Source organism: Streptomyces sp. NPDC020898, assembly GCF_044333925.1.
Lineage (GTDB): Bacteria > Actinomycetota > Actinomycetes > Streptomycetales > Streptomycetaceae > Streptomyces.
Window position 1 is genome coordinate 191,786 of the sequence record NZ_JBIRRV010000003.1, and the last position, 108,707, is coordinate 300,492.

Sequence of the window (108,707 nt, forward strand, 5' to 3'; positions counted from 1 at the left end):
GGGAGGCCGTGCAGGGCGCGCTCGCGCGAGGCGCCCTCGACGCGACGGAACTCGCCGCCCTGGCCGCGGACGCCGACTCCCGGCTGGGCCTGCCGCCCGACGAGCCCGGCCTGCGCAGGGACCTCTCCCGGCTCTACCTCACCCTCGCCCACCAGGCCGCCCGCTCCGCCGCCCCCGAGGACGCGGCCGTCGCCGAAATCCTCCTGGACCGCGCCTACGAGGTCCGTCCGCTCGCCTTCCGACACCACAGGGACAGCCCATGGCTCGGGAAGAGACTCGCCGACTGGCTCCGGGCGGCCGCCTCGGCGCCCTCGCACCGGCCGCCGCCCGCCTCGGACGGGCCGCTGCCGCCGTAACCGCCGAACTCGCCCGCCGGATCCGGCGCTACGCCTGGCCGTCGACCGCCGGCCGCCGCAACCGCGCGTATCTGCGGGACCGGCTGGTCGCGGTGCCGCTGCTCGCCGTGGTGGCCTTCGGGGCGTTCGGGTGGGCGTACACGGACGTCCGCGGTGACTCCGCGTACGTACGGGACCGGGTGGCGCCCGCGCTCGTCGACCTCGCGGACGCCAAGGCCTCGCTGCTCATCGCGCAGGGCGAGGCCGAGCAGAGCCTCGACGAAGGGCGGGCGGCGGAGCTCGGCGGGCTCAGCGAGCGGTACCGCACCCGGATCGCGCGGGCGACACAGCGCCTGAACCAGGTCACACGTGGCGGGGCGCTCACCGTCGCCGAGGAGCAGGACCTGCGCGTGGCGTCCGCACTGGTCGTCGACTACACGGGCTGGATCGGCCGGGCGCAGGGCCACGCGACCGACCCGGTCCTGCGGGACGCGGAACTGACGTACGCGCGCAGCATGCTCTGCTCGACGAAAGCCACCACCGGGGAGGGCGAGGACCGCTATCCGGCGTGCCCGCCCGGGACCGGCCCCGGCGCGACCGCGATCGTGGACCGGGTGTCGGGCCTGGAGGACAGGTTGCGCGAGCGGCTCGCGGACCGGGCCGCCTGGGGCACGGGCGTGATCACCGCCGCGGTCGTCTCCGGGCTCGCCTTCCTGCTGCTCGCCGCCGGTCTCTGGCGGACCGTGTCCTTCCTGCGCAGCCGCTTCCGGATCCGGCTCAGCATTCCCCTCGCCGCGGCCTCCCTGCCGCTGCTCACCCTGCCGCTTCTGACGGCCGACGCGCTGCTCTCGCAGCACGCCCAGGAAGGAGCGGTCCCGGTGGCGGACGCGCTCGCCGCACGGACCTCGCCGAAAACGGAGTCGATCGTGGAGGAACGCCCGTTCGACGGCCCCGATCCGGGAGCCGTCGAAGTGCTGGAGTCCCGCATCGACGACGGTCTGGCCGACGGACGGCTCGCCTTCCTGGACGGAGCGGCACCGTTCGTGTTCCCCACGGGACTGGCCTGCGCGGCCCTCGCCGGCGGCGCCCTGCACGGATACCGCCGCGAGTACCTCGTCGTGACCCGCCCGGGAGCCGTCTCATGAGCCGTGTCCTGTGTGCCGCTCTCGCGGCCTGCCTCCTCGCCCTGGTTCCCGGCTGTGCGCCGGACGCCCCCGACCCGCTGGTCGTCCTCGGCCCCTGGACCGGCGAGGAGGCCCTGGCCTTCGAGGCGGCCCTGCGGAAGCTGGACGACGGCACCGGACGGACGTACACCTACGAAGGAACCCGCTCACTGCGCGAGACACTCGTCTCACAACTGGAGGCGGAGGCCCCACCGGACGTGGCGATCCTCAACAGCATCGGCGAACTCACCGAGTACGCCCGCCGCGACGAACTCAGACCGCTCGCCGAGGCGACCGCCGAGCGCGCCTATCCGCCGTGGGCGCCGTCCCTGCTCGTGGACAGCAGACGACGGACGTACTGGGTGCCGTTGAAAGTCGACCTGAAGAGTCTCGTGTGGAGCAAGGAGGGCACCTCCTCCGAGGACCCGGAGTGGTGCGTGGGGCTCGCCTCGCAGCAGACCTCGGGCTGGCCCGGCACGGACTGGATCGAGGACATCCTCCTCCACCAGGCGGGCCCCGACCGCTACAACGAGTGGGCCACGGGCAGGCTGAGCTGGCAGGACCCGGCGGTCGAACGGGCCTGGAAGACCTGGGCGCGACTCCTCGGCGACCGCTCCCGGACGTCGGTCCAGCGCTCCCTGACCACGTCGTACGAAGGCACACCACAACCCGGTGGACTGCCGCGAGGTCTGCTCGACTCCCCGGGCTTCGACTGCACCCACGAACACCAGAGCGCCTTCATCCGGTACGTCTACGCGGGCGACGACATCCGGGTGGAACCGTCCGCCCGCTTCCTGGACGGACAGTCCGAATACCGGGACGCATACGAGGTCGCGGGCGACATGGCCGCCGTCTTCAGCGACGACCCGGCGGCCCAGGAACTCGTGGAGCGGCTGTCCGGCCCGGCCGGGCGGGAACTCTGGCGGAAGGCGGCGGGCCCGGCGGTGCGGCCGCTGTTCCCGGACCCGGCCGGCCTGCCCCCTACGGCGTCCACGGACCCCGTCGAGCAGGAGATCGACTCCCTGCTCACGTCGCGGGCCCGCACCCTGTGCTTCGACGCGTCCGACGTGATGCCGCCCGAGGTGCGTGACGTCTTCTACCGGGCGGTACTGGAGTTCTTCCGGGACCACACGACGGAGCGACTCGACTCGCTGCTCCGCCAACTGGAGTCCGTACGCGTCCAGGCGGACGGAAACTCCGCCGACGACCGCTCCTTCCGCCCTCCCGACGACATCTGCGCGCCCGGCTGAGGAGACGTGCGGCGTAGTCTCGGAGGATGCGGATCTCCGTTTCCTCGGACATGGACGAACCCGTGGCGCGCGCCCTCCTCGGGCAACTGCGCGACCGCGGACACGATGTGGTGACGTACGGGGCGCTGAGCCCCGGCGACGATCCGCAGTGGGCCGCCTGCTCGGAGGCAGCGGCCCGCGAGGTCGCCGCGGGAAGGGCCGACCAGGCCGTCGTGTGCTGCTGGACGGGTACGGGCGCGTCGATCGCCGCGAACAAGGTGCCCGGTGTTCGCGCGGCGCTGTGCACGGACGCCTACACGGCGGACGGCGCACGCCGCTGGAACAACGCCAACGTGCTCGCGCTCAGCCTGCGCCTGACGTCGGAGCCCCTGCTCAAGGAGATCCTCGACGCCTGGTTCGCCGCGGAGGCGAGCGAGGACACCGAGGACCGGGAGAACGTGGCCCGCGTCGGACGGCTCGACAGTAGTAGAAGTCCCTTGTGACATAAGGGAGTTGACGAGGTCAGTACCGGTGGCCGACCGGCCGCTCAGACCGTGACCACCCTGAGCCCCGCCTCCTCGAACCGCCCCACCGTCTCCTCGTCCGCGGCCGTGTCCGTGACCAGCGTGTCCACCGCCTCCACCGCGCAGATCCGGGCGAAGGCCCGCTGCCCCAGTTTGCTGGAGTCGGCGGCGACCACCACGCGCTCCGCGCGCTCGCACAACAGCCGGTTGATCGCGGCCTCCGCCTCGTCGTTCGCCGCCGCCCCGTGGGTGACGTCGAAGGCGACCACACCCAGCACGGCCACGTCGATCGTGATCTGGCCCAGCACACCGTCCGCGAGCGGCCCGATGAGCTCGTACGACTGAGGACGCGCGACCCCGCCCGTCACCACGATCTTGAACTGGGGCCGTACCGCGAGCTCGTTGGCGATGTTCAGCGCGTTCGTGACGATCGTCAGCGCGGGCGAGCCGGTGGCCAGGTCGCCGCGTTCGGCCAACGCGCGCGCCACCTCCGTCGTCGTCGTGCCGCCCGTCAGGCCCACCGCCTCGCCGGGGGTGACCAGGCCCGCGACGGCCCTCGCGATGCGCTGCTTCTCGGAGGCGCGGCGGGCGGTCTTGTAGCGCAGCGGGAGTTCGTACGACACCCCGTGCACGACCGCGCCGCCCCTGGTGCGGACGAGCATCTGCTGCTCGGCGAGCTGGTCGAAGTCGCGGCGGATCGTGGCGGCCGACACCGTCAGCTCGGCCGCCACCTCCTCGACGTCCAGCCGGCCCCGCTCGACGAGCAGCTCCAGCAGGGTCTTCCAGCGGGCGTCCCGGGACATCCGGACCCTCCGTTCCTCGATCTTCGGCGACCCTAGCGCACCGAAAGTTCACAGAGCCTGACGCTCGAATGCTTGATTCTGCTTGAAAGATGGCTATATCTTGCAAGAACGAGCATCCTGGTGGCTCTGGGAAGGGGCACGGCATGACCCATGTCGAGGACGAGCTGAACAGCCAGCCCGAGTGCTGGACCCGCGCCGCCTCGGCCGCGGCCGAGCACGCGGGTGCGCTGCCGACGGCCGGGGAGCGGGTCGCGATCGTGGGGTGCGGTACCTCGTACTTCATGGCGCAGGCCGCCGCGGCCCTGCGGGAGGGCGCGGGCCAGGGCGAGACGGACGCCTTCGCCGCCTCCGAGTTCCCCTACGGCCGCCCGTACGACCGTGTCGTCGCCCTCACCCGGTCCGGCACCACCACCGAGGTGCTCGAACTGCTCGGGCGAGTGCGGGGGCATACGTCCACGGGCCGGCCCACACGTACGACCGCGATCACCGCTGACCCCCGAACTCCCGTGGCGGAAGCCGCCGATGAGCTCGTCGTGCTCGGCTACGCGGACGAACGCTCCGTCGTGCAGACGCGGTTCGCCACCACCGCGCTCACCCTGCTGCGGGCCCATCTCGGACTGCACGGCGAGACTGTTGTCGCCGACTGCCGTACCGCGCTCTCGACTCCGCTGCCCGAAGGGCTCGTCGGGTGCGCGCAGTTCACCTTCCTCGGCCGGGGCTGGACCGTGGGGCTCGCCAACGAGGCCGGGCTGAAGATGCGCGAGGCGTCCCTGTCCTGGACCGAGGCGTATCCGGCGATGGAGTACCGGCACGGTCCCATCAGCGTCACTACCCGGGGCACGGCGACCTGGATGCTCGGCGAGGCCCCGGAAGGGCTGGCCGAACAGGTGCGGGCCACCGGGGCGTTGTGGGTGGCGGGGACTCTCGATCCGCTCGCGGAACTCGTGCGCGCGCAGCGGCTCGCGGTCGCGGTGGCGGCGGCACGGGGTCTCGACCCGGACCTCCCGCGCCACCTCACCCGCTCGGTGATCCTCGCGCCCTGACCCACCGCCAGTTCCCCGTCGCCGCACGCTCGTTGACCCTCGACCGCTGACCCGAAGGGAAGAAGCCGTGCCCCTCGTCACCACCGGCGAGCTGATCGCCCGGGCCGCCGCCGCGCACTCCGCCGTCGCCGCGTTCAACATCATCACCCTGGAACATGTCGAGGCCGTCATCGCCGGCGCGGAGAAGGCGACTTCGCCCGTCGTTCTGCAAGTCAGCGAGAACGCGGTCAAGTTCCGCTACGGACGGCTCCTCCCGCTGGCCCGCGCCGCCGCCGAGGCCGCCGAACGCGCCGCCGTACCCGTCGCGTTGCACCTCGACCACGTCCAGAGCGACGACCTGCTGCGCCAGGCGCCCGGCGCCGGATTCAGCTCCGTGATGTACGACGCGGCCGGGCTGCCGTACGCCGAGAACCTCGCCGCGACCCGGGCCGCCGCCGACTGGGCGCACGCCCAAGGGCTCTGGATCGAGGCCGAGTTGGGACAGCTGGGCGGCAAGGGTGGACGGGCTCCACTGGACGCGCACGCCCCCGGTGCCCGTACCGACCCCGCCGAGGCCCGTGCCTTCGTCGCCGAATCCGGGGTGGACGCCCTGGCCGTGGCCGTCGGCAGCTCGCACGCCATGACCAGCCGTACGGCAGCCCTCGATCACGACCTCCTGAAACGGCTTTCCGCCGCACTGACCGTCCCCCTCGTCCTGCACGGCTCGTCCGGAGTGCCGGACGACGAACTCGTGGCCGCCGTCGCGGGCGGCATCACCAAGGTCAACGTCGGCACGGCACTCAACCTCGCCATGACCGGTGCGATCAGGGAGTTCCTCGCCGCCCACCCCAAGGCGGTCGACTCACGCGAGTACCTCAGTGTGGGCCGGGAGGCGATGGCGCGGACGGTGACACGGATCATCGACGTGCTCCACTGACCCAGGGCGGACAGCGAATGTCGCTGGTAGTTTTTCACCATGCGCGAAACGGAGCTGTACCTCGGTGAACCGCCCCAGGTGGCGAACGCCGGCGTCGGCGTGCACGGCGTCGCGAGCCGCACCGACGTCTTCCGGCTGCCGGAACTGTGGCAGCTGCACCTCTACCAGTACGAGGCCGAGCTGATCGTCGACGGCACCCCGCACGTCGTCCGCCCGGGCCGGGTCAGCCTCGTACCGCCGGACACCACGGTCCGCTTCCGCTACCAGGGTCGCTCCGAACACCTCTACGCACACCTGCGCATCCCCGCCGTCGGACCCTCGCGCACGGTACCCGTCGTCCAGGACGCGGGCCCCGAACTCCCCACCCTCACCGGCCTGTTGCTCGCGGCGATCGCCGCCGTGCCCCGGTCGCCCGAACGCACGAGAGCCGAGATCTGGACCGCGCTGTGGCGCATCGCCCACCTCACCCCGGCCACCGAACGCCCCGGCCCCGGCCCGCATCCGGCGGTGAGCGCCGCCATCGCGTACATCGAGGGCCAGCTGGCCGCCCCGCTCACCGTCCCGGCCGTCGCCCGGGCGGCGGGCGTCTCGCACAACCACCTGACCAGGCTGTTCAGGGCCGCGACCGGCGACACGGTGGTCGGCTACATCCGCCGCCGCAGACTCGACCGCGCCCTCCACCTGCTGCGCGCCTCGACCCTCTCCATCCCCGCGGTGGCCGCCTCTGTCGGCATCCCCGACCTGCAGGCCTTCAACAAGGCATGCCGACGCGAACTGGGCGCATCACCACGCGCCCTGCGAGGAGAGACGGCCACCACCGCCACATGAGCTGGTAGAAATTCACCACCTCATGACCTCATCACTTCACTGCTTCACGGCCTTCAGCACCACGAACTTGGCGTCGCTCGCGACGAGTTGACTGTTGCCGAACAGCTTCCGCAGCTTGAGGTGGTAGCCGAGATGCCGGTTGCCGATCACCCACAGCTCGCCGCCCGGCCGCAGTGCGCGCCGCGCGCCCGTGAACATCCGCCAGGCCGTGGCGTCCGTCGTCGCCTGGTGGGTGTGGAACGGCGGGTTGTTGAGCACGAGGTCGACACTCCCGTCCGCGATCCCGGCCAGCCCGTCCCCGACGCGGAACTCGGCCGGTCCGTCCATCTCGTTGACCCGGTACGTCGCCTGCGCCGAGGCCACTGCCTGGTACGACTCGTCGACGAACAGCAGCTCGGCCTCCGGCGCGGTCAGTGCCACCGCCGTACCGACGACACCGTTCCCGCAGCCCAGGTCCACCACTCGGGCGGCGCCCGACGGCTCCGGCAGATGCTGGAGGAAGAACCGCGTGCCGATGTCGAGGCGCTCGGCGCAGAAGACACCCGCGTGGTTGACGACGGTGCGGCCGGAGGACGGGCCGATGTCGTCGGGCAGCTCGTAGCGGTACGGCCAGGGACTGGCGCCGCGGTCCCCGGGCGTTCCCACGGTGGAGTGGATGAGCCGGGCCTTCTTCTCCGCGAGGGAGGTCCGGGTCGGGCCGATGATCCGCTCGAACAGCTTGAGCGTCGAGGTGTGGATCTCCTTCACCATTCCGGTGCCGACGACGACCGTGCCCTTGTGCAGCGCGGGCGCCAGCCGCAGCAGCTGGTCCTCAAGGAGCGCCAGGCTCTTCGGCACCCGCACGAGCAGCACGTCGACGCGCTCGGGCGCGGGGTCCTGGGTGGTGAGCAGCCGTACGGAATCCTCGTCCGCACTCGCTCGCCGCAGGTTCGCCCGGGTCGCCTCCTGGGTGAGGAACGAGTCGGTGATCTGCGTCGGCCGATGCGCCGCGAGCGCCGTGGTGAGCGCGCCCCAGCGGTCACCGACGACCACGACCGTGCCGGACAGATCGGTCCCCGTCTCCGCGAGTTGCCTGAGAAGGTATTCGTCGGCGGCGTCCCAGGCACGCAGCCGCTCACGCGGGTCGGCGGGGAAACGGGTCAGCGTCAGCTCGGCCCAAGGAGTCCTCATACGGTCGGTCATCGTGGCCCCAGCCTACCGAGCCGCAGCTCACACCCGGTCGGGCAGGATGGGAACCATGGATGCCGAACTGTTCCCCCGGGCCCGTACGGAGATCGCGCCGGGCGCGGTGCACGTGCCGGACTGGCTGGACACGGGGCGTCAGCGCGAGCTGCTGGACGCCTGCCGCGACTGGGCCCGCCCACCGGCAGGCCTGCGCACGGTCCGCACCCCAGGCGGCGGCACGATGACCGCCCGGCAGGTCTGTCTGGGCCGCCACTGGTATCCGTACGGCTACGCGAGCACGGTCGTCGACGGCGACGGCTCGCCCGTGAAACCGTTCCCCGACTGGCTGGGCGAGCTGGCGCGGAACGCGGTGGCGGACGCCCTGGGGCCGGAAACGGCCACGACAGCGGAGTACGACCGCGACCTCCATCTCGGCTACGACATCGCGCTGATCAACTTCTACGACGCCGACGCCCGGATGGGGATGCATCGCGACAGCGACGAGAAGTCGGACGCGCCCGTGGTGTCCCTGAGCCTCGGCGACACCTGTGTGTTCCGGTTCGGGAACACCGCGACACGGACCCGGCCGTACACGGACGTCGAACTGCGCAGCGGTGACCTGTTCGTGTTCGGCGGCGCGTCCCGGCTCGCGTACCACGGGGTGCCACGGGTGTACGAGGACACGGCGCCGCCCGAGTTGGGGCTGACCGGCCGGTTGAACGTCACGCTTCGGGTCAGTGGCTTCCGGGCCGACGGTGCGGTCACCGGCTGAGCGGATCATGGGAGACTCGCCCTCATGAGCGGCAAGGTTGAGGGGACCACCTCAAAGACGCGGTTGGACCGGGGGCGCGGCGCGCTCGGGCCCGCCTTGGAGCTCGTGCACACCGGCCGGGCGCCCACCCGGGCCGTGCTCACCGCCGAGCTGGGGGTCACCCGGGCGACGGCCGGTGCGGTGGCCGCCGAGCTGGAGGCGCTCGGGCTGATCCGCGTCGATGCCCGGCCCGGAGCGGCCGCGGGTTCCCAGGGGCGCCCGTCGCACCGGCTGGACGTCGCCGAGGACGGGCCGGTCGTGCTGGCCGCGCAGGTGCACGCCGACGGGTTCCGGGCCGCGCTGGTCGGGCTCGGCGGACGGATCGTCGCCACCGCGCCCGGCTGCGAGACCGTCGACGCCGACCCGGCGAAGGTGCTCGGCTCGGTCGTCGACGCCGGCGCCGAGCTGCTGCGCGACACCGGGCGGCGGTGTGTGGGCGCCGGGCTCGCCGTGCCGTCCGCCGTCGCCGAACCCGAGGGCCTGGCCCTGAACCCGCTGCACCTCGCCTGGCCGGCCGGCGCGCCGGTACGGGAGATCTTCGCCGAGCGGGTACGGGCGGCGGACATCGCCGGACCCGCCTTCGCGGGCAACGACGTCAACCTCGCCGCGCTCGCCGAACACCGGCACGGCGCCGGACGTGGCGCCCGCGACCTGCTGTGCGTGGCCACCGGGCACCGGGGGGTCGGCGGGGCGCTGGTCCTCGACGGCCGTCTGCACACGGGCAGTTCGGGCCTCGCGCTCGAAGTCGGCCACCTCACCGTCAATCCCGAGGGCCGCCCCTGCCACTGCGGCAGCCGGGGCTGCCTGGACGTCGAGGCCGACCCGCTCGCCTTCCTCACGGCGGCGGGCCGCGACCCCGGCCCCGAGGTGTCGCTGCTCCAGCAGGCCAACGACCTGATCCGCGACCAGTACACCGACCCGGCGGTCCGCACCGCCGCGGAGACCCTGATCGACCGGCTGGGCCTGGGACTGGCAGGCCTCGTGAACATCCTCAACCCGGACCGCATCATCCTCGGCGGCCTCCACCGCACCCTCCTCGACGCCGACCCGGACCGCCTGCGCGCGGTGGTCGCCGACCGCAGCCTCTGGGGCCGCAGCGGCGGCGTCCCCATCCTCGCCTGCACCCTGGACCACAACAGCCTCGTCGGAGCAGCCGAGCTGGCCTGGCAACCGGTCCTGGACGACCCGCTGGCCGCGCTGGCGTAACCAACTTGAACCCCGTGCCCCTTCAGGGGCGCGGGGAACTGCGCGACAAGCCCCCACCGGCCGGCAGCAAACGAACCGCCTGTCCCGCGGAGCGGCCTGACAGCATCGCAGGGAGCAGCCGGAAGGGGTCCCGCGTACTCCACCGGAGGTACTCGCGCTGCCGCTGGCCGTACGACGACCCGGACCCCCTCCCGGCGCCACCGTGGAGTCATCACAGAGAACCCACCCACCTGGGAGATGACTCGACATGGAGACCATGCAGACCCTCGCGAGCTGGGACGGCGGCCCCGGCCCGTGGATTCTCTTCTTCCCGCTGATCTGGGCAGCCGTCGTGATCGTCGGCGTCACCGTCCTGCGCCGCACCGTCGGACGCGGGCGCCGTGGCCCGTGGCGCTCCATGGACGGCCGCCACGACGCCCAGGACCGCCTCTTGGGCGACGCGCCGCTCGCCGTGCTCGGCCGGCGCTTCGCCTCCGGTGAGATCGACGAGGACGAGTACTGGCGCCGGCTCTCCGTCCTGGACGAGCAGTTCGGCGCCGCGGGCAGCCGTGCGGGCAAGGGTGGTGCGGCATGAGCATCGCCGCCACCACCACGACCGGTACGGCAGCCCGTGTCGTCGACGCCGTGAAGGTGTACGGCGGTGGCGACACCGCCGTGCGGGCCCTCGACGGGGTGAGCGTCGGCTTTCCGGCCGGACGCTTCACCGCGATCATGGGGCCCTCGGGTTCCGGCAAGTCCACCCTGATGCACTGCGCGGCAGGCCTCGACACCCTCACCTCCGGAGCCGCGTTCATCGGCGACACCGAACTGGGCGCGCTCGACGACCGTCGCCTCACCCTCCTGCGCCGCGACCGGATCGGCTTCGTGTTCCAGGCGTTCAACCTGGTGCCGACCCTGACCGTCGCCGAGAACATCAGGCTGCCGATCGATCTGGCGGGCGTCGCGGGCGACGCGGAGTGGATCGACGCGCTCGTCGACGTGGTCGGTCTGCGCGACCGGCTCCACCACCGTCCCTCCGAACTCTCCGGCGGCCAGCAGCAACGCGTCGCCGTAGCAAGGGCGTTCGCCGGCCGGCCCGACGTCGTCTTCGCCGACGAACCGACCGGAAACCTCGACTCGCGCTCCGGCGAGGAGGTCCTCGGCCTGCTCGGCCGTGCGGTGCGCCGCATGGACCGCACGGTCGTCATGGTCACCCACGACCCGGTGGCCGCCGCCCACGCGGACGAGGTGCTCTTCCTGGCCGACGGCCGCCTGGTGGACCGGATGGAGTCCCCGACGGCCGACAAGGTCCTGGACCGACTGAAAGCCTTCGAGGTGCCGTCATGAACGCATCCGTCCGCATCAGCCTCTCCTCGCTGCGCGCCCACAAGCGGCGCTTCGCCGGTACCTTCCTGGCGGTCTTCCTCGGCGTCGCCTTCCTGGCCGGCACCCTGGTCATGGGCGACACCCTGCGCGCCAGCTTCGACACCATGTTCGGCAACGCGACGAGCGGCACCGACGCTGTCGTCCGCAGCGCCGACGCCATCACGACCCCCGGCGAGAGCGAGGGCGTACGCCAACCGGTCCCCACCTCGCTGGTGAAGACCGTCGAGCAGGTCCCGGGCGTCGCGGCCGCCGCCCCCGACATCCAGGGCGCCGGCCAGCTCATCGCCGCCGACGGCGACCCCATCGGCGGCCAGGGCCCGCCCACCCTCGCCGGCAACTGGATCAGCGACCCGAAGCTGAACCCGTACCAACTCGCCGAAGGACGCGCCCCGTCGAAGTCCGGCGAGGTCGTCGTCAACCGGGGTACGGCGAAGACGGGCGACCTGAAGATCGGCGACACCACGATTCTGCGTACGCCCGACCCGGTCAAGGTCACGATCGTCGGCCTCGCGACCTTCGGCGGCGAGGACGGCATGGCACAGGTGACGTTCACCGGGATGACGCAGGCCGACGCCGAGAAGTACCTGACCGCGAAGTCCGGAGAGGCGGCGGGCATCCAGGTGCGGGCCGGTCCCGGGGTCGGTCAGCAGGAGCTGGTGGACCGGCTGACTCCCGTACTCCCCAAGGGAGTCGAGGCCATCACCGGCCAGGAGTCGGCCGAGGAGAACACCGAAATGATCTCCAGCCAGTTCCTGACCATCTTCACCCTCTTCCTCCTCGTCTTCTCGGGCGTGGCGATCCTGGTCGCGACCTTCTCCATCCACAACACCTTCGCGATCGTCGTCGCCCAACGCACCCGTGAGAACGCCCTGTTGCGCGCCCTGGGCGCCTCCCGCCGCCAGGTCACCGTGTCCACCCTCGTCGAGGCGACCGGGGTGGCCGTGACGGCGTCGATCGCCGGACTTGCCGGGGGCATCACGATCGCCGCGGGCCTGCAGGCACTGTTCCCGGCCATCGGATTCCCGTTCCCCGAGGGCGACTTGGTGATCAGCTGGCTGTCCATGCTGCTGCCGCTCGCGGTCGGCATCGTGGTCTGCCTGGGCTCCGCCCTGCTGCCCGCCCTCCGCGCCGGCCGCACCGCACCCCTGGCCGCGCTCCGCGAGACGGCCGTCGACCAGTCGGGTGCCTCGCCCGTCCGCGCGGTCACCGGCGCCGGTCTCGGCGCCCTCGCGATCGCCACCACACTGACCGGCGTCCTGGTCTCACCGTCCCTGTGGCTGGCGGGACTTGGCGCTGTACTGGCCCTCGTCGCCTTCGTGGTCCTCGGCCCGGTCGCGTCGACCACGGCCGTACGGATCCTCGGCAGCCCCCTCGACAGGATGCGCGGAGTCACCGGCGGCCTCGCCCGGCGCAACGCCCTGCGCAGCCCCAAGAGGACCGCCGCCACCGCGAGCGCCCTGATGATCGGCGTGGCCGTCGTCTCGCTGTTCACGGTCTTCGGCGCCTCGCTGAAGGCCACCATGGACCAGACCGTGTCACGCTCCTTCGCGGGCGATGTGGCCGTCAGCACCCCGTCGTTCGGGGCGGGCGGCAGCGGACTCAGCCCCGGGCTGGCGCCCGCGATCGGCCGGCAGCCCGAGGTGGCGGAGGCGGTCGGACTCGGTCGCGGAGTCGCCGAAGTCGACGGTGAGGGGCGGGCGTTGACCGTCACCGACCCCGTCGCCCTCGGCAAGGTCTTCGACCTCGGCGAGATCCGCGGCTCGCTCGACACCCTCGGCACGGACGGCATCGCCATCACCGAGGCGGAGGCCGACCGGCAGAACCTGAAGACCGGGGACACCACCCGGCTCACCTTCACCGACGGCAAGAAGGAGACGTTCACGGTCCGTGCGGTCTACGGGCAGTCCGAGCTCGCCGGCGAGTACGTCATCACCCGCGCCGCCTGGGCCCCGCACCGCGCCCAGGACGCCGACACGTTGATCGCCGTCTCCTTCAGGGACGGCGTGAGCCCGGACGCGGGCAAGGCCGCCGTGGAGAAGGTCGCGGCGCGGTACGGCGACCCGGAAGTACAGACCCGCGACGAGTACGCCCAGTCGTCGGCCGGCGGCATCGACATGATGCTGACCCTCGTCTACGCCCTGCTCGCCCTCGCGGTGCTCATCGCCCTACTCGGCATCGCCAACACCCTGACCCTCGCGATCCACGAACGCACCCGCGAACTGGGCCTGTTGAGGGCCGTCGGCCAGACCCGCGCGCAGCTGCGGGCCATGGTCCGCTGGGAGTCGGTCCTCGTCGCCGCCTTCGGCACGGCGGGCGGACTCGCCCTCGGCGGCTTCCTCGGCTGGGTGCTGGTCAAGGCCTCGGACGGCGCGAGCGACAGCGCCTTCGCGTTCGCGCTGCCGCCCACACAGCTCGTGATCGTGGTCCTGGTGGGCCTCGCGGCCGGCGCACTCGCGGGCGTGCGCCCGGCCCGGCGGGCGGCACGCCTGGACGTACTGCGAGCCATCGCCACCGAGTGACACACGGAGCGGAAGGAGGGGTACCGGTCGTCACCGCCCGGTCAGCCGGCAACGGCCGACCGGGCGGGAGCGTGTTCCGGCCTGCGCCGGTGGACCCCCGGCTTGAACCCCTTGTCGTAGGGCGGCTCGTCGTACCCGGGAGCGTCGTACGGCTGACGCGTCGGCGCCGCCGCGACGGGCCGGGTCTCGAGGGCCGTGACCACCGGTGCGACCGTCGGCAGCGTGAACCACACGACCTTCCCGGACTCGCCGTCCGGCCGCACGCCCCAGCTCTCGCTCACCGCGGCGACCATGGCGAGACCGCGTCCACAGGTGGCGGTGGGATCCGCCTCCCGCAGCTCGGGAAAACGAGGGTCGTGGTCGTGCACCGAGACCGTGAGCCGGTCGAGCAGGACCTCGATCTCCACGGTGCACAGCTTGTCGGGCTGGGCGTGCCGGTGGACGTTGGTCAGCAGTTCGGTCACACCGAGCGAGGCCCGGTCTATCAAAGGATCAAGATGCCAGTAGCGCAATTGCGCAGAGACGATTCTGCGGACCTGGCCGATCCGCGACGGCAGGGCTTGGAGCTCTACCGTGCAGTGCCTGCTTGGGTGGCTGATCACGGCTTGCGACTCCCCGAATTGAGGTCCGGAAGAAGACACGAGATCGGATCCAGCAGGATGCCTGCGTGCAACGGCCGCCTGCTGTAGTGGCCGACGAGCTGGTTCGCAGCGTTATCGCCGGTAGACCCAGAGTGATGTGGGACCAGCGTGGCTCAGGGGGTGCGAACCCGCAACTCGCGGCATGGTTCACGACACGTTCGGTGACCGCACGACGCACGGTCCCACAGCGCCCGCCCTGTTCAGCGCCCGCGCCCTGCCGCCTTGTGCACGGCCTCGATGAACCGGCGGGCCGCGGGCGGACCGGACTCGCCCGGAGCGGGGTCGTGATCCCCCAGAGTCAGCAAGTAGCGCTTGCCGTTGAGGTCCGCGAGCGCCATGTCGTCGGCCGCGAACCAGGGTTTCGACGCGCGCACCGCCTGCACGGGCGCACTGTCGATCTCACTGCCGTAACTGGTCAGCAACTCCAGCCTGCCGTCGCTGATCCTGACCCGCCCGGCCCGGGTGAGTGAGCGCAACCTCTTCCCGATCCGCACGCCTGTGGCCGTGAACTCCGGCTCCGCCATGATGCCCCGCCCCCTTGTCGGCTTCCGCCGAGATGCGTGATGACCCCGCGTGGAACGTGATCCCCTGTGCGTCCCCGTCCCGTGCAGTCTGCCTGGCCCCGGCGTCGAGCACCAGTGCGTGCCACGCCCTCCGGCAACCGGCGGAAGCGCGCACCGGGATGCGCCCCGCGCCCTTCCGGCCCCCGCCCGGCTTTCGTACTTCACCTCACCCCAGGGCTGCCTTTGAGCCGCCCAAAGAGGTGTTTATGCAGGTGAGAAGCGTATCGAAGGTGTCTATGATCGATACGTCCGGCCGCCCGAGGGGCCGTCGGCGCGCGCAGCGTAAGGAGCCCGACGTGAGCACCCCCAGCCCCACCCGGACCACCGAAACCCTCGACACACTCGACGTCGACCGCAGCGACGACGACTACCGCGCCTGGCTCAAAGAAGCCGTCCGCAAGGTCCAGGCCGACGCCAACCGCTCGGCCGACACCCACCTGCTGCGCTTCCCGCTGCCCGAGAAGTGGGGCATCGACCTGTATCTGAAGGACGAGTCGACCCACCCCACCGGCAGCCTCAAGCACCGACTCGCCCGCTCGCTCTTCCTCTACGGCCTGTGCAATGGCTGGATCCGCCCCGGCCGCCCGGTGATCGAGGCGTCCAGCGGCTCCACCGCCGTCTCCGAGGCGTACTTCGCGAAACTGATCGGTGTTCCCTTCATCGCGGTCATGCCCCGCACGACGAGCGCCGAGAAGGGCCGCCTCATCGAGTTCCATGGCGGCCGGTGCCACTTCGTGGACGACTCCCGGAAGATGTACGAGGCCTCGGTGGCCCTGGCGGCCGAGACCGGCGGCCACTACATGGACCAGTTCACCTACGCAGAACGGGCCACGGACTGGCGCGGGAACAACAACATCGCCGAATCCATCTTCCGCCAACTGGAGTTGGAGCGTTTCCCGGAGCCCGCGTGGATCGTCGCCACGGCAGGCACCGGCGGCACCTCGGCGACCCTCGCCCGCTACGTCCACTACACGCAGCGCGACACCCGCATCTGTGTCGCCGACCCGGAGAACTCCTGTTTCTTCGAAGGCTGGACCACCGGCGATCCGGACGTCACCTGCGACTGCGGCTCCCGCATCGAGGGCATCGGCCGCCCCCGCATGGAACCCAGCTTCGTCCCCGGCGCCGTGGACCGCATGATGAAGGTCCCGGACGCGGCCAGCATCGCCGCCGTCAGAGCCCTGGAACAGGCCATCGGCCGCAAGGCCGGCGGCTCCACGGGCACCGGCCTGTGGAGCGCCCTCAAAATAATCGCCGAAATGGTCGCGAAGAAGCAGCAGGGAAGCGTCGTAACCCTCCTCTGCGACCCGGGCGACCGCTACCTGGACAAGTACTACTCGGACACCTGGCTGAACGAACTGGGCCTGAACATCGCGCCGTACGGGGAGGCGATCGAGGCTCTACTGAAAACAGGCGTGTGGCCCAACTCGCCCAGGGGTGCGGGGAACTGCGCGACAAGCCACAGCGGCGCCGCACCCGCCAACGCACCTACCGAGCCACCCTCTTAGGCACCCGCTCAACTGCCGCCCTCACCTGCAACAACCAGCCGCCGCAAATGCTCAGCAACCTCGACCCGCGCCTCGGGCACCAACCCCGAGTCCGTCACCAACGTATCCACCTGCTCCAACGCAGCGAACGAACTCAACCCCACCGTCCCCCACTTGGTGTGGTCGGCCACCACCACAACGCGCCGAGCGGACTGCACAAGCCGCCGATTCGTCTCCGCCTCCGCGAGGTTGGGCGTGGACAGCCCGGCCTCGACCGATATCCCGTGCACCCCGAGGAACAGCACGTCGAAGTGCAGGGACGCGATCGCCTGGTCGGCGACCGGCCCCACCAGCGAGTCGGACGGCGTCCGCACCCCACCGGTCAGCACCACCGTCGCCGCCCCCTGCCGCTGCCCCGACACGCGCTGCGCGGCGTGGAAGACATCGGCGACGCGCACCGAGTTGGTCACCACGGTCAGATCGGGCACGTCCAGCAGCTGATGCGCCAGCGCGTACGTCGTCGTACCGCCTGACATCGCGATCGCCGTGCCCGGCGAGACCAGCGCCGCTGCCGCCCGCGCGATGTCCTCCTTGGCGGTCAGCTCCAGACCGGACTTCGCCTCGAAGCCCGGTTCGTGGGTGCTCGCCTCGACCACCGGGACCGCACCGCCGTGCACCTTCTCCAGGACGCCCTGGCGCGCCAGCGCGTCGAGGTCACGGCGGACGGTCATGTCCGACACGCCGAGCTTGCGGGTGAGTTCGTTGACGCGTACGCCCCCGCGGCGCCGTACCTCGTCGAGAATCAGGGCGCGGCGCTGCTCCGCGAGGAGGTTCTGGTTGTCACTCACGACCGCTCCACGTCCTTCCGGGGTTCCTTCGGGCCTGTCGGTCCACTCGCCCCCACCATCTCCGACACGTCCTGCACACCCGCTGCGAACCTGCTGCGAACCCGCTCCGACAAGGACATTCCTCCTGCTTACGGCTGGCGGACGTCCCATACTCGCATGGGCCGGTACCGGTCGCGCCACTGCCCGTCACGACGCGAACATGTCACTCTGGCAACACCGGTTCCTCGCTTGTCACACGGATCGGGGAGATTCCGTGACGAGAGGTGTACGGAACGCACTCGGCGGCGATCCTCTAGTCCCGCACGGCATCGTCCGGGAGAGGGTTCATGCCGTCGGTGCGGCACGGGGGAAGTACAAGCAACGGGGGAAGTGCGAACAGTGGAGCGTGCACAGGAACGTGCCTCGAAGACCGGGGCGAACGCAGCGAACGGCGAGGCCGGGCCACCCACGGGGACCGAGGCGCCCGGCATCGCCCTGGAACTGCTGGTCCACGGCGTGGGCGGGGCCACGCCCGAGAAGATGCTCAACGATCCGCGGACCGTCCGGATCACCGGCGACGACACGGCCGCCGTCTTCCGGCGCGCCGACGACGCCGACGCGGAGGACCGGCCCGCCGACCCGCAGGGCGCACCCGTGCGCGAGGCGTACGTCTGGTGCAACCTCACCTCCGGCAACGGCACCCGCGCCCTGTGGCTGTTGCTGCTGCCGTTCATGGTGGTCAACCTGGCCCACTGGATGCGCCCCACCGCCCGCAACCGGCAGCGCACGGTCCGGCTGTACGGCCTGCTGGTGCGCCTCGCGGGCCTGACCCTCACCGTCCTGCTGGTCGCCGCCGCCTGCGAGGTCGCCCTCGACCTCACGGCCTGGCAGTGCGCGGGCACGCGCGCGTGCGCCGAGGCGCACTCCTGGCTCGGCTTCCTCTCCCCGGCCGGGCCGGACGCCGGCTGGTGGAGCGAGCCCGGCCGCCGCCTCGCCCTGGCCGCCGTGGTGCCCGCCGTGCTCACCGGCCTGCTGTGGTTCCTCTCCCGCCGTACCTGGATCGCGTACGAGGCCCAGCGCCCGCTGGCCCACGACCCCGAACCCGCCGAGGAGAACATCCGTACGGCGCTGGGGCGGCCCGGGTTCTGGTACGGGCGGCGACTGGTCGCCCGGCTGCGCGCCGCGCACACCGCGGCCGGCCTGCTGACGGTCACCGCAGCGCTCGGCTCAGCCGCCGCCCGCCACGACCGCGAGACCGGTGGTCCGGCGGCGCTGGAGATCCTGGCCCGGCTCCTGGACGTGGCGCTGGTCGCCGGGGCGGTCGCCGTGGTGTGGGTGGTCTGCCGCCGGGGGCGCAGCGAGAGGCGCCTCGACCAGGAACTCGACGCCCGGCTCGTCCGCCTCCTCCCGGGCGGCGCGCTCGCCCTGCTGGTCCTGACAGCCGTGTACGCGGGCTGGTCGCGGCCCGGGTGGCGATCGGCGGGGCGGCTGCCGGGCGACACGGCCTTCGGGACGCTGGCCCTCCTCCAGGGTGTCATCGTCATCGCGCTCGCCGCCGTCGCCCACCTGCTGTACCGCGCGCACCCCGACCCGCGCGCCGCCATGCGCGGCTTCGGTGGTCCCGCCGTCGCGATGCTCGCCTGTGCGCTGGGCGGCGTGATGTCCGGCGGCGTGTCCCAGCGCGTCGCCGACTGGCTGGACGGCACCGGCGGCACCATCCAAGGACCGCCCGTCCTGCTGACCTGGCAGGCGTCCGTGATCCCGGCCGTCCTGCTGGTCGTCCTGGGCCTCGTCGGCTGGCTGGCCCGGCGCACCCTGCAACTGCGGCGCACCGAGCTGGACGCGGTCGAGCAGGACTACGCGGACGAGTCCATGGACGTCACGCGAACCCGCCGGATCGCCGTCACGCGCGCGATGGCCGCCCTCACCGACCGGGCGCCCCGCATCGTCGGCATCACCTCCGCCGTCACGCTGGCCCTGGGCGCCGCCGCGCTGGTCGGCGCCCAGGTCACGGACGACACGCCGGGAGAGGCCGCGTACGGCTCGTACGCGGTCGTCCAAGGCGCCGCCGACACCGCGCAGGCTCTCGGGTCCTGGCTGATCGGGGTCGGCTTCCTGCTGTTCGTCACCTGGGGGCGGCGCGCCTACAAGGACCCGGCCGCGCGGCGCACCATCGGCATCCTGTGGGACGTCGGCACCTTCTGGCCGCGCGCCGCCCACCCCTTCGCGCCGCCCTGCTACGCGGAGCGCGCCGTGCCCGACCTGACCTGGCGCATGGCCACCTGGACCGAGGAAACGGGCGGGCGGCTGGTCATCTCCGGGCACTCCCAGGGCAGCGTCCTCGCGGCAGCCGCCGCCTGGCAGCTCAAACCGTCCGTGCGCAAGCGCGTCGCCCTGTTGACCTACGGCTCACCGCTGGAGCGGCTCTACGGGCGCTGGTTCCCGGCCCACTTCGGCCCGGCCGCGCTCACCTCGCTGCACCACGACGTGGCCTGCTGGCGCAACCTGTACCGCCTCACCGACCCCATCGGCGGCCCCGTACACCTGCCCGGCGACTGCGGCCCCGAGGTGGACCGCGCCCCGCTCAAGGACCCGCTCGCGTACGGCCGGACCAAGAAGCACCCGCTGCCCGCGCCGATCCTCGGCCACTCCGACTACCAGGCCGACCCCGCGTTCGCCGAGGAACGGGAGGACCTGCTGGCGCGGCTGCGGCCCAGCGAGGCGCTCCCCGGACCACGGCCCGAGGCCGGGGCTCAGGGCAGCTCGGGCAGGTCCTCCGGGTAGAGCAGGGTCAGGTCGTCCTTGCTCGGCTCGGCGAGCTGGGCGACCCGGCCCGCGTGCCGCTCGACCATCGCCTCGAACGTCTGCCGCGCGGTGCGGCCGTTGCCGAACGTCGCGCCCTTGGGGATCTCCGTGAAGTACTTCAGCAGGGCCTCGGAGGAGCCCGGGCCGAGCCGGTACTCGTGTTCCTCCGCCTGCTGCTCCACGATCCGCAGGAGTTCCTCGGGGCCGTAGTCACCGAAGGTGATGGTCCGGGAGAAACGGGACGCCACACCGGGGTTGACCGACAGGAAGCGGTCCATCTCGGCCGTGTAGCCCGCGACGATCACGACGACGGCCTCCCGGTGGTCCTCCATCAGCTTCACCAGCGTGTCGATGGCCTCCTTGCCGAAGTCCCGGCCGGAGTCCTCCGGGGACAGCGCGTACGCCTCGTCGATGAACAGGACACCGCCGCGTGCCCGGTCGAAGGCCTCCTGGGTGCGGATCGCCGTGGAGCCGATGTGCTCGCCGACCAGGTCGACCCGGGACACCTCGACGAGATGGCCCTTCTCCAGGACACCGAGCGCGGCCAGGATCTCGCCGTAGAGCCGGGCGACCGTCGTCTTGCCGGTACCGGGGGAGCCCGTGAAGACGAGGTGGCGGCGGGCGGAGGCGGCCTTGAGGCCCGCGAGCTGGCGGCGCCGGCCGACCTCGATCATGTCGGTGAGGGCCCGCACCTCGCGCTTGACGCTCTCCAGGCCCACCAGCGCGTCGAGTTCACCGAGCACGTCCTTCGAGGACCGCGCGGGCTTCTCCGACTCAGGGGTGGCGCCTGTCGGCTCCTGGTCGATGGTGCGCTGCCCGGGGATCGCGCCCAGCAGCCCCGGCGACTGACCGACCGTCTGTACGGATGTCTCCGGCGTCGCGGGCGTCCGCAGGGTCGCGCTCTCGTCGCTGGTGCAGTCCTCGACGACCGGACCGCCGCCGGAGGCCGCGCCGGACCCGCCGTCGGCGAACTCGTAACCACCGCGCGCGCACCGCTCCGTACGGCACTTCGTCAGCGTCGTGCGGCAGCCGTCTATCACATGGAAGCCGTAGCCCTCGCTGCCCGTCACCCGGCAGTTCAGGAAGCTGCCCCGGCCGCCCGCCGACACATAGAAGCCCGCCTCGGCGGGGGAGTCGACCGTGCAGCGCTCAAGGGTGGGGTCGGCGCCCTTGGTGACGATCACGCCCGTCTGGGTGCCGACCACCGTGCAGCCGCTGAGTGTGCCGCCGCTGCCGTGGTCGCGGAACCAGGCACCCGTCGCCGCGTCCCGGATCCGGCAGTCGTCGAGCTGCGCGGTCGCACCGTCACTGACCGACACGGCCGTGTTGCGCACCTGCGAGAGGTCACTGTCGACGACGTCCGCGCGGGAGCCCCGGTCGAGCACGAACAGCGCGTCCGGCACGTCGTGCACCCGGCAGGAGTCGAGAACCGCCGTCGCGCCGTCGCTGATCCACACCGCCGGATAGTCACCGGTGCTGTCGAAGATCTCGCACTGGTTGGCGTCCACGCGCGTGCCCGGGTCCCACACCGACAGGCCGTTGCGCCCGAACTGACGCACCGTCGTGCGCGTGAGCGTGAGGACCGAGCGGGACCGCAGATCGACCGCGTTCTCCGGGATGTCGTGGATGCGGCAGTCGGCCAGGGTCAGCACGGCGTCGGTGTCGAGCGTCACGCCGTCCGCGGACGTACGGTGCACATCGCAGTCGGTGAGGAAGGCACTGGCCCGGCCGGTGACCTGGACGCCGCTGCCCTTGACCTCGTAGATCTCGCAACCGACCGCCTCCAGCGCCGAGTTCTCGCCCGACACCGACACGCCGACGCCCGAGGTGTGGTGCACACGGCAGCGCTCCAGGCGTGGATGGCCGGCGTCGCGCACGGTCACGCCGGCCTGGCCGGCGGCGACGACCTCGCACTCCTCGAACACCCCGCCCGCACTGTCCAGTACGGCGATCCCGGCGCCCGCCGGATTGTCGACCGTGCAGCGCCGCACCGTCGGGCGCGCGCCGCCGCGCACCTCGATGCCGGCGGCGGACCGGGTGACGATCCGCAGGTCCAGCAGCTCCGGTGTGCCCTCCTCGACGAGCAGCGCGGGCGAGGTCGAGTCCTGGCCCTCGACATGCAGGTCCTGGACCACCGCGGAGGCACGCACGGTCAGCGGCACCCCGTCCAGGGGCGCGATGCGGACGGATCCGGGGGAGCCCTCGGGGCCGCGCAGCGTCACCGCCCGCTCGATGACGAGGTTCTCCCGGTACGTGCCGGGGGCGACGGTGAGGACGTCGCCGTCCGCCGCGGCCTCCAGGGCGGCGGCGAGCGACGGGTACTCACCCGTGCGGCGCCGCCACCTCGATGTACCGGTGTGCGTCACCTGGACCGTGCCCTGTGCCATGGCGCTGCTGTGCCCCCACCTCGTGGAACGCGGGATGTAGCGGAAGGTGCCGAACGATGTCGGCCGGTCCACCGTAGCGTGCGCGGGCACGGTGGGTTGACCAGAGCAGGAAGGCGGTCAACTGCCGGTCCCGGTGCGGCCCCAGTCGGGTCCGGCCCGGTCCCAGGCCTGGTCCCAACGGGCGTAGCGGCGACGGACCAGCCGCCAGACGATCAGGCGCCGGCCGCCCTCCGCGAACCCGGCGGACAGGGCGGCCGCACCGAATCCGGCGAGGACCGCGTGCGTCGTCGCGGTGGCGCTGTCCAGCGGATGGGCGGTTATTCGCCCCTGTTCGTCCGTCCACAGCGTGAAGTGGTCGCCGGGATGCGGGGTCTTGAGGTTCGCCAGAACCTTGCCGTGCTGCTCCGTGCCGTCCGGCCCCGTCCAGTCGGCCTCGACGCGGCTTCTCACGTCCCGCGCGGTCGACGTCTCGGGGTTGGGCTCCAGCGGGGAGCGGGCCAGCTTCTTGACCACGGTGGCCGTCACGAGATGGCGCGCCTCGCGCTGGTCCCGTACGGCCTGTTGCAGGGCGTCCTGGGCGACGCCGCCGACCAGGACGCCGATCAGGGGGGCCGCCAGCAGGATCAGCAGCAGGGCCGCCAGGGCGACCCAGGCCTCGGCCAGGTCGGTCGCGCGGCGCAGCGGATTGTGCCGCCACCGCCAGAGTCCGCCGATCGCTCGCACAGTCGCACCCCCTTCCCGCTCCGTGATAACCCCGGTCGGAGCAGTTCACGCACGAGGCCGGTCGAAGAGAGAGGGAAATCACCTCTCCCCGGCGCTCTCATGAACTTCTCACAAACCCAACGGCCAGGCCCCGTGCCGGTGTTCCCGCACCCGGGGCCAATCCGAAGATCACACCCCGCGGATCACGTCCGCCTATTCGACGATCCTGACCGGATCGCCGACGCCGATCGTGCCGCGAGATTCGGGAACGAGGTTCTGGCCGAAGACCAGTTGATTGCCGAAGCGGCGATGGCGCCCGAGTGTGCGTAGCGGTTCCCGCCCGCGTTCGGCGGTCTCCTGGTCGGTGGTGGTCACCACGCATCGCCCGCACATCTTGGCGACCCGGAAGGCGACCTCGCCGATGACGACCCGGGACCAGCCGTCCTCGGCCCAGGCGGCGGTCCCCGACACCACCACGTTCGGCCGGAAGCGGTTCATCGGCAGCGGGCCCTCCGCCGCGTGATCGCCTTGCGCGATCAGGGAGTTGAGGGCGTCGAGCGAGGCGAGCGTGGTGAGGAGCAGCGGGTAGCCGTCGGCGAAACTCACCGTCTCGCCGGGCAGCGCGAACTCGGGGTCGACGAAACGGCGCGTAGCGGGGTCGTCCATGTGCAGCAGACGTACGTCCTCACCCAGATAACCGCTGCACCAGGCATGCGCGCCGTCGTCCGCGAGCACCGCCTCCACCTTGGTGCCGAAGACATCCACCGTCGTCGTGCCCGCAGCCTCCGGAACGGGCACGGTCAACGGGGTGCGGCCGGGCGCGGACAGGCGAATTCCGCCGCCGGGCAGCAGCTCGGCGGCGGCCCGCGCAAGGCGCGGTTGCTGGCGTTGTGTGACGACCTTTCCCCCGGCGTCAATCAGAACCCAGCGTCGGTCTCCGGCCAGCCCCCAGGGCTCCACCACGGCTTGCCGGGGCGCCTGGCCCCGGAACGCCTTGACCGGATGGACGTGAATCGAGTGCAGCTCCGCATTCCCCATGCCGTCATCGTGCCAGCAGGCACGGACACCCCGGGCTGGATCAGTACCCGCGGTACTGCTGGTTGTTGTACGGCTCCTGGTACGGCGCCGGGTTGGGGCGGGGAGCCGCGGGGCGCATCGCCTCGTAGCCGGTGCCCGCTGCCGCCGGACGCTGCTGCTGCATCGGCTGACCGGCATTGGCGGGGTAGCCGCGCGGCGGTGCCTGCTGCGGGATGTACGCCCCCGGGGCCTGTTGCAGCGGCGAGGGCTGCTGCGCCTGCGGGTATCCGTAGGAGGACGACTGCTGGGACGGGCCGGCCGGCAGGGCCGGGAGCGCCGACGGCAGCGCGGGCAGGTTGTTGCCCGTGTCGTACGCGGCGGGGACCCGGATCGGGGCGATCTGAGGCCTGCCCCGCTCGGCGACGAGCGAGTCGTAGATCGGAGTGTCCGGGAAGGCGGAGTAGTAGCCGCCGCCGTAGGTGGAGCGGGGGGAGGTCATGGCAATAAGTTAAGCCCACGATGAGCTGGTTGGGGAGACCGATAAGAGGGTTGATTTCCGTGTCGGCAGTGACGTGGGAGCCCCAATGTGAGCGAACTTGGCAAAATAGGGCATCGGGTGATGTCGAGATCGTGTAAAAGCCGAGTTCCGGGTGGGTTACCGGCGGGTCGCCCCGCGTTCTTCCCGTGTTCGCCGGGGACGTTCAACAGGAGTTCACAGGCCCGGGAGAATAGGTTTGGCCGGGACGGGAGCCACGGCCCTCCGTGGCACGGTCGGGACCGGGTGACAGGCGGTGCGAGCAGAGATGGGGGCAGCCATGTCAATGTCCAAGGGATCGAACGCTCCGGTGCCCACGGCGGCGTTGCGTGTCGAACTGGGCTGGCGTTCCGGGCCGGGAGTGCCCGACGCGGACGCGTCGGCGTTGCTGCTGGTGGCCGGAAAGGTCCGTTCCGACGGTGACTTCGTCTTCTACAACCAGCCCGTGCACTCCTCCGGCGCGGTCCGGCACGAGGGCAAGAAGGACGCCGGCGGCCGGGTGACGGACACCCTTCTCGTCGACCTCGCGCGCGTGGAGCCCGCCGTCGAGACCGTCGTCCTCGCCGCCTCCGCCGACGGAGGAACGTTCGGGCAGGTACCCGACCTGTACATCGAGGTCCGGGACGCGGCGCAGGGCACGGTGGTGGCCCGCTTCGACAACGCCGGCGCCGGCGTCGAAACGGCCTTCGTGCTCGGCGAGTTCTACCGCCGCCAGGGCGCCTGGAAGTTCCGCGCGGTCGGACAGGGCTACAGCAGCGGGCTGGCAGGCCTGGCCACGGACTTCGGGATCACCGTGGACGAACCCCGGACCACGGCCGCCCCGCCGCCCGTCGTGGCTCCGGCCGCCGCGGCCTTGCCCGCCGCTCCTCCGGTGACGATGACCAGGCCGCCCGCACGGCCCGTGACCCCGCCCCCGCCCGCACCTTCGGCGACGCCGGTACGCCTGACCAAGGTGACGCTCACCAAGGAGGCCCCGTCCGTCTCGCTCACCAAGCAGGGCGGCACCTCGGGCGCGCTGCGCGTGAACCTCAACTGGCAGGTGCACAAGCAGTTCTCGGGGTGGGGCAGCAAGCTCGGCCGTGCGATCGCCCAGCACAACGACCTCGACCTCGACCTGTGTGCCCTCTTCGAGCTCTCCGACGGCAGCAAGGGCGTCGTACAGTCGCTCGGCAACGCCTTCGGGGCGCTGCACCAGCCGCCGTACATCCACCTCGACGGCGACGACCGCACCGGCGCCGTGTCGAGCGGTGAGAACCTCACCGTCAACCTGGACCGCACGCAGGACTTCCGGCGCATCCTCATCTTCGTGACCATCTACGCGGGGGCGCGGTCCTTCGCCGACCTGCACGCCACGGTCACCCTGACCCCGGCGAACGGCGCCGCGGTCGACTTCTCGCTCGACGAGTGCACGGTGCCCTCCACGGTGTGCGCGCTCGCGCTGATCACCAACAACGGCGGCGATCTGATCGTCCAGCGCGAGGCCCGCTACCTCGTGCCCGACCGAGGGGTCAGCCCGCAGCGGACCGTCGACCACGCCTACGGCTGGGGCATGAACTGGACCCCGGGCCGGAAGTGACGCCCGCGGGTCAGCTCTCGTCCGCGGCGGTTTCGGGACGCGCGTACGTCCGGCCCTTCCAGGCGGCGCCGCGCCCGCGGTAGTGCTGCACCGCCGAGTCGACCGTCATGAGGAGGTACAGGAACGCCGTGAACGGCAGCGCAGGAGCGAGCCACAGCGGCTGCCCGTAGTAGCGCAGCATCGGGACGTACGTCCCCGCCATCACGAGCCAGGCGAGCCCGCCGCACACCGCGGCGGCCGTCGTGCCGGTGGCGAGCCCCGTCAGCAGGGCGAACGGCGGCACCAGGTACACCAGGGCGAGGCCGAGCACGGTACCGAGCAGAAGCGGCGGGCTGTGGCGCAGCTGCGCGTACGCGCTGCGCGAGACCATCCGCCACAGGTCGTGCAGCCGCGGGTACGGCCGCACACTGTCCACCCGCTCGGCGAGCCCCAGCCAGATGTGGCCCCCGCCGCCCTTCACGGCCCGCGCGAGCGCCACGTCGTCGATGACGGCCTGTCGGATGGCGTCCGGGATCCGGGCCCGCTCGGCCGCCTCGCTGCGCAGCAGCACACACCCACCGGCGGCAGCCGCCGTCCGCGCCCCCTTCCTGCCGATCCGGCGGAAGGGATAGAGCTGCGCGAAGAAGTACACGAAGGCGGGAACGACGAGCCGCTCCCAGACGCTCTCCACCCGCAGTCTGGCCATCAGCGACACGGCGTCGAAGCCGCCGCCCCGCGCCGCCGCCACCAACTCCCGCAGACTGTCCGGCGCATGGGCGATGTCCGCGTCCGTCAGCAGCAGAAACTCCGGTCCACGCGCGCGTGCCAGGCCGATGCCATGGCGTACGGCCCACAGCTTGCCCGTCCAGCCGGCCGGCGGTTCACCGGGCGAGTCCACGGTCAGCGGCAGCCCGCCGTGGCGCCGCGCCAGTTCCCGGGCCAGCTCACCGGTGCCGTCCGAACTGCCGTCGTCGACAAGGAAGATCTCGGCCCGCCCCGGATAGTCCTGCGCGAGCAGCGACGGCAGACTCGCGGGCAGCACGGCGGCCTCGTCGCGGGCCGGAACGACGACACAGACGGACGGCCAGTCGTCCGGCTCGCGGTCGTAGGACGGCAGTCTGACGTCCGTGCGCCAGAAGAAGCCCTGGCACAGCAGCAGCCACAGCCAGGCGGCGAGTGATCCGGCAGCGATCCACACAACGGCGCTCACCCGCCGCAGTCTGCCCCACCCCGGAGGGCAGCAGGGGCACGGCGTTTATAGTGACCGGGTGAAGATCGCGCTCATGGACTCCGGAATCGGACTTCTGCCGGCAGCCGTGGCGGTACGCCGGCTGCGGCCCGACGCGGATCTCGTGCTCTCCCTGGACCCCGCGGGCATGCCCTGGGGGCCGCGCACCACGGAGGACCTCACCGAGCGCGCCCTGGCCGTCGCCGAGGCCGCCGCCGCGCAGCGGCCCGACGCCCTGATCGTCGGCTGCAACACCGCGACCGTGCACGCGCTGACCGCCCTGCGCGCCCGTCTCGAACCGGAACTGCCGGTCATCGGCACCGTGCCGGCGATCAAGCCCGCCGCCGCCGGAGGCGGCCCCTTCGCGATCTGGGCGACCCCCGCCACCACCGGCAGCCCCTACCAGCGCGGCCTCATCCGGAACTTCGCCGAGGGCGTCGCGGTCACCGAGGTGCCCTGCTGGGGACTGGCCGAGGCCGTCGAACACGCGGACGAGACAGCCATCGCCGCCGCCATCGCCGCCGCAGCCGCCCTCACCCCCGACGAGGTAACGACCGTCGTCCTGGGCTGCACCCATTACGAACTCGTCGCCGAGCGCATCCGCGCGGCCGTCCAGCAGCCCGACCGCCCGCCGCTCGTCCTGCACGGCTCGGCCGGCGCCGTGGCCGCCCAGACGCTCCGCAGGATCGGCGTGCTCCCGGCTCCCCAGGCATCGGCGGACGGCACTGTCACCGCGCTCCTGAACGGCGACCCGGGCCCGCTTCCGGCGGCTGCGCTGGCCTATGAGGAAGGCCGGCTGCTCCAGGCGGCCGCGCCCGTTCGCTGATCCACGGTCGTCCCCCGGCGGCCCGGCCGGAGCAGTCACACTCCGCAAGCCGGTGCCCGCGCAGCGGAACCTGAGTAGTCTCATAAGCATGAGGGACCAGCCCCCCGACGAACATGACGAAACCGCGCCGACCGAGATCTGGACCGGCCGGGCGACCAACCGGGCCCAGTGGCTGCTGGCACTCGGCGGCTGCGCCTTCATGGCGCTCGGAATCGAACTGGCCGTCGACTCGGCGTGGACGTCCGGCGTCGCGCCGCTCGCCATGTCCGTCGTGGGCTGCATCGCGGCCGGGCTGCTCGTCCTCTTCGGCACGCTCGCCTTCGTGCACGTCGCCGTGAAGGTCGACAAGGACTCCCTCGAAGTGCGCTGCGGCCACATCGGCCTGCCGCGCCGCCGTATTCCGCTCTCCCAGATCGTCGCCGCCGAGTTCGTGGCCAGGGTCACCCCGCGCCAGTGGGGCGGCTGGGGCTACCGCTGGCGGCCCCATCAGGGCACCGCGGTCGTCGTACGCCGTGGCGAGGGGCTGGTGCTGCGCCTCGGGGACGGGCACACGTTCACGATCACGGTGGACAACGCGGAGGCGGCCGTACAGGTCATCAAGGACCGGCTGCGGTCCGGCGCGGCCGGGGCCGCCCACTGACGCTTCCGTCGTTCTCGTGGCTCACCGGCGTTCACGCGCGCGTGTCGTTGCCGTGTCCGGTGTCTCGTAGACGAGCGGGCGGGCCGTGGCCAGGCCCGCGAGGAGGCCCGCGCCCACCGTGACCGTGGTGAAGCTCAGGACGTTGCCGACCGTCGCGGTGACGGCCAAACCCGTCAGGGCCGCGCCCGCGGTGAGCGCGACGGGCGTGGGGAGCGGGGTCCGCCACAGGGTGTACAGCACCCAGCAGAACACCGCCGCCAGCAGGACCACACCGACCAGACCCTGCTCGGCCGCCTGCTGGAGCGGCGCGGAGTGCGGTCTCGCCTCGGCGGGCAGCGACTGCGCGGCTGTCTGACTGAGCTCGCCGAACCGCCCCGGCCCTGCGCCCAGCACCGGATCCCGGTGGGCCAGCAGCAGGGCGTCGCGCCACAGCTGGACCCGGTGCGCGGTCAGCTGTCCCTCCAGCGAGTCGGCCAGCCCGTCCGGCAGCACGTCCTCGGCGACCGCCCAGGCCGCCCCCGTCACCAGGGCCGTCGTCAGCGCCAGCCCCGCGAGCCCCACACCCCGGCGGCGCATATGGCCGGCGGCGAGCGAGCAGAGCAGGACGGCGGCACAGATGAAGAAACCGGCGATCGGGCCGATGACCGCCGCCGCCACCGTGATCCCGGTGGCCAGGGCACGCAGCGCCAGTCGCAGCAGTGGCGGGCGGGCGGCCCAGGCGGCGCAGCAGGCGGAGCCGGTGGCCAGGACCAGCAGCGCGGCAACGGCCCCGAGGTGGCCGGGCGGGGTGGACATCTGCGGTCCTGGCAGGGTGTGCGGGGCGGCCACCGCCAGACCGAGCCCGGCCAGCGCCGCCGCACCGGGCGCGGCGACCGGCAGGAGTGCCCCGCAGATACGCCCCGCCGCGTAACCGGCCGCGACCGCGAGCACCGCCAGGAGCACGCCCTCGGGGCGGCCGTCGTGCGTGGCCGCCGTGATCAGCGACCAGGTGGCACACGCGCCCAGTACGACGACGCCCGCCGCGTCCGAAACGTTTCGTCTCTCACCGTCCGCCGCCGCACCGGCCGCAGACGTCATCCCCGTGGACCGCACCCCGTCGCCCCCCGACCTGTGACGGGCCCCGACCGCCCGGGCCGGCACCGGCGCGCACGTCAGAGGCTTCGGCACACCGTAACGGCTGGTGCGCCATTTGTGGACGAGTTACGCAGGAACGATGCGGCAGGCGGACCGGGGCGGGCCCACCGGGACGGGCCGGACCGTGCTGTCGGCGTCCGGGGCAGGCGCCGTACACTCCCGGAGTGACCGCCACCGCACCTTCCACCACCGAGCCGGACCAGCACGAACCGCAGCTCGCGCCCGCTTCGCGCCGCGCCCGGCTGCTGCGTCTCTGGCCGGCCGCCGCCGCCGCGCTCGCCGGAGTGCTGCTGTACGTCAGCTTCCCGCCGCGCACCCTGTGGTGGCTCGCCCTGCCGGCCTTCGGGATCTTCGGCTGGGTGCTGCGCGGCCGGTCCTGGAAGGCGGGACTTGGTCTCGGCTACCTCTTCGGCCTCGGTTTCCTGCTCCCGCTCCTGGTGTGGACCGGCGTGGAGGTCGGCCCCGGGCCCTGGCTGGCGCTGGTCGTCATCGAGGCGGTCTTCGTCGCGCTGGTCGGCGCGGGCGTCGCAGCTGTGTCGAAGCTGCCCGGTTGGCCGCTGTGGGCGGCGGCCGTGTGGATCGCGGGCGAGGCGGCACGCGCGCGTGTGCCGTTCCGCGGCTTCCCCTGGGGCAAGATCGCCTTCGGCCAGGCGGACGGCGTGTTCCTGCCGCTCGCCGCACTGGGCGGCACCCCGGTGCTCGGCTTCGCGGTCGTCCTGTGCGGATTCGGGCTGTACGAGATCGTCCGCCAGGTGATGGAGCGGCGCCGCACCGGTGCCCTGCCGCGCGCCGCGGCCGTCGTCGCCGCGCTGAGTGTGGCCGTCCCCGTGGTGGGCGCCCTGGCCGCGCGGACGCTGGTGAGCGACAAGGCCGAGGTCGGCACCGCGACCGTCGCCGTCATCCAGGGCAACGTGCCCCGCGCGGGCCTCGACTTCAACTCCCAGCGGCGTGCCGTGCTCGACTACCACGCGCGCGAGACGGAGCGGCTGGCCGCCCAGGTCAAGGCGGGCAAGGTCGCACAGCCCGACTTCGTCCTGTGGCCGGAGAACTCCTCCGACATCGACCCGTTCGCCAACCCCGACGCCAGTGCGGTCATCGAGGAGGCGGCCCGGGCGATCGGCGCGCCCATCTCGGTCGGTGGTGTCGTCGAGCGGGGCGGCAAGCTCTACAACGAGCAGATCCTGTGGGACCCGGAGAAGGGCGCGACCGACACGTACGACAAGCGGCAGGTCCAGCCCTTCGGCGAGTACCTCCCGCTGCGCTCGGTGCTCGACCACATCAACAAGAACTGGACCACCATGGTCCGCCAGGACTTCAGCCGGGGTTCCAAACCGGGTGTGTTCACCATGGACGGCACCAAGGTCGGCCTCGCCACCTGCTACGAGGCCGCGTTCGACTGGGCGGTGCGCGACACCGTCACGCACGGCGCCCAGATGATCTCCGTGCCGAGCAACAACGCCACCTTCGACCGCAGCGAGATGACCTACCAGCAGCTCGCGATGTCCCGTGTCCGCGCCGTCGAGCACAGCAGGACCGTCACGGTCCCGGTGACCAGCGGCGTGAGTGCGATCATCATGCCGGACGGGAGGATCACCCAGAGGACCGGCATGTTCGTGGCCGACTCGCTGGTCCAGAAGGTGCCGCTGCGTTCCTCGGAGACGCCCGCCACCAGGATGGGCATCCTGCCCGAGATGCTTCTCGTGCTGGTCGCCGCCGGTGGTCTCGGCTGGGCGATCGGCGCCGGTGTGCGCGGGAGGCGCGCCGGTGGCGTGTAGCGGTACGCCGGGGGCACGCCCCCTTGATCAACAGGGGTGACCGGGCTGCCCCGTTAGGGTCGGGGCATGGCTACTCCTGACTTCATCAGTGCCCTCCGCGCCTCCGCGGGCCGTCAGTTGCTCTGGCTCCCCGGGGTCACCGCCCTCGTCTTCGACGACGAGGGCAGAGTGCTCCTCGGCCGGCGCACCGACACCCGTAAGTGGTCGGTCATCGGTGGCATCCCGGACCCGGGGGAGCAGCCGGCGGCGTGCGCGGTGCGGGAGGTCTACGAGGAGACGGCGGTCCGGTGCGTGCCCGAACGGGTCGTGCTGGTCCAGGCACTGGACCCGGTGACGTACGAGAACGGCGACGTCTGCCAGTACATGGACATCACCTTCCGCTGCCGGGCCGTGGGCGGGGAGGCACGTGTCAACGACGACGAGTCCCTGGACGTCGCCTGGTTCACGGTGGACGCGCTGCCGGAGCTGAACGAGTTCGCGCTGTTCCGGATCAAGCAGGCGATGTCCGACGCCGAGGCGCCCACCTGGTTCGACACCAGCGGTTTCGCCAGTTTCGAGTGACCCTCTCCGCGACGGCACGGTGAACGGCCCGCCGGCATTCCGGCGGGCCGTTGTGGGCTGGCGTCAGTCGCGGCCCGCGCCCCGGTAGAGGTCCAGCTCACCGTCGAGTTCCACGGCCAGGACGGTCGCGTACTCGTCGACGTCGGCCGGCCTCGGCGCGTCGATCCACGTCACGCCGGGGACCTTGTCGAGGCCGCCGGTGACGTGGTGGCCCAGCTCGGAGCCCGTGCCGACGACCGAGACCCGCCGGACCGCGTTGCGCAGGCCCCGGACGGACACGGCCTCGCGCGGGGTGTCGAAGCACATCAGGTACAGGGTGCGCCGGTCGGCGGAGAGGGTACTGGGCCCGTAGTGGTGCCCGGCGGGCAGGCCCGCGACCGTGCCGTACACGGCGTCGGCGTGCTTGGTGACCCAGGCGCCGAGCCCCTCCAGGCGCTCGACCTGCTCCTCGGGGATCGTGCCGTCCTCCATCGGGCCGGCCCCGAGCAGCAGATTGCCGCCCATGCCGATCGTCTCGGTGAAGTACCGCACGAGCTGGCGAACCGACTTGAAGTCGCGGTCCTCGGCCCGGTAGCTCCACGAGTCGTTGATCGTCAGGCACAGCTCCCACGGGCCGTCCGGGGCGATCAGCGGAACGCCCTGCTCGGGGGTGGCGTAGTCGCCGTGGCTGAGCATGCGGGCGTTCAGGATGGTGTCCGGGTTGCCCGCGAGGATCAGCTCGGCCAGCTCCCGCATCCGCCACTGCTCCTCGGTGCGCTCCCACTCGCCGTCGAACCAGAGGACGTCGGGGCGAAAGCGCTCGACGAGTTCGCCGACCTGGCCGTCGCGGTAGGCGAGATAGCGTGCCCAGGCCTGCGGGTCCTCCTCGCCGGGGCGGGCGTGGGAGTAGTCGTTGCCCGCCACGATGAGCGGGCCGGGGTGGCGCTGGCTCGCGTAGTCCGGGTGGTTCCAGTCGGAGTGCGAGTAGTAGAGGCCGACCTTCAGGTTCTGCTCGCGCAGGGCGTCGACGAAGCCGGTGACCAGGTCGCGGCCGACCGGGGTGTCGCGGACCACGTCGAGATTGCGGTGGTCGGTGTCCCACAGGGCCACGCCGTCATGGTGCTTGGTGGTGAGGACGGCGTACTTGGCGCCGACGCGGGCGAACAACTCGGCCCAGGCCTTGGGGTCGTAGCGCGAGGCGGTGAAACGGTCGAGCTGTTTCATGTACTCCTCGTGCGTGACGTCGCCCGTGTAGAAGGACCAGGACTCGGCCCAGCCGTCCACGGCGTAGATGCCGTAGTGGATGAAGATGCCCAGCTTGGCATCGGAGAACCAGGGTTGCATCGGCATACGTCCACGCTAGGCACGGGCTGTCGGTGCGCGCGTTGGCGCCGGTCACCACTACTGGTCGGTTTTCACCATCCGTACCGGCTGCGAGCGGCTAGGTCACCACGGCCGCATCTGACGTAGTTGGCCTTATCCGGTGGGTACGGGACGGCGGTCGCCGTGTTGAATCGCAGGTAGCGCAGCACCAGCGCATCGCATGCGGACGGCCCCCACCCGTCAGGAGGCACCGTGATCGCCCCTCCCGAACCCGGACTCACCGAACGCGAGATCGTCGAGCGGGCCGTGGCCCTGCGGCCCGCGCTGCTCGAACGCCAGGCGGAGACCGAGCAGTTGACGCACTACTCCAAGGACACCCACGACGACTTCCTGCGCGCCGGCTTCTACCGGATGCTCCAGCCGCGCCGCTACGGCGGATACGAGTTCGGCGTGCCCGCGTTCTACCGCGTGGTCACCGAGATCGCGCGCGGCTGTCCCTCCACCGGCTGGTCCCTGTCCCTCGGCGCCGCCCACGCCCTCCAGGTCGCCTCGGTCTTCGAGGAGCGGGCGCAGGACGAGATCTTCGGCCCCGACGGTGATTTCCGGGCAGCGTCCACCGTCGTCCCGGTCGGCGTGGCGCGCCCCGACGGTGACGGGCATGTCGTCCTCGACGGCACCTGGCCCTACTCCTCGGGCGCCCCGCACTCCACGCACTATCTCGGCCAGACGCTCCGCGCCCCCGAGCAGCCCGGCGGGCCGCCCGGACCCTGGGTGCTGTTCGTCGCCCCGCGCACGGTGTGGACGGTGCTCGACGACTGGCACGGGGTGCTCGGTCTGCGCGGCAGCGGCTCCAACAGCGTCCACATGGAACAGGCCCGCATCCCCGCCCACTTCACCCGGGAGGCCAGCCTGCTCGACCTGCCCGTGGAGGGCGGCTCGACCGGCTCCGAGCTGCACGGCAATCCCCTGTACGCGGGCCGCGCGCCGAGCTTCTTCCAGGGAGAACTCGCCGCGATCATGATCGGCACGGCGTACGCGGCCGTCGACGAGTACGCCCGGATCGTCGCCGCCCGGCCACTCGTCCTGGAACCCGACCGGACCCGCGCCGAACTCCACGACTACCAACGGAACCTGGGCGAGGCGCTGGGCGCGATCGGCACGGCGGAGGCGGCGCTGCGGCACAACGCCGAGGACTGGATGGAGACCTGCCGTCGCAACGTCCGAGGAGAGGCCCCCTTCACCCTGGCCGAGGACAACCGGCTCGCCCTCGTCTTCGTGACCGCCGGACGGATGGCCTGGGACGCGCTGCAGAGCGTCATCTTCCGTACCGCGGGCTCCCGGTACGCCCGCGACGGCGAGCGGATGCAGCGCTACTTCAGGGACGCGGCCACCTGCTGGTCGCACGTCGGCCCGACCATGGCCGAGCCGCTGGCCCGCCGGGTCGGCTGCGACCGCCTGGGGCTGCCCTCGGCCCACATCCCGCTGATTCCCTGAGATCCCCGACCTACCTGTCCTGATCCCAGGCATGGCCGGGACCCGGTCGGGTAGGCGACCCGTACTGTGCCCGGGACCGGCCGTGTCCCGGGCAGTCCGCACGACCGCCGCTACCAGGGGACCCGCCATGGAGACACCCGCGCGCCACCACACCGCCACACCGGCCCGCCAGGCGCTCGACGCCCTGGGCGGGAACAGCGACGACCCGGTGGCGCTGGACGTCCTCGCGAGGAGCGAGGTGCTGGTCCCCGTACCGGACGACGTCAGTGACGCGGACGCCGCCGATCCCTCGACGGTGGCGCTGCCCGTCCTGGAGGAGCCGGACGGGCGGGAGGCCGTGCCCGTATTCACCTCGGAGCCCGAACTGGCCGGGCTGCTGCCGCTCGTCTCCCGCTACCGTCTCGTCCCACTGGGCGCGCTCGCCGACCAGTGGCCCACCGGCGACCTTGCGCTCACCATAGACGCGGGCTCCCCGCACGGCCTGACGATCACCTCCGAGGGCGTACGCACCCTGCTGGCCCGGCCGTACGAGTACTGAACCCCCGGCCGGCTACAGGCACTTACCGGGGTTGAGGATGCCGCGCGGATCGAACGCGTCCTTGATCCGACGCTGCAACGCATGGGCAGCGGGCCCCAGTTCGTCGGCCACCCACTGCCGCTTCAGCACCCCCACCCCGTGCTCGCCGGTCAGCGTGCCGCCGAGCCGCAGCGCCAGGGCGAAGATCTCGCCCGCCGCCTCCCAGGCCGCGTCGGGCAGCCCGTCCAGGGTCGGGTCGACCACGATGATCGGGTGCAGGTTCCCGTCCGCCGCGTGCGCGATGGTGAACACGGGGACGGCGTTGCGCTGCGAAATGGCGCGGATCTCGCGGGCCGCCTCCGCCAGGCGTGAGCGGGGTACCGCGATGTCCTCGATCAGCGGGCGGCCCAGCCGCTCCAGTGCGGGCAGGGCACCCCGGCGGGCGGCGAGCAGGGACTCCGCCTCGGCCGGGTCCTCGGTCGTCTCGACCAGGGTCGCGTGGGTGAGTACGCGGGCGACCGCCGCCGCCTCCGCGCCGGCGCCCGCCCCGTCGCACTGCACCAGCAGCAGCGCCGCGCCCCGCTCCCGCAGCGCGGGATCGACGGCGTGCAGCACCGGACCGTCGACCAGCTCCGCCAGCGCCGGTACGACCCCGGCCCGGCCGATCGCGTACGAGGCCTCGGCCGCCGCCTCGAAGGACGGGAAGTACGCGGCGAGGGTGGCGGTGGCGACGGGCAGTGGGCGCAGCCGCAGCGTCGCCGAGGTGATCACCGCGAGGGTGCCCTCCGAGCCGGTGAGCAGCGCGGTCAGGTCGTAACCGGTGACACCCTTGACGGTACGGCGGCCCGTGCGCACCACCGTGCCGTCCGCGAGGACCGCCTCCAGACCGAGCACGCTGTCCCGCGTCACGCCGTACTTGGCGCAGCGCAGACCGCCCGCGTTGGTGGCGATGTTCCCGCCGATCGTCGACAGCGCCGCACTCGCCGGATCGGGCGCGTACCGCAGGCCGTGCGCACCGGCCGCCCGGTCCAACTCGGCCGTGATCACACCGGGTTCGACGACGGCGAGCTGGTCGTCCGCCGACAGTTCGAGGATGCGGTTCATGCCGGAAAGGTCGAGTACGACGGTGCCCTCGCCGGCCGTCGCCCCGCCCGACAGTCCGGTACCCGCGCCGCGCGGCACCACCGGCACGCGCAGGGCGTGCGCGTGCCGGAGGGTGACGGTCACGTCCTCGGTGCGCCGCGCGTGCACGACGGCGAGCGGACCGCCGTACGGCCGGGTGCCGGAGCGGTCGGTGGTGTGCGCGGCGAGCGTCGCCGGGTCGGTGGCCAGGCGGTCGGGCGGCAGATCACGGGCCAGCAGGCCCAGGAGCTGGGCGGAGGCGGTCGTCGTGGGGGCGGTCACCGGTCCTCCCGGTCCGCTGCGTCCGACGCCTTCGCCGCCAGTGCCTTGGTGCCGATCGCGAGCACGGAGATGTCCTCCTGGGGTGCGTGCACGGGCGCGCACTGGATGTCACGGAAGTGCCGTTCCAGGGGGTTGTCCCGGGCCAGCCCCGGATTTCCGAGCAGCCGTACGGCCAGCCCGACGGCCCGCACCCCGTGCCGGTCCGCCAACACCCGTGCCCCCAGGGCCTGTTCGGGGGTGTACGAAAAGTCGGCGGCGTCGACCCGGGCCGCACCGCCGAACACCAGCTGCTCGGCGCCGTCGAGCAGCACCTCGATCTCCCCGGCCGTCCGCCGGAAGCGTTCCGTACGGGCCACCGGATGCCCGAGGTTGGCGGGCACCCGTGTCTGCGCGAATGTGTGGAAGAACGCCTGTGCGGCCCGGGCCACCCCCAAGTACAGGGCGGCGAGCGGCAGATGGAGAGAGGCGCCCGCCCGGTTGTCCTGCTCGGCGGCCGGACCGTACGGCGCGAGCCCGATGACATCCTCGTACGGCACCTCCACCTCCCGGAACGTCACGTCGTGACTGCCGCTCGCGCGCAGCCCCAACTGGTCCCAGCGGCCGGTGACTTCGATGCCGGGGGAGTCGCCGGGCACCAGGAAGGTGCCCACGCGTGGCTCCGGTTCGTCGGTGGTGGCCCACACCAGGAACCAGTCCAGGCCCTCGGCGCCTGTGACGAACCGTTTCGTACCGCTGATCGCCCAGCCGTCCCCGGTGCGCCGGGCCCGGGTGGCGGGCAGTCCGCCGCGCGCGGGGGAGCCCAACTCGGGTTCCACGCGGGCGTGGTTGACGAGCACGGGACGTACGAGCGACTCCTTGACGAGCCGGGCGTACAACTCCTCCGGCCAGTGTGGCTGTACGGACTGCCGACCATGGGTGGTGAGGGTCATCGCGGCGATCAGGGCGACGGACGGGTCCCCCTGGCCGAGGGTGTGCAGGATGCGCGCGGTCTCCTCGGTGCCCGCGCCCCGGCCGCCGTACCGCTCACCGATGGTGGCGGTGAGCAGGCCGGCCTCGTGGGCGACCTTGAGGGACTCGGCGGGGAACGCGCCCGAGCGGTCGTAGCCGGCGGCCAGCTCGGCGATGCGGGCGGTCACCGGGTCTTCTTCAGGTCGGCGGCGAGTTCGGTGTTGAGCTTGGTCGTCCAGAAGGACTTCACGTCCAAGTGCTCCTTGAGCGCGCCGAGTTCGGTGAAGACGTCCGCCACCTTCTGCTGCGAGGCGATGGTGTCGTCGCCGACCGTGCGGGCCTGTGTCGGACGCTGGGTCTGCTGGTCGACGAGGTCCTTCTTCGCCTGGGCGAGCGGCTGGTGCGTGTTCTTGGACACGACCTCGGCGAACTCGTCCTCGCGGCCGTCCCTGACGTACGCGTACGCCTGGGTGATCCGGGCGATCAGATCGGCGGTCGCCGCCTGCTGGGCGGGGTTCTCCAGCACGCTGTCGCGGGCCGTCCAGAGGAAGTTCCCCGAGAGGATGTCCTTGCCGGAGCCGACGGTCGTGGCGCCCTGCTGGTGGGCGGTGATGATCGACGTGCCGTAGGAGGCGAAGGCGTCGATGCCGCCGCCGTTCAGGGCCGCGAGGCCGTCGTTGGGGAGGAGGGGCTTGGCGTCGATGTCGGACCACTTCAGGCCCGCCTGCTTCAGCAGCTGGTAGAGGAAGTAGTGGGCGGTGGTGTTCTGGACGTAGCCGACTTTCTTGCCCTTCAGCCCGGCGATGTCGGTCACCTTCGAACCCTTGGGGACGACGACCTCCTGGTTGAGGGTGGCGCCGCGCTGCACGGCGACGACCTTGAAGTTCGGGTTGCCGTCGGCGGCGGCGAAGATCGGCGGGATCTCGCTGGAGGAGGCGACGTCGAGGGCGCCGGCGCGGATCGCCTGGAGCTGGAGGTCACCCCCTTGGAACACGCTCCACTTGACGTCGTAGGGGGTGTCGTCGAGGTGGGCGAACTTCAGGATCGCCTCCTCGACCTTCCAGCCGGTGGCGCCGACCTTCAGGGTGACGGCGGACCGGTCGGACGACGACTCGGCCTGGGCCTGGCTCCCGCAGGCCGCCGTGAGGGCGAGCAGCAGGACGGCGGCGGACGTGCGCACTGAGCGGCGGAACACGGAGTCTCCATAAGGGGATTCGCCAACAGGGTTGTGTGGACGGGGAGTTGACGGAATCAGGCGGCCCGGGAGGTCGTCGCCGCGCGGTGCGCCAGCTCCTGCCGGACCAGCGGAAGGACGTAACGGGCGTAGTCGATCGCGTCGTTGAGCGGGTCGTAGCCGCGGATCGACAGCAGGTCGCAACCGATGTCGACGTAGTCGAGCAGCGCCTTCGCGACCGTCTCCGGCGAGCCGACCAGCGCGGTCGAGGCGCCGGCCGCGTTGGTGGCGACCGCCGGGGCGGTCCACAGGCACCGGTCGTGCACCTCGCCCCGGTCGGCGATGTCCAGCAGTCGCTGCGAACCGACGTTCGCGGGGCGGCCGTTGGTCCGGTAGTGGCGCAGCAGTTCGGTGTTCGACGCCTGGTCCTTGAGTACACCGAGTGTGCGGTGCGCCTTCTCCCAGGCCAGTTCGTCGGTGGACGCGATGATCGGGCGGAACGACACCCAGATACGGGGGTTGGGGCGCCCCGCGGCCTCAGCGACCGCGTTCACGGCGGCGATCTGCTCGGCCGTCTCCTTCAGCGGCTCGCCCCACAGCCCGAAGATGTCGCCCTGCTGCCCGCCCACCCGGTAGGCGTCCTCGGACGACCCGCCGACGGAGATCGGCACCAGTCCGTTCACGGGCTTCACGTCGGAGTAGTAGCCCTCGAAGCGGAAGTGCTTGCCCTCGTGCGAGACGGGCCCCTCGGCCTGCCACACCTTGCGCAGGATCTGGATGTATTCGTCCGAACGCTCGTACCGCTCCCGCTTGTCGAGGTAGTCGCCCTCACGGCGCTGCTCCTCGTCGCTGCCCCCGGAGATGATGTGCAGCGTCAGCCGGCCGTCGCTGATCCGGTCCAGGGTGGCCAGCGCGCGGGCCGCGTGCGTCGGGAAGATCACGCCCGGCCGGTGGGCCAGGATCGGACGGATCCGCTCGGTGTGTGTGGCGACGAACTGGGCCACCTGGAAGGCGTCCGGCGAGGCCGAGTGATAGGCGACCAGAGTGTGGTCGAAACCGCCGTCGTCGAGAGCGCGGGCGTACTTGCGCAGGTGGTCGGGGTCGAAGCCGGTGCGGCTCGCGGCGGCAGGACCAGAGGCCCCGGAGTCGGTGTGCACGGCACTGATGAACTCGACAGGCATGGTGAACTCCTTTACGCGCAGTACCGGTTACTTGAGGACGGAGGTGTCGGCGGACTTCGCCACGTCGACGTTCGGGTCGAGGACCCCGATGCCGTTCATGAGGTCGGCCACGTCCTGGACGGTCGAACTGACCTCCGGTGTGATCGGCAGGACCTTGCTGTACGCCGCCGAGGCGAGCGTCTTCGCGATCGCCGGGTCGGCGCCGTTGCGCTCGACGATGGCGTCGGCGTACGCGTCCTGGTGCGTGCTCGTCCACTCCAGCGCCGTACCGAGCCGCTTCAGGAAGTCGCCGAGCGCGGCCTTCTTCGCCGGGTCCGCGAGGGCCTTCTCCGAGGCGCCGATAAAGCCGTAGCCGCTGATGCGGCCGTCGGCGCCGTCGATCAGCAGTCGGCCGCCCTGCTGGAGTCCGACGGCCTGGTAGACACCGAAGGTGGCCCAGACGTCGATCTTCCCGGAGGAGAAGGCGGCCTGTGCGTCCGTCGGCAGCAGGTACTGCACCTTCACGTCGGAGTACTTGAGCCCGTTCTGCTCCAGGACGTTGGCGAGCAGGTACTCGGCGATGCTGCCTTTGGCCGAGGACACCACGACCTTCTTGCCCTTGAGGTCCTTGACGCTTTTCACGTCCGAGTCCTTGCGGACGATGATCCCGGTGTGGTGGCCGTCGTTCTTCAGCGCCGCCACGTTCTTGAACTTCACCCCGCCGCTGAGCGCCTGCAACGCGGGCAGATCGGCGGAGTACGTGGTGTCGGCGGCGCCCGCCTGCACGGCCTGGAACAGCGGTGCCGCGCCCTCGAACTCGGCCCACTTCACCTTGTACTTGGCGCCCTTGAGGGCACCGGACGCGTTGACGATCGTCTGGAGCGTCTTGGCCTGGTCGCCCAGGGTGAGGGTCACCCGGGAGTCGTTGCCGGAGGCGTTCGCCGAGGAGTCCGCGCCGCAGGCGGTCAGCGCCAGCAGGGCGGTGACGCTCAGTGCGGCGGTGGCGAGTCTGCGTATCACGAGGGGGTCCCTTCGAGGGTGTGCGTGGTGACGCCGAGCCAGCCGAGGAGGCGGGCGCGGAGGGTGACGAACTCGGGCGAGGTCAGATCACGGGGGCGGGGCAGGTCGACGGTGAGATCGTGGGCGATGCGGCCCTCGTCCATCACCAGCACGCGGTCGGCGAGCAGCAGCGCCTCCTCCACGTCATGGGTGACCAGGAGGATCGCGCAGCCGTGCCGCTGCCACAGTTCGGCGACCAGCTGCTGCACCTTGCCCCGGGTCAGCGCGTCGAGGGCGCCGAACGGCTCGTCCAGGAGCAGGAGTTCGGGCTCGCGGACCAGGGCGCGGGCCAGCGAGACGCGCTGCGCCTGGCCGCCGGACAGGGTCTTGGGCCAGACGGTGGCACGGTCCGCGATACCGACCTCGGCGAGGGCTTTGTGAGCCAGCGCCCTGTCGGGCCGCCCGGGCAGCCCGAGCACGACGTTGCGCCACACCTTCAGCCAGGGCAGCAGCCGCGGCGACTGGAAGGCCGCACTGCGCCGCGCGGGCACGGTGACCTCGCCGCCGATCTCGTCGTCGAGCCCGGCGAGAATGCGCAGCAGCGTCGACTTGCCGCAACCGCTGTGCCCGAGCAGCGCCACGAACTCGCCCTCCCTGATGTCGAGATCGAGCTCGTGCAGGACGGTGTGGCCGTCGAAGGCCCGCGAAAGCCCCCTGATCTCCACGCTGTTGGTCGTGATGTCGGCCATGGGGATCACGCCTCGCCCTCGAAGTTGGCCCGCCAGGTCAGCAACCGGCGCGAAAGGACCCGTACGGCGAAGTCGCAGGCGAGGCCGAGCAGTGCGTAGACCGCGAGGCAGAGCACGATGATGTCCGTACGGAAGTACTGCTGGGCGTTGCTCATCAGATAGCCGAGGCCCGCGTCCGCGTTGATCTGCTCGGCGAAGACAAGCGCGAGCCAGGCGGTGGAGAGCGCGTACCGGAGCCCCACGAGTGCTCCGGGCAGCGCGCTCGGCAGGATGACGTACCGGATCAGCCCGAGCCGGCCGAGCCCCATCATCCGTGCCGCTTCGACGAGTTGGGCGTCGGTGGACCTGATTCCGCCGTAGATGTTGAAGTACAGCGGGTAGGTGACACCGAGGGCGACCAGCGCGATCTTCGGGGTCTCCTCGATGCCGAACCAGACGATGAACAGCGGGATCAGACCCACCCAGGGGATCGCCCGGAACATGCCCATCGAGGAGTCGATGACGTCCTCACCGAGCCGGAACAGCCCGGCGAGCAGGGAGAGAACGAGTGCGACCGTCGCTCCGATGAGGAAGCCGATGGCGGCCCGGCGGCCCGACGCGGCGATGGCGCTGGGCAGTTCACCGTTCTTCGTCAGGTCGACGGCCTGCTTGAGGACGTCCACCGGAGAGGCGAGCACCGACTCGGGCAGCACCCCGGTGGCCGAGGTCAGGAACCAGAGCAGTACGAGGCCCACGGGGCCGGAGGTCCGGCGTACCGACCGGGGGATCTGGAGGCGGCGGGTGGTGCGGGCGGTGCCGCGGATGGTGATCCGGGGTGCCCGGTCCGGGGGTGTGTCGGGGCGCGGCGGGGCCAGGGGCGCCGCGTCGAGCGGTTTGGTGGTCATGGCGGGGGTTCCTCTCGCGGGGCCCTGGAGCCTCAGGACGGGTGTGGTCCGGTCGCGGCCGGGCGGGTGGGGTCGGTGGACCAGGCGGACCAGGAACCGGCGAAGAGGGTCGCCTCGAAACCGGCCAGGGCGAGGGCGGCGATCTGGTGGGCGGCGGTGACGCCGGAACCGCAGTACACGCCGATGCGCGACACGTCGGCGGCACCTCGCTCCTCGAACCGCTTGCGCAACAGCTCGGGCGGCAGGAAGGTCCCGTCGGCCGCGAGGTTCTCCCCGGTGGGGGCGGACACCGCGCCCGGGATGTGCCCCGCGCGCGGGTCCACCGGCTCCACCTCACCCCGGTACCGCTCGCCCGCCCGGGCGTCCAACAACAGTCCGTCGCGGGCGAGTTCGGCGGCCCCGTCGGCATCGGTGAGCGGTAGTCCGCCGGTGCGCAGGACGACATCACCGGGTTCCGGATCGGCCGGGACGCCGGACTCCTGGGTCAGGTCCGCCGCACGCCAGGCACCCAACGCCCCGTCCAGAAGCGTGACGTCGGTAACTCCGGCGTACCGCAGCAGCCACCACCCCCGGGCTGCGGCGGTATTGCCCAAGTCGTCGTAGAGCACGACCGGTTGACCTTCTTGGAGCCCCCAACCACGAGCCGCCTCCTGCAACTCCGCGAGCTCCGGCAGCGGATGCCGGCCGCCCTCCGGGTTCGGCGACGCGGCCAGCTCGGTGTCCAGGTCGACGTACACCGCGCCCGGGATGTGGGCGTCCGCGTAGTGGTCGCGGCCGTACGGATCGCCGAGCGCCCAGCGGACGTCGAGGACCAGGGGCGGCTGCTCGGAGGCCAGGGCGTCGCGCAGCTCGGCGACGGTCGTCGTCACACGTGAACCGCTCATGCCAGGCCCTCCGCGATCGCGGGCAGCTCGGGGGAGAGGCGCAGGCGTTCCAGGAAGAGGACGACCGTGGCGGCGGCGGTGCGGTGCAGGGCGTCGTTGAGCACGTCGTGCCGGCCGCCGTCGAAAGTCACGGTCCGGATGTTCGGGTGCCCCGCGTAGGCGTCCAGCACCTGGTCGAGCTGGCTGACCGGGTCGTCCTTGCCGTGCAGGGCGAGCACGGGCACCTGGACCTCGCCGAGCCGCAGCTCCGGCAGGTCGACGGCCGCGTCGATCGCGCCGCGCCGGAAGGCGGGGTCGACGGTGAGGCGCCCTTGGTGGGTCGGGCAGGCGGTGCGCGCGGCCAGCTCGTCATCCCAACTCCCGGACTCCCAGGGGCTGGTGGTCAGGCCGACGAGGATCAGCGCGTCGACGCCCGCCGGGTGTTCGGCGGCGAGCTGGACGGCGTACCGGGCACCCGTGTCCGAGCCGACCAGGACCTTCGGGCCGGGCAGCGACTCGTCGGCGAGGAGCTTGGCCGCTTCGTCGAGCACCGACGGATCGGCTGACGGGTCACCCAACGCCCGTACGCGGTAGGCGTCGAAGGCGAGACGGCGGCCGAAACGCTCGTACACACCGCCGTGTTCGCCCCGGCCGGGCAGCACGATCAAGGTGCCACGCGCCGCGAGGCCTTCGGGTTCGTCCCAGGAGGCAGGTGAGGACAGGGAAGGAGGCATGAGGGGGCAACTCCCGTTTCAGGGCAGGCGAAAGGGCATGCGGAAAGGGCGAGCGGAGGGAGAGGGAGAACGGCCTACGGGCACGCGAACAGCGCGGAGCCGATCAGTGGAGGCCGTACGGAAACGCCGGGAGGCGGCGTGGGATCAACGACAGCGCGCGCTGCACGCCACGCCGAAGTCGATGACTCGGCGCTGCGTGAGAAGGGCAGCAAAAGCGGTCGGATACGCCATGCGCCCATCATGACCGGAACAGGCGGAACACGTCCAACGACGATTCCGCATCGAAATCGATCGCGATCGGTGATCGATCAGGGATGGCGATCGATGACCCGGACGGGCTACGGTCACCGTATGCCCCAACCAGTCCTCGACATCGTGGCGCTGCGCAGCCTGACCGCGATCGCCGACCGCGGTGGCTTCCATCGCGCGGCCCAGGCGCTCGCTCTCAGCCAGTCCGCGGTGAGCCAGCACGTCCGCCGGCTGGAGAAGGCGCTGGGGCGGCCCGTCGTGGAACGCGAGGGCCGGGGCACACGGTTCACGCCCGAGGGCCGGCTGCTGCTGGAACAGGCCCGCCGTATCCTCGCCGTCCACGACGAGGCCGTACGCACCCTGCTGGACGTCGACGGCGACACGGTCACCATCGGTTCCACGGAGCATGCTGCCGACCAGTTCCTGCCCCGGCTGACCGCGGCCGTCGAGGCGGTGCGCCCCGGCTGCCGGGTGCGGTTCCGGATCGACCGGTCGGCGCGGCTGGTGGAGGCGGTGGAGCGCGGCAGCGTGGATGTCGCGGTGTACGTCACGGAGGCCGCCGCGACCGAGGGCACACCGGTCGGCGGCCTGCCCCTGACCTGGCATGCTCCGCCCGGCTGGGTGCCCCCGGCGGCCCCGTCGCCGGTGCCGCTGGTGGCGATCGAGGACCCCTGCGCGATCCGCCGCCGGGCCATCGCGACCCTCGCCGAGCAGGGCGTCGCGGCGTCGGTGGTCGGCGACGCGGGCTATCTGGCGGGCGTCCTCGACCTCGCCCGCACCGGCCGGGGCGTCGCCCTGCTGGCAACGGTCGGCCCGGCCCCCGACGGCCTCACCCCGTACGAGGGCCTGCCCCCGGTCCCGCCGATCCCGATGAGCGCCCTGGCCCGCCCGGGCGCGGACCCGGCAACGGTCGAGGCGGCATTCGCGGCGGTGCGGCAACTGCTGAACTGAGTGGGCGGTCGATGAATCCGGGCTGCGGCAAGCGCCCCGATAGGGGCGCGGGGAACTGCGCGACCAGCCCCCACGGGCCCGCGGCCAATGAACTACCTATCGCTCAGGTTCCCAACGACCGTTCCAAAGCCGCACGTTGAAGCGGCAACACCTCACCGTGCACCTCACGACCACGCGCCGTCAGAGCAACCCGCACCCCCCGCCGGTCCTCCACGCACATGCTGCGCTCCACCAGACCGTCCTTCTCCAGGCGCGCGATGAGCCGCGACAGCGCGCTCTGGCTGAGGTGGACCCGCCCGGCGATGTCCTGTACCCGGCACTGCTCAGCGGAGCCGGGGGAACGGGTCGCGTCGGCCGTGTCGGACACGAGGATGTCGAGCACCTCGAAGTCACTGGCGCCCAGACCGTGCGGATGCAGCGCGCGGTCGATCTCGCACATCGTGCGCGCATGCGCCGCCAGGATGTCCCGCCACTGGTCCGCCAGCCCGGTACCGGCCTTGTTCACTGCCATGCACCCCATGTTAATGCGTATGCATCAAAACCGGCGTGAGGCGACCGGCCGACGACCGTCTCAGGCCCCGGCCCGGCCCCACACGCCGAGCGAGCGACTCAGGTGGACCCCCGCTTGACCAGTTCCGTCGGCAGGATCACCGCCGCCGGATCCTCCCCGCCGATCTGCGCGAGCAGCACCCGTACCATCTCGGCGCTGATCCGGTCGTAGCGCTGCCGGATGGTCGTCAGCTGGGGGCGGGCGGCCAGGGCGGCCGAGGAGTCGTCGAAGCCGCCCACCGACACGTCCCCCGGGACGCTGCGTCCCGCCCGCTCCAGTGCCGTGAGCACGCCCTGGGCCATCAGGTCGGACGCGACGAACACGGCGTCCATGTCCGGGGACTGGGCCAGGAGACGCTCCGCGCCCGCCTCGCCGCTGGCCCGGCTGTAGTCGCCGGGGACGACGAGACGGTCGTCGTAGTCGATGCCCGCCTCGGCCAGGACCTCGCGGTAGCCGGCGAGGCGTTCCACGCCGCCCGGGGTGTCGAGCGGGCCCGTGACCATGCCGATGCGGCGGCGGCCCAGGGAAAGGAGGTGGCGGACCATGTCCCGGGCTCCGTCGCGGTCGTCCGCCGCCACGTAGCTCACCTTCGAGCCGAGGCCGACCGGCTTGCCGCAGACGACCAACGGGACGCCCGCCTCCTGCAGTTCCTCCGCGACCGGGTCGCCCGAGTGGCTGGAGACCAGCAGCACCCCGTCGACGTGGCCGGCGGTGATGTAACGCGTCAGGCGCCGTCGTTCGTCCTCCGTGCCGGCCAGCATCAGCAGCAGCGGAATGTCGTGGGCCGCCAGTGCCTGGGTGCAACCCCGCAGCAGGACATTGAAGTTGGGGTCCTCGAAGAACCGCTCCTGAGGTTCCGTCAGCAGAAAGCCGATCGAGTCGGAGCGGCCGGTGATGAGCGAACGGGCGTGGCGGTTCACCACGTAACCCGTTCTGCGGATCGCGGCGTTCACCGCTTCCTGCGCGGTCGGGCTGACGTAGTGGCCGCCGTTGAGCACACGCGAGACGGTGCCTCGTGAGACCCCCGCCTCGCGCGCCACGTCGTGGATCGTCGGCGGTTTGCGCCGGCCCCCGATATTGCTCATGGTCATGACTTTACGGCTCCGGAGAGCAGGTCGAGGCTCCAGAAGCGCTGGATGACCAGGAAGAGCGCGATCAGCGGGATGACCGCCAGGAACGCGCCCGTGATCACCAGCGTGTAGAGCGCCGGGGTGGCCGCTCCCTGTTCGAGGAGCGTGAACAGACCGAGCGTGATCGGGAACTTCTCGTCGTCGCTGAGCATGATGTAGGGGAGCAGGAAGTTGTTCCACACCGCCACGAACTGGAACAGGAAGACGGTCACCAGGCCCGGGATCATCATCGGGAGCGCGACCCGGGTGAAGATCCGCCACTCGCTCGCGCCGTCCATCCGCCCGGCCTCGACCACGTCCGCGGGCACCGCCGCGGCGGCGTAGATCCGCGCGAGGTAGATGCCGTACGGGGAGAGGATCAGCGGCAGCAGCACGGACGCGTAGGAGTCCGTGATGTCGGCCTTCGCCAGCAGCAGGTACTGCGGGATCGCGAGGATCACCGGCGGCATCAGCACGCCCGCCATCAGGACGCTGAACACCGTCTCCCGGCCGCGGAAGCGGTAGATCGCCAGCGCGTAGCCGCTGATCGCCGAGACCGCTGTCGACAGGAGGGCGCCGAGGCCGGCGTACAGGGCGGAGTTGCCCATCCACTTCCAGTAGACGCCGTCGCGGTAGGCGCTCAGCTCCGTCACGTTGTCCGTGAAGCCGCTGCCGGGCAGGAACGTGAACGTGGAGAACAGTTCGCTGCCCGACTTCGTCGCCGCGATCACCACCCATGCGACCGGCAACAGGCAGTACAGAGCGCCCAGCAGGAGCGTGATCGTCGGGACCAGGGCGATCCGGTTGCGCAGGGGCGGGCGCTGCGCGGTGCCGGGCCTGGTGCCCGTCGCCGCTTCCGCCTTGCCCACGGCAAGAGAACTCATCGTGCTGCCTCCTGCTTGTTACGGGAGTTCGCGGCCCGCAGGAAGCCGAACGACAGGACCAGCGTGACGATCGCGATGATCGTGGCCTCGGCCGCGGCCGAGTAGATATCACCCTTGCCGAAGGCGTCCTGGTACACCTTCATCAGCGGACTCCACGTCGTGGACACGGAGTTGGTGAGCGGCTTGAGGGTGGTCGGCTCGCTGAACACCTGGAGCGTCGCGATGATCGAGAAGAAGAAGGTCAGCACCAGCGAGGGCGCCACCATCGGGATCTTGATCCGCAGCGCGATCTGCAGCGGGGTGGCGCCGTCCAGCTTCGCCGCCTCGTACACCTCGGCCGGGATCGACCGCAGCGAGGTGTAGATGACGATCATGTTGAAGCCGGTACCGCCCCACACCGCGATGTTGGAGAGGGCGAGGTACAGCGGACCGCCGTCCAGCAGGTCCGGCTGCGGCATCCCCAGCTTGTCGAGGACGAAGTAGAACGGGCTGACGTCCGGCAGGTACAGGAACCCCCACAGGAGCGCGGCCACGACGCCCGGGATGGCGTACGGCAGGAAGATCGCGAGTCGGGTGAAGGGGGTGAACCGCACCTTGTCCGCGTCGAGCATCAGCGCGAACACGAGGGCGAGTCCCAGCATCACCGGGACCACGATCGCGCCGTACCCGACCACGCGCAGCGCGCCGTCGAGGAGCTCGCTGTCGGTGAACGCGTCGGTGTAGTTGCCGATCCCCGCCCAGACCTCCTTGCGCGCCCCGGCACCGAGGCCCAGGCCCGAGACCTTCACCTTGTGCAGGCTCAGCCAGAGCGCGTAGCCGATGGGCAGCGCGAAGAACAGGGCGAAAAGGATCACCGCGGGAAGGAGGAAGGCGTACGGGGCCCCCTTGACCCCGTACGACCTCCGGCGTGCGCTCGTCACTCCGCGACCCCGAAGCCCTGCTTCTTGAGGTCGGCGACCGTGTCGTCCTGCATCGTCTTCAGGGCGGCACCGAAGTCCGACTTGTTCTTCGCGGCGGCGGCGAACGCGTCCTTGAACGACGTGTACGCGACGTTCACGTTCGGGCCCCACGCGGACGGCGCGGTGGTCTTCGCGATCTGCGCGGCCTGGCTGTAGAAGTCCGCCTGGTTAGAGAAGAACTCGGGCGACTGGACGAACGCGCCGCTGAGCTGGGCGCCCGTGGCGGCCGGGTAGATCCCGCCCTCCTTGGCGAGCGCGGTCAGCGCGTCACCGTCGGTGTTCAGCCAGGCGGCGAACTTCGCGGCGGCCGACTTGTTGCCGGAGTCGGTGGTGACGGCGGTCGAGGAGCCGCCCCAGCTGCCCGTCACGTCCTCGGAGGCCGACCACTGGGGGAGCGGGGCCATGGCCCACTTGCCCTTGGTGTCCGGTGCGGCCGTGGTCAGCGTGCCCGGTGCCCACACCGCGCTGACCCACGCGATCTGCTTGCCGGTGTTGAGCGCCTTGTTCCAGGACGGGGTGTACATCGGCTGGTTGTCGATGGCGTCCTCCTTGACGAGGTCGCCCCAGAACGTGGCGACCTTCTGGGTCGCCGCGTCGTCGATGCCGACCTTCCACTTCTCGCCGGAGGTCGTCCACCACTTGGCGCCGGCCTGCTGGGCGAGCCCGGCGAACAGACCGGAGTCGTTGGCGGAGAAGGTGGTGAGGTCCTTGTCCGGGGCCTTCTTCTTCAGGTCCCGGGCGGTCTGGGCGAACTCGGCCCAGGTGGTCGGGACCTTCAGGCCGTACTGCTTGAAGAGGTCCTCGCGGTAGTAGAACATCATCGGCCCGATGTCCTGCGGCACCGCGTACACCGCGTCCGTGCCCAGCGTCGTCTGTTGCCAGACACCCTCGGCGAACTGCTTCTTCGCGTCGCCGACCTCGCCCGAGATGTCCGCGAGCGCGTCATTGCTGACCAGGGTCGGCAGCGCCTGGTACTCGGCCTGCACCAGGTCCGGCGCCTTCTTGGCCTTGTGCGCGGTGAGGATCTTGGTGACCAGCGTGTCGCCGGACGCCTGCTTCTTCACCGTGACGGTGATCTGCTGCTCCTTGCCCGGCCCCTTGTTCCACAGGTCGACGACCTTGTCCATGCCGGGTGTCCAGGTCCAGTACGTCAGCGACACGGGGCCCGACTTGGCCTCGCTGTCGTCGTCGGACCCGCATGCGGCGAGTGTGGTGGCGCCGAGTGTGACGGCGACTGCGGTTGCCACGAGGCGCCACTGCTTCGTGTTCGGCATGGAACGTTCTCCCCTGACCCGGGGGCCCTCGCCTGCTGCGAAGACCCACCATGCTTCTGTGAGCGTTCACAGTAGAGAAACATCCTGGACACTTGTCAATGGTTGTTGCCATGAGGTTATCTAGGCCCCGCGCCGCCAACCATGTCTGTGCACGTTCCCAAGATGTGTTCCAAAGTGACTGACCGAGTGACTGACCGATCGGGAGACATTCCATGCCGGAGACCACCCCCAGGGGCCTCACCAGGCTCGCCTTCGGCGGGGACTACAACCCCGAGCAGTGGCCGGAAAGCGTCTGGCGGGAAGACGTCCGGCTGATGCGCGAGGCCGGCGTCACGATGGTCAGCGTCGGAATTTTCTCCTGGGCGCTGCTGGAGACCGAACGCGGGGTGTACGACTTCGGCTGGCTCGACCGCCTGCTGGACCTCCTGCACGAGAACGGCATCCGCGCCGACCTCGGCACGCCCACCGTGGCCCCGCCCGCCTGGTTCTACCGCGAGCACCCGGACGCGCTGCCGGTCACCCCCGAGGGCGTGCGCTACGAGTTCGGCTCCCGCGCCGCGATCTGCCACAGCAACGCCGACTACCGCGCCGCCGCCGCCAACATCACCACGAAGCTCGCCGAGCGCTACGGCGACCACCCGGCGCTCGCCATGTGGCACGTCCACAACGAGTACGGCGTCCCCGTCTCGGCCTGCTACTGCGACGCCTGCGCCGCACACTTCCGCCGCTGGCTGGAGACGACGTACGAGACGGTCGACGGCGTCAACGAGGCCTGGGGAACGGCCTTCTGGGGCCAGCGCTATGCCACGTTCGAGCAGATCAACCCGCCGCGCGCCGCGCCCACGGTCGGCAACCCGGGCCAGGCGCTGGACTACAAGCGGTTCGCCGACGCCACCATGCGCGAGAACTTCGTGACGGAGCGGGACATCCTGCACCGCCTCTCACCCGGCATCCCGGTCACCACGAACTTCATGACCGCCCTCAGTCAGTGCGACTCCGTCGACTACTGGGCCTGGGGCCGCGAGGTCGACATCGTCACCAACGACCACTACCTGATCACCGACGGCCGCCGCACCCACGTCAACCTGGCGATGGCCGCCGACCTCACCCGCTCCGTCGGCGACGGCGCCCCCTGGATCCTCCTCGAACACTCCACCTCGGGCGTCAACTGGCAGGCCCGCAACCCCGCGAAGGCGCCGGGTCAGATGGCCCGCAACTCCCTCGCGCACGTGGCCCGGGGCTCCGAGGGCGCGATGTTCTTCCAGTGGCGCCAGTCCCGGCGCGGCGCCGAGAAGTTCCACTCGGCGATGCTCCCGCACGGCGGCACGGAGACCCGCGTCTGGCGCGAGGTCGTCGAACTCGGCGCCTCCCTCGACTCGTTGGCCTCGATCCGCGGCACCCGCACCGTCGCCGACGTCGCCGTCCTGTGGGACTGGCACTCCTGGTGGGCGCAGAACCTCCAGTGGCGCCCCAGCGAGGACCACGACCCGCGCGAGCGCGCCGACGCCTTCTACGAGGCCCTGTACGACCGCCACCTCACCGTCGACTTCGCCCACCCGGAAGCCGACTTGTCGGCCTATCCCCTTGTCGTCGTTCCCGCCCTGTACCTGATGACGGAGGCCGCCGGGAACAACCTCAGGGAGTACGTCGAGAACGGCGGCACCCTCGTCGTCTCCTACTTCTCCGGCATCGTCGACGAACACGACGCCGTGCACGAGGGCCCCTACCCGGGCGCCCTGCGCGACGTACTCGGCCTGACCGTCGAGGAGTTCTCGCCGCTGCTCCAGGGCGACGCGGTGCGCATCACCGGCCCCGACGGCTCCGAGATGACCGGCGACGTGTGGACCGAGTTCGTCGTCCCGCGCGGCGCAGAGACCGTGTGGACGTACGCCGACGGCCTGACGGCCGACCAGCCGGCCGTCACCCGCAACCGCCTCGGCGAGGGCACCGCCTGGTACGTGTCGACCCGCCTCGACGCGCAGGGCCTCGACGCCCTGCTCGGCTGGGCCACAGAGGACGCCGACCTCGCGCCCCGCGCCGACCTCCCGCACGACGTCGAACTCGTGCGCCGCACGGGCGAGTCGGGCACCTACCTGTTCGCCGTCAACCACACCGCGTCGGACGCCAAGGTGCCCCTGGATGCACCCGGCACCGAACTGCTGACCGGCGAACGAGCCGCAGGCCGCCTCGCGCTGCCCGCCGGAGCCGTCCGGGTCGTACGACTCGACGGCTGAGCCGCAAGTTCCCCTCCGCCCGTGCGTGCCACGAGAGCCGCGGGCGGAGGGGTCCCCTCCTTCCCCTCGGGAGGGACACCCCCAACCCATCACGTCGAAGGGACGACGGACGACGATGTTCCATCCCAGACGCACACCCGGGCGCACCACCAGGCGCGCACTCAAGGCCCTGCTGCTCCCGTTGGCCGCAGGCCTCGCCCTCACCGCCCTGCCCGCCACCTCGGCGCAGGCGGCCAGCACCCTCACCAACGGCGGCTTCGAGGCCGACGGTTCGGGCGCTGCCACCCCCAACGGCTGGTCGGAGTACGGCACCACGGCCGCCTCGTACGTGGAGTCCGGTGGCCGCAGCGGCAGTTACCGCCTGTCCCACTACTCCGCCTCCGCCTACAAGGTGGAGACCTACCAGTACCTGTCCGGGCTGACCAACGGCAACTACAAGCTCACCGCATGGGTGCGCTCCGGTGGCGGCCAGAACTCGGCCTACATATCGCTGAAGAACTGCGGCAGTTCAGAGCAGCGCACCGACCTGCCCGTCTCCGCCAGCGGGTGGATCCGGATCGTCGTGCCGATCGCGGTGACGAACAACCAGTGCACGATCAGCATCAACTCCGATGCGAACGCGGGCAACTGGATCAACGTCGACGACCTGACCTTCGCCTCCGGCACCGGCGGGCTGTCGATCAAGGGCGCCGACATCTCCTCCCTCCCCAAGAGCGAGGCCAAGGGCGGTCTCTACAAGACCAGTTCGGGGACCACGAGCGACGCGCTCACCGTCCTGAAGAACTCCGGCATGAACTACGCGCGGGTCAAGGTCTGGGTCAACCCGGTCGACGGCTACAACAACAAAGCGCGCGTGCTCGCCATCGCCAAGCGCATCAAGGCGCAGGGCATGAAGCTGCTGGTCGACTTCCACTACTCGGACATCTGGGCCGACCCGGGCGCCCAGTCCAAGCCGTCGGCGTGGGCCGGACACTCGTACAGCCAGCTGAAGACGGACGTCTACAACCACACGTACGACGTGCTCAACGCCCTCAAGTCCCAGGGCACCACCGCCGACATGGTCCAGGTCGGCAACGAGATCAACGGCGGCATGCTGTGGTCCGAGGGCTCGACCAGCAACTGGTCGCAGCTCGCCGGGCTGCTCAACTCCGGCTACGACGCGGTCAAGGCGGTCAACTCCGGCACGACCGTCGCGCTGCACCTGGCCAAGGGCGGCGACCTGTCGGGCACCCGCTGGTGGTTCGACAGCGCGGTCTCCAACGGCGTGAAGTTCGACGCCATCGGCCTTTCCTACTACGGCTACTGGCACGGTTCGCTCTACGACTTCCAGACGACCCTGGACGACGCGGCCGCCCGCTACAGCAAGCCCGTGTTCGTCGCCGAGACGGCCTACCCCTTCCGTCTCGACAGCGAGGACTCGCACGAGGAGATCATCAACACGACTGGTGAGCTCGTTTCCGGGTACGCGGCGTCCACGGCCGGTCAGTCGGCCTGGTTCCGGGACATCCTGAACGTCGTGGAGGCCGTTCCGAACGGCCGCGGTCTCGGCGTCTTCTACTGGGAGGCGACCTGGACCGCGGTCACCGGCAACGGATGGGACCCCACGGACTCGTCCTCCGGCAACGGCTGGGAGAACCAGGCCCTGTTCGGCTACGACGACAGGGCGCTCCCCGCGATGACGTGGTTCAGCCACCGCTGAGCCAGTTCTGACGGGGGCCCGGCCGCCTGAGGGGGGTGGCCGGGCCCCTGTGCGTTGCCCTGCAACGGCTTGCTCGAACTGGCGTACGCGTCAGAGGGGTTCGACCTCGGCCAAGAGGTGCGAAGCCCCGGACGCGGCGGCCCGATCTGCGGGACATTGGGGAGTACGGCACGCGGTGACCCGGACGAGGAGGCGCGATGCTGAAGAGACCTGCCGGCGGGCAACGCCGGGAGATCCTGGAGTGGCTGAAGGATCCGGCGGTCCACTTCCCGCCGCAACGGCACGGCGACCCGGTCGAGGACGGAGTCACGGCGGCGGCCGTCGCCGCGAAACTCGGCGTCCCCCGCTCCGTCGCCCACACTCACCTGGGCCTGCTTGCGGGCATCGGCATGGTCCGTACGAAGAGAATCCGCTGGCGCACGTTCTATCGCCCTGACGAGTTGCGCATCGCTGAGGTGGCCCGCATGTTCGAGAAGGGGTGGTAGTTGTCTGCCGACGGCTGGGCGGGTTGACCTGAGGCCTTGGGTGCTTGGTGTGTGGAGTGGGCTGCGGGTCGGTGGGGGCTTGTCGCGCCCACGCGGCGGAGCCGCAGATCGATACAGCCCCGCGCCCCTATCGGGGCGCTTGCCGCACCCCGGACAGCACGCGGCGCCGGATGACCGAGTGCAGCTCCCGTATCCCGGCGTTACCCTGTTGACCGGCCGCGATCCCTGCCCGTGGCGCCGCTGCCGCCAACGGTCCCTGCTTGCGCGGACGGACGCGTCCGCACCTCCGGGCGCCGGCGAGTAGGAGACGTACGACCATGACAGCCCCCGACACGCAGGCCGGAACCGTCGCCGTCCCGGCACGCCCTTCTGTTCTGCACGGCCAGGGGCCGGTCGTCGCGGTGGTCGCGGTCGGCGGCGCGATCGGCGCCTGTGCCCGTTACGGGGCCTCCCTGGCCTGGCCCGCGCAGAGCGGGGGCTTCCCCTGGACCACCTTCTGGATCAACGTCGTCGGCTGTGCCGTGATCGGCGTCTTCATGGTCGTCATCACCGACCGCTGGGCGGCCCACCGCCTGGTACGCCCCTTCTTCGGCACCGGTGTGCTCGGCGGCTTCACCACCTTCTCGACGTATGCCGTCGACATCCAGAAGCTGGTCGACGAGGGCCACCCCGGCACCGGGCTCGCCTACCTCGCCGCGACCCTGCTCGCGGCGCTCACCGCCGTGACGCTCGCGGCGACCGCGACCCGCCGGGTCCTGAACCGGAGGCGGCGATGACGAGGCTGACGGGCAGTGCCCTGCGGGTGACCGTGCTCATCGGAGAGCACGACACCTGGCACCACAGGCCGCTCTACTCGGAGATCGTCCACCGCGCCCGTGCGGCCGGTCTCGCCGGTGCGAGCGTCTTCCGAGGCATCGAGGGCTTCGGCGCCTCCTCCCTGGTCCACACCTCGCGCCTGCTCTCCCTGAGCGAGGACCTGCCGGTGGCGATCGTCATCGTGGACACGGAGGAACACGTGCGGTCCTTCCTGCCGCAGCTCGACGAACTCGTCACCGAGGGACTGGTGATCCTCGACGACTGCGAGGTCATCCTCCCCCAGTCTCAACGGCGTTCGACCGGGGGGACCCCCATCGTCGGCCGGACGGAAGAGAAACCGAACAAAAGGGACCAGAAGGGTAAGAGCTCGTTGTGAACTGGCTGCTCGTGATCGCGGGCGGAATGGTCGGCGCACCCCTCCGCTATCTCACCGACCGGCTGGTCCAGTCCCGTCACGACACGGTCTTCCCCTGGGGGACCTTCGCCGTCAACGTCACCGGCTGCCTGATTCTCGGCCTGCTGACCGGCGCCGCCCCGGACCCACACCTCCAGCTGCTCCTGGGCGCCGGCTTCTGCGGCGCGCTGACCACGTACTCGACCTTCTCGTTCGAGACCCTGCGGCTGGCCGAGGGCGGGGCCGGGTTCCTCGCCGCCGCCAACGTCATGGTGAGCGTGCTGGCCGGTCTCGGGGCCGCCTTCGCGGGCGTCTGGCTGGGCGGGGCGCTGTAAACGCAGGGCGGCCGGTCCTTGCCGGCGTGTAGTAGGACTGGGCCCGCCGCGATCCGCCCATCCCAGCAGAACTGGATGCCATGAGTGCCATCTCCGTCGGTCAGGCCGTCGTCCTCGGAGCCGTCGAGGGAGTGACCGAGTTCCTGCCGGTCTCCTCGACCGGCCATCTGAAGATCACCGAGGGGCTCATGGGAATCCCCGTCGACGACAACGCCGTGGTCGGGTTCTCGGCCGTCATCCAGGTCGGCGCGATCGCCGCCGTGTTCGTGTACTTCTTCAAGGACATCGTCCGGATCATCTCCGCCTGGGGGAGGGGCCTCGCCCACCGCGACGAACGCCACCACCACGACTACCGGTTCGCCTGGTGGGTCATCTGCGCCACGGTCCCGATCGTCGCCGTGGGCCTCGCCGCCAAGCCGCTGATCGAGGGCCCGCTGGCCTCGTTGTGGGTCGTCGCGGCCTCGCTGATGGTCGGCAGCGCGGTGATGTGGGCGGCGGACCAGATCGGGCGGCACAAGCGCGGCGAGGACGACACCACGTTCAAGGACGCGATGCTGGTCGGCAGTTCACAGATCCTCGCCCTGCTCTTCCCCGGCTTCTCCCGCTCCGGCGCCACCATGTCCACGGCGCTCGCCCTGGACCTCGACCGGGTCGCCGCCACCCGGCTCTCCTTCTTCCTCGGCATCCCCGCCCTGACCGGCGCCGGCCTGTACGAGCTCAAGGACGCCCTGGGCGCGGGCGTGGGGGTCGCGCCGCTGGTCGTAGGCACAGTGGTCTCCTTCGTGGTCGCCTACGCCTCCATCGCCTGGCTGCTCAAATTCGTCGCCAAGCACTCCTTCAACGCCTTCGTGATCTACCGGATCGTCGTCGGTCTGCTGCTCTTCGGCCTGCTGGGCGCGGGCGTACTGAACTGAGCCCGGGCGGGGCGTGCGGACCGTTGCGAGGAGTGGTGTGGGGACGGGTGTGAGCCGGTCTCCCGCCGCACACCCTTGACAGCCCCCTCCCGTCACCCGCAGGATCACCTCCGTGAACCTGTCAGACAGCCAGACAGGTGGCTCGGTGCCGCGGCGCGTCAGCGCGATGGAAGCGGTCCTCGGTCATCTGCGCAGCGCCATCGAGCGCGGAGATTACGCCGTGGGGGACAAGCTCCCCTCCGAAGCCGAGCTGTGCCGACGCCTGGAAGTGAGCCGGCCCGTGCTGCGGGAGGCCCTGCGGGCCCTCCAGACCATGGGACTGACCGTCTCCCGGACCGGCAAGGGCACCTTCGTCCTGTCCAACACCGTCGAGGACCCCACCTTCGGCGACTACGCGGCCAGCGACCTCCTCGAAGTCCGCCGGCACGTCGAGATCCCGGTCGCCGGGTACGCGGCCGTACGGCGGACGGCCGAGGACCTCGACCATCTGGCCCACCTGCTGGACCGCATGGAGCACGAGACCGACACGACCGCGTGGGTCGCCATGGACACCCTCTTCCACCTGGCCGTGGCGCAGGCCGCCCAGAACCCGGTGTTCCGCCGGGTGATCGAGGAGATCCGGGACGCACTGGCCCGTCAGTCGGCGTTCCTGAACGAGCTGGGCGGCCGGCGCGAGCAGTCCAACCGCGAACACCGGGCGATCGTCGAGGCGTTGATCGACCGCAGCGAGCACGACGCGGTGGAGGCCATGTCCCACCATCTCGACCGGGTCTCCAGGACCCTCACCGACATCGTGCGCCCCGCACACACGGACACCCCCCAAGAGACATCCCCGGAAGGCGGACCCGAGGCGTGAGCGAGCAATCCCTCCAGGACGGTGCGGCCGACGGTACGGCGCTGAAAAAGGCCGTCCACGTCGACGCCGGTGACGCGGGCTACAGCAAGTCGCTGAAGGCCCGGCACGTCAACATGATCGCCATCGGCGGTGCCATCGGCACCGGCCTGTTCCTCGGCGCCGGCGGCCGGCTGGCCGAGGCCGGCCCGTCTCTCTTCATCGCCTACGCCGTCTGCGGCGTCTTCGCCTTCCTCGTCGTGCGGGCACTGGGCGAACTCGTCCTGTACCGGCCCTCGTCCGGCGCGTTCGTGTCGTACGCCCGCGAGTTCCTGGGTGAGAAGGGCGCGTACATCGCGGGCTGGATGTACTTCCTGAACTGGGCCACCACCGGCATCGCCGACATCACCGCGGTGGCCCTCTACACCCACTACTGGGGCATGTTCTCCGACATCCCGCAGTGGGTGCTCGCGCTGATCGCCCTGGCGGTCGTCCTCACCGTGAACCTGATCTCGGTGAAGATGTTCGGCGAAATGGAGTTCTGGTTCGCGATCATCAAGGTCAGCGCCCTCGTCGTCTTCATGCTGATCGGCATCTTCCTGCTGGTCACCCAGCACGAGGTCGACGGCACCACCCCCGGCCCGTCTCTGATCACCGACAACGGCGGCGTCTTCCCCAACGGTCTGCTGCCCATGCTGCTGATCATCCAGGGCGTCGTCTTCGCCTACGCCTCCGTCGAACTCGTCGGTGTCGCGGCGGGCGAGACCGAGAACCCCGAGAAGATCATGCCGAAGGCGATCAACTCGATCATGTGGCGTGTCGGCCTCTTCTACGTCGGCTCGGTCGTCCTCCTCGCGATGCTGCTGCCGTGGAACAAGTACACGTCGGGCGAGAGCCCCTTCGTGACCGTCCTCTCCAACATCGGCATCCCGGCGGCCGGCGGCGTGATGAACCTGGTCGTCCTCACGGCGGCCATGTCGTCCCTCAACTCGGGCCTGTACTCCACCGGCCGCATCCTGCGCTCGATGGCGATGTCCGGCTCCGCGCCGAAGTTCACCGGCAACATGAGCCGCAGCCAGGTCCCGTACGGCGGCATCCTGCTCACCAGCGGCTTCTGCGTACTTGGCGTCGGCCTGAACTTCGTCGTCCCCGCCGACGCGTTCGAGATCGTGCTGAACTTCGCCGCGATCGGCATCCTCGCCACCTGGGGCATGATCATGGTCTGCCACCTGGTGTTCTGGCGGAAGACCGAGAACGGCGAGCTGACCAGGCCGAGTTACCGCCTCCCCGGTTCCCCGTGGACGGAACTCGTGACGCTGGCCTTCCTCGCCTCCGTCCTCGTCCTGATGTACGCCGACGGCGGCGCCGGCCGCACCACCGTGCTGTGTCTCCCGCTGATCGCCGGGGCACTGGTTGCGGGCTGGTACGGCGTCCGCGGCCAGGTGGCCCGCAAGGCCGCCGAAGCCGGCCGGCTCGCAGAGTCCACCGGAACCACCGGGTCGGCCGGAGCCGACGCGTGAACCACGCAGTGATGCAGGATGCATACATGCAGGAAGCAGTGCAGGCAGCCATGTACGGCAGTTCTCTCGCGGACGCCCCCGCGATCCGCGAACCCGTCCACTCGCCCGTCGCGCACCTGGTGCGCGGCGGGGTCATCGAGGGCATCCACTACGGGTCCGTCGTCGTCCTCGGCGCCGACGGTCAGGTGGAGTTCCAGGTCGGCGACATCGAGGCGGCCTTCTATCCGCGCTCGGCCCTGAAGCCGGTCCAGGCGGTGGCCATGCTGAGGGCAGGCCTGCCGCTCGACGGCGAGCTGCTCTCGCTCGCGGCAGCCAGCCACTCCGGCGAGGAACGCCACCTCGCCGGCAGTCGGCGCATCCTGGAGCTGGCCGGCCTCGCCGAGGACGACCTGCTCAACGTGCCGGACCTGCCGTTCGACCCGGTCGTCCGGGACGGCTGGATACGCGAGGGCCGACTGCCCTCCCGCCTCGCCCAGAACTGCTCCGGCAAGCACGCGGCCATGCTCTACACCTGCAAGCTCAACGGCTGGCCCCTCGACAGCTACCTCGACCCCGGCCACCCCCTCCAGCAGGCGATCGCCGAGATCGTCGAGGACCTCACCGGTCAGCGCATCGCCCAGGTCACCGTCGACGGCTGCGGCGCGCCCCTCTTCTCCATCTCCCTGCACGGCCTCGCCCGCGCCGCCGCCCGGATCACCACCGCTGCCCCGGAGACCCCGGAGGCGCTGGTCGCCGACGCGATGCGCGAGTACGCCGAGATGGCCTCCGGGTCCGGCCGGGACGTGGCCGCGCTGATGCGGGCCGTACCCGGGCTGTTCAGCAAGGACGGGTTCGAGGGCGTCCAGGTTGCCGCCCTGCCGGACGGCCGGGCCGTCGCGGTCAAGATCGCCGACGGTGCGAACCGGGCCCGCGTCCCGGTGACGGCGGCGGCGCTCGCCCGGGCCGGCGTCGATCCGGCGGTGCTCACCGAGTTCGCGGGCGAGGCTCTGCTGGGTGGCGGCCGCGAGGTTGGACGGGTCCGACCTGTCCGTGCGCTCGATCCGGTGACGCGTCGGTAAGGGGATCCGCGTGGATTCCTTTCTCGCCCCCGCCGCCCCTACCCGTCCCATCCCTGGGGCTGCCGCCCCAGACCCCGCTCCGGCCCTGAACGGGCCTTGTCCTCAAACGCCGGACGGGCTGGAGTGCCAGCCCCTCACGAAAGCAGGCCCACCCAGTCATGAGCGGCGCAGCCACTCGCAGCGAACACGACCTGCTCGGCGATCGTGATGTTCCCGTTGAGGCGTACTGGGGTGTGCACACCCTGCGTGCCACGGAGAACTTCCCGATCACGGGTATGACGATTTCCGCCTACCCACACCTCATCGACGCCCTCGCGGCCGTCAAGGAGGCGGCTGCTCTCGCCAACGAGGAACTGGGCCTCCTTGAGCCCAAGAAGGCCGCCGCGATCGTCGAGGCGTGCCGGGAGATCCGAAACGGCGGTCTGCACGACCAGTTCGTGGTGGATGTCATCCAGGGCGGGGCCGGTACCTCGACGAACATGAACGCCAACGAGGTGGTCGCCAACCGGGCGTTGGAGCTGCTGGGGTTCGAGAAGGGCCAGTACCAGTATCTGCACCCCAACGAGGACGTCAACCTGGGCCAGTCCACCAACGACGTCTACCCGACGGCCGTGAAGGTGGCGACGGTTTTTGCAGCGCGTGAGCTGCTGAAGGCGATGGCGGTGCTGCAGGATTCCTTCGCCCGCAAGGCGGTCGAGTTCCGTGACGTGCTGAAGATGGGGCGTACGCAGTTGCAGGACGCGGTGCCGATGACGCTGGGGCAGGAGTTCTCGGCGTACGCGGTGATGATCGAGGAGGATCGCAGCCGTCTCGCGGAGGCGGTCGAGCTGATCCATGAGATCAACCTCGGTGCCACGGCGATCGGCACCGGGCTCAACGCTCCCGCCGGATACGCCGAGTCGGCCCGCAGCCACCTCTCCGAGATCACCGGGCTGCCGCTGGTCACGGCCGCCAACCTGGTCGAAGCGACCCAGGACTGCGGGGCGTTCGTGCAGATGTCCGGTGTGCTCAAGCGGGTCGCGGTCAAGCTCTCCAAGAGCTGCAACGACCTGCGGCTGCTGTCGTCGGGGCCGCGTGCCGGGTTCGGTGAGATCAACCTGCCGCCGGTGCAGGCGGGTTCGTCCATCATGCCGGGCAAGGTGAACCCGGTGATCCCCGAGGTCGTCAACCAGGTGGCCTTCGAGGTGATCGGCAACGACGTCACCATCACCATGGCCGCCGAAGCGGGACAGCTCCAGCTCAACGCCTTCGAGCCGGTCATCCTGCACTCCCTCTCGGAGTCCATCACCCACCTGCGCGCCGCCTGCCTCACCCTCGCCGAACGCTGCGTCGACGGCATCACCGCCAACACCGAGGCACTGCGCGCGAGCGTGGAGAACTCCATCGGCCTGGTCACCGCCCTCAACCCGCACATCGGCTACACGGCCGCCACCGACATCGCCAAGGAAGCCCTCGCCACCGGCCGCGGCGTGGCGGAACTCGTCCTGGAGAAGGGCCTGCTGCCGGCCGAGCGGCTGGCGGATCTGCTGCGCCCGGAGGTGCTCGCGGGCAACGGCTGGGCCCGGGCGATCTGACGAACGGCACCCCGCGCGACGCGGTGATCCGGTGCGCCGCGCCGGACTGACACGCGGGGGTGCCGTCACACCCAAGGATGAAGCGTCGCCGGCGTTACGCGGCCGTCGCTGCCAAGTGGCGGCGGGATTCCGCGACGTGGCATTCCCTGGGCAGTACCGGCTGATCGGCGCAGTCCCTCTCGCCGTTCTCCGGGAAGTGCGACTAACGCTCATATGCTGAATTCGAGGCTCCCGAAAACAGGCCGCCTCTTGTCCTGGTGAATGTCTCCCTTACACCCTGCGCCGGGCGGAGTGATGGAATCCTTCGGCGAATCCAGGAGAACTCATGCGTGTGTGCGTGACAGGCGGCGGCGGTTTTCTCGGATCGCATCTGTGCGAAGCACTTCTACGGCGAGGTGACCAGGTCGTGTGCCTAGACGACTTCTCGACCGGCGATCCCGCGAACATCGCCCCCTTTCTCGGAGATCCGGCCTTCGAACTCGTCCGCGGTGACGTCAGCCGGTCGGTCGAAGTGTCGGGCACCGTCGACGCGGTGGCCCACCTGGCCAGCCCCGCCTCGCCTCCCGACTACCTCGGGCGCCCGCTGGAAACGCTCGCCGTGGGCAGCCGTGGCACGGAGAACGCACTGCGACTGGCGGCGCGCCACAATGCCCGCTTCGTTCTCGCCTCCACGAGCGAGGTCTACGGAGACCCCGAAGTCCACCCCCAGGACGAGTCGTACTGGGGCCATGTGAATCCCATCGGGCCGCGCAGCGTGTACGACGAGGCGAAAAGGTTCTCCGAGGCGTTGACCCAGGCCTACCGGACGCACCGCGGAACGAACACGGGAATCGTGCGAATCTTCAACACCTATGGTCCGCGCATGCGCCCGCACGACGGGCGTGTCGTCTCCAGTTTCGTCGTCCAGGCACTTGCAGGAGAGCCGTTGACCGTCTATGGCGACGGAAAGCAGACCCGCAGTTTCTGCTATGTCGACGACCTGGTGCGCGGGATCCTGGCCATGCTCGACCACGACGAACCGGGACCGGTGAATATCGGAAATCCCGTCGAACTGACGGTCCTGCAACTCGCGGAACTTGTCCTTAACCTGACCGGATCCCAGGCCGAGGTCCAGTTCCATCCGTTGCCCGTCGACGACCCCACCCGACGCCGACCGGTCATCGCCCGGGCGTCAGAGCGCCTGGGGTGGCGGCCCGAGGTCGGGATCGAGGACGGTCTGCGCCGAACCGTGCAGTGGTTCGCCGACCGACCGGACGACATCGCCGCCGCACTTTCCGCGATCCGGGGCGGGCAGCAGGACGGCATCGTCACCGCGGCCCCCTGCCCGGCCGGCCCGACCACCGCCGCGTCGTGACCCAGACGGATCACGGCCCCGCCCCAGGCGGTGGCCCACTCCGGCCGGTCACCGACGACGCGATGCTGAGAAGCCACCTGCGGACCCTCTCGGCGGGCAACGTCGTCGATCTGCCCGCCGACGGACCGGTCTTCGGCAGACCGCGCAGATCGCTCACACCCGCGCCCTCGTCCTGGGTTCCCCGGCTGGGGCGCCTCGACCGGATGAAAGTGTCCCTGCTCGCGGTGTGCTGGTGGGCCGCCCTGGTCTGCTTCTGGGAGTGGTGGCTGCGTCCGGAGCACCGGGTCGGACTGGCCGGCTTCGCAGTGAACAGCGCACTCCTGCTGTACCTGTCCGTGCTGCCGCTGTACTTCGTCCTGGTCATGGTGCGGCTGCGTACCTTCGACCCCGCCGTCGCGGTGCCCCGGCTGCGCACCGCGTTCGTCGTGACCCGGGCACCGTCGGAGCCCTGGGGGGTTGCCCGCGCGACCCTGAGCGCCATGCTGCGCCAGGACTTCCCGCACCCCTACGACGTATGGCTGTGCGACGAGGACCCGAGCCAGGAGATCCTGGACTGGTGTGGGGCCAACGCCGTGCGCGTGTCCTGCCGACGGGGTGTCGCGTCGTATCACCGGGACGCCTGGCCTCGTCGCACCCGGTGCAAGGAGGGCAACCTCGCGCACTTCTACGACAACTGGGGCTACAGCGACTACGACGTGGTCGCCCAGCTCGACGTCGACCACGTGCCCCACCCACGCTACCTCCGAGAAGTGGTCCGGCCGTTCGCCGATCCGGCCGTCGGCTATGTCTCCGCCCCCAGCGTGTGCGACGCCAACGCCCGCACGTCGTGGTCGGCACGCGGAAGGCTGCACCGCGAGGCCACCTTCCACGGACCGATGCAGCTGGGTCACTCCGACGGTCTGGCCCCGCTGTGCATCGGCTCCCACTACGCCGTACGCACCCGCGCCCTCCAGGACATCGGCGGGCTCGGACCCGAGCTGGCCGAGGACTTCTCGACGACGTTCCTGCTGAACTCGGCTGGCTGGCACGGGGCGTTCGCCATCGACGCGGAGGCGCACGGCGACGGCCCTCTCACCTTCGCCGCCATGGTGACCCAGGAGTTCCAGTGGTCGCGGAGCCTGGTGTTCATGCTGCTGGGCATGCTCCCGAAGCATCTGCGGCGCATGCCCGGCCGGCTGCGGCTCCGGTTCGCGTTCGCCCTCTCCTACTATCCGCTGCTCGCCCTGACCACCACCGCCGGCCTGCTGCTGCCACCGGTCGCAGCGGTCACGGGCCACCCGTGGATCAACGTCAACTACATCGCCTTCCTGCTGCACTTCTGGGCCATGTCGTTCTTCCTGATCCTGCTCACACTGCTGCTGCGTCGGCGCGGCCTGCTGCGGCCTGTCGACGCGCCGCTGCTGAGCTGGGAGGGCTGGCTGTTCGGGCTGACCCGCTGGCCGTACGTGGCCTGGGGAGCCGCGGCCGCGGTGGTGCAACGCCTGCGGCCGAAGGAGGTCGTCTTCAAGGTGACACCCAAGGTCCGTGACGGCATGGAGCCGTTGCCGCTGCGCCTGATGCTCCCCTACCTCCTGATCACCGTGGTCCTGTCCGGCGCGGCCGTGGTCGGGCAGCTGACCGGTCCCGCGGTCGGCTATGTGTTCCTGTGTCTCCTCGGCTCCCTCTCCTACGCGCTGGTGACCCTCGTCGTCGGCGTCCTGCACGTCCAGGAGAGCGCGAGGTCGGCGGGCGTAGGCGTGCACCGGGCCGTGCGGAGCGCCGCCCTGCCGCTGACCGCGGGCCTCGTCGCCCTGGCACCGCTGGTCTGGGCGCTGCTGCTGTTCCCCGCGTACGCGCGCGGCTTCCTCACCGGCTGACGCAGCCCTCCCGCTCGGCGCACCCAGCGCGTGTGCGGTCCCGCCCCGGACGTCTCACCCTTCCCCACAAGAACATGAGGTCCCCGATGCCCGAAACGGTCCTGGTGACAGGTGGCGCAGGCTTCATCGGCAGCCATACCTGCGTCGAACTGCTCGCCCACGGCTACGAAGTGGTCGTCGCCGACAACCACGCCAACAGCTCTCCCCACGCCCTGGAACGCATCGCCAAGATCGCGGGACGGCCGCTCACCGCCGCCTACCGGGTCGATGTGCGCGACCGATCCGCCCTCGCGCAGGTGTTCGCCTCCCATCAGGTGGACGCGGTCATCCACTTCGCGGCCCGCAAGGCGGTCGGAGAGTCGGTGGCGCTGCCGGTCGAGTATTACGACACGAACGTCGCGGGCACCTGCGCCCTGCTGTCCGTCATGCACGAACACGACGTCCACCGGCTGGTCTTCTCCTCGTCCTGCTCCGTCTACGGCGACGCGCAGACCGTGCCCCTGACCGAGCTGAGCCCGGTCGCGCCCACCAACCCCTACGCCCACACCAAGCTGATGTGCGAGCGGATCCTGGATGACGTCTGCGCCCACCTGACGGACATGAAGGTGCTCGCCCTGCGCTACTTCAACCCGGTCGGTGCCCACCCCAGTGGCCTGCTCGGCGAGGACCCGCTGGGCGTCCCCGACAACGTCCTGCCGTACGTCGCCCAGGTCGCCGTCGGCAGACGCGAGAAGCTCAGCGTCTTCGGCGACGACTACCCCACGCCCGACGGCACCGGAGTGCGGGACTACATCCACGTCATGGACGTCGCCGAGGGACACCGGGTGGCCGTCGAGCGCCTGGACGACCGCACCGGCATGCGGGTCCTCAACCTCGGCACCGGCACCGGCACCTCCGTGCTCCAGCTGGTCGCTGCCTTCGAAGAGGCGAGCGGCCGCTCCGTTCCCTACCAGGTCGTCGACCGCAGGCCCGGCGATGTGGCCGAACTCGTGGCCGACCCGAGCGCGGTGGCGGCGGCCTGGGACTGGACCACCACCCACGACCTCGCCGCCATCTGCAAGGACGCCTGGCGGTTCCAGGAACTCAACCCCCACGGTTACGCCCGCTGATCGTCGAGGTCGGCGGCGCCCACAGACAGGAGAACCTCCATGCGGTTGACCGTCATCGGTACGGGATACCTAGGAGCCGTGCACGCCGCTTGCATGGCGGACATCGGACACGACGTACTTGGTGTCGACACCGACACCAGGAAGATCGACGCGCTCGCGGCAGGCCGGGCGCCCTTCTTCGAACCCGGCCTGCCGGAGATCCTCACCAGGAACACCCGCGCCGGGCGGCTGCGTTTCACCACCTCCCTCCAGGAGGCGGCCGACTTCGCCGACCTGCACTTCGTGTGCGTCGGCACACCGCAGCGCCCCGACTCCCTCGCCGCCGACCTGCGCCACGTCGAGGCGGTCGTCGACGGACTGGCACCGCTCCTGACCCGCGACAGCCTCCTCGTCGGCAAGTCGACCGTTCCGGTGGGCACCACCCGCTCGCTGAGCCGCAGACTGACCGCGCAGCTGCGCCCCGGCGTCGCCGCCGAGGTCGCCTGGAACCCGGAGTTCCTGCGCGAGGGACTCGCCGTCCAGGACACCCTGCGCCCCGACCGGCTCGTCGTGGGCGCCACCTCCGCCCACGCCGACGGGGTGCTGCGGACCGTCTACGACTCGATGCTGCGAGCCGGTGTCTCTTACGTCAGCACCGACCCGGCCACCGCGGAACTGGTGAAGGTCGCCGCCAACTCCTTCCTGGCGACGAAGATCTCGTTCATCAACGCCATGTCGGAGGTCTGTGACGCCTCCGGCGCCGACGTGGTGACCCTTGCCGACGCCCTCGGCCACGACGTGCGCATCGGGCGGCGGTTCCTCTCCGCCGGTCTCGGCTTCGGCGGCGGCTGCCTGCCCAAGGACATCCGTGCCTTCCTCGCCCGGGCCGAGGAACTGGAGGTGGGGGAGGCGGTGTCCTTCCTGCGCCAGGTCGACCAGATCAACCACCGGCAGCGTCGGCGCACGGTCGACCTCGCGCGTCACCTGCTGGGCGGCACGTTCGCAGGCCGACGGGTCGCGGTGCTGGGCGCCACCTTCAAACCCGACAGCGACGATGTGCGCGACTCGCCGGCCCTGGCCGTCGCCGCGGAGATCGTCGCCGAGGGCGCCGACGTCTCCGTGCATGACCCGGAAGGCCTCGACAACGCGCGAGTAGCGCTGCCCGGGCCGGCGTACTGCCCGGATGTCCTGGAGGCGTGCAGGGACGCGGACGTGGTGCTGCACCTGACCGAGTGGCGCCAGTACCGCGCGATCGACCCGGTGAAGCTGTCGGCGGTGGTCCGGGCACCGCGCATGCTCGACGCCCGCAACGCCCTGGACCCGGCGGTCTGGCGGGCGGCGGGCTGGCACGTGCGCGCCCTGGGACGCCCGGTGCCGGTGCCGCCGCCCGGCACCGGCGACGCCCTGCGGGTGACGATCCCTCAGGCCGCCGGACCGAACTGCACAGCCCCGACGCCGGGGGACCCGCTCAGCGGCATTCCGAAGTAGTCCACCGGCCCCGGGTCGAGGCCCAGGGCCCGCAGGTCCACCGCGGCACCGGTCAGCGCGGGGGCGCACTGGGAAGCCAGTGCACCGCGCGTCGGACCGGTGCCGTTCAGGTTTGGGCCGGCCGTGGACAGCGGGACCGGGGCGAGACACGGGTCGCGGTCGGTGCCGAGGGGCTGCGAGCCCAGCGTCTCCTGCCCCGTCACCCGGCGCCAGGCGTCCAGACCGGTGTACCAGAGCTCCCCCCACTGCAGATTCAAGCCCTGCGGACTGTGATAGGCGTTGCCCTGCAACAACACGTCCGACAAGGCGAACGCGCTGGGGGACGCCACCACGGGCGGACCGTCCGTGACGAACACGTTGTTGCGCACGGTGACGGCGCCAAGGTTGGACATGAGCCGCAGGGCAGGTGCGCGGACGGGGCCGTTCGCCCTGGTCAGCACCGTGTTCTGGTAGATCGCGAGGTTGGTCACCCGTGACCCGAACGCGACGATGCCGCCGTATTCCTGGAGCTTGCGGCTGTCGTCGTGGCTGATGTTGTACCGGACTGTGTTGTTTCTGTGAGCGGTGTTCGGGACGGCCGAGTAGATCAGGAAGCCTGCCCCGTCGTTGCCGTAGGCCAGGTTGTACTGCATCACCGAGTGGGACACGTTGTTGTCCAGGCCGAACCCGCCGCCGTCCACCTCGGAACCGGTGTGATTGTCGTAGGAGACGTTCCTCTGGAACATCATGTGCGTCGAGTCGTACGTCCAGATGCCCTCGGGGCCCTCCGCGGCGTCAGGCGAGGAGAGCTTCCCATTGCCGTGGGCGACGGACCGTTCCACCAGGCCGTGCCGGACGCTGCCCAGGACGATGCCGCTACCGGTGTTGCGGCCGGACGCCCGGGGGTCCCCGACGTTCTTGTACGCCGTCACCTTCGACACGGTCACGCCTTCGTGAGCCCAGGCGGGCGCGTCCTCGTCGAAGGCGGGGCCGTCCGCCACGAGCCCCGCGTCCTGGTTGCCGTGCAGCGCGCAGTCGCGGATCACCACGTCCCGGAAGCCGGACGCCTCGGGGCCGCCGTGCAGCCGGATGCCGTTCCGGAAGCCGTTCACCTCGACACCCGAGACCCGGACGTACGGCAGTTTCCGGCTGCCGGGCAGATCGCTGGTGAACGCGATGCCCTCCTGCGACCGGTGGGCCGCTGCGTCGCCGGTGATGATCAGATCGCGGATGTCGATGCCGCTCGTATTGTGCACCTCGATGCCGCGCGTGCCGTGTGCCGTGATCATCGCGCGACCCGTGCCGTAGGACTCGATGACGACGGGCTTGCCGGCGTTCCCGGCGTCTCCCTGACCGATGCTCAGGGTGCCTCGGAACCTGGCACCGCCCTTCAGCCGCAGCCGGTCGCCCGGCTTGAACCGCATCCTGTCGGCATGCCGGAGGGTGCGCCAGGCGGTCTGCGGGGTCCGGCCGGCGCGGCTGTCGTCACCCTGGGGACTGAGATAGAACGTCCGTCCGCCCTGAGCGTTCTCCCGCGGGGGGACATAGGGGGCGGGCATGCTGGTGCAGCCGGCCAACAGCACAGCCGTAGCGCACAGGCCGGCCGCCGCGCGTCGCCGTGGCGGACCGGCGACCGTCTTGACCCTGCTCCTGTCGCCTTGCCGCATCAAGTCGGTGGTTTTGGCGTGTTCGATCCGCTGGCGCAACGTCGCTCCCGTCTGCTCGATGGTCGAACGGGCCCCGACCCATGGAGACCGGGGGTCCTCACCCTGACGTGCGAGCCCGCGATCGGCGGATCAGCACGCGGAGTTCGGCCCAAGACATGCCTGATTGGACGGCACGGCGGACGCGGGGCCGGGTGACCTGGCGAAGCCCGGCAGGACAGGTGCGGCATGATGATGAGCCATGGCCGCGCAGTTCCAACCAATCCTCGACCGCATCGCCTCGGAGATCGACAGTGCCCCGGGTCGCGGACGCCCCGCCGACTACATCCCGGCGCTCGCCGCTCGCGACCCGCGCAGCTTCGGCATGGCCGTCGCCGAACTGGACGGCACGGTCTACGGGGTGGGGGACTGGCGGCAACCGTTCTCCGCGCAGTCCGTCACCAAGGTCTTCACCCTCGCCCTCGACCTGGCCCGCGAGGGCGACGAACTCTGGGAGCACGTCGGCCGCGAGCCCTCCGGAAACCCCTTCAACTCCCTGATCCAGCTGGAGTACGAGAACGGCATCCCGCGCAACCCGTTCATCAACGCGGGCGCGCTCGTCGTCACCGACCGCCTGCACACCCGTACCGGAGACGCGGCCGGCACGCTCCTCGACTTCCTGCGCGCGGAGTCCGGCAACCCCGCCGTCACCTTCGACAAGGAGGTGGCCGCCTCCGAGGCCGGACGCGGCCACCGCAACGCCGCCCTCGCCCACTTCATGGCCTCCTACGGCAACATCGACAACCCGGTCCCGGACCTGCTGGAGCAGTACTTCCGCCAGTGCTCCGTCGAGGCGTCCTGCGCCGACCTGGCCCTCGCCACCGGCTTCCTGGCCCGCCACGGCGTACGGGCCGACGGCACCCGCCTCCTGACCCGCAGCCAGGCCAAACAGATCAACGCCATCATGCTGACCTGCGGCACCTACGACGCGGCGGGCGACTTCGCCTACCGCGTGGGCCTCCCCGGCAAGAGCGGAGTCGGCGGCGGCATCATCGCGGTCGTCCCCGGCCGCTGCACCCTGTGCGTCTGGAGCCCGGGGCTCGACGAGAGGGGCAACTCGGTGGCGGGCGTGGCGGCTCTGGACCGTTTTACGACACTGACGGGAGTTTCGGTCTTCTGACGGGGAGGCGGAGGGCTTTCCAGAGGGGTGATCTGTCGCTTTCCAGAAGCGCGAGCGGCCACTTCCAAGAGACGGCCAGGTGCCGTTTTTAGGGGCGCGGGGCTGTGTCGATCTGCGGCTCCGCCGCGGGGCGCGACAAGCCCCCACCGGGCCCGCACCCGACGAACCACCCACCACGCTCACCCACCAGTAACTCCCAGCCCCCCGCCCGGAGAGCCCCCCGTAGCCCCCCGTCCACCCACCCTTGGCACGCTGCCCAAGTGCAGGCGCCCCCGACAACCCTTCCCCGCTGCCAGGCCGTAGGCCTGATCGGCACCTCATGCCTCGCGCTGGGAGGCGAGAGCGCCGGCGCCCTCCCCGTACGGGAACTCATCGCACCCTCCTCCGGCCGCGCCGCACTCGGCCTGGTCGGCGTCTACTTCGGCGTCGTCCTGCTGATAGCCGCCTGGGCCCTGCTGGGCAAACTGGTCCGGGGCCCGGAGCCACCCTCCGTACGGTCCTTGATGCTCGTCCTCGCCATCTGGGCAACCCCGCTCCTCGTCGCCCCGCCCCTCTTCAGCAGGGACGTCTACAGCTATCTCGCCCAGGGCGCGATGGTCGACGCGCACATGGACGTGTACACGCACGGCCCCGCCCTGCTCGGCGGCCCGCTCGCCGCCGAGGTCGCCCCGGTGTGGCAGCAGACCGGCGCCCCCTACGGTCCGGTGTTCCTCGCCGTGGCGTCCGGGCTGTCCGGGCTGACCCGTGGCGAGATCCCCGCCGGACTGTTCGGCATGCGCCTCGTCGCGCTGCTCGGCGTGGCGCTGATGGCGGCGGCCCTGCCCCGCCTCGCCCGGCACAGCGGCGCCGACCCGGCCGCCGCGCTCTGGCTCGGCGCCCTCAACCCGCTGGTCCTGCTGCACCTGGTGGCCGGCGCCCACAACGACGCGATCATGCTCGGGCTGCTCGGCGTCGGCCTGGTGGCGGCGCTGGGCCGGTGGCCGGTCCTGGGCGCCGTACTCGTCACGCTCGCCGCCCTCGTCAAGGCACCCGCACTCCTCGGCCTCGCCGCCGTGGTGGCCCTCCAGATCCGCGCCGGCCGCAGTCCGGTGCGGGCGGTGCTGACCACGGCGGTCGCAGCAGCCGTCACCACCGTCGGCGTCACCGCGCTGGCCGGCACCGGATACGGCTGGATAGGCGCCCTCAAAACCCCGGTGTCACCCCAGAACTGGGCCCTCACCAGCCTCCTCGGACGCGCGAGCGCCGCCGCGCTCACGGAGGTCGGCAGCGATCTGGCGCCGCTCGCCGTCCCGGCCTGGCATCTGCTCGGCCTCGCGGTCACCGTCCTCGCCATCGCCTTCATCTGGTTGCGCCGCCCACGCCTCAGCCCGGTCTACGCCCTCGGCCTCAGTCTGGCCGTCGTGGTCGTCCTGGGCCCGGCGATCCGGCCCTGGTACGCCCTGTGGGCCCTGTTCCTCATCGCCGCGGCGGCGCCCAGCACCCCGGTACGGCGCCGTCTCGCGGCCGTCACGGGAGTCGTCGCGCTCCTCGCCCTGCCGAGCGGGGCGCCCGCCGGGACCGAAGAACTGATCCTGGCCGTCTCCGGCGGCGCCCTGGCCGTGGTCGTCCTCTGGCAGGCCCACCAGACGGCCCAGGCACCCCTGCGGGAGGACACGGCATGAGACGCATGCGACCGCCCCGCACCGACCCAGGACGACTGCTCCTCGTACTCGCCCTCGCCGCCGCTGTGACCCTCTTCACCGCCACCGTGCCGCTGCTGCGCGACTGGTTCGACCTGCGCGTCTACTACGGAACCGTCGACACCTGGGTCCACCACGGCGGCCGGATCTACGACTACCGGGTGCCCGGCACGACGTACGGCTTCACCTATCCGCCGTTCGCAGCCGTCAGCATGCTGCCGATGGCGCATCTCGGGCTGCGCGCCGCCATCGCCGCCACGCTGCTGCTCAACCTGGCGGCGCTGGTCGCGGTGATGTGGATGACCGCAGGGCCGCTGCTGCGCCGGTACGGCTGGTACGGGTGTGCCCTGGCCGCGTGCGCGCTGGCGCTGTTCGAACCGGTCCGCGACACCATCAGCTTCGGCCAGGTGAACCTCGTACTGCTGGCCCTCGTCCTCACCGACGCCTGGCTGCTGACGACCGGGCGGACGCGCTGGGTGGGCATCGGGATCGGACTCGCCGCCGCCATCAAGCTGACGCCCGCCCTCTTCATCGGGCTGTTGCTGCTCGCCGGGCGGCGGCGGGCCGCCGGGGTCGCGACGGCCGTCGCCGCCGGGGCGACCGCGCTCGCGGCGTGGGTCGCGCCGGACGCCTCGCGCTTCTACTGGAGCGAGGCGCTGTGGGACACCCAGCGCATCGGCAAACTCGCGTACGTCTCGAACCAGTCGCTCCAGGGAGTGCTGGCGCGGCTGGCCGCACCGGGCGAACCGAGCCGCGCCGTGTGGCTGGTCGTGGTCCTGGTCGTCCTCGCCGTCTGGGCGTGGCGGGCTCGCCGGGCCGTCGCGGTGGGGGACTGGCAGGCCGCGTTCGCCCTCACCGGGCTGACCGCCTGCCTGGTCAGCCCGATCACCTGGGTGCACCATCTCGTCTGGCTGCTGCCGTCGTTCGCCGTCCTGCTGCGCACCGGGCACGCGCGCGTGGCGGCCGCTCTGTACGCGGTGCTGTGTACGAGCGTGGTGTGGCTGTGGTTCGACGACGCGTCCGGTGTCGACGGCTTCGTCGGCGGCAGCGCGTATGTCTGGGTCACCCTCGGGCTGCTGCTCCGGCTGCCGGTGACCGGAGCGGATCAGACCCGCCGTACGCTCCTGCCGCGCAGCGCCAGCGCGACCGCCCCGGCGCCCAGTACGGCGGCGCCGACGATCGTCCAGGTCTCCGGCCAGCCGGGCCCGCGGTCGGGCGTCACGGTGGCCGCGACCGGCACCGGAGCTTCCGGACCCGCCGCCTGTGGCACGGGCCGTGAGGCGTCCAGCGAGCCGACGGGATCGACGCGTCCGGCGGCCCCGAATCCCCAGTCGAGCAGTGAGCGCGCCTCCTCGTAGACCGCGAATCCGCCGCCCTCCTGAGGGTTCATCACCGTGACGACCAGGGTGCGCCCGTCCCGCCGCGCGGCGGCGACCAGCGTGTTGCCCGCCTTGCTGGTGTAGCCGTTCTTGACCCCGAGCACACCCCGGTAGCGCTCGACGCCGTTGGCGCCGGTCAGCAGCCGGTTGGTGTTCTGGATGTCGTACGACCAGCCGCCCCCGCCGGGGAACTTCGCCCGGACCGTGCCGCAGTACGCGGCGAACTCGGCGTTGCCCAGCCCCGCCCGCCCGAACACCGCGAGGTCGTACGCCGACGACACCTGCCCTTTCGCGTCGTAGCCGTCGGGCGACCGGACGTGGGTGTCGCGGGCGCCCAGGGAGCGGGCCTTGGCCTGCATCCGGGCGGCGGTGTCGCGCCAGCCCCCGCTCATGGCGGCCAGGACGTGCACGGCGTCGTTGCCGGAGTTGAGGAACACCCCCCGCCACAGGTCGGAGACACGGTACGTCCGCCCCGCCGCGACCCCGACCAGGCTGCTGCCGTCCCCGATGCCCGCCAACTCGGCCTCGGTGACCTTGTGCCGCAGGCCCGCGGGCAGCGAGGGCAGCACCGTCAGGGCGAAGAGTGTCTTGAGCGTGCTGGCCGGAGGCAGCCTGCGGTGCGCGCTGTGCGCGGCGAGGACGTCACCGGTGCGGGCGTCGGCCACCAGCCACGACAGTGCGGACACGTCCCGGGGGACCCGGGGCGCGCCGGGGCGGAGCCTGGCCTGGGTGCCCGAGCGATACAGCAGCTGTGCGTCCGCCGCAGCCGTCGGCGCGGTCGGGTCCGCGTCGGCGCGGGCGGACGCGGGGACGGGCGCGAACGCCAGCATGCCCGTCACGCACAGGACACAGCCGGAGACGGCGATGCGGGAAGAGAATCCGATGGTCATACCGCAAACGTAGGAACGGACACGCCGTCCGCAGCGGTGCCGGGCCGAGGACGGGGATCGAACACCCGGATGCCACACGCGGGAGCCTGTGGGCGCACACAGGCGCGATCAGCCGGTGGGCAGCGTCGGATGGATCCGGCGCAGGAACGTCGCGTTGTCCGGTGTGGCACGCAGCCGCTCCAGGAGGGTCTCCAGGCTCGCCTGGCCGTCCCGTGTCTGCAGGGCCCGCCGCAGCCCGTGTACGGTCGTCAACTCGGCCGGGGGCAGCAGGAGTTCCTCACGGCGGGTGCCGGACGGGTTGATGTCGACGGCCGGGAACACGCGCCGGGAGGCCAGCTCACGGCTCAGCCGCAGCTCCATGTTGCCCGTGCCCTTGAGTTCCTCGAAGAAGAAGTCGTCGGCGCGGGAACCGGTCTCGACCAGGGCCGTGGCGAGGATCGTGAGCGAGCCGCCTTCCTCAGCGAGGCGTGCGGCGCCGAACAGCCGCTTCGGCCCGAGCAGCGCGGCGGCGTCGACGCCACCGCTGAGGGTGCGGCCACCGGAGGCCGCCGCGTTGTTGTGGGCCCGGCACAGCCGGGTGAGGGAGTCCAGCAGGATGACGACGTCCTCGCCCGCCTCGACGAGCCGTTTGGCCCGCTCGACGACGAGTTCGGCGAGCGCGATGTGCTGCTTGGGCGTCTTGTCGAACGTCGAGGCGTACACCTCGCCCCGCACGGAGCGCCGCATGTCGGTCACCTCCTCGGGCCGCTCGTCGAGCAGCACCACCATCAGGTGGCACTCGGGGTGGTTGCCGGCGACCGCTGCCGCGACCTGCTGGAGCAGTACGGTCTTGCCGGTCTTGGGCGGGGCCACGATCAGCCCGCGCTGCCCCTTGCCGACGGGGGCGATCAGGTCGGCGACGCGTCCGGTGAGGCCGGCCGCCGGGTGTTCGAAACGGAGCCGCTCGCGCGGGTGCAGCGGGGTGAGGTCGTGGAAGTGGCGACGGCCGCGCAGCTCTTCGGGCGTACGGCCGTTGACCAGCCCGACCTCGGTCAGGGCGCGTTGGGCACCGCGTGCGCCGGCGACGAGGTCGCCCTTGCGCAGGCCGTATCGGCGGATCAGCGCCGAGGGGACCTGGGGGTCGGTGGGCGTGGGCTGCAAGCTGTCGGCGGCCCGCAGGTACCCCTTCCCGTTGCTGTCGATGTCGAGGACACCGGTCGCGATCCGGGCCGGGGGCTGCTGTTCTGTACGGGGGTGTTCGAGTGTGGTGGTGGTCATGGGACGGGGTCCTTTCACGGACGGAAGTTCATGGGGGTTGCGCAAGGAAGGGGAGAAGCCGCGAGATACCGAGCGCGTCGAGCGCGCTGAGGGCGGCGGGGAACAGCAACACCTCGGGTACGGAGAAACCGCACCGCTGGTGAGGTGGTACCGGAGAGCTGACGTGCCGATCGGAAACCGACGGGCGGATCAGCGAGTTGAGGAGAAACTGGCACCGGCGCCCGGAACAGGGCGTACACAAGTGCTTCTGGCACTGTACCACTCAATGCGAGGGTACGGTTGTGAGATGGGACTCAGCTGTCGGCGACGGAGGCAGAGGCGGCCCCGGCCTGCGGGTTCTGTGCGTACTGCGCCTCCCGTGCGATCCGCTCGAACTGGGCGCCCATGGCCGCCGCCAGTTCCTGCGCGGCCGACAGCGGGCGGACCATGACCGTCAACTCGTCGATCAGGCCGTCCTCGTCGAGGTGCAGGAAGTCGCAGCGAGGGGGTGATCGCGGTTGTCGGGTGCGCCGATCTCGTGCTCGTACCGGAAGTCCTCGAAGACCCGGGACACACCACGCAGGATCGCCGCCGTGATCGCCTTGCCGGGGTACGGCCGGAACACCACCGGACTGGTGAACACGACGTTCTCGGCCAACAGCCCCTCGACGGCGTCGAGATCACCGGACCCAATGGCGGCCCGCGGACTCCCCCTAAGCTGAGCCGATGTTCAGCCCCGAAGGTCCCACCCTCCGTGAACTCGCCGTGCAGGCGCTGTCGTCCGTCGAACGAGGCTACGACCTGCTCGCGCCGAAGTTCGACCACACCCCGTTCCGTACGCCGGACACGATCCTCGATGCGGTGGCGTCGGCGCTCGGCGGTCTCGGGCCCTTCGACGACGGCCTCGACCTGTGCTGCGGTACCGGCGCCGGTCTCGAAGTGCTGGAGCAGGTGTGCCGGGGGAGCGTCACCGGCCTCGACATCAGCGCGGGCATGCTGGAAGTGGCCCAGAAGCGCGCGGAGTCGGCCGAGCGGACCGGCGGACCGCGCGTCACCCTGGTACGCGGCGACGCCCGCGCCCTGCCCTTCGCTCCCACCCCCGCCTTCGATCTCGTCGTGAGCTTCGGGGCCTTCGGGCACTTCCTGCCGGGTGAGTTGGCGGGGCTGTTCGCCCAGGTCCGCAACGTACTGCGACCGGGCGGGCGTTTCGCCTTTCCCGTGGTGGCTCCGGCCCGTCCGGGGTCCCGCGCCTACTGGGCGCTGCTCGGGTTCGACGCGGTGATGAGGGTGCGCAACGCCGTGTGGAAGCCGCCGTTCGTCATGTACTACCGGGCCTTCCGACTGGCCGACGTGCGACGGGAGTTGACGCGCGCGGGCTTCGACGTGGAGACCCGCGCCCTGCCCGAGTTCGGGCGACGGCCGGACGGCAGTCCGCGCTGCAGGCTGGTGGTGGCGACGTGTACGTCCTGAATGGGGCTTGATTCTCAGACCCGCACGGCTAGGTTGAGTCTGGTTTTCACACCGTGCGCAGTGCCCGGCCTGTGCTCCCGACCGTGCGAGGAACCGACATGACGGTTTCACCACCTTCCGAAACCGAGGCCGAAGCTGAGACCGGGGCCGAAGCCGGGACTCGGGCTTGGATCGACCCCTTGTGGTGGTCCTGGGGCGGAGCCCACGGCGGGCATGCCGCCGCGGTGGCGCTCTCCGCCGTGCGCGACCGGTTTCCGGGCGGAGCCCACCCCGTCCGGTCGCTGACCACGTACTTCCTGGGCCCGGTCGGCACCGGCCCGCTGCACCTCTTGGGCGCGGCCCCGTCGAACGGCCGCCGCGCCGCGACCTGTGTCTTCACCGCTGACCAGGACGGGAAACCGGTCCTGGCCGGCTCGGCGCTGTTCGGCCCCGGCCGCCCCGGACCGGCGTACGACGGCACGCGGGCCCCCGCCGTACCCGGCCCCGAAGACTGCCCGGTCCGCGAGTTCGTCGCGGGGCAACCGCCCTTCATCCGGCAGCTGGAGATGCGCCCCGCCACCGAGGCCCGCTCGCTCGGCGGCGGGGAGAAGGCCGAACTCGTCTCCTGGGTACGGTTTCTGGACGGGCGTGCCCTGGACGCCGGCGCGGTGGTGACCCTCACTGACGTCCTGCCGCCCGGCCTGTTCGCCTGCTGGCGCACCCCGCGTCCTGTGCCGAGCGCGGAGCTGACCGTCCACTTCACCGACGCGCTCGACGCCGACGGACCGGACGGCGACGCCCGGGAGGGCTGGGCCCTGGTCCGTATCCGCACCGAACAGGCGGGCGGCGGCTGGGCGGTGGACGACAGTGCGGTCTGGTCGGCCGACGGCCGTCTGCTGGCCGTCGGCCGACAGGCCCGCGTGGTCCAGGAACCGTCCCGGGCATCCGTCGGGTGAGCCGTTTCGGCTCCGTCAGCTCTGGACGAACTCCAGCAGATCGGCGTTGAACGCCTTCTCGAAGTCGCCCACCAGGCCGTGCGGGGCACCCGGATAGACCTTCAGCGTCGCGTCCTTGACCAGCTGCGCCGTCTTCTCCGCCGACGCGGCGATCGGCACGATCTGGTCGTCGGCGCCGTGCGCGATCAGCGTCGGTACGTCGATGCGGCCCAGGTCCTCGGTGAAGTCGGACTCCGAGAACTGCTTGACGCAGTCGTAGGCCGCCTTGAGCCCGACCTGCATGCTCCACAGCCAGAACGCGCGGCGCATACCCTCGGACGGGGTCGCGCCCGGCCGGTTGAAGCCGAAGAAGGCCTCACTCAGGTCCCAGTAGAACTGCGAGCGGTCCGCCTCGACGCCCGCCCGGATGCCGTCGAAGGCCTCGATGGGTGTGCCCTCGGGGTTGGCGTCCGTCTTCAGCATCAGCGGCGGTACCGCGCCCAGCAGGACGACCTTGGCGACCCGGGCGGTCCCGTGCCGGCCGATGTAGCGGGTCACCTCGCCGCCGCCGGTCGAGTGTCCGACCAGGACCACGTCGTTGAGGTCGAGCGACTCGATCAGCTCGGCGAGGTCGTCCGCGTACTGGTCCATGTGGTTGCCCTGCCAGGGCTGCGCGGAGCGGCCGTGCCCTCGCCGGTCGTGCGCGACCGCCCGGAAGCCGTGCTCGGCGACCATCCGCGCCTGCCCGTCCCACGCGTCCGCGTTGAGCGGCCAGCCGTGGCTGAACACCACCGGCTGCCCCGTGCCCCAGTCCTTGAAGAAGATCTCGGTACCGTCGGAGGTGGTGAACGTGCTCATGCACTGGTCCCTTTCAGGAGGTCGGACGAAGTCGTGGTGCGGCCTCGGACGAAGCGGCGGACCGGCCCCGTCCGGCGAAGATCTGTACCGGCAGTCCGCCGAACGGGTGACCGACGATCGCCGGCTCACGCGTCTGCGAGCCGATCAGTCCTTCCGGACGGTCGGTGATCTGCCCGCCCGTCCTGCCGGCGAAGGCGCGATCGGCGGCGTTCTCCCGCTCGATCCGCTGTGTGCCGTTCGAGGTCATGCCACGACGCTATGCGGCCACGGCGTCCGGTGAATCTGTCATCTGACTGCACCTGCCGCTCACCCTGTACGACTCACCAGTCATTCACGGTCCTTACGTGGGTCAGAGTGCGCTGTACAGGGCGTCGATCAGCGCCATCTTCCGAGGGTCGTCGGCGATATGGGGACCCATGCGATTCATGACGTACCCCAGCGACACGCCCGCCTCCGGGTCGGCCAGCCCGCAGGAACCGCCGAAGCCGTCATGGCCGTACGCCCTCGGGTTCGGCCCGTACGAGCCGCTCGGGCCGCTCAGCCACAGCCCGAGCGCGATCTCCGTGTCGTGGCCGAGACCTGCGCCGAGCACCAGGTCGCGGCAGCTGCCCTGCCCCTCGCGAACCCGCTCGGCCGCCTCGGGGGAGAGGACGCGCTGTCCGCCGTACGAGCCCTGTCCGGCGAAGACGCCGTAGAGCGCGGCGACCGCGCGCGCCGTGCCGTGGCCGTTGGCGGCCGGTAGCTCGGCGGCCCGCCAGTCGGGACTGTTCGCCTCGGCTGCGCCCATCGGGGGATTGGCCAGGGCGGCGATCGCGGCGGGCGCCAACTGGGCGAAGATCGCGGCCTGTTCACTGGCCGAGGCAGCCGGTGGCTGTACCAGTTCGGCGGCCCGGTCCGCCTCCTTCTCCGGCAGCCCGATGGTGAAGTCGACGCCCAGCGGTCCGGTCACCTCCCGCTCCAGGAAGGCGCCGGGCAGCAGCCCCGACACCCGCCGGACCACCTCACCGACCAGGAAGCCGTACGTGAACGCGTGATAGCCGGACCGTGTCCCCGGCTCCCACCAGGGCTCCGTCGCCGCCAGCCGGCGGGTCGTCAACTCCCAGTCGCAGAACTCGGCGACCGAGTGCGGCGCGCGGAGGCCGGCCAGGCCCGCGCGGTGCGACAGCAGATGTCGTACGAGCACGCCCTCCTTGCCGGCCGCCGCGAACTCGGGCCAGTACGCGGCCACCGGAGCGTCGAGGTCGAGGAGTCCCCGGTCGGCCAGGATGTGCGCGCACAGCGCCACCGGCCCCTTCGTCGTCGACCACACGTTGACGAGCGTGTCGCGCTCCCACGCGCGCGTGCGCCCCGCGTCGGCCCAGCCGCCCCACAGGTCGACCACCGTCTCGCCGCCGACCGTGACGGTCACCGCGGCGCCCAGCTCCGCGCGGTCGCGGAAGTTCTCCTCGAACGCCGTGCGCACCGCCGAGAAGCGCGCCTCGCAGTCGCCGTGAACAGCAGGAACGTGCTCGGACATGAGGCCTCCGTCGTCCGCCGGAACACCGGGTCACGGCGCTGTGACCCGGCCCCGACGAACATACCGACTGGTCGGATCGCGCGGAAGGCGTCGGAAGCGGCCGGTTCCGCCCACGGAGATCCGTCAGGCGTACGAGCGCAGCCAGCTCACCTTCGTCGCCTCCTGGAACGGGCCGCCGCCCTCGTGGTCGTTGAAGTCGTACACCTCGACCTGCTTGTCGTCGTGCGCCCACGCGTTGAAGGCCGCGAAAACGGTGGACGGCGGGCAGGTCTGGTCCTCCAGGGCCGTCGAGAACAGCGCCGGGGCCCGGCCGCGCGCCGCGAAGTGCACACCGTCGAAGTACGCGAGCGTGTTCAGCGCGTCGGCGGTACGGCCGCGGTGGGTCTTCAGGTAACTGCCGATCTCGCGGTACGGCTGGCGGTCCGTGAGGGTCGCCGCGCGCGGGAAGTCGCACAGGAACGGCACGTCAGGGGCGATCGCGACCAGGTCCGGTACCAGCCCGCCGACCGCGAGCGTGATCCCGCCGCCCTGGCTGGAACCGAGGGCCACCGTGCGCGCGGGGTCGACGAGGGGATGCGAACGGGCCGCCTCCACCGCGCGGACCGCGTCCGTGAACACCCGCCGGTAGTAGTAGTTCTCGGGGGCGTCGATACCGCGGGTCATGAAACCGGGGAACGAGGGCGCGTTGCCCACCGGGTCCGCGGTGCCGCCACCGCCGCCCCAGGCGCTGCCCTGGCCGCGGGTGTCCATGACGAAGTGGGCGCGGCCGGTCGACGCCCACAGCAGATTCTCGTGCGCCAGGCCGCGCCCGCCGCCGTACCCGATGAACTCCACGACCACCGGCAGCGGTTCCGTGGCGCCGGCGGGCAGCCGCAGCCAGCCCTTCACCGGGTGCCCGCCGAATCCGGCGAACGTCACGTCGTACACGTCGACCGTGGACAGCCCCGTGTCCACCGGCTCGAAGCGGGCGTCCAGGTCGTGCTCGCGGGCCTCCTGGAGGGTCTTGGACCAGAAGGCGTCGAAGTCCTCGGGCTCGACGGACGCACTGCGGTACTCCTGGAGTTCGTCCAGGGGGAGGTCGAACTGGGCCATGCCGGACCGCCTTTGTGGGTAACGGGCAAGCGCTTGCTATTGATCACACCGTACGTGGGAGGCCGACGCCCCGCCAGGCCTTATGCCCCGGCCGGGGCCCGCGGACCCCTACGATGACGCCCATGCCGACTGCCGTGGAACTGCTGGTCAGGGACGCCCAACTGCTCGTCGTGGACGGCGGGCGCGAGATTCCCGGCGGGTGGGTGTCCGTCGACGGCGGGCGTGTCACCGCAGTGGGCACCGCCGGGACCGAGCCCGAGGCCCTGCGGACCCTGTCGGCGGCCGGGCGGCTTGTCACCCCGGGCCTGATCAACACGCACCACCACATCTACCAGAACCTCACGCGCTCCTACGCGCCCGCCGTCAACGGCACGTTGTTCGACTGGCTGACCACGCTCTACCCGCTGTGGGCCGCGCTCGACGAGGAGGCCGCGTACGTCTCCGCGTACGTCGGCATGGCCGAACTCCTCATGGGCGGCTGCACCACGTCCTCCGACCACCTGTACGTCCATCCGCGCCCGGGACTCGTCGACGCCGAGATCCGCGCCGCCCGCGACATCGGCTTCCGCTTCCACGCCACCCGCGGCTCCATGACCCGGTCCGTGGAGGACGGCGGTCTGCCGCCCCGGAGCGTCACACAGACCGAGGACGAGGTCCTCGCCGACAGTGAGCGGCTCATCAAGGCCCACCACGACCCGCGGCCGGGCGCGCTGATCCGGGTCGCGCTCGCGCCCTGCTCGCCGTTCTCGGTGACCAAGGAGCTGATGACGGCGACGGCGGAACTCGCCGAGCGGCACGACGTACGCCTGCACACGCACCTCGCGGAGGACCACGACGAGGACACGTACTGCCTGGAGACGTACGGCTGCCGGCCCGTCGAGTACTTCGAGGAGGCCGGGTGGATGAGCGACCGCACCTGGGTCGCGCACTGCATCTATCCCAACGACGACGAACTGCGCCGGCTGGCTGCCGCGGGCGTCGGCGTCGCGCACTGCCCCAGCTCCAACATGCTCATCGGCGGCGGCACCGCCCGTGTGAAGGAGATGCGCGAACTGGGGCTGCCCGTCGGCATCGGCTGCGACGGTTCCGCCTCGACCGACCACGCCTCGCTCTGGATGGAGACCCGGGGCGCCCTGCTCCTGGGCCGCTACCGGGGCGGCCCCGGTGCGATGACCGCGCGCGACGCCCTAGACATCGCCACCCGGGGCTCGGCGCGCTGTCTGGGCCGCGCCGACGAGATCGGGCATCTACGGCCCGGCGCCTGCGCCGACCTGGTCGTCTGGGACCTGCACGAGGTCGCGCTCGCCGGTGCGCTCAGCGACCCGGTGGAGGCGTGGCTGCGCTGTGGCCCGGCCCGCGCGTGGACGACGGTCGTCGCCGGGCGCGTCCTGGTCGACCGGGGCGAACCCGTCCTGCCGGGCCTGCGGGACGCGCTCACCGACCACGCCCGGATCGCCCGCCGGATGCAGGAGAGGGTGTAGCAACAGGCCCCGCGCGTACGGCAGTTCGGGCGAGGCGGCCTCGGTCCGCGGCGATACCGGCACGGGCCTGCCGTATCAGCCGAAGCGTTCGATCCTGATCCGGTCCACAGGCTGGCCCGCCGCCACCAGCAGCCGCGAGGCGTGCTCGGCGAACGCGTTGGAACCGCACACATACGCCTCCCAGCCGCCCGGGGGCCGCTCGGTGTCCGTCAGCAGCGGCGCCACCTGGGAGGCCGTCAGCCGCCCGACCGGCACACCCTCGGGCGCGCGGCGCGTGAAGACGGGCGTGGTCTCGGCCCCGTACTCCCGCGCGTAGATCAGTTCCTCGGGGCCGCGCGCCGACACCAGCAGCCGCAACGGCACGGACAGGTCCCGCGCCCGGTGGTGCCGGACCATCGACATCAGCGGTACGACCCCGGAGCCGGCGCCGATCAGCAGCGCGGGCCGGTCGCCCGGCCAGGCGAAGAAGCCGCTGAGCGGGCCGCGCACCTCGACCTCGTCGCCGGGCTTCGCCACCGTGTGGAACCAGCCGGAGACCTCGCCGCCCTCGACATGGTCCAGGGTCAGTTCGATGTGCCCGGCGTCGTCCGGGGGTGAGGCGATCGAGTAGTGGCGCTGGGCCGCGTAACCGTCGTCGGCTGTGAGCCGCAGCATCAGGTGCTGGCCGGGCAGATGACCCGCCCAGCCCGGCACCGCGAACCGGAACGTGGACGCCTGGGGCGTCTCCCGCCGGATCTCGGTGAGGGTGGCCGTCTGCCAGAGGGCCGCCGCGCGGTTGCTGACGGCGATCCGGCCGGGCACGGCGAACCGGGTCGGCGGGACGAAGCCCTCGGTCACCGGGGCGTCGAAGGTCTCAGTCACCGGAGTACCTCTGCTCCTCCCACGGATTCCCGCGCGCGTGGTAGCCGTTCTGCTCCCAGAACCCCGGCTCGTCGTGGTCGAGGAGACGCAGCCCCGCGATCCACTTGGCGCTTTTCCAGAAGTACAGGTGCGGCACCAGCAGCCGCGCCGGGCCGCCGTGTTCGGCGGACAGCGGCCGGCCCTCGTACTCCCAGGCGATCCATGCCCGTCCGCCGGTGAGGTCGGCGAGCGGGAGGTTGGTGGTGTACCCGGTGTGCGCATAGGCGACGGCGTGCGTCGCGGACGCGTCGGGCCCTGCCGCGTCGAGGAACGCGTCCAGCGACACGCCCCCGAACCGCACCCCGAACTTCGACCAGCTCGTCACACAGTGGATGTCACCCTCGTACGCCGACGCGGGCAGCGCGTGGGCCTCGGCCCAGTCCCAGGTGCGCGGCTCGGCCACCAGCCCGTCGATCCGGAAGGACCAGTCCGCGGGCGTCAGATCGGGGGTGACCTCGGCGGACAGGACGGGCCAGTCGTCGCCCGCGTCGTACTGGCCGGGCGGCAACCCGGCGTTCTGGACACGCGGGCGTCCGGTGAAGCCTCGGGTGACGTTCATGGGGTGGGCGCCTCACGGTCAGGCCTGGTCAGTGCGTACACCTGCACCACCGTACGGGGTCGCCGGGCATGCCCCGGACCGTGGGCCTCCGGTGATCATTGCGGCCGTATGAACTCTCCTGCGAGTCTCCGGCGCCCCGGGAATAGCGTTCCGGCGACTTACCTTGCCTTGAGTACCGGTTGATCCGGTGCGAGCGAAGGAGAGTGGGACCAGATGCCCAAGGCGTACGTCTTCACGCGGTTCGGCGGTCCGGAGACCGAGGCGTTCGTCGACGTGGACCGGCCGCACCCCGGTCCCGGGCAGCTGCTCGTGGCGGTGCGCGCGGCGGGCGTGAACCCGGTCGACTGGAAGCAGCGCACCGGCTACGCCCGCGCGGGCGGTGCGGCGCGCGAGCTGCCCGCGGTCTTCGGCAACGAGGTCGCCGGGGTCGTCGAGGAGACCGGCGAAGGTGTCACCGGCTTCGCCGTCGGGGACGCGGTCCTCGGCAACCCGGTCGCCGGCGGCTACGCCGAGTACGCGCTGCTGCCCGTCACGGTGACCGCGCACAAGCCCGCCGGGCTCTCCTTCACGGACGCGGCGGCCCTGCCCGTCGCGGCGGCGACCGCGTACGACGGCGTCGACCAGCTCGCCCTGCCCGCGGGCGCGACCCTGCTGGTCACCGGCGCGGGCGGCGGAGTCGGCGCCGCGGTCCTCCAGATCGCCCGGACCCGGGGGCTGCGCGTCGTCGGGGTCGCGAGCGACGGCAAGAAGGGCTTCGTCGAGTCACTGGGCGCGGTCCACGTGCCGTCCGGCCCCGACCTGGCCGCACGGGTGCGAACGGCGGCCCCGGACGGCATCGACGGCGTCTACGACCTGGTCGGCGGCGAAGTGATCGCCGAGGCCGCGACCCTGCTGACCGACCGCGCGAAGCTGATCACGGCCGGCACGACGCAGGAGGCCGCGGAACGCCTGGGCGGCGCCCGCGTCGTCCGCGCCCGCAATGCCGCCGTCCTCGAAGCGGTCGCGGACCTCGTCGTACGCGGCGACCTGACCCCCCACGTGACCCGCACCTTCCCGCTCGACCGGGCCGCCGAGGCCCTGCGCACGGTCGAGGAGGGTCACGCGCGCGGCAAGACGGTCATCGTGGTCGGGGCGCCGGCGGATACCGGGGCCGCCGTATGAGCACGCCACACCCGCTCGACCGTCCCGCGCTCGCCGCCCTCACCGGCCCGCACGCCCACTTCGCCGAATGGCGGGGCCGGATCGTGCGTTACCCCGTCGACGTCACGCCCTGGCTGGCGCTGCCCGCCGAGCTGGACGACCGCGACTGGGCGGACCTCGCGGCGCTCGCCGGGCCGGGGGCGGACGTCCCGCTGCTCGGCTTCCAGGGGCACGTCCCGGACGGCTGGGACATCACGTTCCACGCGGAGGGCGTGCAGTTGGTGGACGACGGACTGGCCGCCGCCCCGGACCCGGAGGCCGTGGAGCTGGGTCCGGCCGACGTGCCCGAGATGCTGGACCTGGTCGCCCGTACCAGGCCCGGCCCCTTCCTGCCCCGCACCATCGAGCTCGGTACCTACCTCGGTATCCGCCGGGGCGGCGCGCTCGTCGCGATGGCGGGGGAGCGGCTGCATCCGCCGGGCTGGACGGAGATCAGCGCGGTGTGCACCGCCCCCGAGGCCCGCGGTGAGGGCCTCGGCACCCGGCTGGTCCTCGCCGTCGCCCACGGCATCCGCACCCGCGGCGAGATCCCGTTCCTGCACGCGGCCGCCGGCAACACCAACGCCATCCGGCTGTACGAGTCGCTGGGCTTCCGGCTGCGTCGCAGAACCGCGTTCATGGGCGCCCGGGTGCCCGAACGCCTGGGCGGCGAGCGGGAGTTGGCGGTTCCGTAGCGAGGTGTCGGGGTGCAGGAGAGCGTGGGCCCAACTGTTCGGGTAGTGTTGCCGTCCGGCTGCGGAACGTCCCAGCCACACATCACCTGGGAGGTGGGACCCATTACCGCTGTGTCAGGTCGGGTGCTCTCACCTCAAGGCAGCGAGTCGCTCCGCGGGAGGTGCCGCGAGGGGTTGTCGGTTCGCTGCGGCGGTGTCGTGGCTGGTCGCGCAGTTCCCCGCGCCCTTTTGGGTGCGGACGCTGCCGGGCTCGCTTAGGCGACCGCGAGAGCGCCCTTCGGCTTCCGAAAGGCTCTCGGCTCCCATGCCCTCCAGTTTCCCCAGCTCCTCCGGTTCTTCTTCGCTTTCTTCTTCGCCCAGCTCCTCCCCGGTCTCCGTGGCCGCCGCCCTGCGCGCGGCCGGCTGTGTCTTCGCCGAGGAGGAGGCACGGCTGATACTTTCCGCCGCCCGCACCCCGGACGAGCTGACCGCCATGGTCGGCCGCCGTGCCTCGGGCCTGCCGCTCGAACACGTCCTCGGCTGGGCCGAGTTCAGGGGTCTGCGCATCTCCGTCGAGCCGGGCGTCTTCGTGCCGCGCCGGCGTACCGAGTTCCTCGTCGAACAGGCCCTCGCCCAGGCCCCGGACGCGTCCGTCGTCGTGGACCTGTGCTGCGGCTCGGGCGCGGTGGGCGCCGCGCTGGCCGCCGTACTCACCGGAGCCGAACTGCACGCCGCCGACATCGACCCCGGTGCCGTGCGCTGCGCCCGCCGCAATGTCGCCGCGTACGGCGGCCACGCCCACGAGGGCGACCTGTTCGAGGCCCTGCCCGGCGGTCTGCGCGGCCGTGTCGGCATCCTCGCCGCCAATGTGCCCTACGTTCCCACCGAGGAGGTCGGCCTGCTGCCCCCGGAGGCACGCGACCACGAACCGCTGGTCGCCCTGGACGGCGGCGGCGACGGCCTGGACGTGCTGCGCCGGGTCGCCGCGGGGGCGGCACAGTGGCTGGCCCCCGGCGGCTGCCTCCTGGTCGAGACGAGTGAACGCCAGGCGCCGTCGGCCGTCACGGCCTTCGAGTCCGGCGGCCTGGTCGCCCGACTCGCGATGTCCGACGAGCTGTACGCGCATGTGGTGGTCGGAGTCCGCCCGTAGAACGGCCGGTGGCCGTCCGCGCGAGGATCTCGCAAGGACGGCCACCGGCCGGGTGGGGCACGCGTCAGAGCCGGTGCGGCTTCGCGCGCCGGCGCAGTACCCAGACCGCGGCCACGACGCCGCACGCCACCAGGGCGCCGCCCGCCGCGAAGGTGACGGTGCCGTAGTCCTCGGCGGCGCCGCCGAGACCGCCCATGACACCCAGGGTGGGGGAGGCCGTGGCGGAGATGGCGGGCGTCGAGGCGGCGCTGACGATGACGGCCTGGGAACCGGCGGTGTCACCGTTCGCGCACCGCACGGTGACGGTGTACGTGCCGGTGCTGACGTTCGACCAGACGGCGGACTGGCTGGCGCTCGTACCGGAGAGCGTCACCACGCGCCCGTCGGCGAAGGACCGCTGACTGCTGTTGAGGAGCGAGGCGCTGCCGTAGCCGCTGCCGCTGCTGGTGGGGCACGAGGTGGTGGTCACCGAGACCGTGGACCCGCTGGTGCTCACGGAGATCCCGACCGCCGAAGCGTTCGGGGCGGTGAGTGCGAGGGCAAGCACGGCGGCGGCTGCCACGGTCAGGCCGGATCGGAGGAGGAGCGGAGTGGTTCGCATGTGGACTGCCCTTCGGCTGCACGGTTGGCGGTACGTCCCATGCGCCGCCGAGGGTCGGGGATCGCCCGTGCTGCCTCGGGGCCAGCCAACGTGCCCTGGCCCCGGCCCGCATCCGGACGGCGACCGGGCAGGTGACGGATTCGTTCGTACGGCGGACAGCTGATGGGCTGTCAAGGCGCTCTACGGCTTCGTCACGGCCGTCCGCTCCGCCGAGAACCCGCCCCACGTCCCGTCCGGCAGCCGGGCCCTGATCCGCACCCGGTACGCGACCCCGGCGTCCCGGCCCGCATAGAAGCTGTACGACGCCCGCTCGCGCGGCACGGCCCCGCCCCACTGGAGGGAGGTGGCCGGACGTCCGTCGAGATGGATCTCGTACTCCGTGATCACTCCGTCCGCGCGCAGCGGGATCCAGGACAGGTCGAGGTAGTACGCCCCGTCGGCGCGGCGGGCTTCCGCACGGAAGCCCGTGGGGGCGGTGGCGCGGGCGTCGTCGGTGCCCGGCGCGGTGGTGAGCCGTACGGTGTCGCCGGCGGGGGAGACGTTGTCGGCGGCGTCGCGGGCGCGGACGGAGAAGGAGTAGCGGGTGCCCGGCCGCAGCCCGGTGACCACGGTCGCCGTCCGGTCGCCGCCCACACTGTGGATCTTCGACGAGCCCTGGTGGATGTCGTACGAGACCACACCCCGGTCGTCCGTCGACGCGCCCCAGGACAACCGGACCGACCGGCTGCCGACGGGCTCGCCCCGCGCGGAGCCGGGGCGGGTCGGGGGAGCGGCGTCCGTGGCGGACGCCGCCGGGGTCGTCGCGCGGACGCGCCCGCTGCGCGGCCCGGAGCGGCCCTCGCTGTTCCGCGCCCGCACGGTGAAGACGTACGCGGTGGCCGGCGTGAGCCCGACGACATCCACCATGTGCTCGGACCCGGGCACCTCCCTGACCTTCACCGCGCCGCGATACACCTCGTACACGGCGATCCCGGTACCGTCCGGCGCTCGGTTCCACATCACGTGCACGCTCGTCGCACTCCCTGCGGCGGCGGTGACCCCCGCCGGGGCGCCGGGCAGCCTGCCCTCCGTGCCGCCCCCACCCCCGTCACCGGTCCAGGCGCAGGAGGCGGTGAGCAGCAGTGCGCCGCAGGCGGCCATGACGTACCGGGCGACGCGTCGCACAGAGCTGCCCCCTTTGCCGTCCCTCCCGCACGGTATTGGTCCGGACCAATATGGACCCGGTGGTGCGAGCACATCAAGAGGGGTGCGGTTGCTCCGCGCTCGCGGCGGATTACGTATGCTGGCTTCACCAAGGCTGAACTCGCCCTGCTGGCAGGGCAGTTCATGTCAGTGCGCGGACCGCTGTCGTCGCTGTTCCCGCGCCGGACGGGCGGCCGGGCGGCCGGAGCCGACACGGACTCAGGCGCCCGGCCCCTGTCGGGAGTTCGGGCCATGCACCGTACGGCCCCCTAACGGTGGACGCGTGATCGGACCGGCACCAGATTGGACCGAGTGTCCGTCAGATCCCCCAGGAGAGGGCCCCTATCGTGCGTGTCCAGACGCTGACGCTCGCGGCGGCCGGCGCCGCCCTGCTCGCCCCGACCACACTGCCCGCCGTCCACCCGAACGAGCCGGTGCGGTACGAGGGCAGCGTCCGGGCCGCCGACCTGCTGGCCAAAGTGCGTGACTGCGCGCCCGTGTCCAACGGCCACTACCGCAGCGACAGCGGGACCCGCGCGGACATTCCCGTCTGCGGCACCCAGGACGCCGTCTTCTGGAAAGCCGACATGGACATCGACTGCGACGGCCAACCAGGCCCGCGCTGCAACGCCCGCACCGACCCGTACTTCGCCGACACCACCGCCTACCAGCAGTCCGACGGCCGCTATCTGGACGCCGAACGCCTGCCGTTCATCGTCGTCCCGGCCGCCAGCAGCATCTGGGACTACCGCGACCACGGCATCCGGGGCGGCTCGGTCGCGGCCGTCGTCTACAAGGACCGGGTGCAGTACGCGGTCGTCGGCGACACCGGCCCGCGCGACATCATCGGCGAGGCGTCCTACGCCACCGCCGATGCGCTGGGCATCAACCCCGACCCGCACGGCGGCGGAACGGCCTCCGGGGTCACGTACATCGTCTTCAAGGACTCCAGGGTGTCGCCGATCGAGGACCACGCGGCGGCGGTGGAGACGGGGGAACGACTGGCCAAGGCGTTCGTCGGCCAGGACGTCGAGAGTGTGGAGTACACCGAGGGCGACGAAGTCGTGGACGGCGGCTGAGCCGACCTGGGGGAGGGTGGGACGGAGAGCGTTCCCCGCCGTCCCACCCTCCCACGCTGCTTCCTCCTCACACCTTCCGGTACGTGTACGCCTCCGCGGCCGCCGCCTCCACCGCCGCGAGGTCGGCTCCCGTCGACGCCGTGACGACCGCGGCCACCGCTCCCTCGACGAACGGGGCGTCCACCAGGCGGGTGCCGTCCGGGAGTTCGTCGCCCTCCGCGAGGAGCGCCTTCACCGTGAGGACCGCGCTGCCCAGGTCCATCAGGACGGCGACCCCGGCGCCCCGGTCCACGGAACGGGCCGCCGCGGTGATCAGTTCGGCGCTCGTGCCGAGCCCGCCGGACTCGGTGCCGCCCGCCGTGGCGACAGGAACCGCCGCGCCGCCGCCCACGAGCCCCCGGGCCAGATCCGCCACCGAGGCGGCCACCGCCGCGCTGTGCGAGACCAGCACGACCCCGACCAGCTTTTCGCCGTTCCCTCCGGTCGTGTCATTCACCGGCCGCCTCCGCGAGCGCCGCGATCAGCAGGGCCGCCGAGGTGGCACCCGGGTCCTGGTGACCGATGCTGCGCTCGCCGAGATAGCTTGCCCTGCCCTTGCGGGCCTGGAGGGGCGTGGTCGCGAGGGCGCCCTGTTCGGCGGCCGTGCGCGCGGCGCCGAACGAGTCACCGAGGGCGTCCACCGCGGGCACCAGGGCGTCGATCATCGTCTTGTCGCCGGGCGCCGCACCACCGAGCGCCATCACCGCGTCCACCCCGGCGCGCAGCGCCTCCGTGAACTGCGCCGCGCTCACCTCGGCGTCCTCGCCGAGCGCCTTGCCGGTGCGGCGCAGCAGCGTTCCGTACAGGGGCCCCGAGGCGCCGCCGACCGTCGAGATGAGCTGACGTCCGGCGAGGACGAGGACGGCACCGGGTGTGTCCGGCGCCTCCTTCTCCACGACGGCCGCCACGGCATTGAAGCCGCGCAGCAGATTGCTGCCGTGGTCGGCGTCCCCGATCGGCGAGTCCAGGGCGGTGAGCCGCTCCGCCTCGCGGCCGACGGACACGGCCGTCGCCGTCATCCAGCGGCGGAAGAAGTCGGCGTCGAACACAGGATCTCCTTGCGTGGTAGGTACGTCGGTCGTTCGCCGGCCCGGGTCCACGGGCCGCTGCCCGCGCCCGGACTCACATGCCCCAGCGCAGCCCCGCCGTCCGCACCGGCGCGTCCCACAGCCGCAGCGTCTCCTCGTCGATCTCGCACAGGGTCACCGAGGCGCCGGCCATGTCGAGCGAGGTGACGTAGTTGCCGACGAGCGTGCGGGCCACCGCGACCCCGCGCGCGGCCAGTACCCGCTGCACCTCGGCGTTGAACCCGTACAGCTCCAACAGGGGTGTCGCGCCCATGCCGTTGACCAGGAGCAGCACGGGGTTGCGCGGGTTCAGGTCCGCCAGAACGGCCTCCACCGCGAAGTCGGCGATCTCACCCGAGGTCATCATCGCCCGCCGCTCCCGGCCCGGTTCGCCGTGGATGCCGACGCCCAGTTCCAGCTCGCCGGGCGGCAGGTCGAAGGTGGGGCTGCCCTTGGCCGGGGTGGTACAGGCGCCGAGTGCGACGCCGAAGCTGCGTGAAGCGTCGTTGACCTGCTGGGCAATGGCGCGCACCTGCTCCAGCGGGCGCCCCTCGTCCGCCGCCGCACCGGCGATCTTCTCCACGAACAGTGTGCCGCCCGTGCCGCGGCGCCCGGCCGTGTAGAGGCTGTCGGTCACGGCCACGTCGTCGTTGACGAGGACCTTCGCGACCTGGATGCCCTCGTCCTCGGCGAGTTCGGCCGCCATGTCGAAGTTGAGGACATCGCCGGTGTAGTTCTTCACGACGAACAACACCCCCTCCCCGCTGTCCACGGCCGCCGCCGCTCGCACCATCTGATCGGGCACGGGAGACGTGAACACCTCACCCGGGCAGGCCGCCGACAGCATCCCCGGCCCCACGAAACCGCCGTGCAGCGGCTCGTGCCCCGACCCACCGCCGGACACGAGGGCCACTTTCCCGGCGACGGGAGCGTCCCGCCGTACGATCACCCGGTTCTCCACGTCGACGATCAGCTCGGGATGGGCCGCCGCCATGCCCCGCAGCGCATCGGCGACCACGGTCTCCGGAACGTTGATGAGCATCTTCACGGGTACCTCCAGGTGAGATTAAAAGAGGAGTCTATGACCTATGTTTTTGCAGGTCAGAGCTAGTTTTGTTCAGTTGTCGATCTTGGCGGTTCGCGCCGGTCGAAGACGGTCTCCGGCGGTACTGATGCTGACTTGATGCCGACTTTGGTGACGGATCGTCAGAAATTGCTGATGTGCAGTTAGGTGGCTCTGGAAGCCGTCTCTCGAAAGTATCAACGCTGAGTTGGTGGGGGGTCACCTGTGCGGACGCTGACGGGAGTGTGAGGGTCGCACGCCAGGCCGTCTTGTGACCCGCTGGCGACAAGGTGTGGGCGGTGGCCCGTGGCTGGTGCGGATCTTGGGATTCAGAACCGGTTCCGTGCGGGCCTGGGTGTCCGATGTTGTTCGCGGCTGCTCGCCGGCCTTCGCCGCCAGGATGCTGGTATCAACTGGGCCCTGTACGCCGACGTGCCGGGTACGGGCCCACCGAGGTGTGGACGAGCCAGCCCGCCGTCGCACCGACTGCGTACCAGAACAGGTCAGGTGGATTGAAGGTGGAACCGACCACGAGGCGGGTGACGGCGCTGCGCTGGGAGAGTTCCGCCGTCATCTCGCTGAGCTGCAGGAACTCGACCCCCCAACTGATGGCCAGTGCGCTTCCGGCGGCCGTCAGGGGCATCACTCGTGGCGCCACCAGAACGACAAGGGCGAGAATCAGGACGGTGTGCAGCGCGTCTCCGCCGTACTTCGCCACGCTTCCCGTGGCCACCGCCCGGAGTCCCAGCCCCGCTCCGACGGTGACCACCGCGGCCACGGCCGCCGCCAGACGGATCCGCGCCGGTTCGACGGAGCGGTCATTGGTTCCGGGGATGAGAGGCACAGGGGAATACTGCCGGGCGTTCGGTGCTCGCGGCGAAGTACACCGCAGCCGCAGGCCGGACAGGAACATCAGGACGTCGCCCATTGGTCAGTACGGGTGCAGGCGGTGGCGAGGCTGTTGGCGTTGGCCGCGCGAAGTGGAGGGCCGGTGATCTGTTCTCCCTTACGCAGTACGAGTGAATGAGCTGATGGTTCGGTTCGGGGCAGGTGCCAGGTCTTTTACGGTTCTGAACGGAACCGGGGGTTGTGGGGGGAGGCCCTGCGGGCGGGAACCGGTGGAAAGGCGCACCTGATGTCGGGGTTGGGGAAGTCGCCGGACGTGCTCAGGGTCCGGGCGGGCTGCTGCCTGCGGACCAGGGCGTGGGCGTGGGCCTGGGGAGCGGTGGGTGCGGCCTGTCTTGTGGGAACAGTGCTGACGTTCGGCATGCCGTGGGCGGCTGGGAGCGGGGCGGCGCGGATGGTGGCTTTCGGGCCGTCCATCGGTTGCTGGGGGTTGGCGGGCTCTTTGGTGGTCCGTGCGCGGGGGGCGAGGGGACGGGTGCGGACGCGTCTGCTGCTGTTGGGGGGTTCGGCGGTAGCCGGCGGTGTGTATCGAGGGGCGGTCACCCTGCTGTCGGCGCAGCCTCCGGGTTCGGGGCGGGACGCGCGATCGTTGCTGGGCTCGGTGGTTGTCACCGGAGTGACGCTGGCAGTTGGTCTGGGGATGGCCGGTCTGGTGGTCGCGGCCGATGCCGGCACAGGCCGGCACGTGTTGCTGCGGCGCGTGCTTGACGGGGTCATCACAGCCGGGGCCGTGTTCATGACGGGATGGGTACTGCTGCGGGGGGCCGGTGACGGCTGGCGGCTGGGGGCGGGGATGATCGGTGTCCTCTGGGTCGCGGAGGTCGTGTTCCTGAGTTTTCTGTTCGCTCTGCGCCGTCTCGTGCGAAGCGACCGGAGAGTCACCTTGTGGGTCGGGATCGTCGGGCTGTCCCTCATGGTGATCGGTGACACGCTGCGATTGTGGACGGTCGGCCCGCACGGCCCTGAGGTGATGTCCTGTCAGCTGGTCGATGCCTGCGTTACCGCGGGACTGCTGGTGGTTGCTGCCGGCCCCTGGGTGCCCGGCGGGGCGAGCGTCCTGGACACTGCTCAGCCTGCGCTGCGATGGGGGATGGAGGGTGCGGCGGCGTTCATTCCCCTGACGGTCTGCACGGTCACGGCGCTGGGATACGTGCTGGCGCCACCTGCCCGAGACCCGGTGCCGCTGTTGGTCGGCGGAACGGCATTGCTGAGCCTCTGGGCACGCCAGAGGTTCCTGCCGAGCGAGAAGACCAGAAACGACGACTGAGCTCTTGTGCGGCTGCCCTGCCTGCCGGGCCGTCGCCCTCGGACTTCCAGCGAGTGGCCGGAGTGCGGGTGTGTTGCCACTGAAGGACACCATCGTCAACGAAGTGGCCTTGGCGGCCGTCGAAGGCCGGTGCCGGCGGCCGGCCTGCGGCTTCGTCAGTGCCGCGGATCTTCCCGTCGGCGGCGTTGAGGACCGGAGGAACCATCCCGGCATCGTCGCGAACGCAGTGAACTGGACACGCTCGCTGTGCAGGTGGCCAAGCAGCTGCAGGAGGTCCAGGCCGAGAGGGAGGAGCTCGTGATCGCCGGGTCCTGAACCGGCCGGCCGAGTAGGACCGGGCCGCGGCGGACGCCGCCGCGGCCGTCGCCCCGACGCCCGCCCGGGAGGGGGCTGACCCGGACGAAGCTTGCCCGCGGCTGAAGAAGCCGAGTCCCACCGGCCGAGTTGGCCCACGAGGAGGACTCGGGGCTGTCGTCGCCGTACTGCCGGTGTCGGGTCATCGGGCGGTGAGGACGTGCGCCCACGGCTCATCGATGTCGGCCAGACCCAGCACGGCGACCACGTTGTCGAGCATTCCGGCGCCGAACCAGCGCCGCACGGCCTCGTCGTCGCCCAGCAGCTGCCGAACGGTGTCAACCTGCTTGGCGTAGCACCGGCGCACGGCCTGCTCCACCAGCGGCTCGCCGACGGCACAGTTCGCGTGCATGAGGAAACGCAGGATGTTCCGGTCCGCGAGGCGCGCGGCGTAGGCGCCGCGCGCCGCGTCCGACGCCGCGTCCGACGCCGCCTCGGGCGCCGGCCCGGCCCCACCCGACGCCGGCGAGTGAGCGACCAGAGTGTCGGTCATGACGACGGACACGTGGTCGACCACCGCCGCGAACAGTGCTTCCTTGTTCGGGTACAGGCGATAGAGATACGGCTGAGAGACGCCGACCCAGTCTGCGATCTCGTGCGTCGTCGTACCGTAGAAACCCTTGTGAGCGAAGCAGTCGACCGCGGCGGCCACGATGGCCCGACGTCGTTCGTCGCTCTTCGTGCTGGTACCGGCGGCAGGCATGGGCGTCAGTCAAACACGGCTCCCCTCAGCCTCCAAAGCCACGCTGCGGTCGGAGTCGGACGGCACGTCGTGGGGCGTGAGCGCCTCGATCGCCACCAGCGGGTTCCAGTAGTCCAGGTAGTGGGTGATGCGCGCGTCGTCATCGGTCCGGACGACGGAGATGCACGTCTGCTCGTACGGCTTGCCGGTCGGCAGTGCCGTGCCCTTCGAGCGGAACTCGGCGATCACCAGACTCGGATCGACCGTCTCGTGGAACACCAGGCCGACGAACTCCACGTCAAAGGTCTCGGGAAAGTTGCTCATGTGCGCGCGCAGTGCGTCTCGCCCCGTCACCCGCTGGGGCACGCCGGCCGGCGCGTACGGGAACTCGAGCACCGCGTCCGGGGCGAACAGCTTCACCCACTCCTCGGTGTGTCCGGCAGCGGTGAGGCGCAGGTGCTCGGCCACGGCGTGCTGGGCAGCGGCGCGGCGGGCGGCGTCGTCTTCCTGGACTGTCATTTTCACTCCCATGTTAGTGGTCGACCTATAACCTACCGCACCGTGACTGCGGGAGTGGGGCTGCTGTCGCTCGGCCTGGCGGGCCGATTAGGCTGCGCGGGCCGTCCGATACTGATCGGTACGGTGACACCGGGACGACGAGAGGGGCCACGCGGCCGTGGGCGAGGAAGCGGAGATCGGTACGGCGAAGGAGGCCGCCGACCATGAGCTCATCCTGGCGTTCGGGCGGCTGCAGGGCGCGGCGAACCGGCTGGAGTACATCCTCGGCCGGGCGCTCGAGGTGGAGTGCGGTATCAGCCATCTGGTCTTCGAGGTGCTGCTGATCCTCGGGCGGGCGGGTGAGCCGGGGTTCTCCATGCGGGGCATCGCGCAGGAGCAGGTCCTGACCACCGGCGGCGCCACCCGGCTGGTGGACCGGATGGAGGCGGCCGGCCTCGTGACGCGTGCGGAGTCCCCCGAGGACCGGCGCGGGAAGCTGGTGCGGTTGACCCCGCTGGGCGAGGAGACGGTCGTACGCGCCGCCCGGGTGCACCTGGCGAACATCAAGCGGTACTTCGTGGAGCCCCTTCCCGCGGCGGACCGTGAGCGGTTCGCGGAGGATCTCCGGATCCTCAGTCACACGGCCCGGGACGTGCTGCCCCGACTTCCCTGATCTGCGGACCGGCGGCAGCGCGGGTCTAATGGCGTTGACTACATTCGCATGTGTCCCAGTTCACACAGGTCGAGAAATATCTGATTAGTCAGCTACTGTTTGATCAGGTGAATCGCTCGCAATCGGCGGGCGTTCTTCTCTGTCGAGGTTTTCGATGAAGCTCGTCTACGTCTTCGACGCCTACTGCGGCTGGTCGCACGGGTTCTCCGGCACCCTGCGCGAGGTTGTCTCCCGCCACCCCGGACTGGCAACCGAGGTGGTCTCCGGCGGCCTGTTCACCGGGCAGCGCCGGGTGCCCATCCGGGAGTTCGGCTACGTCCAGGGCGCGAACGCCCAGATCGCCGAACTGACCGGCGCCGAGTTCGGCGACGCGTACGAGCGGCTGATCGCCGACGGCTCGTTCGTGATGGACTCCGATGCCGCCGCACTCGGCGTCGCGGCCCTGCGCCAGATGGCCCCCGACCGCGCGGCGGAGCTGGCCACAGCCGTGCAGGACGCCTTCTACGTCGACGGACGGAGCCTGTCCGACGCCGCCACCTACCGGACGGTCGCCCAGACGGCCGGGCTCGACGCGGACGCCGTCGTCGCCGCCTTCGAGGCCCCCGGGACGCAGGCCGCGGCCCATGCCGACTTCCGCCGCGCGGCCGAGCTCGGCGTCACCGGATTCCCCACCCTGCTGGCCGTCGACGGTGACTCCGTCACCCCGCTGGCCTACGGACGCGCCACCGCCGACGAGGTCGACGAACGCCTCGCCGCTCACTGATCTTCCCCCGTCCCCACCCCATCCCTCGCGCAAGGAGTCATCGATGAGCACGCTTTCCTTCGAGGTCCTCGACCTGGACTTCCCGGCCGGCAGCAAGAACAAGACCGCCACCCTCGTCACCGGTGAGAACGAGGCGCTGCTGGTCGACGCCGCCTTCACCCGCGCCGACGGCCACCGCCTGGCCGCCGAGATCCTCGACTCGGGCAAGAAGCTGACCACCGTCTTCGTCTCCCACGCGGACCCCGACTTCTACTTCGGTGCCGAAGTGATCGCCGACGCCTTCCCGGACGCCGTCTTCGTCGCCACCCCGATCGTCATCGAGCACATCCAGCACTCCTACGAGGGCAAGCTCAAGGCGTGGGCGGCCCTCGGCCCGAACCTCCCCACCCGCTTGGTCGACCTCCAGCCGCTCACCGGCGACCTCACCCTCGAAGGCCACCGCTTCGAGCTCAAGGGCGGGACGGCAGCCCTTCCCGACCGCCACTACCTGTGGCAGGCCGAGAGCCGTTCCCTCCTCGGCGGTGTCCTGCTCTTCCAGCAGGAGCACGTCTGGGTCGCCGACACCGCCACACCCGAGGACCGCGCCGCCTGGATCGACCTGCTCGACGAAATGGCCGCGCTGCAGCCGGAGCTGGTCGTCCCCGGCCACCGCCTGCCCGGCACGGCGGCCGACGCGTCCGCCATCTCCGCCACCCGCGAGTACCTCCTCACCTTCGAGGAGGAGCTCGGCAAGGCCGCCGACGGCCCCGCGCTGACCGAGGCGCTCGTCAAGCGCTACCCGGACAACGGCATGCTGATCGCCGCCCAGATCGGCGCGAAGGTCGCCAAGGGCGAAATGAAGTGGGGCTGACCGTCATGACCGACACCGACTTCGCCACGTCCTCCGCACCCGCCGACGTCGTACGCCGTCAGTACCTGGCCTCCGCGGCCGCCGATCTGGAGGCCCTGCGCGCCACCCTCGCCCCCGACGTGGAGTGGACCGAGATGGCGGGCTTCCCGCTCGCCGGCACCTACCGCACCCCCGACGGCGTCACGTCCAACGTGATGGAACAGCTCGGCAAGGAGTGGGAGGGCTGGACCGCTCACGACGACACCTACGTCGTCGACGGCGAGAACGTCGTCGTCCTGGCCCGCTACACCGCCGCCAACAAGGCCACCGGTAAACGGATCGACGTCCGCGTCGCCCACCACTTCGTCGTACGCGGTGGACTCATCGTCCGCTTCGAACAGTTCGTCGACACCGCTCTCGTCCGCGACGCCATGAACGGCTGATGCCTCTCCGCACCACGGCAAGGCAGGAGATCCAGCGTGTCCGCTGACGAGAACAAGGCGCTCGTGATCGCCTTCTACGAGCAGGCGTTCAACGACTACCAGCCGGAGCAGGCCGCCGGCGCTCATCTCGGCGAGAGCTACATCCAGCACAACCCGGAGGCGCAGGACAGTCCGCAGGCGTTCATCGGCTATGTCCACTGGCTGCGAGGGAAGTTCCCCGAGCTGCGCCTGGACATCAAGCGCGCGATCGCCGACGGGGACCTGGTGGTCACCCACAGCAACCTGCACCTCGAGCCAGGCGATCGGGGCATGGCCGTCGCGGACTTCTGGCGCGTCGCCGACGGGAAGATCGTCGAGCACTGGGACGTGATCCAGGAGGTCCCGGAGAAAAGCGCCAACGACAACACCATGTTCTGAGGGTTCCGAGGGTTCCGAGGGTTCCGAGGGTTCCGAGGGTTCTGAGGGTCCCGAGGGTTCTGAGGTTCGCCTCAGCCGATGTGCACCACTTGCCGTGCACCGGGGCACATGTCGCGGTGCACGGCCCCCACTTGAGGACGCTCCGAACGAACGCCACCGTCTCCTGCGGTGGCGTTCCCGCGACCTGCGCGCCCGTCGAATTTCAGCGGTGACGATCCCCGCCGACCGACGGAGCCGTCGAACGCCTCAACTGGCAGGGGCGTGCATCCCCTCCGGGCACTCACCGCATCTATCCAGCCTGAGCATCGCTGCAACCGGTGCTCTGCTTCCCCCCAGCCAGATCAGAAAGGTCTTTCCCCACATGACCAACCTCCCCAGTCGACGCCGCCTGCTCGCCACCGGAGCGGGTGCCGCTCTCGGCCTCGGCGCGTTAGTCGTCACCTCGCCCGCCGCGGCGTCCCCCGGCCCCGGTTCCGCAGGAGGAGCCGAGGAGACCAGGACCCTCGACGAGCTCTACCAGGCGGCTCTCGCCGAAGGCGGCAAGCTCGTGATCTACGCCGGCGGCGACATCTCGACGCAGGCGGACGGCCTCCGCAACGGCTTCAAGAGCCGTTTCCCGGACATCGACCTGACGGTCGTCGTCGACTACAGCAAGTACCACGACGTCCGCGTGGACAACCAGTTCGCCACCGACACGCTCGTGCCCGACGTCGTACAACTGCAGACTGTGCAGGACTTCGTGCGCTGGAACGAGCAGGGGCGTCTGCTCGCCTACAAGCCGGCCGGTTTCTCGAAGGTGTACGCCCCCTTCAAGGATCCGCACGGTGCCTGGGTCGCCGTCATGGTGAGCTCCTTCAGCTACATGTACGGTCCGGCGGCGGTCGGTTCGGACGCACCGCGCAGCCCGCTGAATCTCGTCGACGCCGAGTGGAAGGGGCGGATAGCCTCGTCCTACCCGCACGACGACGACGCCTCCCTCTACCTCTACGCGCTCTACGTGCAGAAGTACGGCTGGGACTGGCTGGCCCGACTGGCCGCCCAGGACGTGCAGTTCGCCCGCGGCAGCTACACCCCCCGAGACGCCGTCACCAGTGGGCAGAAGGCGATCGGCGTCGGCGCCTCCGGCGCCCCCCTGGCCACCGGGCCCGTCAAGTGGGTGATCCCCGACGCGGCGACTCCGTTCATGGCCTGGGGGCAGCGGGCCACGATCCTGAAGCAGGCCAAGCACCCGACCGCGGCCAAGCTCTACCTCAACTGGCAGCTGTCGACCGGGCAGCAGCAAGCCACCTTCAACGGCTGGTCGGTCCGCACCGACGTGACCCCGCCGACGGGTCTGAAGCCCATCTGGCAGTACCCCAACGCCAACCTCGACGGCTTCCCCCGCTTCATGGCCGACCGCGCCGCCGTCGAGCGCTGGAAGCAGACCTTCGCCCTGTACCTGGGTGAGGTCAAGGGCGACCCGTCGCCGGGCTCGCTCGGGCTGCACCCGGGAGTCTGACCCGGATCCCGGCAGCGGATTCGCCGTCGGAAGCTCCGTCTTGCTGAGACCTGGTGCAACTGGTCGTTGCCGGCTGAACGCGTCCTCCGCCGATCAGGCGCTGGACGCGTTTGCCGGGGAGCCGGGGCAGTGGCTGCTGGTTTCCGGCGCCGGCGGCGGAGTGGGGCTTTTCGCGGTGGAACCTGCGCGGCTGCGAGTGGTCGCCCAGGTCGGAGCGGCCGACGGGAAACTCGTGACGCGGACTGTGGGGTCGACGCGGCCCACCTGGCCGCCGGGGCGACGGATGTTGCGCGGCATGGCGGTGCGTTCGTGTCGTTGCTCAACTCCGCGCCCATGATGCGCCGCCAGGTGCTGATGACCGATCCGGCGTGGCACGGCGACGCCGAGCGCCCGGCCGAGTTGGCGGCCTACGCGGGCGAGGGTCTGATCAGCCTGCGCGTGGCCAGGACGTATCCGCTGGAGCAGGTCGCGGATGCTCACCATGCCCTCGCCGCAGGCGGGCTCCGCGGCCGGATCGTATGGGTCCCGGACCAATACTGAAGGAAGTTTTGTCGCTGAGGGCGCCATCGTCTGCTTTGCCGGCCGTCGACAGTCCGAGCTGACGTCGTGGTCGCCCGGCCGGGGCCTGGGCGAGGACCCCGCCGGTCCGTGCCCGGGCCGACACCCTCCTCGCCGTCATACCGAGGCCCCCTAGGCGGTGCCTGGGCCGGTTCGTGAGAGCTGGACCATGGCGCGATAGAGGGCGGTGGGCCTGGGGGCTTGGGACAGCTCGGGGATCGGTGCGCCGGGGGCGGCGTAGGAGCGGAGCATGTGGCCGACGAGGCGGCGCCAGGCGGTCGGTGCTGCGTCGCCGGTGGCGGCGACGACGCCGGCGTTGGCCATGAGCAGGATGACGAGGTCCTCGGAGACGAAGTCCTCGCGGAGGTGACCGCTGCTCTTGGCGCGGGCGATGAGTTCGAGGAACGCGTTGTAGGCCTCGGTGCGGCGGGCTTCCAGTGCTTTGGCGGCGGGGAAGGTCATGGTCAGTACGTCGGCGAAGCCGCGGTCGGCGGCCTGCATGGCGCAGACGGCGTGGATGTAGCCGGTGAAGCCGTGCCAGGGGTCGGGGTCGGCGAGTGCCTCGGCGACGGCCTCGGCATAGGCGTCCATGCGGTCGGCGAAGACCGCGTTGACGAGTTCCTCGCGAGTGGCGAAGCGGCGGCCGAGTGTCGCTTTGCCGACGCCTGCCTCACGGGCGACGGAGGCCATGGACACGCCGAGCCCTTCGACGGCGTAGAGACGGCGGGCGGCGGCCAGGATGCGGCAGCGGTTGCGCTCGGCGTCGGCGCGCAGTCCCGGGCCGGGCTGCTGGCACGGTGTCTGGTCGGAAGGCGGGGAGGTCATGCGCCCACTCTATCCAAGTGGAACGAGGGGGCCGCTTCTGTTGTACGGTGGGCGGCGGTGAAAGTGGGCCACCCGGTCCACTTATTGGAGGATGCTGTCATGCGCGCTGTCACGCTCGAATCCGTGCCCTCGGCCCCGGCTGTGACCGAGGTGGACACTCCTCGCCCCGAGTCCGGGGAATTGCTGGTCAAGGTGGCCGCCGCCTCGTTGAACGGCATCGACATCGCCACCGCCGCCGGCTACACGCAGACGTTCATGGAGCACCGGTTCCCGCTGGTCCTCGGCCAGGACTTCGCGGGCACCGTCGAGGCGCTCGGTGAGGGCGTGGAGGGCTTCGCGGCCGGCGACGCGGTCTTCGGTGTCGTGCTGAAGCCGTTCCTGGGCGCCGGGGCGCTGGCCCAGTACGTCACCGTCGCCGCCGGACACGGCGTCGCCCGCATCCCCGCGGGCCTGACGGCAGGGGACGCGGGCGCGCTGGGCGTGGCCGGGGCCACTGCCGTGGCGAGCCTGGACGTGGTGGCGCTGGGCGAGGGCGAGACGCTGCTGATCTCGGGGGCCTCCGGCGGGGTGGGCGCGCTGGCGGTGCAACTCGCCGCCGCCCGTGGCGCGAAGGTGATCGCGACCGCCCGTCCCGGCACGCAGACCGACTTCGTCACCGGCCTGACCGGCGCGGAGGTCCACGTGGTCGACTTCACCGGTGACCTGGAGGGACAGGTCCGCGCGATCGCCCCGGAGGGTGTGGACACTGTGCTGCACCTGGCGGGTGACGGCGCCGCGCTGGCCGGTCTGCTGCGGCCGGGCGGTCAGCTTGCCTCGGCCACTGGCTTGACCCAGGACGCCGTCAAGGGGCACGACGTCACCGTCCACACGATCATGGCCGACCCCGACGCCAAGATCCTGGCCTCTCTGGCCGAGCAGGTCGTCTCCGGTGCGCTGCGTGTGCCGGTCACCGCCACCTACCCGCTGGAGAAGGCCCCGGAAGCGTTCGCCGCCTTCGGCGCGAGCACCCCGGGCAAGATCGCCGTCTCCTGCTCCTGACCCACGTCCGTCCAACGAAAGAGGAACGACCGTGCCCACCATTGCCATCATCGGAGCCGGCCCCGGCATGGGCCTGGCCATCGCCCGTACCTTCGGCAGCCGCGGCTTCGACGTCGCGCTGATCTCCCGTACCAAGGAGAAGCTTCAGACGCTGGTCGACCAGCTCGGCGAGGAAGGCGTCACCGCCGAGGCGTTCCCCGCCGATGTGCTGGACCGCGACTCACTGACGGATGCCCTGGACGCGGTCAAGGCCCGCTTCGGCGGCATCGATGTACTGGAGTACTCGCCGGCCCCGCACTCCCCAGTGCTCGGCGTCACCCTGGCCGCTCCCTCGGAGGCCACGGTGGACAATCTGCAGCCGCAGATCGAGTACATCTTCTACGGCGCCGTCGTCGCCGCCCGCGCGGTGCTGCCCGCGATGCGCGAGGCGGGCGCAGGCACCCTGCTGTTCACCAGCGGCGGAGGTTCGGTGGATCCCGTCCCCATGCTCGGCAACGTCAACGCCGCCGGGGCCGCTCTGCGTAACTGGGTCATCAACCTGGGCAAGGAGCTGGCCGGCAGCGGTGTGCATGCCGCGCACGTGGCGATCAACGTGTGGATCGGCGGGGGCGGCCCGGAGGGCTTCCCGACGGCCACGTCCGAGGAGATCGCTCCTCTGTACTGGGATCTGCACGAAAACCGCGACCGCTCCGAGGCCGTCTTCAACGCCTGACCGGCCGGTCAACCCTGCTCCAGGGAGGGGGCATCCGGTCCCTCCCGTCCCATCACCCTCCGGCAAGGAATCCAAACGTGAACGTCTCCTTGTGGATCGTGCAGGCCCTGCTGGCCGCCTTTTTCGGCATGATCGGCATCAAGAAATCCACCCAGTCCGAGGACAAGGTGGACGAGACGGCCGGCTACTCGCCGGCCACCCTCCGCTTCATAGGCATCGTGGAGTTCGCCGCCGCCCTCGGTCTGATCCTGCCCGCGGCCATCGACATAGCCCCGGTACTGACCCCGCTGGCCGCGACCGGCCTGGTCGTCTTGATGGTGCTGGCCGCGATCTTCCACGCTCGCCGTAAGGAACCAGGCCCGATCGCCGTCAACGCCGTCCTGTTGGTCCTGGCCGCCCTGGTGGCCTGGGGGCGCTTCGGCCCGTACAGCTTCTGACCCCTCCTTGTGATCCCCTCCTGCTGACCGTCACTGCGAGGAAACCCCTGATGCGTGTCACCGTCTTCGGCGCGACCGGCGGCATCGGCCGCCTTGTCGTCCAGCAACTGCTGGACGACGGCCACCAGGTCACCGCCCTGGTCCGTACCCCTGCCAAGCTCACCCTCACCCACTCCCATCTCACGGTCGTCACCGGGAAGTTGTCCGACCGCGACGCCGTCGAGCAGGCCGTCACTGGCGCCGATGTGGTGATCAGTGCGCTCGGACCGTCCCTGAAACGGTCCACGACCGGCACCCAGGTGACCGACGGAACCCGCACCGTCGTGCAGGCCATGCAGGCGCGGAAGGTGACCCGCTTCATCGGCCTGGCCACGCCGTCGCTGGCCGACCCGAAGGACAAGCCGCACTGGAAGCACAAGGTCCTGCCCGTCGCGGCCGGGCTGATGTTCCCCAACGCGCTGGCCGAACTGAAGGGCATGACCGAGGCCGTCACCGGCTCAAGCCTCGACTACACCATCGCCCGGATCACCAACCCCACCGACAAGCCCGCCACCGGCCGCATCCGCGCGGGTTTCCTCGGCCACGACAAGGTCGGCTCCGCCATGAGCCGCGCCGACATCGCCGCGTTCCTCGTCTCGCAGCTCACCGACGACCGCTACCGGCGTGCCATGCCCGCCATCAGTAACTGACTCAGGACCGGTCCGCCATGACCTTCGAACTCGGCGTCTACTCCTTCGGTAACACCCCGCGCCTGCCCGACGGCCGCCGCGGACCCACCGCCCAGGCCCTCCGCGACGTACTGGAGGCCATCAAGCTCGCCGACGAGGTCGGTCTGGACTTCTTCGGGGTCGGCGAGCACCACATGCGGGCGATGCCGCTGTCCTCGCCTACCTCCGTGGTCAACGCCGCCGCGGCCACCACCCACAGGATCAAGCTCAGCACCGCGGTCACCGTCCTGTCGACCGACGACCCGATCCGGGTGTTCCAGCAGCTCGCGACCGCCGCGTCCCTCGCTCCCGGACGCATCGAACTGGTCGCCGGACGCGGCTCGTCGACGATCACGTTCCCGCTGTTCGACCATGACGAGCACGACTACGACATGCTGTACGCCTCCAAACTCGCCCTGCTGATGGCCGTCAACGCCGACGAGAACGTCACCTGGCGCGGCCCGCACCGCAGACGGCCGCTGGAGGACGCCACCGTCTTCCCCCGCCCCGAGGAACCGCTGACGATCTGGCTGGGCACCGGCGGCAGCCCGGACTCGGTGGCCCGCGCCGTCGAGTTGGGCCTGCCGATGTTCCTCGGCATCCTCGGCGGCACCCCCGAACACTGGGCACGCTACGGGCACACCTACCGCGCCGCCTGGGCCCAGGCAGACCACCCCGCCGAGCGGGCCGACATCGCGGTCGCCGTACACGGATTCGTCGCCGAGTCCGGCACCCAGGCCCGGTCGACGTACCTGGAGTACGAGTACCGCATGATGGCCGAGGGCATGGCCGAACTGGGCCGACCCGCCCCCTCACGCGCCGACCGTGCCGCCGACTACGGCCCCGGCGGCATGGTCTTCGTCGGCAGTCCCGACGAGATCGCCGACCGCGTCCTCCACCTGCACGGGCTCCTCGGTCACACCCGCCAGATCCTTCAGATGGACGTCGGCGGCATGCCGCAGCGCGACTTCCTGCGCGGCATCGAACTCCTCGGCACGAAGGTGCTCCCTCAGATCCGCGCCGAGCTGGCGAAACCATGAGCCGGCGCCGTCCCGCCACGGCGGCCACCTGCTCCTCGCGATCTCCGCCATACGGCTGGCTCGGCGCGCCTCCGACCAGTGTGTGAGGCGTCTGCGGGCACGGTGTGCTCCATGGCCGACAGCCGACGAATCCGTCGAACGCCTCGCCACCGAAGCCCGCCGCCGCCCGAAGTGACCGCGGCGTGAAGACCGTCGCCACTGGCTTCCACACCCGGACCCTCCGACTGCCCTCACATCCCGGGCGGCTGATGCCTGCCCTCAGTGATCTCCCCCCCCATGAAGGAGCAGACCGGAATGACCACGACCACCGATCCGTCCTACGTCGACCCGACGCAGATCAACCCCCGCGCGTTACGTCTCGTCGAGGCGTTCAAGAGCGCTCTGGCCCGCCTCCGCGACGAGGAAGGACTGACCTTCGACGACCTCAACGCCGTCACCGACGTGCTGCAGCAGCTCCAGGGAGCCACCGGCGCCCCCCTCGCGCTGGTCGCCATGCCCCTGTACAGCGAGCTCTTCCAAGGCGGCCGGGACGGCTACACCCCCTCCGAGGATGTCAACAGCCCCACCGTCATCCCCGGCTCCCCGCGTATCGACAACCCCGGCGCCCTGCCGATGCGGCCGGACGAGCCCGGCATCCCGCTGGTCGTGTCCGGCCGCGTTCTGGACGGCCACGGTCAGCCGCTCGCGGGCGCCAAGCTGGAGATCTACCACGCGGCCAACAACGGCAACTACTCCGGTCTGTACGACGACGGAGTGCCCAAGTACAACCTGCGCGGGCACCTGTTCACCGACACCGACGGCCGCTACACCTTCACCACCATCACGCCCGTCGCCTACGCCGATGCCTACGCCATGGAGATCGACGGGGTCGTCGAGGCCGCCGCGGCCCTCGGCCGCAGCCTCTACCGTCCGGCCCACATCCACTACGAGGTCCACCACCCTGAGTTGATCACCCCTTGGTTCGGCGAGATCTACTTCAAGGGAGACCCCGTCATCCCCGTCGACTTCGTCGGCTCGAAGCTGGCCCACCCAGCCCTGCAGGCGGACACCACCCTGCACGAGGACCCCGAGGACATAGCCGGACACGGATTCCAGGGCCCCTACCGGACCATGGAGTTCGACTTCGTCCTCAAGACCCGTACCAGCCCGGACGCCCTCACCCCGACGGAGGCGCAGGCGTGACTCCCCAGGACGCCACGGCCTGGTCGCTGTCCCGGCTGAACACGGCCTTCTTCCACCACTACGACCGCCGCGAGTACGACGAACTGCTCGAGCTGTTCGCCCTCGACGCCCTGTACGAGGTCCATGGACGCACGCTGCGCGGTCATGCGGAGATCCGGGACGTGCTCAACGCCCGTTCCGGTCCCGAGGTGACGGTCCGCCATCTCGTCACCAGCCAGCACTTCCACAGCATCGGGGACGGGACGGCCCAGGGCACCGTCTCCCTGCTCGCCTACGCCGGGCCCACCCCCGTCGACGAGGACCCCGCCCGCTATCCGGCCGCGAACGCCGGACATGTCGTCGAACTGAACGACCACTACCGGCTCGACAACGGGAACTGGAAGATCGCCCACCGCGTGGCCCACCCGGTCCTCGCCCCGGCCCTCGCCTGATCACCTTCACGGTGTCGTTGTTGTCTCGCCAAGCCGCGAGGTCAGAAACCGTGGCGCGCTTGCTGCTCCACGGCGGCGTGGCCCCCCCCCCGGGGGGCCCCCCCCCCCCCCACCCGCCGCCCCCCCCCCCCCGCCCCCCGGGGGGGGGGGGGGGGGCGGGGCGAGGGGGGGTGGGGGGGGCCGGGTGGGGGGCCGGG

The 108,707-nt window shown here is 71.3% G+C and carries 104 protein-coding genes and 3 pseudogenes (1 of these 107 cut by a window edge); 62 read left to right on the forward strand and 45 right to left on the reverse strand.

Features of this window, described 5'->3' with window-relative positions; translation table 11 throughout:
- The 4 genes in view from ACH4TV_RS11940 to ACH4TV_RS11955 are tightly spaced (at most 26 nt apart) and all read left to right on the forward strand, a layout consistent with a single transcriptional unit that may run on beyond the window.
- A protein-coding gene (locus ACH4TV_RS11940; protein WP_398396903.1) for a tetratricopeptide repeat protein crosses the window boundary here: on the forward strand, window positions 1-356 show its 3' end. Its footprint begins 1,936 nt before the window's first position; the window shows 356 of its 2,292 coding nt (coding positions 1,937-2,292); its start codon lies off the left edge, out of view; its stop codon occupies window positions 354-356.
- The gene (locus ACH4TV_RS11945) at window positions 260-1,480 is read left to right on the forward strand and encodes a hypothetical protein (protein ID WP_398396905.1); all 1,221 of its coding nucleotides are present in this window, start codon (window positions 260-262) and stop codon (window positions 1,478-1,480) included. Before ACH4TV_RS11940 ends, ACH4TV_RS11945 begins: the two co-directional genes overlap by 97 nt.
- Window positions 1,477-2,748 carry an alpha-glucoside ABC transporter substrate-binding protein gene (locus ACH4TV_RS11950; RefSeq protein WP_398396907.1) on the forward strand — a complete coding sequence of 424 codons (1,272 nt, stop codon included), beginning with the start codon at window positions 1,477-1,479 and terminating at the stop codon, window positions 2,746-2,748. The genes ACH4TV_RS11945 and ACH4TV_RS11950 overlap by 4 nt, the downstream gene beginning before the upstream one ends.
- Window positions 2,749-2,774: 26 nt before the next feature.
- Complete coding sequence (locus ACH4TV_RS11955) at window positions 2,775-3,230, forward strand: RpiB/LacA/LacB family sugar-phosphate isomerase (protein ID WP_398396909.1); 456 nt, start codon at window positions 2,775-2,777, stop codon at window positions 3,228-3,230.
- 44 nt (window positions 3,231-3,274) lie between these two features.
- Here the strand turns inward: ACH4TV_RS11955 and ACH4TV_RS11960 are convergent, their stop codons facing one another.
- Window positions 3,275-4,054 (reverse strand): DeoR/GlpR family DNA-binding transcription regulator, encoded by a 780-nt coding sequence (locus ACH4TV_RS11960; RefSeq protein WP_398396910.1) that lies wholly within the window; start codon window positions 4,052-4,054, stop codon window positions 3,275-3,277.
- A gap of 143 nt (window positions 4,055-4,197) precedes the next feature.
- On the opposite strand from ACH4TV_RS11960, the gene ACH4TV_RS11965 reads away from it, so the two are divergent.
- The 3 genes from ACH4TV_RS11965 (at window position 4,198) to ACH4TV_RS11975 (ending at window position 6,841) form a co-directional block, all read left to right on the forward strand.
- Window positions 4,198-5,097: an SIS domain-containing protein gene (locus ACH4TV_RS11965; protein ID WP_398396912.1), complete on the forward strand. Its 900-nt coding sequence runs from the start codon at window positions 4,198-4,200 to the stop codon at window positions 5,095-5,097.
- 67 nt (window positions 5,098-5,164) lie between these two features.
- Window positions 5,165-6,013 (forward strand): class II fructose-bisphosphate aldolase, encoded by an 849-nt coding sequence (locus ACH4TV_RS11970; RefSeq protein ID WP_398396914.1) that lies wholly within the window; start codon window positions 5,165-5,167, stop codon window positions 6,011-6,013.
- 39 nt (window positions 6,014-6,052) lie between these two features.
- Window positions 6,053-6,841 carry a helix-turn-helix domain-containing protein gene (locus ACH4TV_RS11975; protein WP_398396915.1) on the forward strand — a complete coding sequence of 263 codons (789 nt, stop codon included), beginning with the start codon at window positions 6,053-6,055 and terminating at the stop codon, window positions 6,839-6,841.
- Between the two features lie 36 nt (window positions 6,842-6,877).
- On the opposite strand, the gene ACH4TV_RS11980 is transcribed toward ACH4TV_RS11975, so the two are convergent.
- Window positions 6,878-8,023, reverse strand: coding sequence for a methyltransferase (locus ACH4TV_RS11980; protein ID WP_398396917.1), 1,146 nt, complete (start codon window positions 8,021-8,023; stop codon window positions 6,878-6,880).
- A 55-nt stretch (window positions 8,024-8,078) separates the two neighbouring features.
- Here ACH4TV_RS11980 and ACH4TV_RS11985 point away from each other — a divergent pair, with 55 nt between their 5' ends.
- From ACH4TV_RS11985 to ACH4TV_RS12005, 5 genes are all read left to right on the forward strand, one after another.
- Window positions 8,079-8,777 carry an alpha-ketoglutarate-dependent dioxygenase AlkB family protein gene (locus tag ACH4TV_RS11985; protein ID WP_398396919.1) on the forward strand — a complete coding sequence of 233 codons (699 nt, stop codon included), beginning with the start codon at window positions 8,079-8,081 and terminating at the stop codon, window positions 8,775-8,777.
- Between the two features lie 24 nt (window positions 8,778-8,801).
- On the forward strand, window positions 8,802-10,022 hold the full coding sequence (locus ACH4TV_RS11990; protein WP_398396921.1) for an ROK family protein: 1,221 nt from the start codon (window positions 8,802-8,804) through the stop codon (window positions 10,020-10,022).
- Window positions 10,023-10,278: 256 nt separating this feature from the next.
- Window positions 10,279-10,596: an SHOCT domain-containing protein gene (locus tag ACH4TV_RS11995; protein WP_398397758.1), complete on the forward strand. Its 318-nt coding sequence runs from the start codon at window positions 10,279-10,281 to the stop codon at window positions 10,594-10,596.
- 2 nt (window positions 10,597-10,598) lie between these two features.
- Window positions 10,599-11,348 carry an ABC transporter ATP-binding protein gene (locus tag ACH4TV_RS12000; RefSeq protein WP_398397760.1) on the forward strand — a complete coding sequence of 250 codons (750 nt, stop codon included), beginning with the start codon at window positions 10,599-10,601 and terminating at the stop codon, window positions 11,346-11,348.
- On the forward strand, window positions 11,345-13,906 hold the full coding sequence (locus ACH4TV_RS12005) for an ABC transporter permease (RefSeq protein WP_398396922.1): 2,562 nt from the start codon (window positions 11,345-11,347) through the stop codon (window positions 13,904-13,906). The genes ACH4TV_RS12000 and ACH4TV_RS12005 overlap by 4 nt, the downstream gene beginning before the upstream one ends.
- 41 nt (window positions 13,907-13,947) lie before the next feature.
- Here ACH4TV_RS12005 and ACH4TV_RS12010 read toward each other — a convergent pair whose 3' ends face one another.
- On the reverse strand, window positions 13,948-14,508 hold the full coding sequence (locus ACH4TV_RS12010) for an ATP-binding protein (protein ID WP_398396924.1): 561 nt from the start codon (window positions 14,506-14,508) through the stop codon (window positions 13,948-13,950).
- A 239-nt stretch (window positions 14,509-14,747) separates the two neighbouring features.
- On the reverse strand, window positions 14,748-15,071 hold the full coding sequence (locus ACH4TV_RS12015; protein WP_398396926.1) for a hypothetical protein: 324 nt from the start codon (window positions 15,069-15,071) through the stop codon (window positions 14,748-14,750).
- A gap of 335 nt (window positions 15,072-15,406) precedes the next feature.
- Between ACH4TV_RS12015 and ACH4TV_RS12020 the strand changes: the two are divergent.
- A pseudogene (locus ACH4TV_RS12020) lies at window positions 15,407-16,537 on the forward strand (PLP-dependent cysteine synthase family protein); the annotation flags it as partial.
- An 89-nt stretch (window positions 16,538-16,626) separates the two neighbouring features.
- On the opposite strand, the gene ACH4TV_RS12025 reads toward ACH4TV_RS12020, so the two are convergent.
- Entirely contained in the window at window positions 16,627-17,445 is an 819-nt protein-coding gene (locus ACH4TV_RS12025) for a DeoR/GlpR family DNA-binding transcription regulator (RefSeq protein ID WP_398396928.1), read from the reverse strand.
- Between the two features lie 378 nt (window positions 17,446-17,823).
- On the opposite strand from ACH4TV_RS12025, the gene ACH4TV_RS12030 reads away from it, so the two are divergent.
- Window positions 17,824-20,208, forward strand: a complete 2,385-nt coding sequence (locus ACH4TV_RS12030; RefSeq protein ID WP_398396930.1) for a hypothetical protein — start codon at window positions 17,824-17,826, stop codon at window positions 20,206-20,208.
- On the opposite strand, the gene ACH4TV_RS12035 is transcribed toward ACH4TV_RS12030, so the two are convergent.
- The 4 genes from ACH4TV_RS12035 to ACH4TV_RS12050 form a co-directional block, all read right to left on the reverse strand.
- On the reverse strand, window positions 20,178-22,616 hold the full coding sequence (locus ACH4TV_RS12035) for a right-handed parallel beta-helix repeat-containing protein (protein ID WP_398396932.1): 2,439 nt from the start codon (window positions 22,614-22,616) through the stop codon (window positions 20,178-20,180). The two genes, ACH4TV_RS12030 and ACH4TV_RS12035, sit on opposite strands and share 31 nt — an antisense overlap.
- 117 nt (window positions 22,617-22,733) lie before the next feature.
- Complete coding sequence (locus ACH4TV_RS12040) at window positions 22,734-23,339, reverse strand: hypothetical protein (protein WP_398396934.1); 606 nt, start codon at window positions 23,337-23,339, stop codon at window positions 22,734-22,736.
- Between the two features lie 192 nt (window positions 23,340-23,531).
- Entirely contained in the window at window positions 23,532-24,356 is an 825-nt protein-coding gene (locus ACH4TV_RS12045; RefSeq protein ID WP_398396936.1) for an MOSC domain-containing protein, read from the reverse strand.
- Window positions 24,357-24,396: 40 nt separating this feature from the next.
- A complete protein-coding gene (locus ACH4TV_RS12050; RefSeq protein WP_398396938.1) occupies window positions 24,397-24,834 on the reverse strand; it encodes a DUF6643 family protein in 438 nt (145 codons plus the stop codon).
- A gap of 322 nt (window positions 24,835-25,156) precedes the next feature.
- Between ACH4TV_RS12050 and ACH4TV_RS12055 the strand changes: the two genes are divergently transcribed.
- Window positions 25,157-26,446, forward strand: coding sequence for a TerD family protein (locus ACH4TV_RS12055; RefSeq protein ID WP_398397762.1), 1,290 nt, complete (start codon window positions 25,157-25,159; stop codon window positions 26,444-26,446).
- Between the two features lie 10 nt (window positions 26,447-26,456).
- Here the strand turns inward: ACH4TV_RS12055 and ACH4TV_RS12060 are convergent, their stop codons facing one another.
- Window positions 26,457-27,623: a glycosyltransferase gene (locus ACH4TV_RS12060; RefSeq protein WP_398397764.1), complete on the reverse strand. Its 1,167-nt coding sequence runs from the start codon at window positions 27,621-27,623 to the stop codon at window positions 26,457-26,459.
- A gap of 70 nt (window positions 27,624-27,693) precedes the next feature.
- Between ACH4TV_RS12060 and ACH4TV_RS12065 the strand changes: the two genes are divergently transcribed.
- Both ACH4TV_RS12065 and ACH4TV_RS12070 read left to right on the forward strand, forming a co-directional pair.
- Window positions 27,694-28,479, forward strand: a complete 786-nt coding sequence (locus tag ACH4TV_RS12065) for a glutamate racemase (protein ID WP_398396940.1) — start codon at window positions 27,694-27,696, stop codon at window positions 28,477-28,479.
- An 88-nt stretch (window positions 28,480-28,567) separates the two neighbouring features.
- A complete protein-coding gene (locus ACH4TV_RS12070) occupies window positions 28,568-29,119 on the forward strand; it encodes a hypothetical protein (protein WP_398396942.1) in 552 nt (183 codons plus the stop codon).
- A gap of 21 nt (window positions 29,120-29,140) precedes the next feature.
- On the opposite strand, the gene ACH4TV_RS12075 is transcribed toward ACH4TV_RS12070, so the two are convergent.
- Window positions 29,141-30,196 (reverse strand): O-antigen ligase family protein, encoded by a 1,056-nt coding sequence (locus ACH4TV_RS12075; protein ID WP_398396944.1) that lies wholly within the window; start codon window positions 30,194-30,196, stop codon window positions 29,141-29,143.
- 221 nt (window positions 30,197-30,417) lie between these two features.
- Between ACH4TV_RS12075 and lnt the strand changes: the two genes are divergently transcribed.
- A complete protein-coding gene (gene lnt, locus ACH4TV_RS12080) occupies window positions 30,418-32,028 on the forward strand; it encodes an apolipoprotein N-acyltransferase (protein ID WP_398396945.1) in 1,611 nt (536 codons plus the stop codon).
- 66 nt (window positions 32,029-32,094) lie between these two features.
- Entirely contained in the window at window positions 32,095-32,589 is a 495-nt protein-coding gene (locus tag ACH4TV_RS12085) for an NUDIX hydrolase (RefSeq protein ID WP_398396947.1), read from the forward strand.
- Window positions 32,590-32,652: 63 nt separating this feature from the next.
- Here ACH4TV_RS12085 and ACH4TV_RS12090 read toward each other — a convergent pair whose 3' ends face one another.
- A complete protein-coding gene (locus ACH4TV_RS12090) occupies window positions 32,653-33,918 on the reverse strand; it encodes an alpha-L-fucosidase (RefSeq protein WP_398396948.1) in 1,266 nt (421 codons plus the stop codon).
- Window positions 33,919-34,143: 225 nt separating this feature from the next.
- Here ACH4TV_RS12090 and ACH4TV_RS12095 point away from each other — a divergent pair, with 225 nt between their 5' ends.
- Window positions 34,144-35,385: an acyl-CoA dehydrogenase family protein gene (locus tag ACH4TV_RS12095; protein ID WP_398396950.1), complete on the forward strand. Its 1,242-nt coding sequence runs from the start codon at window positions 34,144-34,146 to the stop codon at window positions 35,383-35,385.
- Between the two features lie 127 nt (window positions 35,386-35,512).
- On the forward strand, window positions 35,513-35,923 hold the full coding sequence (locus ACH4TV_RS12100; protein ID WP_398396952.1) for an SseB family protein: 411 nt from the start codon (window positions 35,513-35,515) through the stop codon (window positions 35,921-35,923).
- A 12-nt stretch (window positions 35,924-35,935) separates the two neighbouring features.
- Here ACH4TV_RS12100 and ACH4TV_RS12105 read toward each other — a convergent pair whose 3' ends face one another.
- The 9 genes from ACH4TV_RS12105 to ACH4TV_RS12145 are packed head-to-tail and all read right to left on the reverse strand — an operon-like array spanning window position 35,936 to window position 44,817.
- Complete coding sequence (locus ACH4TV_RS12105; protein ID WP_398396954.1) at window positions 35,936-37,306, reverse strand: FAD-binding oxidoreductase; 1,371 nt, start codon at window positions 37,304-37,306, stop codon at window positions 35,936-35,938.
- The gene (locus ACH4TV_RS12110) at window positions 37,303-38,442 is read right to left on the reverse strand and encodes an acyl-CoA dehydrogenase family protein (RefSeq protein ID WP_398396956.1); all 1,140 of its coding nucleotides are present in this window, start codon (window positions 38,440-38,442) and stop codon (window positions 37,303-37,305) included. Before ACH4TV_RS12110 ends, ACH4TV_RS12105 begins: the two co-directional genes overlap by 4 nt.
- Window positions 38,439-39,449, reverse strand: coding sequence for an ABC transporter substrate-binding protein (locus tag ACH4TV_RS12115; RefSeq protein WP_398396958.1), 1,011 nt, complete (start codon window positions 39,447-39,449; stop codon window positions 38,439-38,441). Before ACH4TV_RS12115 ends, ACH4TV_RS12110 begins: the two co-directional genes overlap by 4 nt.
- A gap of 56 nt (window positions 39,450-39,505) precedes the next feature.
- Window positions 39,506-40,609: an LLM class flavin-dependent oxidoreductase gene (locus ACH4TV_RS12120; protein ID WP_398396960.1), complete on the reverse strand. Its 1,104-nt coding sequence runs from the start codon at window positions 40,607-40,609 to the stop codon at window positions 39,506-39,508.
- A gap of 27 nt (window positions 40,610-40,636) precedes the next feature.
- A complete protein-coding gene (locus tag ACH4TV_RS12125; RefSeq protein WP_398396962.1) occupies window positions 40,637-41,608 on the reverse strand; it encodes an ABC transporter substrate-binding protein in 972 nt (323 codons plus the stop codon).
- Entirely contained in the window at window positions 41,605-42,336 is a 732-nt protein-coding gene (locus ACH4TV_RS12130) for an ABC transporter ATP-binding protein (RefSeq protein WP_398396963.1), read from the reverse strand. The genes ACH4TV_RS12125 and ACH4TV_RS12130 overlap by 4 nt, the downstream gene beginning before the upstream one ends.
- Before the next feature lie 5 nt (window positions 42,337-42,341).
- Window positions 42,342-43,220: an ABC transporter permease gene (locus ACH4TV_RS12135; RefSeq protein WP_398396965.1), complete on the reverse strand. Its 879-nt coding sequence runs from the start codon at window positions 43,218-43,220 to the stop codon at window positions 42,342-42,344.
- Between the two features lie 32 nt (window positions 43,221-43,252).
- Entirely contained in the window at window positions 43,253-44,104 is an 852-nt protein-coding gene (locus tag ACH4TV_RS12140) for a sulfurtransferase (RefSeq protein WP_398396967.1), read from the reverse strand.
- On the reverse strand, window positions 44,101-44,817 hold the full coding sequence (locus ACH4TV_RS12145; protein WP_398396969.1) for an alpha/beta hydrolase: 717 nt from the start codon (window positions 44,815-44,817) through the stop codon (window positions 44,101-44,103). Before ACH4TV_RS12145 ends, ACH4TV_RS12140 begins: the two co-directional genes overlap by 4 nt.
- A gap of 351 nt (window positions 44,818-45,168) precedes the next feature.
- Here ACH4TV_RS12145 and ACH4TV_RS12150 point away from each other — a divergent pair, with 351 nt between their 5' ends.
- Complete coding sequence (locus tag ACH4TV_RS12150; RefSeq protein WP_398396971.1) at window positions 45,169-46,017, forward strand: LysR family transcriptional regulator; 849 nt, start codon at window positions 45,169-45,171, stop codon at window positions 46,015-46,017.
- A gap of 103 nt (window positions 46,018-46,120) precedes the next feature.
- On the opposite strand, the gene ACH4TV_RS12155 is transcribed toward ACH4TV_RS12150, so the two are convergent.
- From ACH4TV_RS12155 to ACH4TV_RS12175, 5 genes are all read right to left on the reverse strand, one after another.
- A complete protein-coding gene (locus tag ACH4TV_RS12155; RefSeq protein ID WP_398396972.1) occupies window positions 46,121-46,528 on the reverse strand; it encodes a MarR family winged helix-turn-helix transcriptional regulator in 408 nt (135 codons plus the stop codon).
- Window positions 46,529-46,626: 98 nt separating this feature from the next.
- Window positions 46,627-47,658 carry a LacI family DNA-binding transcriptional regulator gene (locus tag ACH4TV_RS12160; protein ID WP_398396974.1) on the reverse strand — a complete coding sequence of 344 codons (1,032 nt, stop codon included), beginning with the start codon at window positions 47,656-47,658 and terminating at the stop codon, window positions 46,627-46,629.
- Window positions 47,655-48,560 carry a carbohydrate ABC transporter permease gene (locus tag ACH4TV_RS12165; protein WP_398396976.1) on the reverse strand — a complete coding sequence of 302 codons (906 nt, stop codon included), beginning with the start codon at window positions 48,558-48,560 and terminating at the stop codon, window positions 47,655-47,657. The genes ACH4TV_RS12160 and ACH4TV_RS12165 overlap by 4 nt, the downstream gene beginning before the upstream one ends.
- Complete coding sequence (locus ACH4TV_RS12170) at window positions 48,557-49,480, reverse strand: carbohydrate ABC transporter permease (RefSeq protein WP_398396978.1); 924 nt, start codon at window positions 49,478-49,480, stop codon at window positions 48,557-48,559. Before ACH4TV_RS12170 ends, ACH4TV_RS12165 begins: the two co-directional genes overlap by 4 nt.
- Entirely contained in the window at window positions 49,477-50,793 is a 1,317-nt protein-coding gene (locus tag ACH4TV_RS12175; protein ID WP_398396980.1) for an ABC transporter substrate-binding protein, read from the reverse strand. The genes ACH4TV_RS12170 and ACH4TV_RS12175 overlap by 4 nt, the downstream gene beginning before the upstream one ends.
- 212 nt (window positions 50,794-51,005) lie before the next feature.
- Between ACH4TV_RS12175 and ACH4TV_RS12180 the strand changes: the two genes are divergently transcribed.
- From ACH4TV_RS12180 to ACH4TV_RS12250, 15 genes are all read left to right on the forward strand, one after another.
- Window positions 51,006-53,027, forward strand: coding sequence for a beta-galactosidase (locus ACH4TV_RS12180; RefSeq protein ID WP_398396983.1), 2,022 nt, complete (start codon window positions 51,006-51,008; stop codon window positions 53,025-53,027).
- A 115-nt stretch (window positions 53,028-53,142) separates the two neighbouring features.
- Entirely contained in the window at window positions 53,143-54,726 is a 1,584-nt protein-coding gene (locus ACH4TV_RS12185) for an arabinogalactan endo-beta-1,4-galactanase (RefSeq protein WP_398396985.1), read from the forward strand.
- Window positions 54,727-54,923: 197 nt separating this feature from the next.
- Window positions 54,924-55,211 (forward strand): ArsR family transcriptional regulator, encoded by a 288-nt coding sequence (locus ACH4TV_RS12190; RefSeq protein ID WP_398396987.1) that lies wholly within the window; start codon window positions 54,924-54,926, stop codon window positions 55,209-55,211.
- Between the two features lie 317 nt (window positions 55,212-55,528).
- Complete coding sequence (gene crcB, locus ACH4TV_RS12195; RefSeq protein ID WP_398396989.1) at window positions 55,529-55,987, forward strand: fluoride efflux transporter CrcB; 459 nt, start codon at window positions 55,529-55,531, stop codon at window positions 55,985-55,987.
- The gene (locus tag ACH4TV_RS12200; RefSeq protein ID WP_398396991.1) at window positions 55,984-56,403 is read left to right on the forward strand and encodes a DUF190 domain-containing protein; all 420 of its coding nucleotides are present in this window, start codon (window positions 55,984-55,986) and stop codon (window positions 56,401-56,403) included. Before crcB (ACH4TV_RS12195) ends, ACH4TV_RS12200 begins: the two co-directional genes overlap by 4 nt.
- Entirely contained in the window at window positions 56,400-56,756 is a 357-nt protein-coding gene (crcB, locus tag ACH4TV_RS12205; protein WP_398396993.1) for a fluoride efflux transporter CrcB, read from the forward strand. Before ACH4TV_RS12200 ends, crcB (ACH4TV_RS12205) begins: the two co-directional genes overlap by 4 nt.
- Before the next feature lie 80 nt (window positions 56,757-56,836).
- On the forward strand, window positions 56,837-57,670 hold the full coding sequence (locus tag ACH4TV_RS12210; RefSeq protein ID WP_398396994.1) for an undecaprenyl-diphosphate phosphatase: 834 nt from the start codon (window positions 56,837-56,839) through the stop codon (window positions 57,668-57,670).
- A 166-nt stretch (window positions 57,671-57,836) separates the two neighbouring features.
- A complete protein-coding gene (locus tag ACH4TV_RS12215) occupies window positions 57,837-58,526 on the forward strand; it encodes a FadR/GntR family transcriptional regulator (protein ID WP_398397766.1) in 690 nt (229 codons plus the stop codon).
- Window positions 58,523-60,022, forward strand: a complete 1,500-nt coding sequence (locus ACH4TV_RS12220) for an amino acid permease (RefSeq protein WP_398396996.1) — start codon at window positions 58,523-58,525, stop codon at window positions 60,020-60,022. Before ACH4TV_RS12215 ends, ACH4TV_RS12220 begins: the two co-directional genes overlap by 4 nt.
- Before the next feature lie 50 nt (window positions 60,023-60,072).
- A complete protein-coding gene (locus ACH4TV_RS12225) occupies window positions 60,073-61,080 on the forward strand; it encodes an asparaginase (protein ID WP_398397768.1) in 1,008 nt (335 codons plus the stop codon).
- A gap of 158 nt (window positions 61,081-61,238) precedes the next feature.
- On the forward strand, window positions 61,239-62,654 hold the full coding sequence (gene aspA / locus ACH4TV_RS12230; RefSeq protein ID WP_398396997.1) for an aspartate ammonia-lyase: 1,416 nt from the start codon (window positions 61,239-61,241) through the stop codon (window positions 62,652-62,654).
- A gap of 325 nt (window positions 62,655-62,979) precedes the next feature.
- Window positions 62,980-64,008 (forward strand): UDP-glucuronic acid decarboxylase family protein, encoded by a 1,029-nt coding sequence (locus ACH4TV_RS12235; RefSeq protein WP_398396999.1) that lies wholly within the window; start codon window positions 62,980-62,982, stop codon window positions 64,006-64,008.
- Window positions 64,005-65,864: a glycosyltransferase gene (locus tag ACH4TV_RS12240; protein ID WP_398397000.1), complete on the forward strand. Its 1,860-nt coding sequence runs from the start codon at window positions 64,005-64,007 to the stop codon at window positions 65,862-65,864. Before ACH4TV_RS12235 ends, ACH4TV_RS12240 begins: the two co-directional genes overlap by 4 nt.
- Before the next feature lie 86 nt (window positions 65,865-65,950).
- A complete protein-coding gene (gene galE / locus ACH4TV_RS12245) occupies window positions 65,951-66,973 on the forward strand; it encodes a UDP-glucose 4-epimerase GalE (protein WP_398397002.1) in 1,023 nt (340 codons plus the stop codon).
- Between the two features lie 39 nt (window positions 66,974-67,012).
- Entirely contained in the window at window positions 67,013-68,440 is a 1,428-nt protein-coding gene (locus ACH4TV_RS12250; RefSeq protein ID WP_398397004.1) for a UDP-glucose dehydrogenase family protein, read from the forward strand.
- On the opposite strand, the gene ACH4TV_RS12255 is transcribed toward ACH4TV_RS12250, so the two are convergent.
- The gene (locus ACH4TV_RS12255) at window positions 68,374-70,086 is read right to left on the reverse strand and encodes a right-handed parallel beta-helix repeat-containing protein (RefSeq protein ID WP_398397006.1); all 1,713 of its coding nucleotides are present in this window, start codon (window positions 70,084-70,086) and stop codon (window positions 68,374-68,376) included. The genes ACH4TV_RS12250 and ACH4TV_RS12255 overlap by 67 nt on opposite strands.
- A 238-nt stretch (window positions 70,087-70,324) precedes the next feature.
- Between ACH4TV_RS12255 and ACH4TV_RS12260 the strand changes: the two genes are divergently transcribed.
- The 3 genes from ACH4TV_RS12260 (at window position 70,325) to ACH4TV_RS12270 (ending at window position 74,279) form a co-directional block, all read left to right on the forward strand.
- Entirely contained in the window at window positions 70,325-71,242 is a 918-nt protein-coding gene (locus ACH4TV_RS12260; protein WP_398397008.1) for a glutaminase, read from the forward strand.
- 260 nt (window positions 71,243-71,502) lie between these two features.
- Entirely contained in the window at window positions 71,503-72,903 is a 1,401-nt protein-coding gene (gene mptB, locus ACH4TV_RS12265) for a polyprenol phosphomannose-dependent alpha 1,6 mannosyltransferase MptB (protein ID WP_398397010.1), read from the forward strand.
- Between the two features lie 5 nt (window positions 72,904-72,908).
- The gene (locus ACH4TV_RS12270; protein WP_398397769.1) at window positions 72,909-74,279 is read left to right on the forward strand and encodes a glycosyltransferase 87 family protein; all 1,371 of its coding nucleotides are present in this window, start codon (window positions 72,909-72,911) and stop codon (window positions 74,277-74,279) included.
- A gap of 83 nt (window positions 74,280-74,362) precedes the next feature.
- Here the strand turns inward: ACH4TV_RS12270 and ACH4TV_RS12275 are convergent.
- From ACH4TV_RS12275 to ACH4TV_RS12285, 3 genes and pseudogenes are all read right to left on the reverse strand, one after another.
- Window positions 74,363-75,190, reverse strand: a pseudogene (locus tag ACH4TV_RS12275) (D-alanyl-D-alanine carboxypeptidase family protein); the annotation flags it as partial.
- Between the two features lie 108 nt (window positions 75,191-75,298).
- Window positions 75,299-76,447, reverse strand: a complete 1,149-nt coding sequence (rho, locus tag ACH4TV_RS12280) for a transcription termination factor Rho (protein WP_398397012.1) — start codon at window positions 76,445-76,447, stop codon at window positions 75,299-75,301.
- A 293-nt stretch (window positions 76,448-76,740) separates the two neighbouring features.
- Window positions 76,741-77,120, reverse strand: a pseudogene (locus ACH4TV_RS12285) (nuclear transport factor 2 family protein).
- A 32-nt stretch (window positions 77,121-77,152) separates the two neighbouring features.
- On the opposite strand from ACH4TV_RS12285, the gene ACH4TV_RS12290 reads away from it, so the two are divergent.
- Window positions 77,153-77,896: a class I SAM-dependent methyltransferase gene (locus ACH4TV_RS12290; RefSeq protein ID WP_398397014.1), complete on the forward strand. Its 744-nt coding sequence runs from the start codon at window positions 77,153-77,155 to the stop codon at window positions 77,894-77,896.
- 98 nt (window positions 77,897-77,994) lie between these two features.
- Window positions 77,995-78,831: a thioesterase family protein gene (locus ACH4TV_RS12295; protein ID WP_398397016.1), complete on the forward strand. Its 837-nt coding sequence runs from the start codon at window positions 77,995-77,997 to the stop codon at window positions 78,829-78,831.
- 15 nt (window positions 78,832-78,846) lie between these two features.
- Here ACH4TV_RS12295 and ACH4TV_RS12300 read toward each other — a convergent pair whose 3' ends face one another.
- The 4 genes from ACH4TV_RS12300 to ACH4TV_RS12315 form a co-directional block, all read right to left on the reverse strand.
- Complete coding sequence (locus tag ACH4TV_RS12300; protein ID WP_398397018.1) at window positions 78,847-79,668, reverse strand: alpha/beta fold hydrolase; 822 nt, start codon at window positions 79,666-79,668, stop codon at window positions 78,847-78,849.
- Window positions 79,669-79,681: 13 nt separating this feature from the next.
- Complete coding sequence (locus ACH4TV_RS12305; protein ID WP_398397020.1) at window positions 79,682-79,915, reverse strand: hypothetical protein; 234 nt, start codon at window positions 79,913-79,915, stop codon at window positions 79,682-79,684.
- 102 nt (window positions 79,916-80,017) lie between these two features.
- Complete coding sequence (locus ACH4TV_RS12310) at window positions 80,018-81,184, reverse strand: serine hydrolase domain-containing protein (RefSeq protein ID WP_398397022.1); 1,167 nt, start codon at window positions 81,182-81,184, stop codon at window positions 80,018-80,020.
- Window positions 81,185-81,307: 123 nt separating this feature from the next.
- Window positions 81,308-82,276 carry an acetylxylan esterase gene (locus ACH4TV_RS12315; RefSeq protein WP_398397024.1) on the reverse strand — a complete coding sequence of 323 codons (969 nt, stop codon included), beginning with the start codon at window positions 82,274-82,276 and terminating at the stop codon, window positions 81,308-81,310.
- A gap of 122 nt (window positions 82,277-82,398) precedes the next feature.
- On the opposite strand from ACH4TV_RS12315, the gene ACH4TV_RS12320 reads away from it, so the two are divergent.
- Window positions 82,399-83,757, forward strand: a complete 1,359-nt coding sequence (locus ACH4TV_RS12320) for an 8-oxoguanine deaminase (RefSeq protein WP_398397026.1) — start codon at window positions 82,399-82,401, stop codon at window positions 83,755-83,757.
- Between the two features lie 75 nt (window positions 83,758-83,832).
- Here the strand turns inward: ACH4TV_RS12320 and ACH4TV_RS12325 are convergent, their stop codons facing one another.
- Both ACH4TV_RS12325 and ACH4TV_RS12330 read right to left on the reverse strand, forming a co-directional pair.
- Window positions 83,833-84,594 (reverse strand): ferredoxin reductase, encoded by a 762-nt coding sequence (locus tag ACH4TV_RS12325; protein ID WP_398397771.1) that lies wholly within the window; start codon window positions 84,592-84,594, stop codon window positions 83,833-83,835.
- Between the two features lie 16 nt (window positions 84,595-84,610).
- The gene (locus ACH4TV_RS12330; protein WP_398397028.1) at window positions 84,611-85,216 is read right to left on the reverse strand and encodes a sulfite oxidase-like oxidoreductase; all 606 of its coding nucleotides are present in this window, start codon (window positions 85,214-85,216) and stop codon (window positions 84,611-84,613) included.
- 213 nt (window positions 85,217-85,429) lie between these two features.
- Here ACH4TV_RS12330 and ACH4TV_RS12335 point away from each other — a divergent pair, with 213 nt between their 5' ends.
- The 3 genes from ACH4TV_RS12335 to ACH4TV_RS12345 all read left to right on the forward strand — a co-directional run bounded on the left by ACH4TV_RS12335 (window position 85,430) and on the right by ACH4TV_RS12345 (window position 88,219).
- Window positions 85,430-86,377 (forward strand): NADP-dependent oxidoreductase, encoded by a 948-nt coding sequence (locus ACH4TV_RS12335; RefSeq protein WP_398397029.1) that lies wholly within the window; start codon window positions 85,430-85,432, stop codon window positions 86,375-86,377.
- Entirely contained in the window at window positions 86,374-87,090 is a 717-nt protein-coding gene (locus ACH4TV_RS12340; RefSeq protein ID WP_398397031.1) for a GNAT family N-acetyltransferase, read from the forward strand. The genes ACH4TV_RS12335 and ACH4TV_RS12340 overlap by 4 nt, the downstream gene beginning before the upstream one ends.
- 304 nt (window positions 87,091-87,394) lie before the next feature.
- Window positions 87,395-88,219, forward strand: a complete 825-nt coding sequence (locus ACH4TV_RS12345; RefSeq protein WP_398397033.1) for a putative protein N(5)-glutamine methyltransferase — start codon at window positions 87,395-87,397, stop codon at window positions 88,217-88,219.
- 64 nt (window positions 88,220-88,283) lie between these two features.
- Here ACH4TV_RS12345 and ACH4TV_RS12350 read toward each other — a convergent pair whose 3' ends face one another.
- Together ACH4TV_RS12350 and ACH4TV_RS12355 are read right to left on the reverse strand one after the other, a co-directional pair.
- A complete protein-coding gene (locus ACH4TV_RS12350) occupies window positions 88,284-88,820 on the reverse strand; it encodes a hypothetical protein (RefSeq protein WP_398397035.1) in 537 nt (178 codons plus the stop codon).
- Between the two features lie 180 nt (window positions 88,821-89,000).
- Window positions 89,001-89,960 (reverse strand): fibronectin type III domain-containing protein, encoded by a 960-nt coding sequence (locus ACH4TV_RS12355; protein ID WP_398397773.1) that lies wholly within the window; start codon window positions 89,958-89,960, stop codon window positions 89,001-89,003.
- A gap of 389 nt (window positions 89,961-90,349) precedes the next feature.
- On the opposite strand from ACH4TV_RS12355, the gene ACH4TV_RS12360 reads away from it, so the two are divergent.
- A complete protein-coding gene (locus tag ACH4TV_RS12360) occupies window positions 90,350-91,081 on the forward strand; it encodes a glycoside hydrolase family 75 protein (RefSeq protein WP_398397037.1) in 732 nt (243 codons plus the stop codon).
- A gap of 67 nt (window positions 91,082-91,148) precedes the next feature.
- On the opposite strand, the gene ACH4TV_RS12365 is transcribed toward ACH4TV_RS12360, so the two are convergent.
- From ACH4TV_RS12365 to ACH4TV_RS12380, 4 genes are all read right to left on the reverse strand, one after another.
- Window positions 91,149-91,577, reverse strand: coding sequence for a PTS-dependent dihydroxyacetone kinase phosphotransferase subunit DhaM (locus ACH4TV_RS12365; RefSeq protein ID WP_398397038.1), 429 nt, complete (start codon window positions 91,575-91,577; stop codon window positions 91,149-91,151).
- Window positions 91,570-92,169, reverse strand: a complete 600-nt coding sequence (dhaL, locus tag ACH4TV_RS12370; RefSeq protein ID WP_398397040.1) for a dihydroxyacetone kinase subunit DhaL — start codon at window positions 92,167-92,169, stop codon at window positions 91,570-91,572. The genes ACH4TV_RS12365 and dhaL overlap by 8 nt, the downstream gene beginning before the upstream one ends.
- 73 nt (window positions 92,170-92,242) lie before the next feature.
- Complete coding sequence (gene dhaK / locus ACH4TV_RS12375; RefSeq protein WP_398397042.1) at window positions 92,243-93,235, reverse strand: dihydroxyacetone kinase subunit DhaK; 993 nt, start codon at window positions 93,233-93,235, stop codon at window positions 92,243-92,245.
- Window positions 93,236-93,659: 424 nt separating this feature from the next.
- The gene (locus tag ACH4TV_RS12380) at window positions 93,660-94,094 is read right to left on the reverse strand and encodes a DUF2809 domain-containing protein (protein WP_398397043.1); all 435 of its coding nucleotides are present in this window, start codon (window positions 94,092-94,094) and stop codon (window positions 93,660-93,662) included.
- A gap of 537 nt (window positions 94,095-94,631) precedes the next feature.
- Here ACH4TV_RS12380 and ACH4TV_RS12385 point away from each other — a divergent pair.
- The gene (locus ACH4TV_RS12385) at window positions 94,632-95,423 is read left to right on the forward strand and encodes a hypothetical protein (protein WP_398397045.1); all 792 of its coding nucleotides are present in this window, start codon (window positions 94,632-94,634) and stop codon (window positions 95,421-95,423) included.
- 496 nt (window positions 95,424-95,919) lie between these two features.
- On the opposite strand, the gene ACH4TV_RS12390 is transcribed toward ACH4TV_RS12385, so the two are convergent.
- Window positions 95,920-96,480 (reverse strand): TetR/AcrR family transcriptional regulator, encoded by a 561-nt coding sequence (locus ACH4TV_RS12390; RefSeq protein ID WP_398397046.1) that lies wholly within the window; start codon window positions 96,478-96,480, stop codon window positions 95,920-95,922.
- A gap of 9 nt (window positions 96,481-96,489) precedes the next feature.
- Complete coding sequence (locus ACH4TV_RS12395) at window positions 96,490-96,978, reverse strand: nuclear transport factor 2 family protein (RefSeq protein ID WP_398397048.1); 489 nt, start codon at window positions 96,976-96,978, stop codon at window positions 96,490-96,492.
- A gap of 157 nt (window positions 96,979-97,135) precedes the next feature.
- On the opposite strand from ACH4TV_RS12395, the gene ACH4TV_RS12400 reads away from it, so the two are divergent.
- From ACH4TV_RS12400 to ACH4TV_RS12430, 7 genes are all read left to right on the forward strand, one after another.
- Window positions 97,136-97,630, forward strand: a complete 495-nt coding sequence (locus ACH4TV_RS12400; protein WP_398397050.1) for a MarR family winged helix-turn-helix transcriptional regulator — start codon at window positions 97,136-97,138, stop codon at window positions 97,628-97,630.
- A gap of 154 nt (window positions 97,631-97,784) precedes the next feature.
- Entirely contained in the window at window positions 97,785-98,393 is a 609-nt protein-coding gene (locus ACH4TV_RS12405) for a DsbA family protein (protein WP_398397052.1), read from the forward strand.
- Window positions 98,394-98,436: 43 nt separating this feature from the next.
- A complete protein-coding gene (locus ACH4TV_RS12410) occupies window positions 98,437-99,243 on the forward strand; it encodes an MBL fold metallo-hydrolase (RefSeq protein WP_398397054.1) in 807 nt (268 codons plus the stop codon).
- 5 nt (window positions 99,244-99,248) lie between these two features.
- The gene (locus tag ACH4TV_RS12415; RefSeq protein ID WP_398397056.1) at window positions 99,249-99,665 is read left to right on the forward strand and encodes a nuclear transport factor 2 family protein; all 417 of its coding nucleotides are present in this window, start codon (window positions 99,249-99,251) and stop codon (window positions 99,663-99,665) included.
- 36 nt (window positions 99,666-99,701) lie between these two features.
- Window positions 99,702-100,082 (forward strand): nuclear transport factor 2 family protein, encoded by a 381-nt coding sequence (locus tag ACH4TV_RS12420; protein ID WP_398397058.1) that lies wholly within the window; start codon window positions 99,702-99,704, stop codon window positions 100,080-100,082.
- Window positions 100,083-100,443: 361 nt separating this feature from the next.
- Window positions 100,444-101,580: an ABC transporter substrate-binding protein gene (locus ACH4TV_RS12425; RefSeq protein ID WP_398397060.1), complete on the forward strand. Its 1,137-nt coding sequence runs from the start codon at window positions 100,444-100,446 to the stop codon at window positions 101,578-101,580.
- Window positions 101,581-101,709: 129 nt separating this feature from the next.
- Window positions 101,710-102,120 (forward strand): zinc-binding dehydrogenase, encoded by a 411-nt coding sequence (locus ACH4TV_RS12430; RefSeq protein WP_398397062.1) that lies wholly within the window; start codon window positions 101,710-101,712, stop codon window positions 102,118-102,120.
- A gap of 150 nt (window positions 102,121-102,270) precedes the next feature.
- Here ACH4TV_RS12430 and ACH4TV_RS12435 read toward each other — a convergent pair whose 3' ends face one another.
- Window positions 102,271-102,963 (reverse strand): TetR/AcrR family transcriptional regulator, encoded by a 693-nt coding sequence (locus ACH4TV_RS12435; protein WP_398397064.1) that lies wholly within the window; start codon window positions 102,961-102,963, stop codon window positions 102,271-102,273.
- Window positions 102,964-103,062: 99 nt separating this feature from the next.
- Between ACH4TV_RS12435 and ACH4TV_RS12440 the strand changes: the two genes are divergently transcribed.
- The 7 genes from ACH4TV_RS12440 to ACH4TV_RS12470 all read left to right on the forward strand — a co-directional run bounded on the left by ACH4TV_RS12440 (window position 103,063) and on the right by ACH4TV_RS12470 (window position 108,510).
- Window positions 103,063-104,001, forward strand: a complete 939-nt coding sequence (locus ACH4TV_RS12440) for an NADP-dependent oxidoreductase (RefSeq protein WP_398397066.1) — start codon at window positions 103,063-103,065, stop codon at window positions 103,999-104,001.
- A 31-nt stretch (window positions 104,002-104,032) separates the two neighbouring features.
- Window positions 104,033-104,713 carry an SDR family NAD(P)-dependent oxidoreductase gene (locus ACH4TV_RS12445; protein ID WP_398397068.1) on the forward strand — a complete coding sequence of 227 codons (681 nt, stop codon included), beginning with the start codon at window positions 104,033-104,035 and terminating at the stop codon, window positions 104,711-104,713.
- A 77-nt stretch (window positions 104,714-104,790) separates the two neighbouring features.
- Complete coding sequence (locus ACH4TV_RS12450; protein ID WP_398397070.1) at window positions 104,791-105,150, forward strand: DoxX family protein; 360 nt, start codon at window positions 104,791-104,793, stop codon at window positions 105,148-105,150.
- A 50-nt stretch (window positions 105,151-105,200) separates the two neighbouring features.
- The gene (locus ACH4TV_RS12455; protein WP_398397072.1) at window positions 105,201-105,839 is read left to right on the forward strand and encodes an NAD(P)-dependent oxidoreductase; all 639 of its coding nucleotides are present in this window, start codon (window positions 105,201-105,203) and stop codon (window positions 105,837-105,839) included.
- 17 nt (window positions 105,840-105,856) lie between these two features.
- Entirely contained in the window at window positions 105,857-106,897 is a 1,041-nt protein-coding gene (locus tag ACH4TV_RS12460; RefSeq protein ID WP_398397074.1) for an LLM class flavin-dependent oxidoreductase, read from the forward strand.
- Window positions 106,898-107,191: 294 nt separating this feature from the next.
- Complete coding sequence (locus ACH4TV_RS12465; protein ID WP_398397075.1) at window positions 107,192-108,079, forward strand: hypothetical protein; 888 nt, start codon at window positions 107,192-107,194, stop codon at window positions 108,077-108,079.
- Window positions 108,076-108,510: a nuclear transport factor 2 family protein gene (locus ACH4TV_RS12470; protein ID WP_398397077.1), complete on the forward strand. Its 435-nt coding sequence runs from the start codon at window positions 108,076-108,078 to the stop codon at window positions 108,508-108,510. The genes ACH4TV_RS12465 and ACH4TV_RS12470 overlap by 4 nt, the downstream gene beginning before the upstream one ends.
- Window positions 108,511-108,707 lie beyond the last annotated feature (197 nt).

What these genes read in the sequence shown, in the direction of transcription:
- ACH4TV_RS12425 (WP_398397060.1), top strand. Translation starts at nt 100,444, where the DNA reads ATGACCAACCTCCCCAGTCGACGCCGCCTGCTCGCCACCGGAGCGGGT.
- ACH4TV_RS12320 (WP_398397026.1), top strand. Translation starts at nt 82,399, where the DNA reads ATGCCGACTGCCGTGGAACTGCTGGTCAGGGACGCCCAACTGCTCGTC.
- ACH4TV_RS12460 (WP_398397074.1), top strand. Translation starts at nt 105,857, where the DNA reads ATGACCTTCGAACTCGGCGTCTACTCCTTCGGTAACACCCCGCGCCTG.
- ACH4TV_RS11950 (WP_398396907.1), top strand. Translation starts at nt 1,477, where the DNA reads ATGAGCCGTGTCCTGTGTGCCGCTCTCGCGGCCTGCCTCCTCGCCCTG.
- ACH4TV_RS12005 (WP_398396922.1), top strand. Translation starts at nt 11,345, where the DNA reads ATGAACGCATCCGTCCGCATCAGCCTCTCCTCGCTGCGCGCCCACAAG.
- ACH4TV_RS12175 (WP_398396980.1), bottom strand. Translation starts at nt 50,793, where the DNA reads ATGCCGAACACGAAGCAGTGGCGCCTCGTGGCAACCGCAGTCGCCGTC.
- ACH4TV_RS12250 (WP_398397004.1), top strand. Translation starts at nt 67,013, where the DNA reads ATGCGGTTGACCGTCATCGGTACGGGATACCTAGGAGCCGTGCACGCC.
- ACH4TV_RS11985 (WP_398396919.1), top strand. Translation starts at nt 8,079, where the DNA reads ATGGATGCCGAACTGTTCCCCCGGGCCCGTACGGAGATCGCGCCGGGC.
- ACH4TV_RS11960 (WP_398396910.1), bottom strand. Translation starts at nt 4,054, where the DNA reads ATGTCCCGGGACGCCCGCTGGAAGACCCTGCTGGAGCTGCTCGTCGAG.
- ACH4TV_RS12300 (WP_398397018.1), bottom strand. Translation starts at nt 79,668, where the DNA reads ATGAGCACGTTCACCACCTCCGACGGTACCGAGATCTTCTTCAAGGAC.
- ACH4TV_RS12160 (WP_398396974.1), bottom strand. Translation starts at nt 47,658, where the DNA reads ATGACCATGAGCAATATCGGGGGCCGGCGCAAACCGCCGACGATCCAC.
- ACH4TV_RS12290 (WP_398397014.1), top strand. Translation starts at nt 77,153, where the DNA reads ATGTTCAGCCCCGAAGGTCCCACCCTCCGTGAACTCGCCGTGCAGGCG.
- ACH4TV_RS12055 (WP_398397762.1), top strand. Translation starts at nt 25,157, where the DNA reads ATGTCCAAGGGATCGAACGCTCCGGTGCCCACGGCGGCGTTGCGTGTC.
- ACH4TV_RS12345 (WP_398397033.1), top strand. Translation starts at nt 87,395, where the DNA reads ATGCCCTCCAGTTTCCCCAGCTCCTCCGGTTCTTCTTCGCTTTCTTCT.
- ACH4TV_RS11965 (WP_398396912.1), top strand. Translation starts at nt 4,198, where the DNA reads ATGACCCATGTCGAGGACGAGCTGAACAGCCAGCCCGAGTGCTGGACC.
- aspA (WP_398396997.1), top strand. Translation starts at nt 61,239, where the DNA reads ATGAGCGGCGCAGCCACTCGCAGCGAACACGACCTGCTCGGCGATCGT.
- ACH4TV_RS12305 (WP_398397020.1), bottom strand. Translation starts at nt 79,915, where the DNA reads ATGACCTCGAACGGCACACAGCGGATCGAGCGGGAGAACGCCGCCGAT.
- ACH4TV_RS12225 (WP_398397768.1), top strand. Translation starts at nt 60,073, where the DNA reads ATGTACGGCAGTTCTCTCGCGGACGCCCCCGCGATCCGCGAACCCGTC.
- ACH4TV_RS12050 (WP_398396938.1), bottom strand. Translation starts at nt 24,834, where the DNA reads ATGACCTCCCCCCGCTCCACCTACGGCGGCGGCTACTACTCCGCCTTC.
- ACH4TV_RS12015 (WP_398396926.1), bottom strand. Translation starts at nt 15,071, where the DNA reads ATGGCGGAGCCGGAGTTCACGGCCACAGGCGTGCGGATCGGGAAGAGG.
- ACH4TV_RS12315 (WP_398397024.1), bottom strand. Translation starts at nt 82,276, where the DNA reads ATGGCCCAGTTCGACCTCCCCCTGGACGAACTCCAGGAGTACCGCAGT.
- ACH4TV_RS12350 (WP_398397035.1), bottom strand. Translation starts at nt 88,820, where the DNA reads ATGCGAACCACTCCGCTCCTCCTCCGATCCGGCCTGACCGTGGCAGCC.
- ACH4TV_RS12295 (WP_398397016.1), top strand. Translation starts at nt 77,995, where the DNA reads ATGACGGTTTCACCACCTTCCGAAACCGAGGCCGAAGCTGAGACCGGG.
- ACH4TV_RS12075 (WP_398396944.1), bottom strand. Translation starts at nt 30,196, where the DNA reads ATGACGTCTGCGGCCGGTGCGGCGGCGGACGGTGAGAGACGAAACGTT.
- crcB (WP_398396989.1), top strand. Translation starts at nt 55,529, where the DNA reads ATGACAGCCCCCGACACGCAGGCCGGAACCGTCGCCGTCCCGGCACGC.
- ACH4TV_RS12235 (WP_398396999.1), top strand. Translation starts at nt 62,980, where the DNA reads ATGCGTGTGTGCGTGACAGGCGGCGGCGGTTTTCTCGGATCGCATCTG.
- ACH4TV_RS12155 (WP_398396972.1), bottom strand. Translation starts at nt 46,528, where the DNA reads ATGGCAGTGAACAAGGCCGGTACCGGGCTGGCGGACCAGTGGCGGGAC.
- ACH4TV_RS12395 (WP_398397048.1), bottom strand. Translation starts at nt 96,978, where the DNA reads ATGACAGTCCAGGAAGACGACGCCGCCCGCCGCGCCGCTGCCCAGCAC.
- ACH4TV_RS12165 (WP_398396976.1), bottom strand. Translation starts at nt 48,560, where the DNA reads ATGAGTTCTCTTGCCGTGGGCAAGGCGGAAGCGGCGACGGGCACCAGG.
- ACH4TV_RS11945 (WP_398396905.1), top strand. Translation starts at nt 260, where the DNA reads ATGGCTCGGGAAGAGACTCGCCGACTGGCTCCGGGCGGCCGCCTCGGC.
- ACH4TV_RS11990 (WP_398396921.1), top strand. Translation starts at nt 8,802, where the DNA reads ATGAGCGGCAAGGTTGAGGGGACCACCTCAAAGACGCGGTTGGACCGG.
- ACH4TV_RS12150 (WP_398396971.1), top strand. Translation starts at nt 45,169, where the DNA reads ATGCCCCAACCAGTCCTCGACATCGTGGCGCTGCGCAGCCTGACCGCG.
- ACH4TV_RS12135 (WP_398396965.1), bottom strand. Translation starts at nt 43,220, where the DNA reads ATGACCACCAAACCGCTCGACGCGGCGCCCCTGGCCCCGCCGCGCCCC.
- ACH4TV_RS12340 (WP_398397031.1), top strand. Translation starts at nt 86,374, where the DNA reads ATGAGCACGCCACACCCGCTCGACCGTCCCGCGCTCGCCGCCCTCACC.
- rho (WP_398397012.1), bottom strand. Translation starts at nt 76,447, where the DNA reads ATGACCACCACCACACTCGAACACCCCCGTACAGAACAGCAGCCCCCG.
- ACH4TV_RS12140 (WP_398396967.1), bottom strand. Translation starts at nt 44,104, where the DNA reads ATGAGCGGTTCACGTGTGACGACGACCGTCGCCGAGCTGCGCGACGCC.
- ACH4TV_RS11995 (WP_398397758.1), top strand. Translation starts at nt 10,279, where the DNA reads ATGCAGACCCTCGCGAGCTGGGACGGCGGCCCCGGCCCGTGGATTCTC.
- ACH4TV_RS11955 (WP_398396909.1), top strand. Translation starts at nt 2,775, where the DNA reads ATGCGGATCTCCGTTTCCTCGGACATGGACGAACCCGTGGCGCGCGCC.
- ACH4TV_RS12335 (WP_398397029.1), top strand. Translation starts at nt 85,430, where the DNA reads ATGCCCAAGGCGTACGTCTTCACGCGGTTCGGCGGTCCGGAGACCGAG.
- ACH4TV_RS11980 (WP_398396917.1), bottom strand. Translation starts at nt 8,023, where the DNA reads ATGACCGACCGTATGAGGACTCCTTGGGCCGAGCTGACGCTGACCCGT.
- ACH4TV_RS12415 (WP_398397056.1), top strand. Translation starts at nt 99,249, where the DNA reads ATGACCGACACCGACTTCGCCACGTCCTCCGCACCCGCCGACGTCGTA.
- ACH4TV_RS12215 (WP_398397766.1), top strand. Translation starts at nt 57,837, where the DNA reads ATGGAAGCGGTCCTCGGTCATCTGCGCAGCGCCATCGAGCGCGGAGAT.
- ACH4TV_RS12355 (WP_398397773.1), bottom strand. Translation starts at nt 89,960, where the DNA reads ATGGCCGCCTGCGGCGCACTGCTGCTCACCGCCTCCTGCGCCTGGACC.
- ACH4TV_RS11975 (WP_398396915.1), top strand. Translation starts at nt 6,053, where the DNA reads ATGCGCGAAACGGAGCTGTACCTCGGTGAACCGCCCCAGGTGGCGAAC.
- ACH4TV_RS12455 (WP_398397072.1), top strand. Translation starts at nt 105,201, where the DNA reads ATGCGTGTCACCGTCTTCGGCGCGACCGGCGGCATCGGCCGCCTTGTC.
- ACH4TV_RS12330 (WP_398397028.1), bottom strand. Translation starts at nt 85,216, where the DNA reads ATGAACGTCACCCGAGGCTTCACCGGACGCCCGCGTGTCCAGAACGCC.
- ACH4TV_RS12200 (WP_398396991.1), top strand. Translation starts at nt 55,984, where the DNA reads ATGACGAGGCTGACGGGCAGTGCCCTGCGGGTGACCGTGCTCATCGGA.
- ACH4TV_RS12405 (WP_398397052.1), top strand. Translation starts at nt 97,785, where the DNA reads ATGAAGCTCGTCTACGTCTTCGACGCCTACTGCGGCTGGTCGCACGGG.
- ACH4TV_RS12100 (WP_398396952.1), top strand. Translation starts at nt 35,513, where the DNA reads ATGGAGACACCCGCGCGCCACCACACCGCCACACCGGCCCGCCAGGCG.
- ACH4TV_RS12410 (WP_398397054.1), top strand. Translation starts at nt 98,437, where the DNA reads ATGAGCACGCTTTCCTTCGAGGTCCTCGACCTGGACTTCCCGGCCGGC.
- ACH4TV_RS12035 (WP_398396932.1), bottom strand. Translation starts at nt 22,616, where the DNA reads ATGGCACAGGGCACGGTCCAGGTGACGCACACCGGTACATCGAGGTGG.
- ACH4TV_RS12390 (WP_398397046.1), bottom strand. Translation starts at nt 96,480, where the DNA reads ATGCCTGCCGCCGGTACCAGCACGAAGAGCGACGAACGACGTCGGGCC.
- ACH4TV_RS12120 (WP_398396960.1), bottom strand. Translation starts at nt 40,609, where the DNA reads ATGCCTGTCGAGTTCATCAGTGCCGTGCACACCGACTCCGGGGCCTCT.
- ACH4TV_RS12180 (WP_398396983.1), top strand. Translation starts at nt 51,006, where the DNA reads ATGCCGGAGACCACCCCCAGGGGCCTCACCAGGCTCGCCTTCGGCGGG.
- galE (WP_398397002.1), top strand. Translation starts at nt 65,951, where the DNA reads ATGCCCGAAACGGTCCTGGTGACAGGTGGCGCAGGCTTCATCGGCAGC.
- ACH4TV_RS12190 (WP_398396987.1), top strand. Translation starts at nt 54,924, where the DNA reads ATGCTGAAGAGACCTGCCGGCGGGCAACGCCGGGAGATCCTGGAGTGG.
- ACH4TV_RS12070 (WP_398396942.1), top strand. Translation starts at nt 28,568, where the DNA reads ATGAGGGACCAGCCCCCCGACGAACATGACGAAACCGCGCCGACCGAG.
- ACH4TV_RS12260 (WP_398397008.1), top strand. Translation starts at nt 70,325, where the DNA reads ATGGCCGCGCAGTTCCAACCAATCCTCGACCGCATCGCCTCGGAGATC.
- ACH4TV_RS12130 (WP_398396963.1), bottom strand. Translation starts at nt 42,336, where the DNA reads ATGGCCGACATCACGACCAACAGCGTGGAGATCAGGGGGCTTTCGCGG.
- ACH4TV_RS12435 (WP_398397064.1), bottom strand. Translation starts at nt 102,963, where the DNA reads ATGACCTCCCCGCCTTCCGACCAGACACCGTGCCAGCAGCCCGGCCCG.
- ACH4TV_RS12255 (WP_398397006.1), bottom strand. Translation starts at nt 70,086, where the DNA reads ATGCGGCAAGGCGACAGGAGCAGGGTCAAGACGGTCGCCGGTCCGCCA.
- ACH4TV_RS12085 (WP_398396947.1), top strand. Translation starts at nt 32,095, where the DNA reads ATGGCTACTCCTGACTTCATCAGTGCCCTCCGCGCCTCCGCGGGCCGT.
- ACH4TV_RS12440 (WP_398397066.1), top strand. Translation starts at nt 103,063, where the DNA reads ATGCGCGCTGTCACGCTCGAATCCGTGCCCTCGGCCCCGGCTGTGACC.
- ACH4TV_RS12090 (WP_398396948.1), bottom strand. Translation starts at nt 33,918, where the DNA reads ATGCCGATGCAACCCTGGTTCTCCGATGCCAAGCTGGGCATCTTCATC.
- ACH4TV_RS12210 (WP_398396994.1), top strand. Translation starts at nt 56,837, where the DNA reads ATGAGTGCCATCTCCGTCGGTCAGGCCGTCGTCCTCGGAGCCGTCGAG.
- ACH4TV_RS12185 (WP_398396985.1), top strand. Translation starts at nt 53,143, where the DNA reads ATGTTCCATCCCAGACGCACACCCGGGCGCACCACCAGGCGCGCACTC.
- ACH4TV_RS12310 (WP_398397022.1), bottom strand. Translation starts at nt 81,184, where the DNA reads ATGTCCGAGCACGTTCCTGCTGTTCACGGCGACTGCGAGGCGCGCTTC.
- ACH4TV_RS12045 (WP_398396936.1), bottom strand. Translation starts at nt 24,356, where the DNA reads ATGGGGAATGCGGAGCTGCACTCGATTCACGTCCATCCGGTCAAGGCG.
- ACH4TV_RS12270 (WP_398397769.1), top strand. Translation starts at nt 72,909, where the DNA reads ATGCGACCGCCCCGCACCGACCCAGGACGACTGCTCCTCGTACTCGCC.
- ACH4TV_RS12145 (WP_398396969.1), bottom strand. Translation starts at nt 44,817, where the DNA reads ATGCCTCCTTCCCTGTCCTCACCTGCCTCCTGGGACGAACCCGAAGGC.
- ACH4TV_RS12465 (WP_398397075.1), top strand. Translation starts at nt 107,192, where the DNA reads ATGACCACGACCACCGATCCGTCCTACGTCGACCCGACGCAGATCAAC.